At 33.7% G+C, this 115343-nt stretch carries 116 protein-coding genes, 4 tRNA genes and 2 pseudogenes (1 of these 122 running past the window's edge); 50 read left to right on the top strand and 72 right to left on the bottom strand.

Annotated elements, in window-relative coordinates:
• Positions 1 to 182, bottom strand: the beginning of a protein-coding gene (locus tag V2W16_RS04015; RefSeq protein WP_329381892.1) for a Crp/Fnr family transcriptional regulator. Its footprint begins 496 nt before the window's first position; 182 of the gene's 678 nt are visible here — the first part of the coding sequence; the start codon lies at positions 180 to 182; its stop codon lies beyond the left edge, outside the window.
• Between the two features lie 137 nt (positions 183 to 319).
• Here V2W16_RS04015 and V2W16_RS04010 point away from each other — a divergent pair, with 137 nt between their 5' ends.
• The 4 genes from V2W16_RS04010 to V2W16_RS03995 all read left to right on the top strand — a co-directional run bounded on the left by V2W16_RS04010 (position 320) and on the right by V2W16_RS03995 (position 2967).
• Positions 320 to 652 (top strand): cupin domain-containing protein, encoded by a 333-nt coding sequence (locus V2W16_RS04010; protein WP_329381889.1) that lies wholly within the window; start codon positions 320 to 322, stop codon positions 650 to 652.
• Between the two features lie 16 nt (positions 653 to 668).
• Positions 669 to 857, top strand: a complete 189-nt coding sequence (locus tag V2W16_RS04005; protein WP_329381886.1) for a ferredoxin — start codon at positions 669 to 671, stop codon at positions 855 to 857.
• 6 nt (positions 858 to 863) lie between these two features.
• A complete protein-coding gene (gene hcp / locus V2W16_RS04000) occupies positions 864 to 2495 on the top strand; it encodes a hydroxylamine reductase (protein WP_329381883.1) in 1632 nt (543 codons plus the stop codon).
• Positions 2496 to 2697: 202 nt separating this feature from the next.
• Complete coding sequence (locus tag V2W16_RS03995) at positions 2698 to 2967, top strand: hypothetical protein (RefSeq protein WP_329381880.1); 270 nt, start codon at positions 2698 to 2700, stop codon at positions 2965 to 2967.
• 463 nt (positions 2968 to 3430) lie between these two features.
• Here V2W16_RS03995 and V2W16_RS03990 read toward each other — a convergent pair whose 3' ends face one another.
• The 8 genes and pseudogenes from V2W16_RS03990 to V2W16_RS03960 all read right to left on the bottom strand — a co-directional run bounded on the left by V2W16_RS03990 (position 3431) and on the right by V2W16_RS03960 (position 7612).
• Positions 3431 to 4384 (bottom strand): site-specific integrase, encoded by a 954-nt coding sequence (locus V2W16_RS03990; RefSeq protein ID WP_425353947.1) that lies wholly within the window; start codon positions 4382 to 4384, stop codon positions 3431 to 3433.
• A gap of 213 nt (positions 4385 to 4597) precedes the next feature.
• Positions 4598 to 4657, bottom strand: a pseudogene (locus V2W16_RS11225) (hypothetical protein); the annotation flags it as partial.
• A 245-nt stretch (positions 4658 to 4902) separates the two neighbouring features.
• On the bottom strand, positions 4903 to 5109 hold the full coding sequence (locus tag V2W16_RS03985) for a helix-turn-helix domain-containing protein (RefSeq protein ID WP_329381875.1): 207 nt from the start codon (positions 5107 to 5109) through the stop codon (positions 4903 to 4905).
• A complete protein-coding gene (locus V2W16_RS03980; RefSeq protein WP_329381871.1) occupies positions 5099 to 5824 on the bottom strand; it encodes a helix-turn-helix domain-containing protein in 726 nt (241 codons plus the stop codon). Before V2W16_RS03980 ends, V2W16_RS03985 begins: the two co-directional genes overlap by 11 nt.
• Entirely contained in the window at positions 5787 to 6038 is a 252-nt protein-coding gene (locus V2W16_RS03975; RefSeq protein ID WP_329381868.1) for a helix-turn-helix domain-containing protein, read from the bottom strand. The genes V2W16_RS03980 and V2W16_RS03975 overlap by 38 nt, the downstream gene beginning before the upstream one ends.
• Before the next feature lie 100 nt (positions 6039 to 6138).
• Positions 6139 to 6399 (bottom strand): helix-turn-helix domain-containing protein, encoded by a 261-nt coding sequence (locus V2W16_RS03970; RefSeq protein ID WP_329382611.1) that lies wholly within the window; start codon positions 6397 to 6399, stop codon positions 6139 to 6141.
• Positions 6392 to 6970 (bottom strand): type II toxin-antitoxin system PemK/MazF family toxin, encoded by a 579-nt coding sequence (locus tag V2W16_RS03965; RefSeq protein ID WP_329381865.1) that lies wholly within the window; start codon positions 6968 to 6970, stop codon positions 6392 to 6394. The genes V2W16_RS03970 and V2W16_RS03965 overlap by 8 nt, the downstream gene beginning before the upstream one ends.
• Before the next feature lie 102 nt (positions 6971 to 7072).
• Positions 7073 to 7612 (bottom strand): sigma-70 RNA polymerase sigma factor region 4 domain-containing protein, encoded by a 540-nt coding sequence (locus tag V2W16_RS03960; RefSeq protein WP_329381861.1) that lies wholly within the window; start codon positions 7610 to 7612, stop codon positions 7073 to 7075.
• Between the two features lie 535 nt (positions 7613 to 8147).
• On the opposite strand from V2W16_RS03960, the gene V2W16_RS03955 reads away from it, so the two are divergent.
• Positions 8148 to 9344 (top strand): CGNR zinc finger domain-containing protein, encoded by a 1197-nt coding sequence (locus V2W16_RS03955; RefSeq protein WP_329381858.1) that lies wholly within the window; start codon positions 8148 to 8150, stop codon positions 9342 to 9344.
• Positions 9345 to 9456: 112 nt separating this feature from the next.
• On the opposite strand, the gene V2W16_RS03950 is transcribed toward V2W16_RS03955, so the two are convergent.
• The 11 genes from V2W16_RS03950 to V2W16_RS03900 all read right to left on the bottom strand — a co-directional run bounded on the left by V2W16_RS03950 (position 9457) and on the right by V2W16_RS03900 (position 21702).
• Complete coding sequence (locus V2W16_RS03950; RefSeq protein WP_329381855.1) at positions 9457 to 10779, bottom strand: LlaJI family restriction endonuclease; 1323 nt, start codon at positions 10777 to 10779, stop codon at positions 9457 to 9459.
• A gap of 14 nt (positions 10780 to 10793) precedes the next feature.
• A complete protein-coding gene (locus V2W16_RS03945; RefSeq protein ID WP_329381853.1) occupies positions 10794 to 12758 on the bottom strand; it encodes an McrB family protein in 1965 nt (654 codons plus the stop codon).
• A 4-nt stretch (positions 12759 to 12762) separates the two neighbouring features.
• The gene (locus V2W16_RS03940) at positions 12763 to 13863 is read right to left on the bottom strand and encodes a DNA cytosine methyltransferase (RefSeq protein WP_329381850.1); all 1101 of its coding nucleotides are present in this window, start codon (positions 13861 to 13863) and stop codon (positions 12763 to 12765) included.
• The gene (locus V2W16_RS03935; RefSeq protein ID WP_329382609.1) at positions 13850 to 15319 is read right to left on the bottom strand and encodes an HsdM family class I SAM-dependent methyltransferase; all 1470 of its coding nucleotides are present in this window, start codon (positions 15317 to 15319) and stop codon (positions 13850 to 13852) included. Before V2W16_RS03935 ends, V2W16_RS03940 begins: the two co-directional genes overlap by 14 nt.
• 183 nt (positions 15320 to 15502) lie before the next feature.
• Positions 15503 to 15697 (bottom strand): helix-turn-helix domain-containing protein, encoded by a 195-nt coding sequence (locus V2W16_RS03930; RefSeq protein WP_182186689.1) that lies wholly within the window; start codon positions 15695 to 15697, stop codon positions 15503 to 15505.
• Positions 15698 to 16090: 393 nt separating this feature from the next.
• The gene (locus tag V2W16_RS03925; RefSeq protein WP_329381844.1) at positions 16091 to 17719 is read right to left on the bottom strand and encodes a hypothetical protein; all 1629 of its coding nucleotides are present in this window, start codon (positions 17717 to 17719) and stop codon (positions 16091 to 16093) included.
• Between the two features lie 134 nt (positions 17720 to 17853).
• Positions 17854 to 18102 carry a hypothetical protein gene (locus V2W16_RS03920; RefSeq protein ID WP_329381842.1) on the bottom strand — a complete coding sequence of 83 codons (249 nt, stop codon included), beginning with the start codon at positions 18100 to 18102 and terminating at the stop codon, positions 17854 to 17856.
• 37 nt (positions 18103 to 18139) lie between these two features.
• On the bottom strand, positions 18140 to 19831 hold the full coding sequence (locus V2W16_RS03915) for a DUF262 domain-containing protein (RefSeq protein WP_329381838.1): 1692 nt from the start codon (positions 19829 to 19831) through the stop codon (positions 18140 to 18142).
• A gap of 15 nt (positions 19832 to 19846) precedes the next feature.
• A complete protein-coding gene (locus V2W16_RS03910; protein WP_329381835.1) occupies positions 19847 to 20599 on the bottom strand; it encodes an HNH endonuclease in 753 nt (250 codons plus the stop codon).
• A gap of 216 nt (positions 20600 to 20815) precedes the next feature.
• Complete coding sequence (locus V2W16_RS03905) at positions 20816 to 21025, bottom strand: helix-turn-helix domain-containing protein (RefSeq protein WP_329381832.1); 210 nt, start codon at positions 21023 to 21025, stop codon at positions 20816 to 20818.
• A gap of 194 nt (positions 21026 to 21219) precedes the next feature.
• Positions 21220 to 21702: an SLOG family protein gene (locus V2W16_RS03900; RefSeq protein ID WP_329381830.1), complete on the bottom strand. Its 483-nt coding sequence runs from the start codon at positions 21700 to 21702 to the stop codon at positions 21220 to 21222.
• A gap of 121 nt (positions 21703 to 21823) precedes the next feature.
• On the opposite strand from V2W16_RS03900, the gene V2W16_RS03895 reads away from it, so the two are divergent.
• A complete protein-coding gene (locus V2W16_RS03895) occupies positions 21824 to 22156 on the top strand; it encodes a helix-turn-helix domain-containing protein (RefSeq protein ID WP_329381827.1) in 333 nt (110 codons plus the stop codon).
• 59 nt (positions 22157 to 22215) lie between these two features.
• Here the strand turns inward: V2W16_RS03895 and V2W16_RS03890 are convergent, their stop codons facing one another.
• The 31 genes from V2W16_RS03890 to V2W16_RS03740 all read right to left on the bottom strand — a co-directional run bounded on the left by V2W16_RS03890 (position 22216) and on the right by V2W16_RS03740 (position 55614).
• A complete protein-coding gene (locus V2W16_RS03890; protein ID WP_329381823.1) occupies positions 22216 to 23925 on the bottom strand; it encodes a CHAP domain-containing protein in 1710 nt (569 codons plus the stop codon).
• Between the two features lie 15 nt (positions 23926 to 23940).
• Positions 23941 to 24390 carry a hypothetical protein gene (locus tag V2W16_RS03885; protein WP_329381820.1) on the bottom strand — a complete coding sequence of 150 codons (450 nt, stop codon included), beginning with the start codon at positions 24388 to 24390 and terminating at the stop codon, positions 23941 to 23943.
• 70 nt (positions 24391 to 24460) lie between these two features.
• Entirely contained in the window at positions 24461 to 25231 is a 771-nt protein-coding gene (srtB, locus tag V2W16_RS03880) for a class B sortase (protein WP_329381817.1), read from the bottom strand.
• A gap of 38 nt (positions 25232 to 25269) precedes the next feature.
• The gene (locus V2W16_RS03875; protein ID WP_329381814.1) at positions 25270 to 27603 is read right to left on the bottom strand and encodes a VirB4-like conjugal transfer ATPase, CD1110 family; all 2334 of its coding nucleotides are present in this window, start codon (positions 27601 to 27603) and stop codon (positions 25270 to 25272) included.
• A complete protein-coding gene (locus tag V2W16_RS03870) occupies positions 27596 to 27961 on the bottom strand; it encodes a PrgI family protein (RefSeq protein ID WP_329381811.1) in 366 nt (121 codons plus the stop codon). Before V2W16_RS03870 ends, V2W16_RS03875 begins: the two co-directional genes overlap by 8 nt.
• Positions 27961 to 28146 (bottom strand): hypothetical protein, encoded by a 186-nt coding sequence (locus V2W16_RS03865; RefSeq protein ID WP_329381807.1) that lies wholly within the window; start codon positions 28144 to 28146, stop codon positions 27961 to 27963. Before V2W16_RS03865 ends, V2W16_RS03870 begins: the two co-directional genes overlap by 1 nt.
• A 14-nt stretch (positions 28147 to 28160) precedes the next feature.
• On the bottom strand, positions 28161 to 28997 hold the full coding sequence (locus tag V2W16_RS03860) for a VirB6/TrbL-like conjugal transfer protein, CD1112 family (protein WP_329381804.1): 837 nt from the start codon (positions 28995 to 28997) through the stop codon (positions 28161 to 28163).
• The gene (locus V2W16_RS03855; RefSeq protein WP_329381801.1) at positions 28987 to 29571 is read right to left on the bottom strand and encodes an MT-A70 family methyltransferase; all 585 of its coding nucleotides are present in this window, start codon (positions 29569 to 29571) and stop codon (positions 28987 to 28989) included. The genes V2W16_RS03860 and V2W16_RS03855 overlap by 11 nt, the downstream gene beginning before the upstream one ends.
• 79 nt (positions 29572 to 29650) lie before the next feature.
• Complete coding sequence (locus V2W16_RS03850) at positions 29651 to 30010, bottom strand: glutamyl-tRNA amidotransferase (RefSeq protein WP_329381798.1); 360 nt, start codon at positions 30008 to 30010, stop codon at positions 29651 to 29653.
• Positions 30011 to 30024: 14 nt separating this feature from the next.
• Positions 30025 to 31821: a VirD4-like conjugal transfer protein, CD1115 family gene (locus tag V2W16_RS03845; protein ID WP_329381795.1), complete on the bottom strand. Its 1797-nt coding sequence runs from the start codon at positions 31819 to 31821 to the stop codon at positions 30025 to 30027.
• On the bottom strand, positions 31808 to 32011 hold the full coding sequence (locus V2W16_RS03840; RefSeq protein ID WP_329381792.1) for a hypothetical protein: 204 nt from the start codon (positions 32009 to 32011) through the stop codon (positions 31808 to 31810). Before V2W16_RS03840 ends, V2W16_RS03845 begins: the two co-directional genes overlap by 14 nt.
• A 9-nt stretch (positions 32012 to 32020) precedes the next feature.
• Positions 32021 to 32905: an LtrC-like protein gene (locus tag V2W16_RS03835; RefSeq protein WP_329381790.1), complete on the bottom strand. Its 885-nt coding sequence runs from the start codon at positions 32903 to 32905 to the stop codon at positions 32021 to 32023.
• 5 nt (positions 32906 to 32910) lie between these two features.
• Positions 32911 to 33708 carry a PcfB family protein gene (locus tag V2W16_RS03830; protein ID WP_329381787.1) on the bottom strand — a complete coding sequence of 266 codons (798 nt, stop codon included), beginning with the start codon at positions 33706 to 33708 and terminating at the stop codon, positions 32911 to 32913.
• Positions 33692 to 35062, bottom strand: a complete 1371-nt coding sequence (locus tag V2W16_RS03825; RefSeq protein WP_329381784.1) for a relaxase/mobilization nuclease domain-containing protein — start codon at positions 35060 to 35062, stop codon at positions 33692 to 33694. The genes V2W16_RS03830 and V2W16_RS03825 overlap by 17 nt, the downstream gene beginning before the upstream one ends.
• Positions 35053 to 35394: a plasmid mobilization protein gene (locus tag V2W16_RS03820; RefSeq protein WP_329381781.1), complete on the bottom strand. Its 342-nt coding sequence runs from the start codon at positions 35392 to 35394 to the stop codon at positions 35053 to 35055. Before V2W16_RS03820 ends, V2W16_RS03825 begins: the two co-directional genes overlap by 10 nt.
• Positions 35387 to 35503, bottom strand: coding sequence for a DUF3789 domain-containing protein (locus tag V2W16_RS03815; protein WP_329381778.1), 117 nt, complete (start codon positions 35501 to 35503; stop codon positions 35387 to 35389). Before V2W16_RS03815 ends, V2W16_RS03820 begins: the two co-directional genes overlap by 8 nt.
• A gap of 147 nt (positions 35504 to 35650) precedes the next feature.
• Positions 35651 to 36256, bottom strand: a complete 606-nt coding sequence (locus V2W16_RS03810) for a DUF3846 domain-containing protein (RefSeq protein ID WP_329381775.1) — start codon at positions 36254 to 36256, stop codon at positions 35651 to 35653.
• Positions 36253 to 37206, bottom strand: coding sequence for a DUF3991 and TOPRIM domain-containing protein (locus V2W16_RS03805; protein ID WP_329381772.1), 954 nt, complete (start codon positions 37204 to 37206; stop codon positions 36253 to 36255). Before V2W16_RS03805 ends, V2W16_RS03810 begins: the two co-directional genes overlap by 4 nt.
• A gap of 16 nt (positions 37207 to 37222) precedes the next feature.
• Complete coding sequence (locus V2W16_RS03800; RefSeq protein ID WP_329381769.1) at positions 37223 to 37615, bottom strand: hypothetical protein; 393 nt, start codon at positions 37613 to 37615, stop codon at positions 37223 to 37225.
• Positions 37605 to 42320 (bottom strand): N-6 DNA methylase, encoded by a 4716-nt coding sequence (locus V2W16_RS03795; protein ID WP_329382607.1) that lies wholly within the window; start codon positions 42318 to 42320, stop codon positions 37605 to 37607. Before V2W16_RS03795 ends, V2W16_RS03800 begins: the two co-directional genes overlap by 11 nt.
• A gap of 2024 nt (positions 42321 to 44344) precedes the next feature.
• Complete coding sequence (locus V2W16_RS03790; protein ID WP_329382604.1) at positions 44345 to 44677, bottom strand: TnpV protein; 333 nt, start codon at positions 44675 to 44677, stop codon at positions 44345 to 44347.
• Positions 44678 to 45539: 862 nt separating this feature from the next.
• Entirely contained in the window at positions 45540 to 46133 is a 594-nt protein-coding gene (locus V2W16_RS03785) for a hypothetical protein (RefSeq protein WP_425353937.1), read from the bottom strand.
• Between the two features lie 95 nt (positions 46134 to 46228).
• Positions 46229 to 46807, bottom strand: a complete 579-nt coding sequence (locus tag V2W16_RS03780) for a hypothetical protein (protein WP_329381764.1) — start codon at positions 46805 to 46807, stop codon at positions 46229 to 46231.
• Entirely contained in the window at positions 46785 to 47018 is a 234-nt protein-coding gene (locus tag V2W16_RS03775; RefSeq protein WP_329381761.1) for a hypothetical protein, read from the bottom strand. The genes V2W16_RS03780 and V2W16_RS03775 overlap by 23 nt, the downstream gene beginning before the upstream one ends.
• Positions 46963 to 47211: a hypothetical protein gene (locus V2W16_RS03770; protein WP_329381758.1), complete on the bottom strand. Its 249-nt coding sequence runs from the start codon at positions 47209 to 47211 to the stop codon at positions 46963 to 46965. Before V2W16_RS03770 ends, V2W16_RS03775 begins: the two co-directional genes overlap by 56 nt.
• A gap of 265 nt (positions 47212 to 47476) precedes the next feature.
• Positions 47477 to 51727, bottom strand: a complete 4251-nt coding sequence (locus tag V2W16_RS03765) for a SpaA isopeptide-forming pilin-related protein (protein WP_329381755.1) — start codon at positions 51725 to 51727, stop codon at positions 47477 to 47479.
• 68 nt (positions 51728 to 51795) lie between these two features.
• Positions 51796 to 52476, bottom strand: coding sequence for a hypothetical protein (locus tag V2W16_RS03760; RefSeq protein WP_329381752.1), 681 nt, complete (start codon positions 52474 to 52476; stop codon positions 51796 to 51798).
• A 233-nt stretch (positions 52477 to 52709) separates the two neighbouring features.
• Entirely contained in the window at positions 52710 to 53657 is a 948-nt protein-coding gene (locus V2W16_RS03755) for a ParB/RepB/Spo0J family partition protein (protein WP_329381750.1), read from the bottom strand.
• Positions 53614 to 54438: a ParA family protein gene (locus V2W16_RS03750; RefSeq protein WP_329381747.1), complete on the bottom strand. Its 825-nt coding sequence runs from the start codon at positions 54436 to 54438 to the stop codon at positions 53614 to 53616. The genes V2W16_RS03755 and V2W16_RS03750 overlap by 44 nt, the downstream gene beginning before the upstream one ends.
• A gap of 549 nt (positions 54439 to 54987) precedes the next feature.
• The gene (locus V2W16_RS03745; protein ID WP_329381744.1) at positions 54988 to 55167 is read right to left on the bottom strand and encodes a hypothetical protein; all 180 of its coding nucleotides are present in this window, start codon (positions 55165 to 55167) and stop codon (positions 54988 to 54990) included.
• 370 nt (positions 55168 to 55537) lie between these two features.
• Positions 55538 to 55614, bottom strand: a tRNA-Arg gene (locus tag V2W16_RS03740).
• A 310-nt stretch (positions 55615 to 55924) separates the two neighbouring features.
• Between V2W16_RS03740 and ptsP the strand changes: the two genes are divergently transcribed.
• From ptsP to V2W16_RS03725, 3 genes are all read left to right on the top strand, one after another.
• Positions 55925 to 57640, top strand: coding sequence for a phosphoenolpyruvate--protein phosphotransferase (gene ptsP, locus V2W16_RS03735; protein ID WP_425353946.1), 1716 nt, complete (start codon positions 55925 to 55927; stop codon positions 57638 to 57640).
• A gap of 292 nt (positions 57641 to 57932) precedes the next feature.
• Complete coding sequence (locus tag V2W16_RS03730) at positions 57933 to 59525, top strand: ClC family H(+)/Cl(-) exchange transporter (protein WP_329381738.1); 1593 nt, start codon at positions 57933 to 57935, stop codon at positions 59523 to 59525.
• Positions 59526 to 59541: 16 nt separating this feature from the next.
• Positions 59542 to 60618, top strand: a complete 1077-nt coding sequence (locus tag V2W16_RS03725; RefSeq protein WP_329381735.1) for an MORN repeat-containing protein — start codon at positions 59542 to 59544, stop codon at positions 60616 to 60618.
• Between the two features lie 9 nt (positions 60619 to 60627).
• On the opposite strand, the gene V2W16_RS03720 is transcribed toward V2W16_RS03725, so the two are convergent.
• Complete coding sequence (locus V2W16_RS03720; RefSeq protein ID WP_329381732.1) at positions 60628 to 61920, bottom strand: hypothetical protein; 1293 nt, start codon at positions 61918 to 61920, stop codon at positions 60628 to 60630.
• Positions 61921 to 61986: 66 nt separating this feature from the next.
• Positions 61987 to 63255 (bottom strand): hypothetical protein, encoded by a 1269-nt coding sequence (locus V2W16_RS03715; protein WP_329381728.1) that lies wholly within the window; start codon positions 63253 to 63255, stop codon positions 61987 to 61989.
• 142 nt (positions 63256 to 63397) lie between these two features.
• Here V2W16_RS03715 and upp point away from each other — a divergent pair, with 142 nt between their 5' ends.
• The gene (gene upp, locus V2W16_RS03710; protein ID WP_329381725.1) at positions 63398 to 64027 is read left to right on the top strand and encodes a uracil phosphoribosyltransferase; all 630 of its coding nucleotides are present in this window, start codon (positions 63398 to 63400) and stop codon (positions 64025 to 64027) included.
• 23 nt (positions 64028 to 64050) lie between these two features.
• Here the strand turns inward: upp and V2W16_RS03705 are convergent, their stop codons facing one another.
• The 3 genes from V2W16_RS03705 to V2W16_RS03695 form a co-directional block, all read right to left on the bottom strand.
• Positions 64051 to 64545 carry a pyridoxamine 5'-phosphate oxidase family protein gene (locus V2W16_RS03705; protein WP_138268427.1) on the bottom strand — a complete coding sequence of 165 codons (495 nt, stop codon included), beginning with the start codon at positions 64543 to 64545 and terminating at the stop codon, positions 64051 to 64053.
• Positions 64546 to 64557: 12 nt separating this feature from the next.
• On the bottom strand, positions 64558 to 65391 hold the full coding sequence (locus V2W16_RS03700) for a pyridoxamine kinase (RefSeq protein ID WP_329381722.1): 834 nt from the start codon (positions 65389 to 65391) through the stop codon (positions 64558 to 64560).
• A gap of 130 nt (positions 65392 to 65521) precedes the next feature.
• A complete protein-coding gene (locus tag V2W16_RS03695; protein ID WP_329381719.1) occupies positions 65522 to 65977 on the bottom strand; it encodes a hypothetical protein in 456 nt (151 codons plus the stop codon).
• A 150-nt stretch (positions 65978 to 66127) separates the two neighbouring features.
• Here V2W16_RS03695 and V2W16_RS03690 point away from each other — a divergent pair, with 150 nt between their 5' ends.
• From V2W16_RS03690 to V2W16_RS03675, 4 genes are all read left to right on the top strand, one after another.
• A complete protein-coding gene (locus V2W16_RS03690) occupies positions 66128 to 67264 on the top strand; it encodes an amidohydrolase family protein (RefSeq protein WP_329381716.1) in 1137 nt (378 codons plus the stop codon).
• Positions 67265 to 67370: 106 nt separating this feature from the next.
• Positions 67371 to 68036, top strand: a complete 666-nt coding sequence (locus tag V2W16_RS03685) for a response regulator transcription factor (RefSeq protein WP_329381713.1) — start codon at positions 67371 to 67373, stop codon at positions 68034 to 68036.
• Positions 68033 to 69049: an ATP-binding protein gene (locus V2W16_RS03680; RefSeq protein ID WP_329381710.1), complete on the top strand. Its 1017-nt coding sequence runs from the start codon at positions 68033 to 68035 to the stop codon at positions 69047 to 69049. The genes V2W16_RS03685 and V2W16_RS03680 overlap by 4 nt, the downstream gene beginning before the upstream one ends.
• A 296-nt stretch (positions 69050 to 69345) precedes the next feature.
• Positions 69346 to 71949 (top strand): calcium-translocating P-type ATPase, PMCA-type, encoded by a 2604-nt coding sequence (locus V2W16_RS03675; protein ID WP_425353945.1) that lies wholly within the window; start codon positions 69346 to 69348, stop codon positions 71947 to 71949.
• A 33-nt stretch (positions 71950 to 71982) separates the two neighbouring features.
• Here the strand turns inward: V2W16_RS03675 and V2W16_RS03670 are convergent, their stop codons facing one another.
• From V2W16_RS03670 to V2W16_RS03660, 3 genes are all read right to left on the bottom strand, one after another.
• Positions 71983 to 72192 carry a helix-turn-helix transcriptional regulator gene (locus V2W16_RS03670; protein WP_138268457.1) on the bottom strand — a complete coding sequence of 70 codons (210 nt, stop codon included), beginning with the start codon at positions 72190 to 72192 and terminating at the stop codon, positions 71983 to 71985.
• Between the two features lie 99 nt (positions 72193 to 72291).
• On the bottom strand, positions 72292 to 72606 hold the full coding sequence (locus tag V2W16_RS03665; protein ID WP_138268437.1) for a DUF6442 family protein: 315 nt from the start codon (positions 72604 to 72606) through the stop codon (positions 72292 to 72294).
• Positions 72607 to 72737: 131 nt separating this feature from the next.
• Entirely contained in the window at positions 72738 to 73931 is a 1194-nt protein-coding gene (locus tag V2W16_RS03660; protein WP_329381704.1) for a hypothetical protein, read from the bottom strand.
• A 331-nt stretch (positions 73932 to 74262) separates the two neighbouring features.
• Between V2W16_RS03660 and V2W16_RS03655 the strand changes: the two genes are divergently transcribed.
• Positions 74263 to 75855 (top strand): Na/Pi cotransporter family protein, encoded by a 1593-nt coding sequence (locus V2W16_RS03655; RefSeq protein WP_138268439.1) that lies wholly within the window; start codon positions 74263 to 74265, stop codon positions 75853 to 75855.
• Between the two features lie 55 nt (positions 75856 to 75910).
• Here V2W16_RS03655 and V2W16_RS03650 read toward each other — a convergent pair whose 3' ends face one another.
• Both V2W16_RS03650 and V2W16_RS03645 read right to left on the bottom strand, forming a co-directional pair.
• Positions 75911 to 77287 (bottom strand): MATE family efflux transporter, encoded by a 1377-nt coding sequence (locus V2W16_RS03650; protein ID WP_425353944.1) that lies wholly within the window; start codon positions 77285 to 77287, stop codon positions 75911 to 75913.
• The gene (locus tag V2W16_RS03645) at positions 77274 to 77735 is read right to left on the bottom strand and encodes a MarR family winged helix-turn-helix transcriptional regulator (RefSeq protein WP_329381699.1); all 462 of its coding nucleotides are present in this window, start codon (positions 77733 to 77735) and stop codon (positions 77274 to 77276) included. The genes V2W16_RS03650 and V2W16_RS03645 overlap by 14 nt, the downstream gene beginning before the upstream one ends.
• Before the next feature lie 212 nt (positions 77736 to 77947).
• Between V2W16_RS03645 and V2W16_RS03640 the strand changes: the two genes are divergently transcribed.
• From V2W16_RS03640 to V2W16_RS03620, 5 genes are all read left to right on the top strand, one after another.
• The gene (locus tag V2W16_RS03640) at positions 77948 to 79054 is read left to right on the top strand and encodes an SLC13 family permease (protein ID WP_329381696.1); all 1107 of its coding nucleotides are present in this window, start codon (positions 77948 to 77950) and stop codon (positions 79052 to 79054) included.
• A 126-nt stretch (positions 79055 to 79180) separates the two neighbouring features.
• Positions 79181 to 79756: a phosphatase PAP2 family protein gene (locus V2W16_RS03635; protein ID WP_329381693.1), complete on the top strand. Its 576-nt coding sequence runs from the start codon at positions 79181 to 79183 to the stop codon at positions 79754 to 79756.
• A gap of 92 nt (positions 79757 to 79848) precedes the next feature.
• Positions 79849 to 79924: transfer RNA gene (locus tag V2W16_RS03630), tRNA-Met, on the top strand.
• 12 nt (positions 79925 to 79936) lie between these two features.
• Positions 79937 to 80013: transfer RNA gene (locus V2W16_RS03625), tRNA-Met, on the top strand.
• Positions 80014 to 80020: 7 nt separating this feature from the next.
• A tRNA-Glu gene (locus V2W16_RS03620) sits at positions 80021 to 80095 on the top strand.
• Between the two features lie 277 nt (positions 80096 to 80372).
• Here V2W16_RS03620 and V2W16_RS03615 read toward each other — a convergent pair.
• On the bottom strand, positions 80373 to 81737 hold the full coding sequence (locus V2W16_RS03615; RefSeq protein ID WP_329381690.1) for a PTS galactitol transporter subunit IIC: 1365 nt from the start codon (positions 81735 to 81737) through the stop codon (positions 80373 to 80375).
• A gap of 287 nt (positions 81738 to 82024) precedes the next feature.
• Here V2W16_RS03615 and V2W16_RS03610 point away from each other — a divergent pair, with 287 nt between their 5' ends.
• Positions 82025 to 82447, top strand: coding sequence for a PPC domain-containing DNA-binding protein (locus V2W16_RS03610; RefSeq protein ID WP_329381687.1), 423 nt, complete (start codon positions 82025 to 82027; stop codon positions 82445 to 82447).
• A gap of 26 nt (positions 82448 to 82473) precedes the next feature.
• On the opposite strand, the gene V2W16_RS03605 is transcribed toward V2W16_RS03610, so the two are convergent.
• Positions 82474 to 83193 (bottom strand): MerR family transcriptional regulator, encoded by a 720-nt coding sequence (locus tag V2W16_RS03605; RefSeq protein ID WP_329381684.1) that lies wholly within the window; start codon positions 83191 to 83193, stop codon positions 82474 to 82476.
• A gap of 376 nt (positions 83194 to 83569) precedes the next feature.
• Here V2W16_RS03605 and V2W16_RS03600 point away from each other — a divergent pair, with 376 nt between their 5' ends.
• The 10 genes from V2W16_RS03600 (at position 83570) to V2W16_RS03555 (ending at position 89526) form a co-directional block, all read left to right on the top strand.
• Entirely contained in the window at positions 83570 to 84007 is a 438-nt protein-coding gene (locus tag V2W16_RS03600; protein ID WP_329381681.1) for a hypothetical protein, read from the top strand.
• 97 nt (positions 84008 to 84104) lie between these two features.
• On the top strand, positions 84105 to 84470 hold the full coding sequence (locus tag V2W16_RS03595; RefSeq protein WP_329381678.1) for a DUF5412 family protein: 366 nt from the start codon (positions 84105 to 84107) through the stop codon (positions 84468 to 84470).
• 31 nt (positions 84471 to 84501) lie between these two features.
• Complete coding sequence (locus V2W16_RS03590; protein ID WP_329381675.1) at positions 84502 to 84711, top strand: hypothetical protein; 210 nt, start codon at positions 84502 to 84504, stop codon at positions 84709 to 84711.
• A gap of 23 nt (positions 84712 to 84734) precedes the next feature.
• The gene (locus V2W16_RS03585) at positions 84735 to 85190 is read left to right on the top strand and encodes a hypothetical protein (protein WP_329381672.1); all 456 of its coding nucleotides are present in this window, start codon (positions 84735 to 84737) and stop codon (positions 85188 to 85190) included.
• A gap of 60 nt (positions 85191 to 85250) precedes the next feature.
• Positions 85251 to 85922 carry a hypothetical protein gene (locus V2W16_RS03580; RefSeq protein WP_329381669.1) on the top strand — a complete coding sequence of 224 codons (672 nt, stop codon included), beginning with the start codon at positions 85251 to 85253 and terminating at the stop codon, positions 85920 to 85922.
• Positions 85923 to 86022: 100 nt separating this feature from the next.
• Positions 86023 to 86439, top strand: a complete 417-nt coding sequence (locus tag V2W16_RS03575; RefSeq protein ID WP_329381666.1) for a hypothetical protein — start codon at positions 86023 to 86025, stop codon at positions 86437 to 86439.
• Positions 86440 to 86866: 427 nt separating this feature from the next.
• Positions 86867 to 87325 carry a hypothetical protein gene (locus tag V2W16_RS03570; RefSeq protein ID WP_329381663.1) on the top strand — a complete coding sequence of 153 codons (459 nt, stop codon included), beginning with the start codon at positions 86867 to 86869 and terminating at the stop codon, positions 87323 to 87325.
• A gap of 122 nt (positions 87326 to 87447) precedes the next feature.
• On the top strand, positions 87448 to 87834 hold the full coding sequence (locus V2W16_RS03565; RefSeq protein WP_329381660.1) for a hypothetical protein: 387 nt from the start codon (positions 87448 to 87450) through the stop codon (positions 87832 to 87834).
• 195 nt (positions 87835 to 88029) lie between these two features.
• Positions 88030 to 88521: a DUF6585 family protein gene (locus V2W16_RS03560; protein ID WP_329381657.1), complete on the top strand. Its 492-nt coding sequence runs from the start codon at positions 88030 to 88032 to the stop codon at positions 88519 to 88521.
• A 27-nt stretch (positions 88522 to 88548) separates the two neighbouring features.
• Complete coding sequence (locus V2W16_RS03555; RefSeq protein WP_329381653.1) at positions 88549 to 89526, top strand: DUF6560 family protein; 978 nt, start codon at positions 88549 to 88551, stop codon at positions 89524 to 89526.
• 121 nt (positions 89527 to 89647) lie between these two features.
• On the opposite strand, the gene V2W16_RS03550 is transcribed toward V2W16_RS03555, so the two are convergent.
• Positions 89648 to 89995 (bottom strand): type II toxin-antitoxin system PemK/MazF family toxin, encoded by a 348-nt coding sequence (locus tag V2W16_RS03550; protein WP_253229760.1) that lies wholly within the window; start codon positions 89993 to 89995, stop codon positions 89648 to 89650.
• Positions 89996 to 90195: 200 nt separating this feature from the next.
• Between V2W16_RS03550 and V2W16_RS03545 the strand changes: the two genes are divergently transcribed.
• The 11 genes from V2W16_RS03545 to recR all read left to right on the top strand — a co-directional run bounded on the left by V2W16_RS03545 (position 90196) and on the right by recR (position 100311).
• Positions 90196 to 91710, top strand: a complete 1515-nt coding sequence (locus V2W16_RS03545; protein ID WP_329381647.1) for a hypothetical protein — start codon at positions 90196 to 90198, stop codon at positions 91708 to 91710.
• A gap of 73 nt (positions 91711 to 91783) precedes the next feature.
• Positions 91784 to 92593 carry a putative ABC transporter permease gene (locus tag V2W16_RS03540; protein WP_329382601.1) on the top strand — a complete coding sequence of 270 codons (810 nt, stop codon included), beginning with the start codon at positions 91784 to 91786 and terminating at the stop codon, positions 92591 to 92593.
• A 91-nt stretch (positions 92594 to 92684) separates the two neighbouring features.
• On the top strand, positions 92685 to 93578 hold the full coding sequence (locus V2W16_RS03535) for a DUF5655 domain-containing protein (protein ID WP_329381643.1): 894 nt from the start codon (positions 92685 to 92687) through the stop codon (positions 93576 to 93578).
• A 91-nt stretch (positions 93579 to 93669) separates the two neighbouring features.
• Complete coding sequence (locus V2W16_RS03530) at positions 93670 to 94743, top strand: hypothetical protein (protein WP_329381640.1); 1074 nt, start codon at positions 93670 to 93672, stop codon at positions 94741 to 94743.
• A 63-nt stretch (positions 94744 to 94806) separates the two neighbouring features.
• Positions 94807 to 95019, top strand: coding sequence for a zinc ribbon-containing protein (locus V2W16_RS03525; RefSeq protein ID WP_138269151.1), 213 nt, complete (start codon positions 94807 to 94809; stop codon positions 95017 to 95019).
• A 25-nt stretch (positions 95020 to 95044) separates the two neighbouring features.
• On the top strand, positions 95045 to 95521 hold the full coding sequence (gene ispF, locus V2W16_RS03520; protein ID WP_138269152.1) for a 2-C-methyl-D-erythritol 2,4-cyclodiphosphate synthase: 477 nt from the start codon (positions 95045 to 95047) through the stop codon (positions 95519 to 95521).
• A complete protein-coding gene (gene cysS / locus V2W16_RS03515) occupies positions 95522 to 96928 on the top strand; it encodes a cysteine--tRNA ligase (protein WP_329381632.1) in 1407 nt (468 codons plus the stop codon).
• Entirely contained in the window at positions 96910 to 97320 is a 411-nt protein-coding gene (locus V2W16_RS03510; RefSeq protein ID WP_329381630.1) for a Mini-ribonuclease 3, read from the top strand. Before cysS ends, V2W16_RS03510 begins: the two co-directional genes overlap by 19 nt.
• Positions 97320 to 99338 carry a DNA polymerase III subunit gamma/tau gene (dnaX, locus tag V2W16_RS03505; protein WP_329381627.1) on the top strand — a complete coding sequence of 673 codons (2019 nt, stop codon included), beginning with the start codon at positions 97320 to 97322 and terminating at the stop codon, positions 99336 to 99338. The genes V2W16_RS03510 and dnaX overlap by 1 nt, the downstream gene beginning before the upstream one ends.
• 15 nt (positions 99339 to 99353) lie before the next feature.
• Positions 99354 to 99704, top strand: a complete 351-nt coding sequence (locus V2W16_RS03500; protein ID WP_138269156.1) for a YbaB/EbfC family nucleoid-associated protein — start codon at positions 99354 to 99356, stop codon at positions 99702 to 99704.
• Between the two features lies 1 nt (position 99705).
• Positions 99706 to 100311 (top strand): recombination mediator RecR, encoded by a 606-nt coding sequence (gene recR / locus V2W16_RS03495; protein WP_138269157.1) that lies wholly within the window; start codon positions 99706 to 99708, stop codon positions 100309 to 100311.
• A 34-nt stretch (positions 100312 to 100345) separates the two neighbouring features.
• Here the strand turns inward: recR and V2W16_RS03490 are convergent, their stop codons facing one another.
• Entirely contained in the window at positions 100346 to 100726 is a 381-nt protein-coding gene (locus tag V2W16_RS03490; RefSeq protein WP_329381623.1) for a helix-turn-helix domain-containing protein, read from the bottom strand.
• Positions 100727 to 100931: 205 nt separating this feature from the next.
• Between V2W16_RS03490 and V2W16_RS03485 the strand changes: the two genes are divergently transcribed.
• From V2W16_RS03485 to V2W16_RS03475, 3 genes are all read left to right on the top strand, one after another.
• Positions 100932 to 101411, top strand: a complete 480-nt coding sequence (locus tag V2W16_RS03485; protein WP_329381620.1) for a sigma factor-like helix-turn-helix DNA-binding protein — start codon at positions 100932 to 100934, stop codon at positions 101409 to 101411.
• A gap of 98 nt (positions 101412 to 101509) precedes the next feature.
• Entirely contained in the window at positions 101510 to 101965 is a 456-nt protein-coding gene (locus V2W16_RS03480; RefSeq protein WP_329381617.1) for a MarR family winged helix-turn-helix transcriptional regulator, read from the top strand.
• Complete coding sequence (locus V2W16_RS03475) at positions 101956 to 102801, top strand: DegV family protein (protein WP_329381614.1); 846 nt, start codon at positions 101956 to 101958, stop codon at positions 102799 to 102801. The genes V2W16_RS03480 and V2W16_RS03475 overlap by 10 nt, the downstream gene beginning before the upstream one ends.
• A gap of 31 nt (positions 102802 to 102832) precedes the next feature.
• On the opposite strand, the gene V2W16_RS03470 is transcribed toward V2W16_RS03475, so the two are convergent.
• The 3 genes from V2W16_RS03470 to gatC form a co-directional block, all read right to left on the bottom strand.
• Positions 102833 to 104992 carry a GLUG motif-containing protein gene (locus tag V2W16_RS03470; protein WP_329381611.1) on the bottom strand — a complete coding sequence of 720 codons (2160 nt, stop codon included), beginning with the start codon at positions 104990 to 104992 and terminating at the stop codon, positions 102833 to 102835.
• A 328-nt stretch (positions 104993 to 105320) separates the two neighbouring features.
• Positions 105321 to 106205 (bottom strand): 4-(cytidine 5'-diphospho)-2-C-methyl-D-erythritol kinase, encoded by an 885-nt coding sequence (gene ispE / locus V2W16_RS03465; protein ID WP_329381608.1) that lies wholly within the window; start codon positions 106203 to 106205, stop codon positions 105321 to 105323.
• A gap of 14 nt (positions 106206 to 106219) precedes the next feature.
• Positions 106220 to 106504, bottom strand: coding sequence for an Asp-tRNA(Asn)/Glu-tRNA(Gln) amidotransferase subunit GatC (gatC, locus tag V2W16_RS03460; RefSeq protein WP_138269163.1), 285 nt, complete (start codon positions 106502 to 106504; stop codon positions 106220 to 106222).
• Positions 106505 to 106695: 191 nt separating this feature from the next.
• On the opposite strand from gatC, the gene rplI reads away from it, so the two are divergent.
• The 4 genes from rplI (at position 106696) to V2W16_RS03440 (ending at position 109763) form a co-directional block, all read left to right on the top strand.
• On the top strand, positions 106696 to 107139 hold the full coding sequence (gene rplI / locus V2W16_RS03455) for a 50S ribosomal protein L9 (RefSeq protein ID WP_138269164.1): 444 nt from the start codon (positions 106696 to 106698) through the stop codon (positions 107137 to 107139).
• A gap of 38 nt (positions 107140 to 107177) precedes the next feature.
• A complete protein-coding gene (gene dnaB / locus V2W16_RS03450) occupies positions 107178 to 108551 on the top strand; it encodes a replicative DNA helicase (RefSeq protein WP_329381603.1) in 1374 nt (457 codons plus the stop codon).
• Between the two features lie 15 nt (positions 108552 to 108566).
• A complete protein-coding gene (locus V2W16_RS03445) occupies positions 108567 to 109169 on the top strand; it encodes a hypothetical protein (RefSeq protein ID WP_329381600.1) in 603 nt (200 codons plus the stop codon).
• Positions 109170 to 109283: 114 nt separating this feature from the next.
• Positions 109284 to 109763 (top strand): DUF2798 domain-containing protein, encoded by a 480-nt coding sequence (locus tag V2W16_RS03440; RefSeq protein ID WP_329381597.1) that lies wholly within the window; start codon positions 109284 to 109286, stop codon positions 109761 to 109763.
• 43 nt (positions 109764 to 109806) lie between these two features.
• Here V2W16_RS03440 and V2W16_RS03435 read toward each other — a convergent pair whose 3' ends face one another.
• The 4 genes from V2W16_RS03435 to V2W16_RS03420 all read right to left on the bottom strand — a co-directional run bounded on the left by V2W16_RS03435 (position 109807) and on the right by V2W16_RS03420 (position 113009).
• A complete protein-coding gene (locus V2W16_RS03435; RefSeq protein ID WP_138269168.1) occupies positions 109807 to 110157 on the bottom strand; it encodes a P-II family nitrogen regulator in 351 nt (116 codons plus the stop codon).
• 12 nt (positions 110158 to 110169) lie between these two features.
• Positions 110170 to 111405: an ammonium transporter gene (locus tag V2W16_RS03430; RefSeq protein WP_329381593.1), complete on the bottom strand. Its 1236-nt coding sequence runs from the start codon at positions 111403 to 111405 to the stop codon at positions 110170 to 110172.
• Positions 111406 to 111577: 172 nt separating this feature from the next.
• On the bottom strand, positions 111578 to 112357 hold the full coding sequence (locus V2W16_RS03425) for an HAD family hydrolase (protein ID WP_329381590.1): 780 nt from the start codon (positions 112355 to 112357) through the stop codon (positions 111578 to 111580).
• A 1-nt stretch (position 112358) separates the two neighbouring features.
• On the bottom strand, positions 112359 to 113009 hold the full coding sequence (locus V2W16_RS03420; protein ID WP_329381587.1) for an HAD family hydrolase: 651 nt from the start codon (positions 113007 to 113009) through the stop codon (positions 112359 to 112361).
• A 243-nt stretch (positions 113010 to 113252) separates the two neighbouring features.
• Here V2W16_RS03420 and V2W16_RS03415 point away from each other — a divergent pair.
• Positions 113253 to 115343 (top strand): annotated as a pseudogene (locus tag V2W16_RS03415) (hypothetical protein); the annotation flags it as partial.

The raw sequence follows: 115343 nt of genomic DNA, 5'->3' as shown, positions 1-115343 counted from the left end.
TTTATTTTCCCAATAAGAACAATGCCAAAATTTTGTGTTAATTCTCCTTCAAAAAATATATTTTCATTCTTTTTTACAGTTATAATTTTTCCTTTAAGACATTTTATCATTGATTTTAATTGGTTCTTTTCAACACCTTTAAATAAAGGACATTTTAATAATATATCAAAATATTTATCCATAAAAACTCCTTTTGTTGGAAATACAACATATTCTTAGGTTTGATTATAGTATTATACATTTACAAAATCAAATAAAAAATAAATATTCTACATGAATAAGTAAAAATATTTAAGAAAAGCTAATATGGAGGAAAGTTATGAATACAAAAATAAAAAATATAAATCAAGCTCAAGTAGTTTTATTAAAAGATGAAATATCTTATCAAAAAGGTCAGGTTGTAAGTAAAACCCTTGCCCAAAATAGTGCATTAAGCATTACATTATTTTCATTCGATAAAGGGGAAGAAATAAGTACACATAAATCTGGCGGGGATGCTTTTGTTACTTGTCTTAATGGAGTAGGTAAGATTACCATTGATGATAAGGAATATATTCTAAAAGAAGGTGAATCTATTGTAATGCCTGCTAATCACCCTCATGCGGTATATGGTGAAGAAGCATTTAAAATGCTGCTTGTTGTTGTATTTTAAGAAAGGAGTTTTTAATATGAAAGCATTTGTTGATGAAGAACTTTGTATTGGATGTGGACTATGTTGCACATACTGTGATGAAGTTTTTCGTTTAAATGAGGATGGGAAGTCTGAAGCTTATAAGGATGTAAGCGAAAATAATTTAAGTAAGGTTCAAGAGGCGATTGATAATTGTCCTGTATCTGCAATTAGTATGGAGGAATAAAAAAATATGGAAAATAAAATGTTTTGTTATCAATGTCAGGAAACTGCAGGATGCAAAGGCTGTACTGCTGTTGGAGTGTGTGGGAAAAAACCTGATGTTGCCACCCATCAGGATTTATTAATATATGTAACCAAAGGATTATCTTTTGTTACAACACGTCTTAGACAAGAAGGTAAAAAAGTATCTGACGAAATAAATTATCTTGTATCTATAAATTTATTTACAACAATTACAAACGCAAATTTTGACATAGACAGTATTAAAGACAGAATTACTTTAACATTAAAGACAAAAGAGGATTTAATAAATAAGTTAGGTAATAAAGAAAATCTACCAAAAGCGGCACTATGGAATGGAGAAGGAGACTGGGAAGAACTTGCAAAGACGGTAGGTGTGTTATCTACAAAAGACGAAGATATCCGTTCGTTAAGAGAGCTTATAACTTATGGATTAAAAGGGCTTTGTGCATATTCTAAACATGCAAATGCACTATTAAAGACAGATGAAGAGGTAGATAGATTTATTCAAGAAGCGTTATCCCTAACTTTAGATGATAGCTTAAGTGTTGATGATTTAGTAAAATTAACTTTAAAAACCGGAGAATACGGAGTAAAAGGTATGGCTCTTTTAGATGAAGCAAATACCACTGCTTACGGAAATCCTGAAATTACAAAGGTAAATATAGGAGTAGGAAAAAATCCGGGGATTTTAGTTTCAGGTCACGATTTAAGAGATATGGAAATGTTACTACAGCAGACTCAAGGAAGCGGTGTTGATGTATATACTCATTCTGAAATGTTGCCGGCAAACTATTATCCAAAATTAAAGAAATATCCTAACTTTGTAGGAAACTATGGTAATGCATGGTGGAAACAAAAAGAAGAATTTGAGTCATTCAACGGACCTATTTTAATGACAACAAACTGTATTGTTCCTCCAAAGGATAGTTATAAAGATAGAGTTTATACTACAGGTGCAGCAGGTTACCCAGGGTGTAAACATATTAAAGGAGAAATAGGACAGACAAAAGATTTTTCACAGATTATTGAACATGCAAAAAAATGCAGTGCTCCGACACAAATAGAAACAGGAGAAATTGTAGGCGGTTTTGCTCATAATCAAGTATTTAAGTTAGCCGATAAGATAGTTGAGGCTGTAAAAAGCGGAGCTATTAAAAAATTTGTCGTAATGGCAGGGTGTGACGGTAGAATGAAAAGCCGTGAATATTATACGGAATTTGCAAAAGCTCTTCCAAAAGATACGGTTATTCTTACTGCCGGATGTGCAAAATATAGATATAATAAATTGAATTTAGGCGATATAAACGGTATACCCAGAGTGTTAGATGCAGGTCAGTGTAACGATTCATATTCTCTTGCAGTAATTGCAATGAAACTTAAGGAAATCTTTGGCTTAGATGATATTAATGACCTTCCTATTGTTTATAATATTGCATGGTATGAACAAAAAGCTGTTATAGTTTTACTTGCTTTATTATCTTTAGGCGTTAAAAATATTCATCTTGGACCTACACTTCCTGCATTCCTTAGCCCTAATGTTACGAAAGTTTTAGTTGATGAATTTAAAATTGCAGGAATTAAAAGCGTAGAAGATGATATTAAATTATTCTTTAACTAAATAAAACAGCCCTAATAAGGCTGTTTTTTATTTTGATAAGTTTATTAAATAATAATTGTTATCTTTTTTATCTTAAAAATGATTAATTATCAAAACTTAACAATATATTAACAATTTACGATATTGATAAAAACGAATTATTATTTTGTTATAATACCTTAAATATTATTAGTGATTGTACTTAAAAAAGGAGAAAGTACTTATGGATTTTATAATTGAAATTATATGTGAATTATTTTTATGTGTAATATCAGTTATTTTTGAAGATAAAAAAGTAAGTAAATGGGTTAAGTATCCTTTTATTGGTATAATTTTCATATTATATACTTTTATTATTGGAGTACTTATTTGGGCAGGTATAAATAGTTTTCAAAATGATATAATAAAGTCAGTTGTGTCTTTTTTGTTATCTGCAATTTTACTGTTTAGCGGTATAATGAGCATAAGAAAAATCTATGAAAAAAAAAGATAATTTTTAATATCCGTAAAGATATTAATAAAAAACCTCTTAGTATTTAATACTAAGAGGTTAATTTTTTATTATGATTATTATGGCACCCCCTGCGAGAATCGAACTCACAACTAACCCTTAGGAGTACGACCCGAAGGTCATTTTATATTCCCTCGAAATCTCTAAAAAGCCTTGATTTTACTGGCTTTTCCGAGGATTCGCTGTCAACGAAATCTCGTTTGTAATCTGCTAATTTTATGCGGTTTTTTGCCATCATTTTAGCAGGATATTAGCAGTTGCAAAGAAAAACGGGAAATATCATTGAGTAAATAAGTGGTACTTAAATCGCTGAAAATACATTGTGAGATAACGCTTTCTCTTTCGAGAAAAGAATATTCACATATTTATATTATAGTAATTTTCCTCTTAAATTCAAGCCCCTTAGAACAAGAGAAAGGCAACCCATTTAGGATTGCCTTTCTGTTTATAAGTTCTTTGCCAATGCTTTTAGTAGCGAAGCGGTTTCAGGATTTGCTAATAGCTTTGCAAGCATTTCCATATTGTCATCTTTAGTATCTGTTGGTTCCTCATTTGACTTTTCTGATTCTTCATCGAGCTGTGCCATTGGGTCAAGCAGTTCTACGGCAGTTTCAAACTTTGGCATAGGGGCTGTTTTCCCTTCTTCTGTATTTTTAAGTCCCTTTGCGTTATAAAACTGTTCCTCGAATTTCTGTGCATTGTATCGTCTGTCCTCATCTATGATATGGCTGTAAACATCTGCAACCATATCCATTCGTGCGTGTCCGGAATCACCTTGCACTGACTTCATATCGCCGCCGTTCCATTTCAGCTTGTAGGTGATACTTGCGTGTCTGAAACTATGGAATACGATATCTGGTAAATCATTATCTCGTATAAGGTGCTTCAATGCGCGATTGATTACCTGACCTTCCATTGGTCTGCCGGACGAATGACAAAATACCAAATCATAATCCAAATATTCATCTCCAAAAAGCTCTTTCATTTCGTCTATTTGTTTTTTCCTCTCCAGTAACATTTGAGCAACAGTCGAAGGAAGGAATATTTTTCTTACGCTCGTTTTGGTCTTAGGTGTTTTTAATACAAGCGAAGTATTTGTATTGGAAAGTGTTCTCGGAAAAACACGGATGATATCTTTATTATCAAGAACCTCCATAATATCTCTGTTTACACGCTGAAGCTCCTTATCCACATAAATAGAGGCATTGTTATCCCTCATACTTTCTTCCGATATATCAATGCAGCTCCAAGTAAGTCCAAGCATTTCTCCCATTCGTAAAGAACAGGCAAACGAGAGGTTGATAGCTAAGGAAAGAATATCGTCATCGCATACTTCAAGAGCGTGCATAAGTGTTTCTGCTGTCCAAATTTCTCTTTTTTTATGTTCTGCCTTCGGCAAGGTAGCATTGAGAACCGGATTTCTTGTCATCAGCTCCCATTTTACCGCCTGATTAAATGCACTTCTTAAAAATTTATGAATTTCTCTTACTGTATGTACTGTCAGATACTCATTCTTCGGTTTTTTGTTTTGCACTGATTTGGTTTTGACTTTCAATAAACTCTGATAGAATTTATCCATAAGTCTGGGTGTCAGCTCGTCAAGTTTTACATCACCGATTAGTGGTATGATGTAATTATACATAAGTCCTTTCTTTGAATGATAAGTTGACATCGCCCAATTATTAACCCCGTAAACAGAACAGTATTCCTCAAGCAGGTCTGCTACTGTTGTGGCGGTTGGGACAACAAATGTACCGCATTGTTGCTCAAACTCTATCTGAGTTTTTCTCTTTTTTGCATCTGCATTAGTCTCAAAGGTTTCCCATTTTTGATGTTGTATGCCGTCATCATCTTTGTAAGTATATACAACAGCGTATCGATTTTTTCTCTTAACAATAGAAGCCATTTCAATCCTCCTTACTCATTGTCCAGCCATTTATCAAAGCTGGTTTTAATAATACGATATCCGTTTTCAAGTCTCACCGCTTGAAAACAACCTTGTTTAATCAGTTTATACACAGTCTGTCGGGTAATTCCTAAAATCTCTTGTACCTCCTCGACGGAGTAACTTTTTTTTGAGAATGTACCGCCATTTAATTCACGAACTCTATCCTCAATCAACATAGCCTTCCACCTCCTCAATTTCCTTTACTTTGATGTATTTGTTCTGCGAAGCATACCATTTCTCGAAACTTTCTCTTTTTATTCGACGTTTGCCATCGACCCATATAAACTCAACAATACCATCATTCATAAGGTCATTAGCTGTACTTCTTGGTATACCAAGTGATTTAGCAACAGTTAAAGGGGAAAGCGTTTTTCCATATTTCTTGCCGGGTCTTTCTCCGTTTACTTTTTTGTAATGGAATTGCCCTGCATACCAATCTTCAAAGCTATCAACATCAACCCTCATTTTTCCCATTACTAAATAAGTTTTAAATCGGCACTGATTTATAAGACGGTATGTTGCGGTTTTGCCAAGCCCCAGTATACGCATAACATCAGGAACAGTCATTGTTTTCTTGTTTTGATAAGTAAGCATAGCTTTGACTATTTTCATATTGTCATCAACGCTTTTCTTTGAGGCTCTATATTCATTTCCGACACGATATGTTTTAAACAATCCAGAGTTCATCAACTTCAATGCTTCTTCGTTAGTTATAGAGAGAAGTCGTGATATTTCTTTTACAGAGTACGCTTCCCAAATAGCTTCTTCCTGAAGTTTCTCATCACTGAATAACTCAGCTAAACGCTCGTTTTCTTCTCTGAGATTAAATAATTCAACTCGCTCATCAAACATATTAACAAATGCCATTACTTGAACCTCCTTTCTGCCCATCAAACCAATCATCAAAACTTTTTTTGGATATTCGATAGTGACCACCGATTCGAACACTATGGAATTGCTGGCTTTTAACAAGCCTATAAACAGAAGTCCTGCTGACTTTAAGAATACGTTGCAGTTCTCCTATCGTATATGCTCGATTATATGTTTCAGTCTGCTTAAATGTATTTCGGCTATCTACACCGCTTTTGTTTTTACTTTGCATCATTTTACCTCCGATTTTTATTTGTCGCTCTGACTACCATATAGCCAATCGACTTGGCTATATGGTACTTAAAATCGGAGCTTTTGTTAATTATGCGATTGATTTAATCGGATACTTGACAATCAGAATTTTTGCTATCAATATTGTCTAACCAGTTATCAAAACTCTTTTTGGAAATTCTGTAATGACCTCCAACTTTTACAAAGTGGAATACTCCTGAGTTTACAAGTGCATATGCAGTGTTTTTTCCTATATCGAGGATGTCCATTATTTCTTCGACTGTATAAACTCGCTTTTCAAAACCAGAGATATTTTCAGAATCGTTTAGATGCTGATTCATTACATCAATTCTATCTTTAAACATTCTCAACACCTCCTTTTGAACGATGATGGTTCTTCTTAAAAATCATATAGTCATAGCCGTATCTAACCTGACATTTGTCGCACAGCTCTTTTTCTACCTGAAAGGGGTCGAGTCTCTTTACAATATTTTCAGGAACAGATTGAAACTCACTTCGACAGTGTGGGCATAAGCTTAACGCAATTCCTTTTCTTTCACCTTTAGGCTTAACAGGAATTCCAACAGCGAATTTTAATCCACGCTTGATTTCATTGATTTTGTCGTCATCCGTAATTCTTCCAACAAAGTTATCCAGTTCTATATCTTTATCAACAGTACGAAGCTGTTCAAGCATAACCATTGATGGCTCTTTCAAGCCGCAATCAGTATTGAGTTCGACGTGCGTATTCATATCTGTTTTCTTTTTTACCGCTGTAATAGCTGCAACAACAACAGTTGGACTATTTGCATTTAATCTATTTGTTTGAACCACCAGAACTGGTCGTACCCCAGATTGTACGCTGCCGTTTGTAACACCTAAGTTACAATAATAAATATCTCCCCATCTAACATTCTTAAAATCTACTTTTTTCATATGTAAATCCTCGCTTTCGTTTGTTATCTGAGTTAATTCATATCCGGAATAGAATTAACCCCTTCACTTGTTTGAAATGGGAGAGCATTTCTGGGGGGTGTTTTAGAAAAATTTTCTTAATTTTTTTATTGCACTATTTACCGATTCTCTTACTGATGTAAAATCCACGCCTTCTTCATCTGCAATTTTTTCAAACGACTGATTGTAGAAGAAATATTTAATTATTCTTCGTTTCTGAGTTTCGCTTAAACAATAAATAGCTTTCTGGAGTTTTTTGATATTATCTTGCAGCATTATCTCTTCAACAGGGTCAACTTCAACAACTAACTCCGGATGATGTATTTCAAAATCTCCATCGTTTATGTCAAATGCGTGTCCATAATGAAGTTTCCTCATTCTTTCTCTTGCTTCATAGTTCTGATATTCGGTTATCACTTCGCCCTGAGCAATAGAAAGTAGAATGAAAGGGCTGTACCTGCGGATAACATCAGGATATTTTATCCATATTTCTTCTTCTGCCAGTTCAGTAATAATTGCCCATCTTTCTGAACCGGTATATCCCTTGTACTCGTATTTAAGATTTATAACTTTGCATTCATTGGCAAATAATTCTTCTTGTTGTTCTAATGTGAATTTTTTCATTTCCGTAATCTCCTTAAAATTTGAATTTTTGAATTTAGCTGAAATCAAAAATTCGGAGATTACGGATACTTAGCAATCGCACTTTGCCATTTTTTTAATTGCATAAACTTGTCCTTTCCGCCTGTTTTCACGGAAAGGCAAAGGGTACAAAAATAGGTCGGCGTTTTAGAAGCACCGACCTGTTTTGCCTGAAAATAAATGCATAGGAAAAGAAGGGTACTTCTATCGCACCTCCTGCAGTTTTCACTGAGGTTGGTTCAATATTTGTATCCCAATGCCCTATAGCTAATCAGGCTTTGTGATATTAATTTTTAAGTTTTTCAACCTATGTTAAGTATAGGACAAGTTAAAAAGTAATTGAAGATAGCAAATTTAAACATAACATTTATTATTTAATAATGTTTTCAATGTTGTTTTTATATGGGTTATAGTGTACAATGTAAATGTTATATAGTTTTTATCATTATTTTTTTACTAATAAAAAATAAAGCCATGCTATATAGCATGACTTTTGAATTACTGAAAGGGGAAAATTATGCCTCAAATTATAGAAAATTTTTTTGAAAATAACGTGTTTACATTTAAAAGTTATGCTTGTAATTGCGTTGAGGATATAGAACACACCTCTCCAGGGATGCCACCCAAAAAAACTTTTAAATTTCAATCCTATTCAGATAGACCGCTACTATTCGGCTATAGAGCAAAAACTGGATTATCCAGAATTGCTGCTAACGGAACAACCGAAGAGGATAATATTCTCGGCTCTCTTATTGCATTGCCTAACAAAAAACTCAAAAACCTATACAATTTTTTTGAACGCAACGGTTTTTTATTTCCGGTTAGTGATGCTGAATACGAAAGTATTGATGCATCATTATTATATGAATTTATTCTACATATCAAAGCCACTGTGGAATTAATGACTGCTGTCAATGAAATACATAAAGATTACGAGAAAATAACACACCTGACATTATACTTAATGCTGTCAGAACCACTTCAGATAAAAATGAACTCAATGTCAGCACCATATACAAGTTGTAGACACTCTTTTATGGATACGATGGTTAAAGCAAGTGCTATATCACTTAGTTGGGAAAGACAGCAAGAGGCTTTTAACAAAGATACCTATACCGTTTACGATACTATTGCCACACCATCTTATGAATTGGACATTAGTGAGTATAATGATATTGTAAGTGGCACATCAATAAATGGAGCAATTGCTGTTACACCATTTTATAAACAAATCACTCAATTATACTGTAATTATAATGGTTCTCATATAGAGCGAAAAATCATAGATTTTCTTTTTCACTTACATCATGATTTTGGACAATTACAAACTTACGATATGGTTCAAGGATTAACCCTATATCCTTCTGCAGATTTATCTACGATGAACGATGAAATGAAATCAACTATAATAGAAATTGCTCGACATATTTTAGGAGAGGAAATCAATGCCAACCTTAATGGAATTTTTCCGGAATACGATGTGCAGACAATGTCACCTTCTTGGAAAGTGGATTCCTTGCTGAGTGCCATTTATTTCTCTATCTTTTATTTGAAACCAGATCTTGAGTTATACCGTCAATGTGCAAATCCACGATGCCAGAGATATTTTCTTGTAAAAACAACATCAACAAGAACCAAATATTGCTGTACCGAATGTTGCAACCGAGTTACCCAAGACCGATACAGAAAGAAAAAGCGAGAACAGGTAAAATAAAAAAAGCCTGTGCCATACAGTATCAATTACTGTATGGTACAGGTTTTTCTATTATACATCACTGCCATATTGTGCTTTTTCTTCTGCAACTATTGACACAATCTTGGCAGGGTTATACTTGAGATGGTGTAATGGTTGTCTCTTCTGTGGCGTGTGGCACAGGTTTTCTGCTTAAAACTGCTTCTATGCAATCTGCTAAGGCTACCTTTTCCTTTATCGGATTTCCTGTGTAATGATACAACAAATATCTTGTATCCATCACGATACCTTGTATGCGTTCATAATATTTTTTGTTGCTACGCCAGTCTCCTACCGCTTCACCAATATTCCCAACGACGGTATCCAGCTTAAAAAAGTTCTTAGTCATATTGTATGGCATGATAAAAGCATTGAAAAGAGAGGTGGCATTGACGCCTTTATACTTTTCTAAATACTCACCGTATGTAATCTGCTTATTGATTGATGAACCATTAGGTAAGTGTTCAGGAATACCAGTCCAACCATACTTGTAGCATTTGGCATCAAGAATATAATACTTTCCATTGTAAATCATAATTGTATCCGGCATTAGCGGACGCTTTTCTTTATACTTACCATAGTCAAGCAACCATCTTGAACGAGGAAAATATTTATTTTTATCCTTTTCTCCGAATGCTCTGTCAATCAACTTTTCCCATACATAGTCGAAATTATCTGTACCAAAATAAAACTGTTTATCAGATGTTTTTTCATCCATGTATTCGAGCATATCTTTCATTGCCTGAAACAAGTTGCGTTTTTTATCATCATTTGTATTTCCAAGCTTTGTATCCAAAATTACAATGGACGTTTTTATATCCGGATGTGGCCCCGGTTGCTCCGGCATATATGGAACATACAGCCATCCCAACTTTTTAAAAGCCTCATATACGCAAAAACGATTGATTTGCGTTATCTGTTTTGAATCGTTTGGTGTTGTTGCTCTCACTGTAAACTCAGTATAGATAAAAGAACTAACTCCATCCTTTTGTTGTACCAAAGGTACTTGATTTCGCACCGTTTTAGGCCAGTCCTGTTTTCCAGTTGCACTCGTTTTGTACGCAGGGTCTACCTCAACATAATATTTACCACCAATAGAAAAATAATATTCTATAACGCTCTTATAAGCATTGATAGGGAAATCGACAGTCTGCGGTGCTGCGAACTTATTTATTGCAAGCAAACGGTCTTCTTTAGTCGTAAACTCTGATAGCACTTGAATCAAGTGCTTGATATCTGTTCTAATTTCTGCATCTGTTTCAGGAAGCTGATATCCGATAGGGAAATAGACCATCGCATTATCCGAATCCGCTTTAATGCCTACAAACCGGTCACCATCTTCATTTGAGTTAACATGACAATGCTTAGTAATATCATCATCGACCATCGCCATATATAATGCTGAATCTAAATCCATACAGACTCACCACCTTAATCTTCGGGATTAGTAAATGCGTTTCTCACATTGTCTTTGAACATTGATAAACGGTCAAGTTTTTCAGAATACATGAAAGTTCTGATTACTTGTTCCAAACTTTGGTATGTTGTTGTTTCAAAAACAATCTCTCTGTTAAACTTAAACGCATCATCCCATAAATATTTGATTACCTTTTCCGGAAACTTACGATTTTGTTTCATTGCTGCACGTATTTCAGCAAGTCTCCCTTTTTCTGTTTCGGTAATAGTCTTGTCCTGTTCTTTTTGTCGAAGGCTATCGTATTCACCTTCAGACAAGTTACCCATACTTGGGTTGTATTCCAAATCTCGCAAGTGTACGAAATAGGCACCAAGACGCTTGTCTTCAGCAGATGTCATTCTGGCATTATTACCTACAATAATCTTGTTAATCTGAGTACAAAATACCTCCCATGTGATTCCTGTATCAAGGATTTCAGCATCTGCTAACCTTCTGTCTACATGTTCAAAGTTATTTTCAATTAGGCGCATCTCCCATCTACGCTGGAAGGCTGTATCCAAAGTAAATACATTCTGGTCTGATGTATTCATAGTGCCAATAATTGAAAGATTAGACGGGATACGAACTTTGTGCTTTGCATCTCCATAAACAATTGCAGCTATATTGGCATTTGTAATACCATACTCGCTTGTGCCAATAGGATAACCATCATCCATATCTTGAATTTCGTTTTTTCTATCAAGTAATTGGAACACTTCTCCAAAAATTGCAGGAGCATTGCCACGGTTGATTTCTTCGATAATAAGGATATATTCCTTATCCGGATTTCGATAAGCATCAGCCAGAATATTAGTAAACGGTCCCGCCGTAAACTTATAGCTTACTTGTCCGTCTTCAGCCACATTCGGTAGAATCTGACCAATAAAATCGGAGTAAGTATAGTCTGGATGGAAAACCAAACGCTCTACATTAGTACCTTTTTTGCAGTATTCATGCTCAATAGTCCAGCTCTTGCCAGAACCTGGAACGCCATATAGGAGTACATTCGTTCCGTTATCAATACGAGGAACTTTATCATAATCTACAGTTTCTGCATTCTGTCCGTCCTCTGTACTATCCTCAAGTTCAAACTCATCAAGTTCAAATAAAGATTTTGTAGACCCCAAAAAGCCAAGATAATTTTCAGTAGCAAAAACATTAGGATTGCTTTCAAAGATGAATACTTTTTTCGCCACTTCTTCAACTGCTTCTGACTTTATTGCGATAGAATCACGGTCAATTACCAAAGTAGATAATTGCTTAAGTGCTTGTATTAATCTGTTATCAAATTTGGTACGATATTGTTCAAATTCTGTATTTGCAGAGATATCTTCTCTCAATAATTTAATAAGTAATAAGGTTTCAAGAAAGTTTTCAAACACCTTTGTTGTTGCAACTAAGTAACGGTACTCAGTCATGCTAATTTTATATGCTCCTGTAGAACGACCTAATTCGAGCAATACCTTATAGAGCAGCATTACAGGATATAAACGGAAGTCTTGACGAACACCGTTGTATCCTTCATCGACAGTGGAACTGATATACATCTTTTCAATCTGCCTTTGAATGATGTCTTCATATAATTCTTTATTTTCAAAAGCACCGCCACATCTATTGTTTATTTCTTCAAATGCCTCAGTGATGATAGCCTCTTCGTACTTTGAAGATGTCATGGTAATTAATCCGAAGAAAGCAGCAACTCGCAATGCACGATAATTATTGGAAATTTCAACATTTGGTTTGCTTGCATTTATCTCAGTTACTTTTTTTCCTATAAAATCCTGCAAATTTTCAGGCGTATTTTTTGACTTGAATTCTTTCAAAAAAGATACAAGATAACATATATTATCAAATGCAGTAGGTTGTTTCACCAAATACCAACACTCATAATCGTTTGCATTCTGCAACTCATTTAGTTTGTTTTGTAAAACTGAATTCATTTCCTTATACCTCCGTCTCGATTATTTTATTTATTAAACGTGCTAGGAAATAGGACACTTTAGGTGGCACAGCGTTTCCTATCTGTTTGCATATCGATGTCTTGTTTCCATAGAAAACAAAATCGTCTGGAAAACTTTGTATTCTCGCTGCCTCTCTTGGAGAAAGAGTTCTATCTTCAACAGGATGTATGAATCTTCCACCCGCAGGAGTGTCAAACCTCGTTGTAATCGTTGGTGCTTGTTCATCCCAACATAATCGTCCATAGGCTCCACTATGAACAGACTTTATTGTTTCTTCTAAAGCCGTATAATTCTCTCCGTTAGCCACTCGACTCATTCTATCTACCGCTACACGAGAATGATTAGTCTTGGTGTGGTTACTTAACTCACTACCAGTCGATGACAAATACTTTTGATATTCTGTAATCGGAATAGGATTTTCTATATTGCCATCCGTTGTTGTGGTGCCTAAATTTCCAATTGCATCCTCTACTGTAACGGTATCAAAGTAGTGCGGATATTCCCTAAGAATATCCTGTTTCGTTCTTTCCCACATCTCATTAAAATCATATTCAGATGCCTGAGTTCCAATGATTATCATTCTTTCTCTTTTTTGTGGCACACCAAATTCTGTCGCTTTAACGATTTTATAATTGATTTTATATGGTTTTCCATCCAACATTTCAGCATCGGAAAATATTCTGAGAATCTCTTTAAAGATTTTTCCGTCCTGCATGGTCATTATCCCTTTGACGTTTTCCATCACAAACGCTCTGGGTTTTACTGTTTTTACTACATTGAAATAATGCTTAAAAAGATAATTACGTGGGTCATCAATAAATCCTGTTCTTATCCTTGCTCCTGCCATTGAGAACCCTTGACAAGGAGGGCCGCCAATAATTACATCTGCATCGCCTGCTTTAAATACGCCTGATTGGTCGATATTTCTTATATCATCAACGATAACATCTACTTCCGGATGATTTTTCTTGTAGGTGTTAGCTATGTTTGCATCAAATTCTACCGCTTTCTTAACCACGTAACCATCCTTGATAAATCCAAGGGATAGTCCTCCGCATCCTGAAAATAGGTCAATTACGTTCATCTTCAACACCTCCACCGATTCTATATCGATAAGCAAAATTCTTAATATACAACCCTTCTTCTTCTGTCAGGCCATATAACATATTGACGTAATCATCAATTTGATGAATTACATCAACACACGATTTATGTTTGTACTCATATTCAGTTTGTTTTGTACCAACATAGAGTTTCGTTTCTTCCAACCGATTTTCAAGTGCCACAGCAAGTCTATTAACTTCAGTAAAATCATCGATTTCCGGCACTTTGAATCCCAACAATTCTTTTCTTGTAATATGCCAACAATCGGATATACAAATCCAGTACCACCAAAACAAAGAAGAATTAAGTAGGCACATACAGAAATTAGCATAATCTTGGTTCTCACACTTGAATGTTTTATATTCCGCACCTGCGTGTTCATTTAGGAATGCCTTTATCCAAAATGCCGCTCGCATATTCAAATATAAAGGCTCTCCATTTTTCTCAAGTAGACTAATAATAGATGTATTAAATCCATTTATTCTTCTGTATACAGATGTATCCAATCTTGTACCCAATTTAGGAATATATGCATTTTCTACATAGTTGTTTTTAACAACTTCAGCTGTATTGAACAAATCATAGCGTTCTTCTTTATACCAATATCTATAATTCCCTGTATATACATCTCGTTCTCCTGTTTTGTTTCGACCAAGCAATATACAAAGTTTTTGATGCACTGAAGTAAACAAGCAATCAGGTCTATCGGAATAACTGAGTATATATTGCTCTGGCACAGTAGTATACAACTCATCACGAATCTTCTGCATTCTCGGCGTGGAAACATATGATAGTGGGATTATAAAACCCATAACACCGCCCGGTTTTAACTGCAAGGCTGCGTTTTCTAATACATTTGCATATATGTTTCCATATTTTTTCTCTGGTGTTGAATCACTTTTTGCATCTTCTACATATGGAGGATTTCCAATAATAATATCATATTTATTTTCAACTTTAGGTTTTTGTTCAACATAATCATAGCATTCATAACAGTTGTTAAGAACACCTGAAAGTCCTTTAATTTTTGATACGCCGTGTCTATGCAAAACACATAAAAACAACCTAATTTTTGTAATTGTCATTGAGTCTCTGTTTAAGTCATTTCCTTTTATGGATGCAACTACTTTATTAATTTTACCTTTTGTAACATCTGTGTGATGTAAATCAAGTATATCTAACTTCAATTCAAGTGCTGCTAATAGGAAAACACCAGTTCCACAGGTTGGATCATATACCGTCTTATCATAACAGAATGTACTGTATGGTATGCCGTTCAAATCCAAGACATGAAGGTTGTTTGGTTGTAGTCTCCTACATACCATTTTTACACTATTAATCAATATAAACTTAACAACGTCCAATGGCGTGTAATATACACCTTTGTTTTTTCTTATAGTTTCCTTTTCATTTAAGGTAGACAATATTTCTTGCATCTCCTCATATGAATAAGGCTTGTTTAGAGAATCTTCTACACTCAGTGACTCTCCTATAATAGCATTGATTTCTCTACGGATTATTTTTAATTCATTATGGCTATAGTTTTGATTTAAATAGCCATTTGTTATTTTCAATGCGTTAATCAACATATCGTTTGCCATTTTACACCTACCCGTTAATTATTCTATGGCACTCTGTCCGCTCTTTACCCAAGCGTCTAATTCGGAATATTTGAACTTCCACTTTTTGCCTATTTTATGAGCCGGAATGCCTTTTCCTTTTTTTATCCAATCTCGTACGGTTACAGGTTTAATGCCTAAATGTTCTGCTGCTTCTTCTATACTTATCCATTTTTCATTTATATTTTCACTCATTGTTATTCACCTCTGCATAATACAAGTAGATATAAAAACTCTATAATATAATACCATATTTCATTCTCAAAACAATGTTTTATAATATTTTTTGATGTTTTCTGATATTTATTTATATTTAGATTATCAAATAAAGATTAACAACACTATCTTTATAACTTATCTAATGGAGCCGCCAACTTAATCCTGTGGTTTTCCGATTGTGGTCATATTCAGTTTTGCCTTACAAAAAAATCCGAGAGTTGAAGTTTAAAATTCAACTCTCGGGAAGTTCTTTTTTACACACACTACTATCAACTCTTGACATCAGTACATGGTCTGTGTGGATAGGGCGAGCATAAGCGTGGGAATATATCTAATTACTTTTCATACTTTTGTGAATTGAAAAATATATCAATAATGCGATTTTGACAACATACTTTCCATCTTATTTGTTGCGGCTTTATAATTTTCTTCCATAAATCTTGTCATATTAACACTACCAACTTTTTCTCTTACATAGTTACTAAAAGGAGAAAGCACTCTATTAGTAAAATACTCTCTAAGAATCTCAAAAATATCTATATCCTGTTCGATTAAATACAAAAGCATCTCATATTCTTCAATACTGAGATTAAAATAATAGCGAACCAGTGTGCATTTCTTTTTTTCACTTATCTCTTTATGAATTGTATTGTAGTAATTTGGTATAGCATTGATATTATCTAATGTGACTGATATAACGAAAGCCTCTTCAACACCTGCGAACTCTTTTTTGCATTTATAAAATTCATTCAAACGTTCATCAGCCTGCAAAACAGGTGTTACAAATAATTTTTCATTATTTTTCTCTATCTTTTCGTTCTTAGCCATACAATCAACTAATACAGAAAAACCCTTTGCTTCTACAACCAATAAATTATTTTCTTTTCTTACATAAGCATCCGACGATTTTCGGTTAGCTCTATTTACTTTATATTGGAATTCATTTATATATGTATAGGACTTACGACAGGCATCTTTAGTAGCATCCTGAATATATCGTTCGAATAAACGTCCAAAAAAAGCCATTGCACGACTATCTTTTTGTGGATAGCAGTCCCTTATAAGCCAAAAAATTTTTTCAAAGAATGCATTTATCAACGTAACATTAGAAACGGATATATAATTTGATTGTCCGTCTGAAATAAAAGGAAAACTGTAGAATAATGTAAAGTCCCATTCGTCCATTTCGCTTTTTATTGCCCATTCTCTTAATTCACATGGTTTTTTCATTAAAATGTCTATTACTTTAGATATCTTCTCTTTTTCCTTTGCCTCTTTATATATCAGGTCAATATTTCTCCAGCATTTTGATGTCGATAAATAATTTTTATCTGAATAATAGTAATGTAATTCCCAAAATAGCAGTGAGCTGTATTCTGTTGGCGTAATGCAATATTTTGAAGTGAAATCTCCGTAGTAATCTCTATATTCAGATTGCACATCGTCTGAAAAATTATATGGACTACGGCTTAAACATTCCATCATGTAGTACATACGCAAAAACTCATTTGCAACATTTCTTTGATAATTCAAATGATACGTTGAATAAAGAAAGTGGTCTGTATCTATTCTCTCTCTATGCTTTTCTGAAATTTCATCAGCAACTAAAAGTTGCATCATAATTATATCCTTATAATCATCATTGGTTATTTCGTAATTTTGTTCTTTCAAAGATTCATAATTGCCGTAAATAATTACTTTTTTTAGAAGAATTAATAGCATCTGCAAAGAAATGATATGTTGATTTTTTCTCATCATCATGTTTTCCATCATTTCCCTTGGAGACTCTGGTTTCATTCCGCAATAATCACGTTTCAAAATAATTTCAAAGGGGAATCTTACTTCCATTCCAAATATATTTATAGGTTCGCACTTGGCATCTTTAATTTGAATCAATTCACTAATAATTGATATTGTTTTATGCATATTTATATTTTTTATTTTATCTACAAGGTTTGGTTTCTCTCCGGGAAAAACATCGCTATATCGCAAAATCAATTGAGCATTTTTCATATCAACTGAATACATTATATACCTCCTAGCTACATTGGTTTCAACAGAAACTACTTATACATCAGAACATTTTATAAAAATAATTTATTCCAACTACTTGGATTTATAAACTGTCAATACTATTCACCTTTATGATGCTCAATGAACATCTTTGCTTCACTCAATCGCAAGTCCCAATACTTTTGTAGCATCTCAATTATTTTATTTTCCTCAATATTAAGTTCTAGCATTGCAGAAGTAGCATTTTCAATTCCCATTACTCGCTCTTCAAAAGCTGCCTCATCTAAATGGCTTTGGAAAGATGCTCTAACACCATCTAACAATTCTTGTCCAAAACCAGAAAATGTATTTCTAAATTTATTTGCCATAACAATCCTCCCATTCATAAACATAAGCTATTTCTAATTATCCCAATAACTGACGGATTTTTATAGTTAACAGTTCTTTACGCTTTTCATAAAATTGCTCGAAATTTTCTAATTCAAGAGAAACACCGACCGGAATGAGAGCCTCTTTGTGGAACACAGCCTTTTGTTCATCATTCATGTCATTATAGTAGTCCACAAGACGCATCGCATTCTTACTGCCGTTACTTCTGCCTTCAAGCAATTGCAGATTCGGTAGCCTGTTTCTGTTGCTTCGCCATCTGCGCCAATCATCCATAGAAACAGAAATTGGCTTTGTGCTGTCAAATCTGTCATAAGGATGCAGATGGTCCTGTTCATACTTAAACTTCTTACTAATCCAATCAAGGCCAAGGAAGTACAATGCCTCTCCAGCAACACGGCTACCTTTTTCAGAATTTATAATATCATCAATTTTACCATCCGTCACACGAAGTTCATTCATCTGTTCTAACATATCAATCGTAATTTCGTATTCATTATTATTGATATTGCTTTTCATCTGCTGCAATTTGCTCGTTGTTCCAGATTGGAAATAAGTGAACAGAACAGCCCTAATCAAATAAGCTTTGATGCCATCCAGATTATTTGCGTAGTCTGAGTTGTAATACATAAAGTAAATAATAGGCAAAAGCACATTCCAGCTGCTTGCAAAACGACTAACTTCGATTTTCATATCTTTAAGCACAGATTCCAGACTCTTCAGAGCTTTCTTGAAATCCTGCCAATTATTCTTCAAGTCCTCTGCAATCTGCTTATTGATATTGGATTTTACAACATCACCATAAAGCATAAGGGCAGAACGAACGATAAAATCAGAGCCAAATCCGGCATAAGAATCTACGAGCAGTCTTCCGAACTCTGTTTTTGCATTAGGCCAATATGCCTCCAAAATGGACATAGTAATTTCGTGCTTTTTCAGTGCCTTGCCGCCACTGTTGAAACGGACAAACATTTCTAAAGCATCATCCTGTTTCATATCCTGAATTTCTGTATAGCGGATTAACTTTTCTACAAAAATCTTATTATACAGTTTATTGAGAATATCACGGGCATACTCTTTGCTATCAGCCGGTACATTGGCAATGGCAGACTCTATGGCTTGTTCTCTTGTACTATCATCACGGAATTTATCACTGAGGATTTCTCTAATTTCAAACTGTGTAGGACTCAGTTTGCCTACCTTCTCAGTAAACTTGATGTCATATTTTTTGCTGTTATATTCTTCCTCGTCAACGGTCAGCTTGTGCTTGTTAAGTTCGATGAGAAGTTTTACAACAGTACCGCCCGCTATTTTCTTTCTTGCGTGTTTTTGTCTGATATAGGCATGTCCGAAAAGTGATAAGAATAAAGAGGTCAATCTCTGCTGTCCGTCCAGAACTGCTGTATCGGTCATCTTGACATTGATATTGCTTAATTCGTAGTTTACACTGTCAGCCTGTTTTCTGCTGTCAAAGGTAACCTCTGACAGGAAATTGCAAAAATATGTATCCCAACTCACATTGTCATCATCCACGTGCCAGAACAGAAAAGTAGCTATAGGATAATCCAAAAGAATAGAGTCCCACAGCTTTTCAATCTGCTCCATGCTCCATACATACTGCCTTTGAAATGCGGGCATAACATATTTTCCGTCTTTGATATGCTCAAGAGCTTCATAAATTGTTATGCTGTTATCTATAAGTATACTCATTCACAAACCTCCAAATCAATAAGCACTACGATACAATGTACTTGTTTTGCTACTATCTGACTTTTTTAAATTACATTCTTTACAAGATAACTGAATATTGCACACATCATTTATTCCTCCATCATGTAATGGAACGATATGGTCAAACTGCTTTTCGTTGTCTTCCAGTAGTGTGTACAGTCCTGTTAAATCTTTTTTACAGAAAACGCAACAACCTTTGTCTCTAAATAAAACCGCACGTTTAACCCACTCTGGAATATAAACTCGTGTTCTCGGATTATCTTCAAATGCTACAGCCTGTTGCTCGTTAAATCTAAGCAAAAAATCTCTATTTTGAAACAAAATATATTCTACTTCTGTAGCAATATCATAAATTACACTATAAAACAATCCATCTTCATACTTATTTATGTACTCCAAATAGTTGTTGTATGTTTCTAAGTAATCATCCTCGTCAAATTTAAACTCATTCTCAGTAGAAATCACTATTTGCTTATATTTTGTTATTGCTTGATTAATCCAGCTGATTGGATTAAAATCATAAGTTTCGTCATTGGAAATAAGGATTGCTTGCTCATAAAAAACTCTATCAACTAGCCATGAACAATATTCTCTTAGCACAGAAATCCTAGGAAATTCTTCTGGTTCAATCTGAAACTGCTGTTCTGTAAATTCTGCATTGGTAGATGCATACTCAAACTTTCCCATACTTTCATTAGCTAAATGACAAAAATAATATACATTAAAATATTTCATATCTATCATCATAATAATTACCCCTCAATAATGCAGAAACTTTTTTATTATTAAAAATGTTTTTTAGCGTTGTTAATATTTACTACGATATCAAAACACATAAAATATTCCATAACCACTTGTATTTATTGCACTCACTTTCGTTTGTTTGTATTTTAAACAGAAAATGATTTCTATTTATTCTTTGCCAAAATGATACTTTATAAATTTCTCAAGACTCATCTCTAATTAATATCTTTTTATATAATTAAATTCGATATCATATCCTAAAGCTTCAAGCATTTGCACAAATGTCTTATTTACTACACCATTTTGTTTTTTTATTATGCGGTTTACATACTGACTCGTAGTACCAATTTCTTCTGCAAGCTTAGCCTGTGTAATTCCGTTTTCTATACATTTTACTTTTATATCTACTTCTATATTGTTTCTAATCATACATTCGTCACTCCCATAGAATAGAGTTATAACTTCTAATACAAATAAGATAATTTATTATACTATATAATATATAAAATCGCAATATTTGAATATTGAATTATAAAAAACTATAGCTGAAGATATCATTTATCCATATTATAACTGTAAGATATTAAAAACACCTCTGACCATGAATGTATCAGAGGTGTTTTCTATGCCAAATTTATTATTTGCAATCTTTTTTTCTGAGCGTAATCAATCGTATATGCCGTTCCTCCTGTTTTCTTTGTACAATAACAAATGCACACTGAACTGCTATCTACAAGGTATCGATTTCTTCTATGCATACAGCCACGAAAATAATTTTGAGAAGTATACACCACACTATCTGCTTTTCTCTTTATGCTCTCATAAACCATTTTATCTTCTTCGCTCCACTTATTGGCTTGTGAAATGCAAGGCAAAACCAGTATCAATTTTATCTGCGGATAATTTTTTTGCAGTTCTAATATAGTTTGTTCTGCAAGCGTATCAAAACCCAAAGCACCACCTGTTACGAAATAGCAATAACCTTCAGCAATTAGCTTGATAATAGTACATTTCAACTTATGTTTAATAACCAAACTTTTAACACCGGAAATATCCCTGTGTCCTGTAAAGCAAACAGTTTTTTCTTTCATCCAGTCACCATCCAAATACTAAAAGTACTAATTATATTTATTTAATATCTATAGTATATCAAACTCGACATTAAATATCAATAGTCTGTGGAATAGTATAAATAATACTTATAGACTATATTTGGAGGTTGGAATTATGAGTGAAATATCAAAAATTATTGGACAACGTATCCGTAATTATAGAACTAGCAAAGGATTTAGTCAGGAAAAACTTGCAGAATTATCCGGTTGTCATCCAACTTACATTGGACAAGTAGAACGAGGAGAGAAAAATGCTACATTGGAAAGCATCGAGAAGATTTCAATAGCAATGGGGATTTCACTTTCTCAGTTGTTTGAAAAATTAGGTGATAACGAATCAGAAAATTTTCCTTTAAAATGCTATGAATTCATTGCATCAAAGAGCAAAATTGAGCAAGAACAACTTTATAAAATGTTAGTTGAATTGGACAAATATAAAAATCAATAGTATGTACAAGATGCTGCCCGCAAAGGAGTAGCATCTTTTTTGTTATATCTCTTAATAATTTAATATTGCGGAACACCATATCCGTAGATAACAGAACTTCCAACAGCATACGTTCTTGTTCTGCAAGCGTCTCCGGAATTTCCTTCGACTGTATAAACTGTTCCGTTCTCACACTTCTGAACAATACCAGTATGGTCAGTAACACCGTCGCCTTCCCAGTCAAAGAAGATAATTGTGCCGGGTGCAGGTTCATAGTTCCTGTCTGCCCACTGTCCTCGGTCTTTGAACCATTGTGAGCCATTAACGCAGCCTGCATATTTCGGGATAATTCCTGCATCAATATATCCGCACTCATTTGCACACCAAGAGACAAAACAAGCGCACCACTCTACACGGGAATCAAAGCCATACCACGACCAGTACGGCTGACCGCCTACATTTCCGACCTGTGACAATGCCACAGTTACAATTTGACCGTCACTATATCCGATGCCATACAGAACTTGCGACCATAACGGATTGTTTTCTTCTTTCAGCAGCTCCGTAAGATAATCTTTTTGTTCTTGATTAAACCCATACATCGCAGCCATCTCATCAACGGTTTTGTGAGATACCGTTATATATAAAAATGTCTCTGTGACTGTGGTTTCGGTCTCAACGATATTACCGTGACCGTCATCGCTTTCTTCTATTTCTGTGTGAGTTTTCGTTTCTGTGCTGGAGGAAATCTCATTCATTTCCCAAAATATATCTGTTAGAAGTTGCTTCTTGGTATCATCCACAGTAGCAACCTCTATTGGGTTATCCGGGTCAGTATTCACCTTAACAGAATATACTGCAAGAACATCTTTCCAAACAGCTCTGCTTCCGCTCATTTCAAGTACATCATAGCTGACAGAATTCTTTTCTTCTTCCAATCGGTCATCGTATTCCTGATTGATTTCTTGAACAACCGTCTGCATTGACATTCCTGTCCCGGAATCCTCTCCGGAGAAGAATATTCCGAACACGGAGCCTGCAATCAAACCAACAAGGCAGAGAACAATAATTATAACAACTGCAATCCAACCACCCGCAATAATAGCGGCAATTAAGCCTTTTACCGCTAATATAATCGCCTTAATGGTCGCAATCGTCGCCTTTGCAGCTGCCTTAGCAGTAGCTGCTGTGGCTTTTGCGGTTGCTTTTGCTGCCTGAGCCGCTTTCTGCGAAGCCTTTACAGTTGCTTGTGCGGTTTTCTGTGCTGCTTTGGCTGTCTGTTGACTTGTCTTAATCGCTGTCTTGGCTGTTTGCTCGGCTGTCTTAACAGATTTCTGAGCAGTCTTAGCAGTTTCTTTTCCTGCAAGTTTAATGGTTTTCTTTCCTGAAGAAGTAGCAGACTGCCTTATATTTTTTTCCGCTTTATCAACGGTTTTTATAGCGGAATTGGTGTTTTGTGATGCCTGCTTTCTCAAAGACCGTTCAGCACGCTGTCTCTTAAAACGCTGTACTCCGTCATTCACAGAGCGAATATTATCCTTCGTGGTTCTGACGCTTTTACGACCAGCTTTATCAAAAGCATAAGCACCGTCGTGAACAATCTCATCAGTACCGCCTTCAAGCTTTTCTGAAGCATATTCTTCCGCAGAATTAGTGTTGGCATTTACCGAATGTTCTGCTTTATTTTTTGTTGCAATATAGGACTGCTTCATACGCTGTGTTACGATTGCAGCTTTATCAAGCGTTTTGATTACACCTTTATTGCTGCCTTTTGTTTTTATATCCGGCACTACAATCCCTCCTTCCTATACCGGCTGAATAACTCTCTTGAATTTTGTATCACTTTCATCAATAAATTTGTTAATCAGCCTGCTTTCTGCTTTGGTTTCGGGATATGCTGTGATGGTAATAGTTTTGGAGTTCCAATTCAGAGTGTAACTGTCTGCCGCAACATTGGTGATATGGTGCTGTGCTAAAAAATCTCTTAACCTTTTCATCTCGTCAAGGTTATCGGACATAATAACATTGACATAGGTTCTGTCTTTAGACAGCTTTTCATTGAAAAAACAGGCAAGAGAGCAGCCGACACCACCTGCGATTGCAACAACAAGCATTGCAAGTTCATTTTCCGCAGACACAACCCTTTTTGTTATCCAAAAATAAATGAAGTCGGATAAAACTACTGCACATCCTGCAAGTATCCACCGACTTCGTTGTATCATTATAGTTTTCGTTGTACTCAGTGCGTTGTCCATAACCTTTGCACCGAACAACACAGCTAAGTAAATAATACTACTCATACACGATTTACACCTCCCGTTTTGATTATTCTGTAATAAGCTTTGCTACAACAACAAGTCTGCCGTTTGTTCGTGAATATTCACAGGTAGAGAGTGTTATGAGCTTATCTCCGTATTCTGCGGTAATACCGGTATCATAGAGAGACAACTCCTTGCATTTGTCAACATAAGCGGTAAACTCATCAGGTGTTTGTGCATTGACAAAACGGTAATATTTGAAACTTTCCGGACTGTCCGTATACACAACCGTTTTAAACACAGCGATCACCTCGTAGTTCTGTCGCTGTGTGAGCGTGTCAAAGGCGATAGTCTTATGCTTTTCCCAAAAGCTCTTATCTGCGTATTTCATCAATCCGGCAAACATAGTACCATCGTTCATATGATGACCATAGATTACAATGTTGTCGCTCGGCAACTCCAAATCACAGTTTTCCTGAACATAAGGACAGCCGTAGTCGGTGTATGACTTATCGAATCCGTGTTTCAAATAGAAATCAGGGTTATCCTTTGACTGCATTACCGGATAATTGATTTTTGTACCATCAACCTTTATCCATCCGACCATATCATTGTTTTGCATATAAAGTTCCTGATACTCAGGGATGAAGGTTTCATCTTCTGAATACTTTATAGGTTCTTGCGTTTCATCCGGCTGTGTTTCCACAATTTCAACCAGATTATCATAGATTTCTGCCTGCTTTGCAGAGTCGAGATTATGTTTGATTAAAAAGCCAACGCTTATGGCAAACACAATACTCAAAGCACATATAACTACAATATAGATTTTGTCTTTCATAAGTTTTATCCTTTCTCATCAAATAAAAAGGGCAAGGGTTATGCTCCCTCGCCCGGTTTGGTTGTCATCAAAGTATAAAGCTTTGTGTTTTTCGGGAATTTATTTGCGAATGGGACAAGCGAACTGCCAACCTTGATGAGTCCGTGTCCTGCGTCAACATTCGTGATATACGAAAGCTGAAGGTCGGAGATATTGAGCAGCTTTGCAAGCTCAATTCTATCGGTGGAAGCCTGATTAAGCATAATCAAAAACTCGGAGTTTGCAAGCATTGTTCTTGCAGTATGGCTCTGCAAAAGGTCGTCCACATTCTGTGTAATACCGGTCGCATAAGCACCGTACTTTCTAACACGCTTCCAAAGGGTAAAGAGGAAGTTTGCGGAATATTCGTGCTGGAACAAAAGGTAAATCTCGTCGATAAAGATAAAAGTCTGTCTGCCCTTTGCACGATTCTGTGTGATACGATTAAGGATAGAGTCAAGAACAACAAGCATACCGATAGGCATAAGCTGTTTGCCGAGGTCAAGAATGTCATAGCAAATCAAGCGGTTGCTTGTGTCCACATTGGTCTGCTTTGCAAAGGTATTCAAAGAACCGTGAGTAAACAGCTCAATAGCAAGGGCGATTTCCTTTGCTTCCGGTTCGTCCTGCTTGAGAAGTTCAGCTCTAAAATCCTGCAAGGTCGGCACTGCACCCTGATAGTCGTTCTGCTGATAGGTGCGGTAAACACTTGCGGTACAGCGGTCGATAATAGATTTTTGTTTTGCTCCGAGATTGTTACCACCGATAAGCTGTTCGCAAAGGGACATAATAAACTCGGACTTGAGGATAACAGGGTTAGCTCCGTCGCCGTATTCCTTGTTCATATCCATTGCGTTGATATGGCTCGGCGATGTTGCTGAAATATTGATAATTTCTCCGCCAAGAGCTTTGACAAGCTGAGAGTATTCTCGCTCAGGGTCGATAATGATGACATCGGCATTAGAAGAAAGAATAATATTTTCAATTTCTCCCTTTGCCGCAAAGGATTTACCACCGCCGGAAACACCGAGGATAAAGGAGTTACCGTTCAAAAGCTGTCTGCGGTCAGCGATAATCATATTTTTGCTGATGACATTCTGACCGTAGTAAATGCCGTTTTCGTGGTAAATATCCTGAACTCTGAACGGAATAAAAACCGCAAGGCTTTCTGTGGTAAGAGTTCTGAAGGCATCAATCTTTCTTGTACCAAACGGCATAGCGGTATTAAGTCCATCCATCTGCTGGTATTTCAGCACAGCAAACTGGCACAAGTGTTTTCTTGCAGTGGTAAGCAAAGCTTCCGTGTCGTTATCGAGCTGTTCTTTGGATTCCGCAGTATGAACCATAGTGAGTACAGCGAACATCATTCGCTGATCACGAGTGGTGAGGTCATCAAGGAATTCTTTCATTTCTTTTTTCTGCTGCTCCATATCGTATGGAACGGTTGCTGAGAAGTTATTGTTCGAGTTCTGTCTGCGCTGCCAGTTGGTGATGTTCGTCTCAACTCCAAGCAGTCTGCTTTCCGCTTCTCTAACTGCTTCATCGGTAGGAACCGGGACAATATCAATGGACATCATCAAATTTCGGTTCATATCAGTAAGTTCAGCAACCATACTGTCTTTGATATAGGAAGCATACTCACGCAGAAAAAGGACTCTCCCGTAACGGTCGCCCATTTTGAAGTAGTCCTTTTCAAATTCCATTGTATCAGGACAAACATAATCTTTGAAATCGTGTCCTTTTTTTCGTGTTTCCTTAATATTGAAATGATAAGAGGTTTCCTCTCCGACACGAAAGAAATCGTGGGCAATTCTAAGTCTCTCATCGGTTTCAAGCTCAACGCATTTGCTGCCAAGTCTTGCGAAGTGTCCAATCAAATCTGCGCCCACACGGGCAAAATAAGTTCGTGCGTCATCAACATTCTTTTTGTTTATAGAGATAGTGACATATTTGTCCTGGACAATAGCGTTTGCCCCGGTTGCTTTATCAAGAAGCATTTTGTTGTATTCTTCTCTGTAAACATCAAGCTCATCTCCGACTTTAGGAATAAGAATGGTCTTTTCAAAGTCCAAGCGATTCAACCGTCTGTTGTTGATAGTCAGTTTGGTTGTAGCTCCGCTGTCCAGAGAGTTAAGAAGCTCGGAATACTCAAGAAACATTGCTTCTTTATCTTCTCGGCTGGCTACGGCAAAGTTAATATCCGTAAACTTAAAACTTTTGGAATATTTGTCCTTGCCCACACGGAAAATACCATCATCATAGATGGCGGTAATAGGGATACAATCCTGTACTCCTTTCGGTACTACAAACTTTTCTTTATCCTGCTTGAGCAGGGTTGTAAGAGTTTTAATCATTGTTCTTATAAGCCTCCTTCTGCTTTTTTTTGATTGTCGGTTTCATCATTTCGTAATAGGTGTTTTGTGAATGAAAGACCAGCTTCTTTGGCATAAGAAATTCCGACTTAATAAAAGCCCAAATAAATTTCTCAGCAGTCATTCCGTTGTATTTCACAAATCCGAGTGCTGCAAACGGAGCAGCTCCCAAAATACACACCCACGATACGGTTTCTGTTCCGAGGTGAGGCTTAAGCAGGAAATAAAGTCCTACTGCTACCGCACAAGCAAGGACAGAAAAAATGAACTGTCGTAGCGACAGTCCAAAAAACATTGACTCTGTATAGTTTCGTATTTCTCGGTTAATCTTGACTTCCATTAAAAGCTCCTTTCTCTGCGATATGCCAGTTTTGGATGACGAGTTTTACTATCATCGGTACAAGAATCTGCAAGGCAGATAACAATACCGTTTTTCTTTCCGCCATAGAAAACACAATGTCTGCAATCGCAGGCGGCAGGAAAATTCTTCTGCCATTTATCGTTATTTTTCTTATTTTTCTTCATCCAAAAACCTCCTGTTACAAGCCCATCATCTCACGAATAATTCGGTCACTCATTTTTACTGCACCGACAAGTACAAGCATATTGAAAACCAACTCTCCGACATATGCCCAGACCTGTGTAACCGCAGCTGCGTCAGGGTTTACTACCGGCGGGGTAGAAGCGAATAGCGAGAAGATAATGCAGGCAAGAACAATCACCGCACCTTCAAGTAACACGGCACAGTAGCTTTTTATAAAACTCTTGCCCACATTTTGCGACGGTTCTCCGGCAAAAGTAGAAAGCGGAATCGGAGCGAGAGCTGTGTACATATACAGTTTAAAAAATCGCCCGTATACTGTCATAATCATAATGAATGACAGCACAGTAATGAACAGACCGCCGATAAGAGTTACTGCCCAAAGCGGAATACTTTCAAAAAAGCCGCAGCTCTCAATCGTTGTTATCATTTCAGCAGGTAATGTTGTTTGATTTGGGGAACCAAACCCCGCAGAAGTCATAATCGTTGAAATGGTTCCCTGCACGATATTGAACAGGGCAAGCATAAGCTCCAGACCGTAAGTAATTACACCTTTGGCAATCGCAAATCTCACAAAGAGTTTCAATGCGTGTTCCGGTTTCTTAACCTCAGTAAAACTACCGCAGGTTTTAACTACACCGACAACAAAGAACAGAACAAGCAGGGCAAGTCCGATTGCTTGAACTGCTCCGTTAATATTGACCATCACCGCCCAAATGCTTCCGCCTTTGAACTCCTGCGGAGATGTCGTAAGCAGCTGCCATATTTCCGATAACTTACTATTCCAAGTTTCAAGGGCGTTTTGGAGATTTTGAACTACCCAGTTATCTGACACGTTTATCACCTCCAGAATAAGGGCGATAGCCTTCTATTTTTAGGTCACAGTCGATTTCATTTCCCCAAACATCCCAGCCATCACTCTTTGTTCTTGCGAACAACTCTACACGAGGTAAATCTCCAATCAGTTGAACGATTCTATCTCTTGCTTCTTCTGGTTTTTTACTATGTTCTTGGATGTGTGAAATAATAACCTGATGGACTCTCGCTGATTGTCTTTTGGGATGTCCTTTTGTAGCAAGCATACAAAGCTCAGCATTTGCTCTTGTCCAATATCCCATTCCCCAAAACAGACTGTCGGTTCTTTTGTTTTGCTTAATCCAGACAAATGCAATAGTCTTATAGTCAAATCCCCAAGCCTTCATAATAGAAAAGCACTCCTGCAAGAGCGGTACCGTTGTCCACATAAATAAAGCACAATCATTGGCAGCTAATTCACCCACTGGTAACCTTTTTATTTCTTCAAGGCTCATTGTAGGATAGTGGCTTTCTGCCGAACGCCCAAGTCCTTTTGAGGAATAAACTTTAAATTGCCAAGGCGGGTCGGCGTAAATAATATTATATTTTTTCAAAACTGTACCTCCTTAAAAAGAAAATGGGGTGTTCCTGAAAAAAAACTGAGGAACACCCCTGTATGTCATTGCGTAAGAGTTAGCCCGTAATCAGTGTAAGGATTTCTTTTGCGAAGGTGATGATAACACCACCGGCAAGAGTAAGGAATCCGTTTGCTCTCTGAGAAGGGTCGTGTGATTTCAGCGAAAGACCGACCTGAACGATACCAAAGCCAAGCAAGATAAGACCGATTGCTCGAATAAGTCCGAAGATAAATTCGGAAAGGTTGTTTACAACGGTAATCGGGTCATTTGCGGCAAAAGCTGTTACACTCATACCGCAAATAATTGTTGCTGCCATCACAAGAGTACAATAGGTGCGGAATCCTTTTTTTACCTTACCGGTCATAGGCAGCTTCTTAGTAGTTTTGTTTTCGTTATTTTTCTTAAACATATTCATTTTAAAATCCTCCGTTAAAATAAGTTTTTATTTACTTCAAAATCCTCATCGGACAGAAGTTCGTAATTGGTTTCTCCGTAGCTTTCCTCCGGAAGTTTTTCCGGGTCAATCAAAAGTACAGAAATAGAAGAATGCTCGATAGTAACTTCACCGTGTTTGTACGGCAAGGCTTTTCCATCTGTTGTTAGTGCCACATTCGGATGCTTCAAAATATCGTATTTGAAATCCATAACAGGGCGTTCTCCACGAATAAACAAAATTGCATATTGGTTATCGAGCATACGAACTTCATCAGGAGTTAAAAGCTCTCGACCTGCAATCTGATAGTTTGTGGAATAGTTGCCGCTTCGTCCGGTACTTTTTCCGAATGTGTTTGTATCAATGGTTTCTTTTCCGAGAAGTTCCGACACATATTTGTGGGTGCTTTGCTCATTTCCGCCGAGATATAAAAACTCGTCGCAGTTGCCGACAATGCTTTCCCATTGCTTTTCAAACAAAGCTTTAAGCTGTGCCAAGTTCTGTAAGATGATACTTACAGATACCCCACGGGAACGCATAACCGAAAGTATCTTATCGAAGTCATCCGGCAAGCTGACGTTCGCAAATTCATCCATCAAGAAATGAACCGGAACAGGAAGGGAACCCCCGTGTATATGGTCAGCGGCATAAAAAAGCTGCTGAAACAACTGTGTATATAAAATGGATACCAAGAAATTAAAACTGGAGTCGTTATCCGGTATCAGAGCAAACAGAGCAACTTTCTTTTCTCCCAGTGAGGGAAGGTCAAGTTCGTCTGTTGTCGTTAAAGAAGCAAGGCTTTCAAGGTTAAACTTCTCAAGCCTTGCAGCAAGTGTTATCTGTATTGACTTCAAAGTTTTAGCTGCACCCGAATGATAGGAACGGTAATACTTCAAAGCAATATGGTCGGGATTGGACATTTCCAGTTCAGCAAATAATTCATCAAGGGGAGAGGGGCGTGTATCCTCCTCATCCTCAATCGAACCGGCTCTGAGCATTTCCATTACCATTGCAAAGTTTTGTTCATCTTCAGGAGCCTCATAATGAAGATAAAATACTAATGCAAGCAAAAGCATTGAAGCAGAAGTGTCCCAGAACGGGTCTTGTGACTGACTGCCTTTCGGTGTGGTGCTTTTAAACAGGTTTGTTACAAGCTTTTGCACATCGTTGTCATTCTGCAAATAGACAAACGGATTGTAACAATGACTTTTCTCCATTGAAATCAAATCAAGAACTCGCACCTCATATCCTTTGCCTTCAAGCAATTTTCCTGTATCCCTGAGAATTTCTCCTTTCGGGTCAAGGATGACAAAAGAGGTATTGCACTGCATAAGATTGGGTTTGCAATAAAATCTTGTCTTACCCGCACCTGAGCCACCGCAGACAAGTGTATTCAGGTTTCTTCTATGCTTCTTTGCATTAAGTCCGATACAGACATTTTGGGTCATTAGTTTGTTGGCTGAAGCCGGAGACTGCATATATTTCTTATTTACGGTTCTTGCGTTGCCCCATTTAGCAGAACCGTGTTCCTCACGCCTTCGGTAATTTCTTTGAGTGGAGAAATAAACTCCGATACCCATCCCGTAACAGAGAAGCAAAACGAGGACAGTTTTTAAGCTGTCCTCGCAAAGTTCTATACGGAATGGATTGTTAAACACTGTCAAAAAGCTTGTCATAATTTCCGGCAATCCTCCCTTAACTGAAGGAGCGATTAAAAGTGCTAACCACACAACCGGAACAATACCGATGACGGAAAGAATAATTGCAGACTGCCTTTCGTTACCTCGATTCACCGGAGCGACCCTTTTCAACTACTTTGAATTTTTTCTTTGGGGCAGTACCGACCTTTATAATCAGGTCATCTACGGCATCGGTTGATTTTCCCTCATTCATCAAATCTGTTTTTTCATCATTGAGTGAACGGATTATAATGCCGTGTTCGTAATCATCCAATGCGATATGATACATTTCTTCTTTCGCCATAATACCACCTTATCTTTCATAATCTTTTGAGTGTTCCTGCTTCTTCTTGTACAGCTCATCTGAAATACGGGAATGAACATCTGCCATAGCATTTCTTATTTTGGAAAGCTCGCTGCGAATTTCCTTTGGTTCTTTCTCAGAAAGCTTTGCAGGAATGCGGTTGATGGCAAAGTTCTGTGTATCAACTCCATATTTTTTGCAGAGCATATAACCGATACACACTGCCTGAAATCCCATATCGGCTCTGCTGTAACGGTCGCTGTTAATGGAAAGTTGAGCGTGTCCCAGTTCCTGAGCTACACACTGAGCAACAGCCACGCTGTCTCCAACATCACGCTTTACATACAAAGTCTGTTCTTCGTTATTGTAAAAGGCAGCCATATTCGGATATGGCAGTTCATCCGTTCCTTTCACATCAACAGGTGAAGAATCAAGCATAACAGTAATCAATGCTTTTGGGTCACGGTTTACACTCGGAGCAGGCGGTCTTTTTCCATTTGTCTGGGAGATGTCAAAAACTTTTTTCACATTATAGGAGATACCAGTAGTGCCGTCTCGCTTTGCGTACTCAACCGGTTCAAGAATGGAAATACTTTTTGCACCTTTCTGAATTTTCACATTCTCCTTGCTCCAATCATCAAAGTTTTTGAGTTGGCTTGCTTCAGGAAGCTGCTTATAAATCAAAAGGGCATTGACCGCAGAATATCTGTCAATTCTGCTCTGTGTATCAAGAAACGCTTTGAACTTCTCTGGGTCAGATACAACAGCTCTTGCGGTGTCATCTGCCATTTGATATACGGCTTCTTTTTCCGCTCTCATCTTCTCGGCATATTCCTCTTTAGAGAGTCGGGGTTTACTTTGTCCTGCTTTTGCAGGAGTGAAATTGTTTGTCATTTTGATTACCTCTCTTTCGGTTTTTTACTTTTGGGTTTTGGCTGCGTGTGTACAGTCTGACTCGGTTTGGAGTTGTTTTTTGACTTATTAACCTCCGGCTCTTTGCGTTCTGTTTCTTTCTGCTGCTTGGACTTCATCCTATATCGGTCGAGCTTTTCTTTTACCGACGGCTTTCTTGCTCTGTCATTCACAGCAGTACCCTTGTCAGTTTGCATATCTGCCGGCTCTGAGTCTTGCCTTGACGGAGGGTTTTTGTCCGTTTTGGCTACCGTGGGGTTTGATTGAGAGTACCCCTCTTTCTGAATAGGTTTTCTCACAGCTTCTTCTGTGATGATTTCATTTTTCGATTTTACCGGCTTGTCTTTTTCCAAAGCTTCACGCTTTTCGACAGACTTCTGAGCTTCGGTAACAATCGCAGCCTTATCAACCTTACCAAGTTCAAATCTCTCAACGATTCTCTGAATTTTTGAAGCGTCCTCTGCTCGTGCAATAATATCTACCGGAGCATTATCGCCCTTTGTATTCTTATCCCTTAGAACACAATAAAGAACACCGTATCGTTTTGCCTGCTCGGTGAACTTTTTCAAATCTTTGTTTGGAATAGAGAATACCTTGAGTTCTTTGCCCGATTTAATCATATTGGTAAGACGAGCTTTACCTTTTGTTTTTTGTTCCTGTTTAAGAACAGAAACTAAAAGAACGGCAATATTCTTAGCTGCCGCTCCGCTTAATTTTGCGGCTACTTCAAAGCCCTCAAGCGAAAGCCTGACAACTTGTTCAGCCGCATCACCTCCGTTTGTCATTGCGGTTTTTCTCCTTTCGTTCTGATTTTTCTTCGTCCATTCTTACAGTTTCAAGGTTTGCTTCAATAACTTTTGACCTTACGGCAATGTCATCACAAAGGCTAACCTCTTTTCTGAGTGTCCAAAGATTTGTTGTAATTGCTGCAATCTGTTCTTTGACCTTTGATAGCTCATCGTCACTCATATTTCTTCTTGATTGTTTTCGCAGGTGCGTTCTATCGTCAGTCAAAGTTTTGATTTGTGACAGCAATGACTCTTTATATGAGAAAAGCTGCTCGTCGGTTGAAATGTTCTCCCGTCCAAGCAGCCTTGTCTCCTGAGTGATTTTGTCCAGCTTCAGTAAATCTTCTTTGAGAAGATAGTGAAGCCTTGCGGTATTCTGTTTTTTGTACTTCGGCAGATAACCTAATTTGTAGCAGTAGTGAAGATACAGCCCATACAGTCCGCCAACCTTTTTAATTTTGTGTTCTCTTGTGGGCAGTCGGTACTGCCTGATTCTTACCGTCTCTTTTGCAAAGGGGATAATCAGTATTTTCTGATTTTCCGTAAGTCTACGCTTTATCGCTTCTTCGGTGTAGTTTTCTCCGAGAGACTTTAGTCGTATCGGTTTCTTATATCCTTTGGGAACAATCGTCCAATACTTTCGGCTTTCGCTCAGGCAATGCTCATATCCCATCTGTGTCAGAATATAATCAAAGGTCTTTAAGTTGGTGCTGTGTTCAATCGCTTCATCAATGGCGTCACGAGTGATGGAATATCGGCTCGGCATACCGGCTTGTTCCTGCTTATAGTAATAAGAGGATTGCTTACTGCGATTAGGAGTAGGGTTGTAATACAGTCCGTACTTCTCGCAGATTCTATCTGCAACCAATCTGAATTTGAACCAAGCTTTTTCATCACCCCATAAACGCTTGCCGTCAACAAAGGATACGGAATTGATTACATAATGGCAATGCAGGTGCTTTGTATTGAGGTGAGTAGTAACTACAACCTGAAATCTTTTTCCCCACACTTCATTTGCAAACTCCATACCGATTTTCTGAGCAAGTTCCGGAGAGATATTCTGTTCCTTAAAGCTCAGGTATCCGTGATAAGCTTGTATTCCATCATCCTTGCCATATGCTTTTTTCACTGATACAAACTGGTCTCTTGCAGTAGCGGAATTACAGTTGATGCCTTCAACGAAAAACTCACGCTCGGTTTTTTCTTCGTCCTTTGCATAGGCAAGTACATCAGAAAGAGCTTGGTATTGCTCCTCAGTGTAAATATCCGCTGCGGTCTTTTCCGGATTGGTGGCATAGTCGATTACCTGACCGAGTCTTGATGTGACTGACCACAATTTACTTACTGCCATTTCGTTTCGCTCTTATCAGGTCTGAGAAAAGTTCGCTCAACATCTGCCTGAAACTTATGCCAACGCTGTGCTTCTTTTTTCAGCTGCGGTGCGTCAACAAAGCCAAGAGAGTTTGCTTTAGCAGCAAGCTGATTGATGTTGTTTCCAATTGCGGAAAGCTCACGCATAACATCATAAAATCTTTCATCCGGTTTTTCTCTCGGCTCGTATCCTTTAAGGAGAAGGCGAATCAGACCTGCCTCGGAAAGACAAGCTTTCTTTGCTTTTTTCTGTAAGTCCTGTGCTTCTACCTTATTCATAAGAATGTGCTTTTCAATATTTCTTTTACTCATTTTTTTCTTCATCCTTTCTGAAAACATAGTTGCTGTTTTTGTTTATCTGAACCAAACACATCGTGGTCACTCCTAAAAGTCCGCCGATGATTGAACCGGCGGCGAACATCACAATCTCTCTCAAAAATTTATCTCCTTTCTCAGTGGGGTATTAGGGGCAACCCCTAACGAGTGTACCGTTTTGGACATTCCTGTCCATAAATGGTCTGCTCGCTAAGATTATGCAGACACTCTGGGTTGCCCCGTAGATTTACACCTATCTCTCCATATCTTTTGAAATAGGCTTATAAGGTTTTGCTTCAATACCGTTTGAGGTCTTGTAAAATCTCTCCGGATATTTGAATTTTTCCTCATACTTTCTCGCAAGTTCCTTTGGCATACTGAGGAATTTTTCCGACTCAAAGGGTGCGTAGCAGATAAAAAACTTGCCGGCAATGATGTCGAGCATTTCCTTATCATCAGAGTAAATTGCTCTGTTCAAAGGCATACCGTTCATCTTTCCTTCTTCGTTGCAGATGATTGCCACCTCATCCTCATAAGGCATATATTCTTCGATATTGCCTTCAACGAGAGACTGCATAGCTTCGAGTGAATCCTCGATTTCCACAAGTCTCGGATACTTTCCCGGCTCAACAAGAACAACGGAAATTTTCTCCGGAACCTCGACCTTTTCAAAAGAATCTTCCTCCACATTCAAGGCAAGGGAACTTCCGTTTTCCCAATTCATATGAATCTGTCCTATATCGTCAACAAAATCTACGGTACCTTTCAGACCATACGGCATTTGACTTTCACCCGACATTTCTTTCAGTATAATCTGTGTACCTGCCGGATAAAGTTCTCTGATTTCATTTACATTCATCTCTCAAAACTCCTTTCATTTTTCTCTTTTATCCCCAAGCGTTTACAAAGAAAGTCGTTGACATCTTTCCCATATTGGGGAGGATCGTCAACGACTTCATACTCATCAGACAAAAGTGTCTGCAACGCTTTAGTGGCTTTTCTTCCTGCAATGTCATTGTCCAGATGAAGAACAATTCGCTTAATGGATTTATCTTCTTCGAGCAGCTTTCTGATTGTGACCGGTATTTTAGATTCCTCCATATTCTTCTTTGGTGAGTAAACTCCCGCAAGTGAAACAAGGTTAAATCGTCTCCAGTCTTTGCCCTCAAGTTTCATTAAAGTTGCATAGGAGAGCAGGTCAATCGCACACTCAAAGAGGTGAACCTCTCCGGTGTTATCTGCGGTCAGGCGGAAAGAAAACTGCTTCTTACTACCGGTACAGTCTCCCATAATCCTCGACTGATTAGTGGCTCTATATGCGGCATACTTGGGTTCTTTTTCTTTGTCATAACCGATAAAGACTGCATTGTGATATGGTAATGACTCAATAATCAGCTCATTGTCTAAACAGTAATTGATGATTTCAAAGTCAATCCCACGTCCGAAAAGATAATCAAATACCACATCGACAGTAGGACTTTTTTCAGGCAAAAGCAATGGCTGGTTTTCATAGCTGTTTGTGTTTTCGTAAACAGGAAAGCTCACTGAACCATTTCCCATAATCGTCTGAACTGCTTCTACAAATTCCATTCCTCTTACTTTAATGAGATAATCGAGGGCAGATTTGCCCCCGATACCTCTTGACCACCACATCCACTTTCCATTGGAAATCTTTAAGCTGTCGTGCGTTCTGGTGGTGTAAGTATTGCTTGAAAACTTTACGAGTTCACCCGGTTCGTATTCTCTCAGGTAAGTCAGCAAGTCCATTCTTTTTGCTTCGGTTATGACTTCCGGTGCGATATATGGCATAGTTATCACCACCGTTCTACATCATAAAATCAGCAACCGTTTTCTGATTTGGCTCGTTGATACTGAGCTTTGCAATGATGATAAGCAGCCTGTCGAGAGGGCAGCCGATGTCATTCCAAATCGTCCAAGCACCTTCTGCAAGGTCTTTATTTTCATATAAAGCGATTATTTCTTCAGGAGAGAACACTGTCTCAATACTCTGTCTGACCATTTCATTTAGGAAGCAGAGTTTTGCATTTCTCAAAGCAATTTCAGCTTCTTTTACAGGGGGCTTAGCATTTTTGAGTTCGATATATGCGGCATCTAATCTCCTAACAACAACCATCATCATTGCGTCAAAGGGGTTTATAATTACTTCTTTGTAGTTGCCATTTGCCTTTTTGCTTTCGTTTGTCATCTTATCTTTCATAGGTTTTCTCCTTTCGTTTCTCCGGTACTTCACCCTCATCAGGTTCTCCGCCGACAATTTCATTTTCTGTTTTATCCATATTGAGCAAGATATTTAGTTCGTCCAATCTTGCAAGTTTTGTTTTGAGTTCCTCCTCTTGAATAAATGGTTTTTCAACTTCCTTCTTTGCGGTTTCAAACTGATTTTTCGTATTCTCAAGGTCATTCTCCGCAAGGGAAAGACTTTCAGAATATCGTTCAATACCGTTATCAAGTCGGATGATGTTACCATTTGCGTCCTCGCCAAGAGGAACATTCCTGCTTGTCGCACCTTTCAATCGAACCTCATAATTTCGTTCTGTGGTGTTAAAAAGCAGTTCCGTTTCAAATCCTCGGTACTTGCCGAGCGGGATAGGGTCGGGGCTGTTCATCTGCTTGCAGGCATCAATAATCGCCTTGCCGGCTTGCGCTTTTTCTGAATAAAAAACACCCTTAACCTCCATACCGACAAAGCGGTCATCCGTAGGTTTCGGGTGTTGTTTCGCAGTTTCTACATCCTGTTTCAAACCTTCAATTCGGTTTTCCAAAGAGATGATTCGCTGCGGATAATATTTGATTATCTTATCTTCCAAAGCGTATTTTTCTGAAAGGAAATTGGATTTTAAGAGCTTCAGCTTTTGCACCTGAATGTCCAAGTCCATCTTTTCTTTGATATATGGGTTGCCGGTAGCAAGCATTTTAATCTCTGCATAGGACAGGGCAGTTTCATCAATGTCCTCAGCGGAACGAACCGGAGACTTGCTCGTCATTATTTGACTTGCAAATTTTTGCTTTCCCTCAACGAGCTGGTAGAGGTATGCGTCAAAGGTCTGTTCCGTTACATATCGGTAAATATCTACATCCGGATTTGAGTTTCCTTGACGAATGATACGACCGGAACGCTGCTCCAAGTCTGACGGTCTCCACGGACAATCTACATCGTGAAGTGCAATCAGTCTGTCTTGTACATTGGTGCCGGCTCCCATCTTTTGCGTTGAGCCAAGCAGCACTCTGACTTCACCTTTGCGGGTCTTTTGGAACAATTCTTTCTTCTTTACATCCGTATCAGCTTCGTGGATAAATCTCACTTCGCTTTCAGGGATACCACGCTCGATGAGTTTCTTTCTGATGTCGTTATACACGGAGAATGTTCCATCATTCTTTGGTGTAGAAAGGTCGCAGAACACAAGCTGTGCCGATTTCTTCTCAGCAGTTTCATCCCATATACGATAGATATTATCGACGCAGGCATTGATTTTACTGCTTTCAAAGTCAGGCAGCATATCATTGAGCATACGCTGGTCAAGGGCAAGCTTTCTGCCGTCATTTGTGATTTTGAGCATATTATCTACGCTTGAATCCACACCGCCGCCACGGACTTTCTCGGCTCGCTCTGCAAGTGCAGCAACCATTTCTTTTTGCATTTCGGATGGCTTGACCGCTACATTATGGAAGTGTGCTTCCGGTACCGGAAGATTCAGCATATCTGCTGTTTTAATATCAGCGACCTCCTTAAACATCGCCATAAGTTCCGGAAGATTGTAGAACTTTGCAAAGCGGGTTTTTGCTCTGTATCCTGTTCCTTCAGGAGTTAATTCCACTGCTGTGACGGTTTCTCCAAAGGTGCTTGCCCAAGAATCAAAGTGTTGTAAATTGTTCTTTACAAGGGTGTTATACTGCAAATATCGTTGGATAGTATAGAGTTCCACCATACTGTTAGAGATAGGTGTTCCCGTTGCGAATACGGTTCCTCGTCCGCCGGTAATCTCATCAAGGTATCTGCATTTCATAAAAAGGTCACTTGATTTCTGTGCTTCTGTCTGGGCGATACCTCCCACGTTACGCATTTTTGTGTAAAGGTAGAGGTTCTTGTAATAGTGACTTTCATCAATAAAGAGCCTGTCTACACCAAGCTCCTCAAAGGTAACTACATCATCCTTTCTGCTTTGGTCGTTCAACTTTTCAAGTTTCTGTTTAACAGACTTCCTTGATTTTTCAAGCTGTTTTACTGAGAAGTTTTCCCCTCGATTTCGTTTGAGTTCTGCTATTCCTACCGTCAATTCTTCTAACTGCTGTTCCAGAATTGCTCTCTGTCTTTCGATAGACATCGGTATTTTTTCAAATTGCGAATGCCCGATAACTACTGCGTCATAGTCGCCAGTAGCAATTCGACCGCAAAACTTTTTACGGTTCTTTGTTTCAAAATCTCGCTTAGTAGCCACAAGAATATTTGCTGCCGGATAAAGCTGTAAAAACTCAGCTGCCCACTGCTCGGTCAGATGATTCGGCACTACGAACAATGACTTATTGCAAAGTCCCAGTCGCTTTGACTCCATAGCAGCGGCAACCATTTCAAAGGTTTTTCCGGCACCAACTGCGTGAGCGAGCAAGGTGTTTCCACCATAAAGAATATGAGCAACCGCATTTTTCTGATGTTCTCTCAGTTCAATTTCAGGATTCATTCCGTTGAAGGTAATGTGGCTGCCGTCATACTCACGAGGTCTTATGCTGTTGAATTTTTCGTTATACATCTTTGTGAGTTTTTCTCGGCGGGTAGGGTCAGCCCATATCCAGTCTATAAACCCTTGCTTAATAAGCTCCTGCTTTGCCTGTGCGATTGCCGTCTCTTTTTTATTGAGAACGGCTTTCTTTCTGCCTTCCTCATCTTCGATATAGTCAAAGATACGGACATCTTTGAGGTTCAGTGTTTCCTCAAATATCTTATAGGCATTGATACGGGAAGTGCCATAGGTGCTGTAAGCTTTTACGTTAGAACGGTCATAGCTTTTCCCCTCAATATTCCACTCGCCGGTAAACTGTGAGAAGTGTACCTTGATGTTCCATTGTGCGTATCGTGGGGTATCAAGGAAGTCGAACATAAACTGTTCAACGATTTCTGTCGGAACCCAAGTGGCACCAAGTCTTACTGAAATCTCACTTGCGGTTAGGTCTTTAGGTTGTACCTTTTCAAGTGCCTGTACATTGACAGTATAATCTTCCGGATAGAGTGCAGCCGACCTTTTTGCAGCCGCAAGTTTTTCTCGGACATTTCCTGACAGGTATTCGTCAGCCATTAAATACTTTGGTTCGTATGAATTACCGTACTCATAGAGAGGGTTAAGAAAGATAACACCCTTTAGGTCTGAGAACAATTCTTCTTCACTCTTACCCGAAAGTTCCATCATATATTCCATATCAATACTTGCTTTTTCACCCATAGATACTGCAAGAGCTTCATCGGCAGTATCTACTTCCGTAACCGGTTTGTGCGGCTTTATTGTCCTTTTAAAGAACATATCTGCCTTACGTTCCAGTTCGCCATCTTCATTGATTACCTCAAGGGCAGAGAGCAGAGCATAGGAACTATCATCGGAAAAAGCAGAGGTATTGGCACGACTGTTAATCAGCCCATACTTCTTTGTATAGTTATCATAAAGCGTGTTCAGTTTTTCCTGCACCTGTTTGATTTCACTGTCAGGATAGTCCTCGGTTTGCAGTTCAATCAGGTTACGAACGCAATCTCTTATCCCAATCATACCCTTGATACGGTTCTCAGCAGTTGCCGAGACTTCAACAGGGGACATACGGGAATTCTCTCTGAAATAGATTTTATCGTTCAAAACGGTGTAGGAGAAGTTTCTTACATTTGGGTCTGCCGGGATTGAATTATCTTCTTCATCCAGTTCATCTGCAACCTCATAATCTGAGATTTCTCCGTGAATATTGGATACTGCTTCACTTAAAAGTTCTGTAAGGTCAGCATTTTCAAACGGCTCACAGGTTGCTTCCTGACCGAAACGACCGCTCACCATCTTCATTTCACCGAGTATCATTTCCGGATGCTGAACGAAATATGAGTTCATTCTGATTCCGTTTTCGTCGGTGTCAAGGTGAACCCAGTCAGGCTCTATATCTATGAGTCTGTCTCGCTTTTGCAGGAATAAAATATCGGATACGACCTCAGTTCCTGCATTTCCTTTGAACGTATCGTTTGGCAGTCTGATTGCTCCGAGAAGTTCCGCCCTCTGAGCAATATATTTGCGAACATTAGAGTTCTCCTTATCCATAGTGCCTTTGCTTGTCACAAGAGCCATCACACCGCCGGGGCGTAATTTATCCAGTGATTTTGCGAAGAAATAATCGTGGATAAGAAAGTTATACTTATCATATCTTTTGTCAGATACCTTAAAGTCACCGAAAGGCACGTTGCCGACAACTCCATCAAAAAAGCTGTCCGGTACATTGACTTCCTCAAATCCTTGTGCAGCAATAGAAGATTTCTGATAAAGCTGTTGTGCGATACCGGCTGAAATGGAATCCAGTTCTACACCATAGATTTTGGCATTTTCCATCGACTTCGGAATCATACCGATAAAATTACCGATACCACAGGATGGCTCAAGCAGGTTTCCTTCTTTAAAGCCCATCTGCTCAAATACCTTGTAGATTGCAGTCGAGACTTCGGGAGGAGTGTAAAAAGCGGTCAAAGTGCTTTCTCTTGCCGCAGCATATTCCTCCGGTGTGAGAACCGTGGACAATTCCAGATATTCGGTTGCCCACGCAGAGTTTCTGTCGTCAAATGTTTCCGGAATGCCGCCCCATCCAACATACTTTGAAAGAATGAGCTGTTCATCCGGCGAAGCAAAACGGTTTTCTTCCTGACACTTTTTGAGCAACTGAATTGCCATAATATTTCGGCGAAAACGCTCTTTCTTACCGACCGTTTCAACAGGGTTTGAAACTAAGTCAAAGGTATTTCTCTCAGACAGAGGAATGTCGGGATGAAGGTCGAAGCTTCTCACTTTTGTCTTTTTCTTCTGCTCCCAAGAGGGGATAATCGGTTCAGGTTCTTTATCGTACCCATTCCCAATACGAATGCCTTGCTGATACATTTCATCGTAACTGTCAAAACCATTCTGCATTGCTACAATTTCTCGGTAATCTTCAATCGGCACATTGCCGATATTTGTGGAAACATAAGCATTCGGAAGTAACTCTTTGACGTCCGCAAGAAGTCTATCTACTTTTGAACGATACACCGGTTCATCTTCGATGTTTTCTTTCATCTGTTCCAGATATTCAACGATACCTTCCACATAAGTGTCATCAGAAAGATGGGATTGAATATTTTCTATTGCTTCTTCATCGGTTTCACCAACTTCAAGGCTGTCCTGATATTCATAGAAATCCGTATCCTTTACAATGTCCACAAGCCTTGTTGCAATGGATTTTCTTTGCTCGGTATCTGCAACACTTACAAGGCTGTCCATCGTTTCCAGTGTACAGTTAGTTAGGGTAGGAGCGTCTTTAAACCTTCTCTCTGCATCTGCAAACCACTCAGTACCAACATCTGCAAGTTCCTGTCTTGAGATACTTCCAAGATAATCGAAGAATTCGTCTGCCGATTTATTTTCCTGTGCTGCTTGTTGAATATCACTGAAAGACAATACGTTGGTTACATACTGACCACCGGCAGTGCTATCGGGATTATAATACATCCAAGTTACACTCTCGCTGTCACGGTCAATAAAAAAGGCATCCTCATAATCAGTTTCAGGGTTTGTACTTTGTTCGGTTTTGGTATCGTTTATGACTTCTGTTTCACTTATTTCATCCTTTTCTTCAGCTGGTAAGTCAGAGACTTTCAAGTGGTCATTCATCGGATTTTCACGCACTTTGCGGTCAAATTCTTCCCTTGAATATTCTTTGTTGAATAAAGGCATATCGAAGTCATAGAGCATTACACGGTTTTCATCAAACGACAAAATCTCATATTGTGCAGCTCCGATATAAACGCTGTCGCCAAGATGATATTCATACTGAACCGCCAAGTCCTCTGTTTTTTCCACGGGAATAGGCGGGGCAGTAGAGAGGATGTCTCGGTTTTGCCTTTGTTCTGCAAGCTCTGCTCTGCGCTGTTCCTGCTTTTCAAGCCACTGAGGATAGTTTTCTTTTTCCTTCGGGTTCAGGTATCTGTCCATAAGGATAAGTTCACCGATACGCTTTTCAACCTGAGACCAGGAAAGAGTGATGTGCGGTTTATCACTTCCGATTCCTTTTGAAATCGTGATACCTTTACCATCGTGTTGTTCATCAATTCCTGCACCGATAATGACAGGATAGGAACCGCCCCAGCCATACTCATTTTTAAGAAACACGGCATTTTCTTTTGCTGATAAGCTCTTTTCAAACTGCTCATAAATTCGCATTTTACCCTCTGAGATTCCACTTCCACGGGTAAGCACTTCGTCAATGATTTCCTGAGAAAAAGAAAAAACAGAGGTTTTCTGTTCCTCTGTTCTTCCATCTGTTATTAGGGTTAGCTGACCATCCATAGAGGGTAGTGGTTTCATTGTGTCTGTCAGTTCCCCCAACAGTCTCATCGCTTCAAAATGCTGTGCTATGACACCCCAATCGTAAAAGCTCTGAGCCGTTCTGTTTTCGTATTCTCCCGCCCATAAGTGGAGAACATTTTGAAATGTCTTGTAGCCTACAAGCCTGCCGTCATTCAAAGTGAGCTGTGTGAAATCGTTGTTGAAGATTCCTTTGATAAATTCAGTACGAGCCGCATTGTCACTGTTTGCTTCATAGAAGTTTTTGATTTCCTCTTTTGAAGCAGTTAAATGCGGTGTGGTTCCCAACATCTCACGGATAGTATCATCGTTGCCGAAAAACGGCAGGCTTTTATCCTCGTGCGTTCTGTCGTAATATTCTAAGCGAATATTACCTGATTCTTCACGATTTCCTGTGCCGAGTTCCTGATGTTGTTCATCAAGCGAACCCACTTCATCATATCTTCCGACTTCATCTGCTCGGTCAGTCCTTCTTTGGCTGCCATCTGCTTCACCAAAGTCTCCTCCAGCTCGGTCGCTTTCTGTTGAATTTCCGCCAAGTGATTGTTCAGAATTCCTTTCGTCAGAAGATTGTAATACAGGATTTTGTGATGTTCCTTCAGATAAGTTCTTCTCATCTGCGACCATCTGCCCAGAGTTACTTCCGTCTGCTCCGGCAATTTCAGGTTCGGAAGGTTGTAATCTCCGACCATCGTGTATGTGATTTCGTTCATCGCTTTGGCTCCTTTCGTTTTTTGTATCTTTATTGTATTCAGTTTGTACCTGTCTATCAAATGTGCGATTTTCCTTACTGATTGTGACGATTGTTTTGCTGATAGGAAGCAATGCCATTTCAGCAATATCACTTGTTGCAATGCCAACCGCATTGAGGACTTCCTGAGAATTAAAGTTAGAAATACCGGCAAAATCATCGGGAGTAAACGCTTTGTCAACATCCAATCCTAAACGTGCCATAACCATATATGCCACGCTGTTTTTTACAAGCTCTAAATACAGCTCGTTTGCTTCATCCGCAGAGAGGTATTCAATGTCACTGCCGGCACCCAATTCCATAAAGTCGGAGATATAGTCTGCGATATTATCCTCAACACCATTGGCAATGCTCTCTTTAATAACATTTTCAATGCTCGTTGTATCGTTTACTGCCCCGAAAGTATTTTCCAGTGTTTCGATAACATCGGCTTCATACTGAGGTTTCATTTCCCAAATCGGAACCGGTCGGGAAAATCTGCTTTCGTGAGTATCGGAAATATCGAAGTAATGGATAAGTCTCTGACGATTTCTGTTTGCATCTTCAAACACTGCAATACCTTTAGCTCCACGGTTTACCCATCGACCGAAAGTTTCATTCCAACGCTCTATTTCAAGAACTGCTGTTGCACTTGGTCTTTGAGCAAAAATAAGAAGCTGCTCATCGAATCTGAGCCTGTAATTCCTGCTTGCAGTTTTCAAAAAGGATTGCCAGTTTACCGGGTTGTCCGTTACAGCAATGCAGGTTCGGTTATACAGTTCGGAAATCAAGTCATATTTTCTTGCCACTGTATTTTCACCTCCTTATCGTGATTTTTCTTTATCTTTTTGTGTTTTTATATTTTCTTTTGCGGCTGGTTCTACGGTATGTCCGTTTCTCTGGCAAATCTCGGCAAACTCGCAGATATGGTAAAGATTCAAGCCAACCTCTAAATGATAGTCATCTACATATCTGCAAGTTCTGTCCATTGTTTTACCGTCACTAAGCCTGATAGTAATTTTGTCTCCATCTCCAATGCGGAACTGCTCATTGTAAGATGGGTCAATGAATCTGATACCACGCTCAGCCTTTTTTAAATGTTCATTAAGCCACTCTTTTTGATAGCAATAGCAGTACAGATTATACTCACCTTTATTCGGATTCAACCTCATAAGATAACTGTACTTATCCGTATCAAGGCGAACACCGTAATGATTACGGTCGTCATTAAAAGAGCTGTCAGGTGTAGAGTAGCAGTAAGATGACATTTGTTTTCTGCTGGATAGAATATCTCCGTCACGGAGACTGTTAATCACATCATCAAATTCAGCCATAAAGTTATCGGTTTTTAAATCTTTTCTAAAGTCATTCCAAGTAGTCCAGAACTCGTTTCCGGTAGAGCCGAAATCAGCTCTCAAATACCCAATAAGACCGGTTTGCATAGAAAGCTGCTGACTTTGGCTGAATGTGTACTTTTGTTCTGCTTCAGTCAAAACTCTGTAATCCACTTTTATCACCTCGCTTGTTCTCCTGTCTGTCTTTGCTTTGAAATGTCAAAGCCATATACACCTGCAATTTCATCTCCGAGCCTTTTCGTCACCCTTGTAATATCTGCTCTGGTAGCTTTTCCGTTATAAATTTTGTCTTGCAAATTCTCTATCTGCGTGTCAGTTACACCGTCTTTGAATACACGGTATAGATAATGGTTAGTGCCATCGTGATGAACAGCTTCGGCTCTGAGGTCTCCGTATTTATCAACATACCACTCGGTGTAGTCGGTATCGGAGTATAAACAGTCCTTAATGTTTCCGGAATCAATCATCTTATATCCCGTAACTCTGCCGTTCCATCTGCCAATGTCACCAATTACGATAATAGGCTGTGAGAACTGAATGTTGAGGTTAGCTCTTTCGTCAGACAAATATTCGTCATTGGTTTCCACCATATATTCATACAGCTTATTCTCATCGTTTGGGTCATCATCTAACTCGTTTATTTCAAGAAATTCCTTGTATCCGTCACGCCAATCATCAATATCCAAATTCATATTGCTCCAGATGACGTGACGATCACTCACTTCCTGTTTGCTCATCTGTGCCACCTCCCAAATAAGAGAACAGCTTATTTGCTTTGGTCTGTTTTTGGAGTTCAAGAATCAAGCTCATATCTGGAATAGTGATACCGGGAATTTTTAAAATACTCTCCATATCAAGTTGCTGCAATTTCTTCTCCGTAGTACAGCCTGCGTCAAATAATTTTGTCAGCAGTTTTGTTTTCTGCTGAAAAGTAAAATTCTCTTTCATCGGTCATTCCTCCTACATTTACATCAATTCTTATGTTAATAGTTTTATTGCAACAGTCATTATTTCGTCTTGATAACTCTGGAAACAATGATTGTACCCTTTGCCTTGCTCTGCGTATGGTTTCAAAGCAAGGAAGTCCGTAGCCCTTATAGTTGTAAATCACATCTTCAAAAGGAAAATCCCCGACTGGCATATCTGAAAAACGATTGTAGTATCTCAAGATGAGAAGCATATCGTTGTATCTCGTTTCAGGACACGCCTTCAAAACTGTCAAAACCTTGCTCTCTACTGTTTTTAGTTGATTCATAGATTCCCTCGCTTTCAAAAAATTTGGGGCGGACTATTATTTCCGCCCCAAAGGTCACATACCTACTTTTTTCTGTTTTTAACCTGCAAGAAGATAAAACCGCCAATAATAAAGGCGACCAATATCACTGCAACGATTGTTTTAGCATCCATTACTTATTGCCCCCTTTCTTTTTTCTTTTGACTGCATAAACAGCGGTTCCTACAATTCCGAGAGCAGAAATGCCTGCAAGTGCTGTCCACAAGCCTACATTGCTGCTGTCTCCGGTTTTCGGTGTATCTCGCAGTACATTGTGCATTTCCACGATTGTAGTTGAGCCAACCTTTACGGTAGCTTTTTTATCTGCCGGAAGCACATAGGAAACAGAAACATCGTCCTGAACTTCGGAAATGGTATATTCACCGATACGAAGTCCCTCAATAATAATTTCTCCGTTTTTATCAGTTGTAAATGTGCGGTTATAACCACCCACACCGGTTACTCTGAAAGTAAAGCCTTCGACTTTTCCGTCAGAGGATGTTTTTACAATTTTTAAGTTACCTTTCATTGCTGCATTTACAAAACCAACGCCAGCTTTGTTTTCTACTTCGTAGGTTACGCCATCTTCCTCAATGGAAACTGCGTATACGCCGTTATCCAGTTCAAAGCCTTCAGGTGCTTTTGTTTCCCTCACAAGGTATTTGCCATAGGCAAGTTCTTTCATTTCATAAATACCAACAGAGGTTTCGTTCAGTGTGCCGATGAGTTCGTCACCGTCGTCCAGTTTGCCATCTTCGTTTACATCTCTGTAAATTTCAAATGTCGCACCGCTTAGTTTGTTATCCGGATAATCTTCATCAACCTTAGTTAATTTGATATTTCCGTAAACATATTCATTGACGATTTCAATTTCAATAACCTGACCTACATCGGATACTGTGACCTCATAAGAAGTGTCATCAAGAACGAATCCGGCAGGCTGCTCAATTTCTCTGACAATCCAGTTTCCATAAGGAACTTTGTCAAAAGAAAAGCTACCATCTTTTTCAGAGGTAGCTGTCATCAAAGCATTTTCTTTTGTAAATTCGGTTTCATCAGCCTTGAACAGACCGATTACAGCACCTTCCAGAGCTTCGCCGTTTTCAGTTATCTTCTTTCCGGATACAGAACCGTAAATAAGCTTGTTCTCGATTGGCTTTCCATCATTTACTGCAATCTCAACAGTAGCGGTATCCTGTCCGGCATAACTGAACTCGAAAGGATACTTCGTATCGGAAATAATATAATGCTCATCGGTTGCAAGCTCCTGAATATAGTAGCTGCCGAAAGGTAAGTCTGTTTTGATAACAGCTTGACCGTTTTCAGAGAGTGAAATAATCTCAATCAATCCGCCTGCCGGAATAGAAGTGCCGCTTGCTGAGACAAGTTCTTCAGCTGCGTATAGTCCGAAACTGATATTCTTCATTTCATCTCCGTAACCGATGTTAAAGATGTCATTCTTTTCGAGTGCTTTTTCAAGACTGACCTTTACTTTCTGTCTATCATTTACAAAGCTTGTTCCGGTTTCTGTGACAGATACATCCTGTCCGGCATAGGTAAGCTCCACTTCGTGTGATTCTTTATTCACTACCATACCTTCAGGTGCAGTGATTTCAACTACTGAATATTTTCCAAGATAAAGCTCTTTGCTTGTCGCAAGACCGTTTTCATCTGTGGTAACAGTGTCCACTACTTCACCTTTGGCATAGCGGAGAGTACCGTCAGGTGTGATAATATCTTCCGCTGCGGTAATTTCATATACTGCACCTGCAAGACCTTTAACCTCATAGACCGGCTGATAAATCACATCTGCATTTTCTTCGCCAGATACATTGACTCCGACGAATACTTCACCGGTTTTTTCAATGCTGATAGTACCTTTTTGTGCCATATTCGGCTTATCTACCTTAATCACTGTAATTCCGCCTTCATCCGTTGATTGTTCTTCTGTAACATCAAAGTACACCGGTGTGCTGTCAAGAACATATCCGTATGGAGCCTGAACCTCTACAAGCGAATAACCCTTTCCATATTCCAATTTCTCCGGTGTGACAAGCTGACCGTTTGCGTCTGTGTAGAAAGTATCAACCGTTGTAGGAGTAGGATAGGTAAAACTCATAGTAACCTGATTTCCGTCAGGGTCATAAATTTTGAATCCGGCACCGGCATACGGAATGTTGTTTCCGGTTTCGGCATCCACTTTTACAATCTTGATATAGCTTTCAAAGTTCGCATTGTTGATAAGGTATCGGTAGGTCTGTCCGTCCTGTGAAATGAATACATCGAAATCATCCATCAGTTCACGACCTTCCCATCCGGAAGTCTGATGAACCGTATATACTCCATAAGGCATATCCTTAGTCTGACCGAATCCATTTTCATCGCAGACAATGACATCTCTTTCATCCTCATCTGCTGCATCAAAACTGCCGGATGATTTGAGATAGATTTCAAATGTTGCTCCGCTTTCAGGAGTTTCGATTTGTGTATCACCATTATCTGTATGTTTGATGATGGCGATATTGCCTTTCATAACCTGTTCGGTAACATCATTTGCGGTTTGGTTGTGTTCTACTGTATAAAGCTCAGGTTCGGCACCGACTTTGTGGATTGTAGTATCAAGCAAATACCCCTCAGATGGAGTGATTTCCCTAATTGTCCAGTCATCATCACAGATATATTCTTTTGTCGTGAACTGACCGTTCTCATCAGTAACATATTTATCTACAAGTGTTTCGCCCTTGTAGATTCCATACACTGCACCGGCAAGTGTTGCATTACCCTGAGCAGTGCCTTCCTCGCTGTCACTTTTCGTAACGGTTACGCTGAACTTTTTGAGGATATTCACAAAGTTTCTTGTGGTCACTTCTTCCCAGTTAATAGGGGCAGTTTGATTTGCAGGGACTACATATCGAATATCTGTATCAACTTCTTCGATAGTATAAGGGGTAGCGCCGCTGATAAGCACATCATTGAAGGAAGCCACACCGTTTTTGTCTGTCACTGCGTATTCATCGACTTCAATTCCGGAAAGGGAAGTTCCGTAAAGATGGAAGGTCACACCCTCAACAAGATTGTCCTCCGAGTTTTTGATTACCTGAAGGTCTCCTCGTTTCAAAACATTGTTGAAGTTTACCTTTGCTACCTGTCCGGCAACAACAGTCACTCTGTGAACTTCCTGCGGAACATATTTGTCGATGGATTGTTCTGTTACCGTATAAACTCCGGGCATAAGGTTATCAAGCTGGAATTTTCCACCGTTTGCTGTTGTTACGGTCTGGTTAATGCCATTTCCGCTGATAGTAAACTGAATCCCGTCAACATTTCCGTCCTCGCTCGTCTTTACAATCTGACAAGAGCCATAGCTGACTTTCATCTTTAAAAATCCGCTCACAGGGTCGCTGACTTCCTGAGCATAGGTAACTACGTCCTGAATACCAGCTCCGCTTTCAAATTTACCGTCCGACCATACAACGACACCTCTGCGTACACCATTTTTCTTTGCGGCTGTAATAGTAAACTCTTTGCTCGGTGCTTTGTCCATTGAGACAGTCAGTTTGTTTCCGCTGGTTGAGAATGTGACACCATCAATGTTAGCAGAGAAATTGTAATTTCCAAGTACACCGTTTGTATCGGTAAGAGTGGTCACATACTTACTTCCGTCCCATTTCAGCTCATACACACTCGCAGAACCGCTTGACCTTGTACAGAAGCTTGGAACTTTTGTGTGGTTTTGAACGCTTGTTACAATGCTGTTGTAATAAGACAAAATTTTACTGCGTAGTGGGTGTGATGGACTCACACAGTCCAATACCGCATCATAGCTTCCGGGAGATTTATGGCTGAAGCTTGCGTCTCTTTCACCAACAATAGTCTCCCAAATCAAAATCTGAGTGGCATAAGCGTGTGCAATACAGTTTGCGTCGCTTTCATTCTGCGACTTCCAGCTTGTAGAGATTCCTCCACGATAGCCGTATTGCAAGATACGTCCGATAAGCAAGCGAATATCATCTCCGGAAATTGTTCCGTTAGGTCTGATATTATTGAAATAGTTTTCGTCTTTTTCGGTAAGACTGTCTCCGGTGCTTTGTCCCGTACCCGGTTCGATACAGTAGGCAATATTACCGGAATAAGAACCCATTGCTCGAAGTCCGGTATATTTTGTGGTCAAACCTTTCCATCCGTTCATATAGTTGAGATTGCCGTGTCCCCATTGACCGTTGTTGTTGGTATCTCCGCTTCGAGGATAATCAACAAGGTAAACATCGGCTTTTTCTCCGACGGCTGCAAAGGCTGTTGTTGCGCCTATGCTCATAAAAGCAGTTAGGCTCATCACCGTCGCTAACATAAGCGAAACGGCTTTTCTGAATTTCGTTTTCACCATTGCATTTTCCTCCTTAAAATAAAAACGCACCAATTTTACTCAGTGCGTCTGCTTAGGGATATTCTGTTTTAGCAGTATCCGATATAAATGTTGTATTCCGTTTCAGATAACTTTTCTGTCCATATCCATACAGCTGTAAATCCTTCTGTATTCTTGTATCTGTTCAGCCTGCTTTCAATGTCTGACTCAATACCTGTCCTGTTTGGATTTGCGGAGATGGGATTGTCCCAACACTCTGTTGCCGTACTATCGAGAGACAGTCCTATGCTTAAAGCATATTCTGTCGCATAACTGATATAGCGACTGACATCAAATGATTGTTCGGGTGGAACATCAGGTTTTGGGTCTGTTGTTTCGTTGGCAGGCTTTTCTTCTTGAATTGGTGCAGAATTTGTTTCTTCATTTGACGGCTTTGATTGAGTATTGGATACTGCCGGTTTTTGTGTCTGTGTCGATGATTCATTCTTTGGTTTTTCCGTTTCAGGAATAGCTGCACTTTCATCTGCTTTTGACTGTACAGGATTAGAAACCTCAGCCTTCGAGTTAGCAGTTGGTGTGCTTTTCTGAACCGGTATATGTTCTGTTTCTTCCTTCGTCGTTTCTTGGGTCTGTTTTTCAGAATTACCAGCCGGAAAAGAAGTCTCTGTTTTCGTTTTCTCCTGTGCAGCTTCTTTGGCTGTGTTACTGTTGCACCCAACTAAAAGTGTCATAAGGCAGATGATGACACAAATTGTCAGCTTGTTTTTCATTTTTTTATCGCTCCTTTCAGCTCCAATCGTAATCAAATCCGGTTAAAACATCAAAGGTGCGAATATCCAAATCTTTCATCGTAGCAGACATTTTTGTTCACTCCAAATATGCGACCCCTTTATTAGACAGCTATAAGTTATTAGAGATAGATATAGTTAAGGGAGATAGTGTATATTTTTTCAGCTGGTATATAGCTGGTAAATAGGGGTTAGAGTGTGAGAAAGGGGGACGGCTATCGGCTGTCACGGTCGGCTCTGCTTCGCAAAAACTTGTTATAATGCTCCAATGCCTTGCACACAAAATCTTCCGTTTGGCTAACCGGAATATTTTTCGGGATAAGCTGACGAACCCTGTCGCCCCTCAAAACGATTTTCTCCCTTTGGTTTGGTTTCTCCTCAGACATAATAGCCTGAATCGCTTCGGTAGTCAGTTTTCCTTCTTCAAAGAATTTTCTCATACGGATAGTCTGGTCGTGTGATGGAGTAGTATCATTGAGGTCGATTTCATCAACCACATCACGCTGACTGTCCTCATCGAGAAATGACAATTCAACCGCCGGTCGCATTTTTATTCGCCCCTCGTCAACATATTCCAGTAATTCCGGAACAAGATTTGTAAGGCGAATATATCTTTGAATTTGTGTGTTGCTGTCTTGTCCTTCGGCTGCTAATATTTCTCTCGATTTTCCCATTAAAGAATCGTGTCCCACTGGGACACCATTTTCTTTGCTCGGTCTGCCTGCCTGTCTTTTCATTGCTTCCAATCGCATTTTATAGGCGAAGGCTTTTTCCGAGGGAAGTATCTGCGACCTTTGGTAGTTGCTTTCTACCATCAGAATTGTAGCTTCATCACGAGTTAAATCAACAACCTCTGAGCGGAGTGTATCAAATCCGGCGAGTTCACACGCTCGCTTTCGCCTGTGTCCTGAAACAAGTTCGTATCTGCCGTCCTCTTTCTGCCTAACCGTAGCCGGAGTAATAACTCCTCGTTCCTTGATACTCTCAATGAGCTGTGCCATATCCTCATCATCACGCACTTTAAACGGATGGTCGGGGAAGTCATCAATCTCAGTTAAGGGAATATCTCGGATTTTAGAAAGCTTTTCTTCGTCTCTCTGTTCCTGAGTGGAAAATAAATCATCGAGCTTCGTGAGAGTGAAGTCGCTCTTTCTTCCTGCCATCAGCTAACACCTCCTTCGTAAAGTCGGTGTATGCTTTTGACACCGTACTGTTTGGTTCGTAAGCAAAAATGCTTTTGCCCTTAGAAGAAGTCTCCGCAGCTTTTACTGCAATCGGGATATATGTGCGGTACATTTTAATTTGATTCCCGAAATTCTCTCTCAGGGCTTCTACTGTGCTTTTTGTGAGGTTGGTACGGCTATCCACTAAAGTGAGAAGCATTCCGTCAATCTTCAAATTTGGATTGATACGCTTTTTGACTCTCGAAATGGTCTGTACAAGCTGGGTCATACCTTTTGCCGGTAGATACTGAGCCTGCACCGGAATAATAACGCTGTCTGCCGCAGATAGTGCATTGATAGTAACCATTCCGAGCGAAGGCATACAGTCGATTAGTATATAATCGTATTTGTCCTTCACTTCGCCAAGATAATTTTTCAGTGCTGTTTCTCTGCTCATTGCATTAACAAGGTTAAACTCCATTGCTGAAAGCTCAAGGTTAGCCGGAACGAGGTCAACACCTTCATCGTGGTGCAGGATACCGGTCATAGGGTCATTCATCGTTTCATTTATTACATCTGTGAGTTTCGTTGCAAGCGTGATACCCAAGTTGTCTGTATCCTGCCAACCGAGACAAGTTGTTAAATCGCCCTGCGGGTCTGCGTCAATGAGCAATACTTTCTTTCCCTGCATTGCGAGACCGACACCGAGGTTCACCGTAGTGGTTGTCTTTCCAACTCCGCCTTTCTGATTGCAGATTGCAATCGTTTTGCAGTTTGACACTTTGTGCGTCCTCCTTTCGTAGTATTCATAGCCATTGCAGTATGGCTATGTACTTGACCGGCTCATTTCCTAACCGGTCTGGCAATATTTGTTCTCAACACCCCTTGCCAAGCTTATAAGCTCAAGGGAAGTCACTAAGGAACAGACTGTTTATCTGTATCATAGGAATCTCACCTCTGCCGGGTTCTCCGCCAGCTCCGTAGAGAAGTATCATTATCATCCTGACTGTCATCGCCGTAACAGGAGCAGCCTGTTACTTATACCGGGGGTTCTCGCTATTCTGCATTGCAGAAGTCTCGGCGTACCCGATAAGGTGGCTAAAATCATCAGGAATAAAGTCTTAGTGACCTGTATATTCAATTTTCAAGGAACAAGTGAAAGGCTTCCGTTTTCATCGTTCGGAATTAACCCCTTCACTTGTTTGAAATGGGAGAGCATTTCTGGGGGGTGTTTTTTCAAAATTTTTCAAAAAATTTTTTTGCAAATAAAAAAAGCCGCCTATTTTCCTCAATATTGAGGTCAATAGACGACTCATCGTTTCTTTAATATTTATTTGTATTCTACTTTGATTTTTCTTTTCTTTGATGTCAGTACTTTACAGAGTACATCATCCACAGCATCAGTGTATCTGCCTTGCGTGAGCAAATTGTTCTTCAGACAGATAAGTGAATGTATAACTTGGTCGTATTCTTCATGATTAAGATATATATGATATTTCTTTTCTTTCAAAGCAGCCACCTCCTGTTGATACCATTATATAGTAGGAAAACATATAGAAATAGTTTGCGAATATTTTTCCTGAGTGACAGAATGAACAAATTAACAGGATAACGACCGCCTTTCTCATTAGCAAGAATTTAACTCGTTTTTTTCTCTCATTAGCAGAGAGGGCATTTTCATTAGCAAAACAGCAATTTTTCTGCTAATTTTTATTAGCAAACCGTTCACCTAAAAGGCGGACGACATTAGTCTCAAATTCCATTAGCAGACGGAAGATTTGCTAATGAAAATCTGTGATTTATCATTTTTAAATTCTTTCCGGCAAAAATAAAAAAACACCGGAAACCCTTGATTTTGCTGGGTTTTCCGGTGGTGTTTTTGGCGTTCCCGAGGTGATTCGAACACCCGACCTACCGCTTAGGAGGCGGTCGCTCTATCCAGCTGAGCTACGGAAACATTTTTAAAATCTATTCAATTTTAGGCTTAAACTAACTTAATGTCAATCACTTTTCCTCAAAAGGTGGTCGTTATAACATATTCTTAGGAGGGGTTTGTTATATCCATTTAACTAAGGGGGCGCTTTAGGTAAAAAACCATTATATATAATAGCATATTATAAGTTACTTATCAAATAAAACAATACTTATTTTTAAAGGCTTTTTAAAATACAAATAAATTAAATGTAAACAGTTTTATAAAAAACACTATGATTTTATTTTATTTTATAATATAATATATTTATCTATAACAAAGAAAAGAGGTTTTTATCATGAAAGGAATTAATGCATCGCCTGGAGTTGCGATTGGTAATGTATTCTTATATGTAAAGGAAGATTTAGTTGTAACACCGGGCAAAATCGAAGCATCAGCAGTTGATGCAGAACTTAAAAAATTAGATGACGCTATTGAAAAATCAAGAGCCGAATTACAAGCTTTAAAAGAAAAAACAGTTAAAGAAATCGGGGAAGAAGAAGCTGAAGTATTTACTGCTCATATGATGTTCTTAGATGACCCTGGATACATTGGTGAAGCTCAAAATAAAATTAAAAATGAATTAATCGTTGCTGAACAAGCATTAAACGAAGTAACAGAAGGTTTCGTTGCTATCTTTGGTGCTATGGACGATGAATATATGAAAGCAAGAGCAACAGACTGTCAAGACGTTGCAGACAGAATTTTAAGACACTTATTAGGTCTTGAAAGTGCTGATTTATCTCAAGTTGGAGATAACGGAATTATCGTAGCCGTTGACTTAACTCCATCAGATACAGCTCAAATGAATAAAGATAAAGTTATCGGTTTTGCTATTGATGAAGGAAGTAGAACTTCTCACTCAGCTATTATGGCAAGATCACTTGAAGTTCCTGCTGTTGTAGGTCTTGGTAATATTACAAGTGAAGTTAAAGGTGGAGAAAAAATTATCGTTGACGGTACAGACGGTAACATCATCATTAACCCAACAGATGAACAAATTAAAGAATATGAAGCTAAACAAGAAGCTTACAAACAAGAACAAGCTGAACTTGCTAAACTTAAAGATATGCCAAGTGAAACAAGTGACGGACACAAAGTTGAACTTTGCGCAAACATCGGTAGTCCTAATGACCTTGAAGGTGCAAACAAATATGGTGCTGACGGTGTAGGTCTATTCAGATCAGAATTCTTATACATGGATTCAAAAGAAATGCCATCAGAAGACGTTCAATTTGAAGCTTATAAACAAGTTTTAGAAGGAATGAACGGCAAACCTGTAATCATCAGAACACTTGATATCGGTGGTGACAAACAACTTCCATATCTTCCAATGGAAGAAGAAATGAACCCATTCTTAGGTGTTAGAGCTGTAAGACTTTGCTTCCAAAACGTTGATATGTTCAAAACTCAACTTAGAGCTTTACTTAGAGCAAGTGTATACGGAAACGCTCATATCATGTTCCCTATGATTTCTAATGTACAAGAAGTTAGAAAAGCTAAAGGTATCTTAGAAGAATGTAAAGCTGAACTTAAAGAAAAAGGAATCGAATATGATGAAAACATCAAAGTTGGTATCATGATCGAAATCCCTTCTGCTGCTGTTACAGCTGATATTATTGCTAAAGAAGTTGACTTCTTCTCAATTGGTACAAATGACTTATGTCAATACTCATTAGCTGTTGACCGTCAAAACCAAAACTTATCAGAACTTAACCAACCACTTTCACCAGCAATCATTAGACTTGTTAAAAACGTTATTGATGCTTCTCATAAAGAAGGTATCTTCACAGGTATGTGTGGTGAAATGGCAGGGGATCCAACAGCTGCATTATTACTATTAGGTCTTGGACTTGATGAATTCTCTATGTCAGCTCCTTCTATCTTAAGAGCTAAAAAAGTTGTAAGAAGCTTTACATATGAACAAGCTAAAGAAATTGCTAACGAAGTTTTAGAAAATGCTGAAACTCAAGACGAAGTAAAAGCTATCTTAGCTAAATATTTAGACTAATTAAAAAAAATTAAAACGGTATGGAAAACCATACCGTTTTTTTATTTTTTAATATATTTTTAAAATATATAAAAATCATACTAAATATAAAAAATATTAATGCTAAAAATTTTATTATATATAAATGATATCATTAGTAAAAAGTTTCGTATTGAATGTAATGTATTGTAGATTGAAATATTTATAGTAATTTTATAATTTATTATATATATTTAACTATATAAAAATTTATATCTATTATTTTTATGTGTTAAAATATAATCAAATAAAGTATGAATAAGAGGATAAAACATTGAACGATACAATGGCGAAAAATATAAAAACCAGACTTTCAAACAAAAAAGGAAGCGAACAAATAAAATTTGTATTAGAAGGGGTTCTTATTGGGTTAGTTGCAGGGATAAGCGCTATAATTTATAGATTTCTTTTAACAAAAGCCGAAGCTTTTTTGTTTGGTACCATAAAAACAATAAATGGTAATTTTTTGTATATGTTCTTTTGGGGAGTATTTATAATACTACTTTCTTTAATTATTGGTAAGTTAATTAAGTTTGAACCAATGGCGAACGGCAGCGGTATTCCTCAAGTAAGCGGAGAAATGAAAGGATATTTATCCCAAAATCCAATTAAGGTATTAATTGCAAAAATAATAGGCGGAACTCTTTGTATTGTATCAGGATTTTCTCTTGGAAGAGAAGGTCCTTCCATACAGCTTGGAGCCATGTCTGCAAAACTTCTTGCAAGAATTCAAAAAAAAGGAAAAACTAAAGAAAAAGTTTATCTTTCATGTGGTGCAGGTGCAGGACTTGCTGCTGCATTTAATGCTCCTTTGGCAGGGGCTATGTTTACAATGGAAGAAATACATAAAAATTTTGACGGAAGAATTATTGTAAGCGTAATGACAGCATCTATTACGGCAGATTTTCTTGCAAAAAGTATCTTCGGGCTTTCTCCTGTATTTCACTACACAAATCTTCAAACAATCCCATTAAAATATTTTGGTCTTATAATTATTCTAGGGGTTATACTTGGTGTGTGCGGTAGTATATATAATAAGGTTATGGTCTATTCTCAGCATATATATGCTAAGCTAAATAAAATAAAAACCGAATATAAAATACTAATTCCTACTGTGTTTGCATTTATTCTTGCATTTACTCTTCCAGATGTACTTGCAGGGGGAAATCAAATGGTAAAAATACTTGAAAATAATCAGTATATTTTATCCACACTTATTACTTTGCTTATTGTAAAATTTATTTTTTCTGCCATTTGTTTTGGCTCTGGAGCTCCTGGAGGGATTTTCTTTCCTTTGCTTGTTTTAGGCTCTTTTATAGGTGCTATTTTTGCTGTAGTTTGCACAAATCTAATTGGTATTTCTGCGGATTTTACGCAAAAGTTTATAATTCTTGCAATGGCGGGATTTTTCTGTGCAACCGTAAGAGCACCTTTTACAGGTATAATATTAATAACGGAAATGACAGGCTCTCTTTCTCATATGATATCAATTAGTCTTGTTTGCATAATATCTTATGTGGTTGCTTACATATTTAAAAGTGAACCTATATATGAAAGTTTACTTGACAATATATTAAAAAAACAAAAAATAGAACTTAAAGAGCCAAGCAATGAAACAATGCTAATAACGTATAATATAGCTTTTGAAAGTGAAGTGGATGGGAGAAGACTAGATGAAATTGAGTGGCCTAAAAATTGTTTGCTTGTAGCAATAGAAAGAGGTAATAAAGAGTTTATCCCAAGAGGGTATAATAAAATAAAAGCCGGAGACTTTATAACCGTACTAATAAATGAAAACGAAATGAACTATATGAATGAAATGTTAACGCAGATGTGTTGTGAAAAAGAGAAAAAGTATATTGATTAATGTTAAGAGGTAATATATGGAAACTCACTGTCTTTTATCCAGAATGAATATAGGAACATTAAAAAAATTAAGAGGAAAATTGCTTTTTGTTAATGTTTATGTAAGTGACAATGAATATAAATGGACGAATGGAGAAATAGAAGAAAAAAGCCAAAAATTATTTGATATATTTGATTATTTAAAGAAATGTATAAATGAAGAAAATGTATTTTTTGAATATTACGTTTCATCTTATTATTTAAATATAAATTATCCTTTTGAAAGAACAAGCTGTGAAAAGTGGTTAAAAGATTTTGCAAATGGATTTGATTGCCTTAATTTGAAAAATGTGCATGATAAGATGTATTTAAAATACGACGTGGACCAGGTGGCATTTTTATTTATTACTAAGAGACCATCTCTATGTTATGCCATAAGTGCAAAAGAGTCTTTTTATGATTTTTGTGAGTTTGCAGTATTATATGGTGAAAATTATAATTCTGTAATTCATGAAATTCTACATTTGTTTGGAGCTGCTGATTTATATTTTCCTAAAGAAATTTCAGATGTTGCAAAAGAAATGTTTCCCAAAAGTATAATGTTTAATTCAACTTATAATAAAATAGATGATTTTACAAAGTATGTAGTGGGTATTCATGAAAAACCTTCTTCTTTGGCAAAAACCTTTATAGATAGAACAAAGGATATAAACTGTGAATATATTGAAAATTCTATAAAAGGGCAGTGGCAAGACGGGTTTAGAAGAGTTACATATGCAGGAGGCATGGTATACGAAGGAAATTTTAAAAATGGTATGCGTGAAGGAATGGGAAAAGTATACTACACAGACGGCTCAATATATGAAGGTGAGTTTAAGAATAATAAAATTGAGGGGTTTGGAAAGTTATTTTTTGCAAATGGTGCATTGTATGAGGGGGAATTTAAAAATAATAAAAGAAGCGGAATTGGCAAACTTATATATCCAAATAAGGTAATATATGAAGGAGAGTTTAAGGATAATGAATATAATGGTCAGGGTAAACTCACTTATCCAAGCGGTAAAACATACGAAGGGGAATTTAAAAACGGTAAAATAGTAAAAAATAAAAGATAAGGTTTTGCCTTATCTTTTTGGATTAAAAACTAATTTTTTGTCTTCATATAAAAGTAGTTCTCTGATTTTTACATCTTTTATTATTTTTCTTTCTAATATAAGATTTTTATAATTACTTAAATAAGTACAAGGTCTTTTTTGTAATATGCCATAAAGACCTCCTGTTAAACAGTTAAAAATATCTTCATTATTTTTTATATTATTATCAACAGGTACTAATTTATAATTCATTACCGGAAGCTTTATATTTGTTTCTTTAAGTATCCTTTTTACCTTTGAGTATATAACATATTTAGGGTCTGCAAGCTCACTGTAATGTTTTGCTCTGTTTTTTATATCTTTTGCAAAAAATTTATATTTTTCTTTAATATCAGCATTTATATTTTTAAAATGGCTGTCTGTTTCATCCATGGATTCATTATAAATAAGACCCAAAAATACCGTTTTAAAATATATATCTGCTACCATATCTTCTTCTTCTCTACTATTATCTATATATGCTCCAATAGGAGTTTCATCAAGTAGCTTATTTATTCCTTTTTCAGGATAAATAAGTCTAATTATTTCACAGCATTCCTGTAAAAAGAATGTTTTATCTTTATCCTTACTATCTTCGCATATATCTTCAACTTTTCTTTCAACTTGATTTACAATAGATTTTATTTCAAAATCATAAACCAAATCTTCAATTTCATAACAATAATCTAAGTTAAATTGAGAATCCTTTTCTTCGCTGATTAATTCATTTAAATAATCATAATAAAATATAAATTTTCTTTCGTTAAGTTTTTCTATCATTCCTCCGGATATAGCATTGAAGAAATCTTTTAAAGGTTCTTTTCCTTTTTTTTCGTATACTTGGTAAGTGTCTTCGCTTTTAGAGTGAGGTGTTATCTTACATTCTCTAACAAAATTTATTTTGCTTGTATAGTTTGTATTTGAATGTTTAGTATGTGTTTCTTCATTGAATTTTTTTACAAAATATATGTATTTATCTCTAGTTGATACTCTTGGGTTTCTTTGAATATAAATTAGTGTTTCATCAAAAACAAAGTCATATATTAAAGCATAGTTTAAAGTAGTGAATGTAAAAATCAGATTAACATAACGACTGAAAAAAGATGAATATATAAACTGTTCTTTTGTTTTATATGTAAATTGTTCTCTTAAATTTTCAAGATTGTTATTTGTAATTATATTAAAAAAATAAAGATATTCTCTCATATAGTTTAATCTTGAAAGGGAATCTGTTCTTTCATCTATATAAGCACTTATACCTGTATTAAATTCGGTTACTCCCATTTTTTCACCACCTCATTTATCATTATTAATATTTTGCTATTTACATATTATGTTATTTCCTAAATATTATCTTCTTGTAAAGAATAAAGAGCCTTTATCTTCATCTAAAATTAAATCATTAGATGTAATATTATTTTGTTTTTTTAACAATGACTTTTTGTATCCTATTAAATATGTGCAAGGTCTTTTGTTTAATATTTCAAAAAGACCTCCCGTCAGGCAGTTATATATACCTTCATTGCATTTATAATATTCATTTTGTTTTATTGTATATTTGTATAATTTATATGTAACCTCAAATTCTTTTGCGGTAATGCTTGTATTTGAATATATAACGTATTTTGGTTCAGCAATTCTTTTATAGTATAGTGCTCTGTTTTTTATGTCTCTTGCGAAATATTCGTATCTTTCTTTTATATCCGCATCTATATTACCTTTAAAATGATTAAATGTTGCATCCATTGATTCATTATAAATAAGACCTAAAAAAACGGTTTTAAAAAATATATCAGCTTTAATGTTGTTTTTATCTTCTGTATTTCGTATATATGCGCCTATTTGTGTATTATTTAATATTTCATTTGCTCCTTTATTCGGATAAATTAGTCTTATAATTTCATAACATTGCTGTAAAAATGGTGTTCTGTCTTTGTCGTTTATATTTTCGCATATTTCTTCAACTCTTCGTTCAAGTTGGAAAACCATTTGTTTTAAATCTGAATGATAAATCAAATCTTCTATTGTATATGAATAATTTAAGTTATATATTTTGTCCGACTTAGAATTTAGGAGTTCGTTAATATAATTTTGTCTGTAAATAAATTCTTTTTCATCCAGTTTATTTATCAATCCTCCGGTTAAAGCATTAAAGAAATCTTTTAAAGGTTCTTTCCCTTTTCTTTCATAAATATAAAAACTTGGAGTGGATGAACCGGAAGGAGTATAATAGCTGCATTTTCTGTTAATATAAATATTTGTGTAATAGTTTGGATTATTCCTAACTTTTTTTACCTGTTTTTTGAAAAAATCAATAAAATGCATATATTTTTCTTTATTTGTTGCATTTTTGTTTTTATTTTCAAAAATTATCGTTTCATCAAACGCCATATCATATATTAATGAATAATTTATATTTTCACAACCTATGCTTAAGGTTTCATCGTTATCATATGTTCCATAATAATATGAGCATTGGTCTTTTAATGAATAAATATCATTGTTGGTTATGATATCAATAAAATAAAAATATTTATTCATGTATTCCAAATTAGGAAGTGCCTTTATATTTTCTTTTATATATCCTTCAATATCGTTGGGAAGTTTATTTATTTTCATTTTTTCACCATTTTAATTGTTTTAGTATTTATCATTATTTTACCATAGTTTCGTAAGAAAATTTTAATAATTAAATAATTGCCTTTATAATCTGTTTGTAATAAAATAACTTTAGTAATATAAATCGAAATGAGGTAGTGATATGTCACAAGTAATTATCCTTGATCACCCTATTATTAAAGATTATGTATCAACTTTAAGAGATGAAAAAACAAACATAAAAGATTTTAGGGAAACAGTAAAAAAGTTATCTTTATTTATCGGTTATGAAGCAGTAAGAAACGTTGAAATAAAGAAAGAAAAAATAAAAACTCCCCTTTGTGAAACAACAGGTGAAAAGATTATAAATGATAATATAACGGTTATACCAATACTTAGAGCAGGACTTGGAATGATGGATGGAATGCTTGAACTTCTTCCAAATGCTAAAGTAGGTCATATAGGTCTTGAAAGAAACGAAAGAACTCTAAAAGCAGAAGAATATTATTTTAAAATGCCAAACAATTATGAAACTATGGACGCTTATGTTGTTGACCCAATGCTTGCAACCGGCGGTTCTGCAGTTGATGCTATTGACAAATTAAAAGAAAGAGGAATTAAACATATTAAATTTTTATGTATAATATCTTCTCCGGAGGGAATAGAAAAACTTCAAAAAGAACATCCTGATGTGGATATATATACTGCTGTAATAGATGAATGTTTAAATGAACATGGTTATATTCTTCCTGGACTTGGAGATGCAGGAGATAGAATTTTTGGTACGATATAAAAAAACGCACTTTTGTGCGTTTTTTAATTTTCACCGTATTTAAGTTCTTTTCCTTCTTTAGAATATTTTTTTCTTTTTCCTGTTATTTCATCTATATTTATTTTTATTACATTTGTTCTTTCCAAACTTCTGTTTATTGCATCATCAAACATTTCCATATTGCTTTTTGCATATCTAAGGCATATTAATTTTAATGCATGTATCTTTTCTTCTTTTTCTTTTACTTCCTCTGCTTTTCCATATAAAACCGCACTTTCAAATTCCATTGTAAACTCTTCAGGTTTTGGTCTGCACCTTGATACAGCGCATATGCAGATTTGATTGTTGTTTTTAAGTAAGTCTATCTTTTTTCCTTCCATTGCACAGTGAAAGTATAAATGATTTTCTTCAAGTACAATGCTTATTGGTATACAGTATGGATTGTTGTTTTCATCGGTTAATGATAAAACTACATATGGTGACTTTTTCAAAACGTCAAGGGCAAAATTTTTATCCATTTCTCTATCTTTTCTTCTCATATTAAACCTCTTTTATTTTAAAAATTGAAGATTATCTTCTATGTTCATTCCCATTCTTTTGTCTACAACGATTTTTTCGTCTTTTTCCATAGCTTTTCTTACAAAATCCGAAGCAGCTTTGCATGATTCTTTTAATGTAAGTCCTTTTAAGAATTTTGTTATTAAAACCGCTGAGAATACATCTCCCGTTCCTGGGAAACGTACGTTTATATAATCATAAGGAATAGAAAAATAATCGTCTTCAAAGTGTGAATATCCTTCTATATAGTAATTATTATCTTCTTTGTGTTTTACGCTTGTAATTACAACAGATTTTGAACCTATTTTTTTAAATTCGTCTATATACTCTTTTATTTCTTCTTTGGTTAAAGCTGTTTTTTTCATTTCATCATATAATATAAAAGATGCTTCCGTTAAATTTGGTGTTACTATATCCGCCATAGAACACATTTTTCTCATGTTTTTTACAACATTTTCGCTAAGTCCCAAATATAACTTGCCGTCATCACCCATAATAGGGTCAACCATTACTATTGGAGATTTTTCTTTGTTGTCTTTTATTATTTTTTCTATTAATTCAACCTGAGGATCTGAGTTAATAAATCCTGTGCAAATACAATCGAATTTAAAATTTAATTTATTCCATATATCAATTGTCTTTTCCATGTAGTCTGTCATATCCATTATTTCAAACAAACCATAATCAAGAGTGTTTGATACTATTGCTGTTGGTAAGTTATGCACTCTAAATCCAAGGGAAGAAACTATCGGCATCATTGCGGATAATGCAACTTTTCCAACACCCGGCAGGTCATTTATAAGTAATATATCTTTGTTTTTGTCCATTTTTTCTCTCCTGATAATATAAATAATTTAGTAATATTGCTAACATTATAATACTCAAAAGTAGAAATTTAAAGGATAAATTATATTCATTATGTATTTTATTTTTTAATAAAAAAGAGCATATGCTCTTTTATTTGTTTACTTTATTTAATGCTTTTTGTTTGTTTGGAGTTATATATACATTTAATTTTTTTAACTTGTTGTGAAATTCTCTTAAGTTATCAAAAATATAGTTTATTGTTATTTTCTTTCCGTTCTTTTTATATATTACAAACTTGTTGTTATAAGGTCTGTAAATAGCTGCAATTTCATCTTTTTTTACTGTTTTTGTCGGAAGTACTCCGCTTGAAAATGTTATTGTGTCTTCACTTATAGATACTTTTGCTAAAAAGGCTTTTAAAATATTTATTGTTCCTATTACAAACACTAACGCAATAAAGAATATTTCAAGACCTTCAACTGTTCGTCCTGCTTTTTTTGCTATGCTGAAAGTATTAAATATAGATAAAATTCCAAGAACGTATATTATAAGTCCAAAAGTTACATAAACTTTTTTATTTTTCTTTTCCATTTTAAAAGTATTCATTTTCTCACCTCTATTAGGTAATTATCATATCATAAATTTTTATTTTGTTAAATAGAAATATATAGCTTTATTTATATTATAGTTTATTGATTATATAAATTATATTTTTTATAATAAATTAAAATAAGTTTCAATAAAGGAAGTGAAAACATGAAATATGATATTATCATAGAAAATGGTACGATAATTGATCCTTTGAGAAATATAGAGAAAAAGGAAGATATTTATATAATAAAGGATAAGATCGTAAATAAGCCAAGTAAAGATGAAAATATCTCATATAAGCAGAAGATAGATGCAAGTGGATGTTATGTTATGCCAGGACTTGTAGAAAATCATACTCATATTTTTTACGGCGGAGGAGATGTAAACTTAAATCCCGATGTAATAATGCTTCCAAGCGGTGTAACTACAGCGATAGATCAAGGATCTTCCGGTTGGTCTACGTTTGAATCCTTTTATAGAAATGTCATATTAACTTCCATGATGAACATAAAATGTTATCTTAACGTTTCAAATACCGGACTTATAACCGAGGATTATTTTGAAAATATAGATCCAAAGTATTTTAATGAAGAAATGATAAAATATTATACAGATAAATATAAAGATACTATAATCGGTCTTAAAATAAGAATGGATCATAATTCGGTGAGAGGACTTGGGCTTAACCCATTAGAAAAAGCAGTTGAAATTGCAGATAAATTAAAATTACCTTTGTCGGTTCATGTTAAAAATTTACCAAATATAACTGAAATTGCAAATATCTTAAGAAAAGATGATATATGGATTCACATATATCAGCAAAAAGGTCAGACTCTTTTTAATGAAAAAGGTGAAATCCATAAAGAAATTCTTAAGGCAAAAGAAAGAGGAGTTTTATTTGATGTTGCAAGCGGAAGAGGAAGTTTTTCATTTGATATGATTAACAAAAGCTTAAAACAAGGATTTAAACCGGACTTATTAGGTACCGATCTTGTGACGTATAACGTATATGAACGTCCTATATTCTCTCTTCCTTATACAATGTCAATGTATTTAAATCTCGGTTTTTCTCTTATGGAGCTTGCTAAGATGTGTATAGAAAGACCTGCTAAAATGATGCATTTAGAGGATATATCTACGTTAAAAGAAAATACTGCAGCAGATATATGCATTATAAAAATAAAAGAAAAAGACTTTACGTTTAATGATAAATATGGCGGTACGCTTAACGCAGACAGATTAATTATTCCTTTGCTTACTTTAAAAGGTGGTAAGGTTGTTTATAGAAATATTGAATTTTAAAACGGCAGTATCTGCCGTTTTTTTTAAATTAATCAATCATTAATAAAATTTTAAGCATGGATTAAAATTTCTTGTGCTAAAATATAAAAAGACAAGGAGAAAAGATATGCCTAAAATATTAATAGTTGAAGATGATAATAAATTAAGGAATGAACTTGGTTTATATTTAAGTAATAACGGCTATGACGTTGATGAGATAACTGATTATAAAAACAGTGTAGATGTAATAATTAACAGTGACTCTGATTTGGTTTTACTGGATATAAATTTACCTATGATTGACGGAGAGTATATCTGTAAGGAAGTAAGGAAAACATCGGATATTCCAATAATAATGCTTACGAGCAGAACATCGGAAATGGACGAGCTTATATGTATAAATTATGGGGCAGATGATTATATTACAAAACCCTATAATCCAAGAATACTAATTGCGAGAATAGAAGCACTATTAAAAAGAGCAAATAAGAATGTAAGTGATACTATTTCTTATATGGGAGTTAGGGTAAATTTATCAAAAAGTACATTTACTTATAATGACAAAGAGTTTGATTTAAGTAAAAATGAACTTAAAATTCTACATTTTTTGATAAAAAACAAGTCTAAAATAGTATCCAGAGATTCTCTTATGGATTATCTTTGGGATAATAATGCATTTGTCGATGATAATACATTGACAGTAAATATAAACAGACTCAGAAGAAAACTTGAAAGCGCAGGGCTTGGACATTTTATAGAAACTAAAAAGGGGCAGGGTTATATAATATCATGAAGTTAAAAGATTATTTAAAAGATAGATCATTTAGCATAGGTTTATTTGTGTTTTTATTTTTCTTAACGGCTTTCTTTCTTTTTATATTTAAAGTAAGTGTAATACTAAAAATTAATATATTAATATTTTTGATAATTATACCTTCTATTTCTTTTATGATAGATTATCAAAAAAAGAAAAGATTTTATAATAGGTTATATAGAAACTTAAAGAAGCTTGATAAGAAGTATCTTATAAACGAACTTATTGGCAGTGCGGATTTTCTTGAAGGAGAGATATTAAATGATGTTTTGTATACTGTAGATAAATCCATGTCAGAAAATGTTAATGAGTTTAAAAGAAAAAACGAAGATTTAGAAGATTATATAGAGCTTTGGTGTCATGAAATAAAAACTCCAATCGCAACATCTTCTATGATAATTGAAAATAACAGAAATGATGTAACGGAAAGTATAGAAGAGGAAATTGGTAAGATAGATAACCTTGTGGAACAGGTTTTGTATTATGCAAGATGTAAACATGTAGAAAATGATTATGTGATAAAAAAAGTAAATCTTGAAGATGTTGTAAAAACAGCTGTTTTAAGAAATAAAAAAGATTTTATACAACGTAAAATAAGTCTTGAAATAAATGGGCTTAATGTATATGTAAATTCCGATAGCAAATGGCTTGAATTTATAATAAATCAAATTATATTAAACAGCATAAAATATTCAAAAAAAGAAAAGGCAAAAATATGGATATACACCATAAAGAAAAAAGACTGTATACAATTATACATAGAGGATAACGGAATAGGAATAAAGAGAAGTGATCTTCCAAAAGTATTCGATAAAGGTTTTACAGGTGAAAATGGCAGAAAGGTATATAAATCAACCGGCATGGGACTTTATATATGCAAAACCTTATGCGACAGCTTATATCATAAAATAGAAATTCTTTCACAGGAAAATGCAAAGACTGCCGTTATTATTACTTTTCCTCTAAGTTCTTATGTAAATATGAATGATTAAAAGTAGTATATTACTCCTTTTTTATATGTATTAATCATATGGAATATTACATAAAAATTTTACAAACAATAATTGTAAATTAATTATTTTCTTGTTGATTTTTTCCGTATTTTAATGTATATTATTTACTAATAAAAGGGAGTAGCTGGCACGTATAGTGTGTATGATGTCGCCAATCTCGATAGATACTAAATCTATCCGTATCATAATGAAACAGCGAGACTTTTATTGTATATTAAAGTACAATAAAAGTCTCTTTTTTATTGTACGGTATGATTATGAAAGGAAAGAAAAGTATGGGTAATTATTACAATCAGGATTTTAATGATGTAAGAAAAGAAATTAATGGTACAACCGAAGGCTTAAGCAGTGAACAAGCTAAAAAAAATCAAGAAAAATACGGCTACAACGAATTAAGCGAAGGTAAAAAGAAAACTGTTTTACAAATTTTCCTTGAACAATACAAGGATTTCCTTGTTATTATTCTTATTGCTTCTGCAATAATATCGATGTTTCTAGGAGAAGTTGAGAGTGCGGCAGTAATTTTGGTTGTTATTACAATCAATGCAATTTTAGGAACTGTTCAAACAATAAAGGCAGAGCAGTCTTTAAACAGTTTGAAACAGCTTTCATCGCCAAACGCAAAGGTAATGAGAGATGGTATTGTAATTGAAATACCAAGCAGAGAAGTTACCATAGGAGATGAAGTTCATCTTGAAGCAGGGGATTTTATACCGGCTGACGGTAGAATAATCGAATGTTCAAGTTTGAAAGTTGATGAAAGTGCTCTAACAGGTGAAAGCTTGGCAGTTGAAAAAACAGAGGAAACTTTAGAAGGTGAACTTCCTTTGGGAGATAGAAGAAATATGGTTTATTCCGGAAGTTTTGTAACTTACGGAAGAGCGAGCTTTGTTGTAACGGGTATTGCAATGGATACCGAAGTAGGTAAAATTGCAAGTATGCTTAAAAATACTCAGGAAAAGAAAACACCTCTTCAAGTAAACCTTGATAAATTTGGACAAAAACTTTCAATTGCAATTCTTGTATTATGTGCTCTTTTATTTGGGCTTCAAGTAGTACAAGGAGGAAATGTTACAGATGCATTCTTATTTGCGGTAGCTCTTGCCGTTGCTGCAATTCCTGAGGCATTAAGCTCTATTGTAACTATAGTTCTTGCTTTTGGTACACAAAAAATGGCAAAAGAAGGTGCTATTATTCGTAAACTTCAAGCCGTTGAAGGTTTAGGTAGTGTATCAATAATTTGTTCTGATAAAACAGGTACTTTAACACAAAATAAAATGACTGTTGAAAACTATTATGTAAATGAAAAAGATATAACTTCAGATAAGATAGATATACATGATAATTCACAGTCAAGTCTTCTTTTATACAGCATTCTTTGTAATGACTCTACAAATATTGATGGAAATGAAATCGGAGATCCAACAGAAACAGCTCTTATTAACTTAGGCGAAAAGTATGGTTATAGTGCTCTTAATTTAAGAAATAAATATCAAAGATTAAGTGAAATTCCTTTTGATAGTGATCGTAAACTTATGTCTACTCTAAATAATATTAAAGATACTTACGTTATGATAACAAAAGGTGCCATTGATGTTATTTTAGACAGAGCTACACACATAGTAAAAGATGGTAATACCGTAGAAATTACTGATGAAGATAAAGAAAAAATAAAAAAACAAAATATGGAATACTCAAGAAACGGTTTAAGAGTTCTTGGTGTATGCTATAAAAACTTTGATGAAGAAAAAACATTAGAACTTGAAGATGAAAACGGGCTTACTTTCCTTGGGCTTATTTCAATGATGGACCCGCCAAGAGAAGAAAGTAAAGCAGCAGTTGAAGAATGTATCAAAGCAGGTATTAAACCTATTATGATTACAGGAGACCATAAAGTAACAGCTTCTGCAATCGCTAAGAGAATTGGTATTTTAAAAGATGAAAGTGAAGCTTGTGAAGGCAGTGTAATAGAAAACATGAGCGATGAAGAACTTAAAGACTTCGTAGAAAACATAAGCGTGTATGCCAGAGTTTCTCCTGAACATAAAATAAGAATCGTTAGAGCTTGGCAGGAAAAAGGCAATATAGTTTCTATGACTGGGGACGGCGTAAATGACGCACCAGCATTAAAACAAGCTGATGTAGGGGTTGCAATGGGTATAACAGGTACAGAAGTATCAAAAGATGCATCATCTATGGTTTTAACAGATGATAACTTTGCAACAATCGTAAAAGCAGTTGAAAACGGAAGAAACGTTTATAATAATATAAAAAGAGCAATACAATTCCTTATTTCAGGAAACTTTGCGGCAATCCTTGTTGTTCTTTTTGCTTCTTTGGCAGCTCTTCCTGTTCCATTTGCTCCGGTACACTTATTATTCATAAATCTATTAACAGATTCTCTACCTGCAATCGCACTTGGTCTTGAACCTCATAATCCTGATGTTATGAACATGCCTCCAAGACCAAAAGATGAATCTATTATGAATAAGAAATTCTTAACAAGTGTAGGAACAGAAGGTTTTGTTATAGGAGTTATGACTGTTATAGCATTCTATATCGGATATCAAGACGGCAATGCACTTCTCGCAAGTACAATGGCGTTTGCAACACTTTGTTTATCTAGACTTGTTCATGGATATAACTGTAAAGCAATGAAGCCGGTACTTTTTACAAAGAGATTTTTTAACAATAAATATATGCAAGGAGCTTTCCTTATAGGTTTTGTTCTTTTAAATGCAGTATTATTAATACCTGCTATGCAAGGGTTATTCTCAGTTCAAACTCTTAATATGAGTCAATTATTTACAGTATATGGCCTTGCATTATTAAACTTACCTATAATTCAGTTATTAAAGAGAATAAGAAATTGTAAATAATAAAAAATCCTATGGTTATCCATAGGATTTTTTTTATTCAAAATAAAATAATTCTTCAAATTTTTTATCAAGGGCAATTGCTAAAATCAAAGCGAGTTTTGCAGTAGGATTAAATTGTCCGGTTTCGATTGAACTTATTGTCTGTCTTGATACTCCTACCATTTTTGCAAGGTCGCTTTGAGATAATCCTTTTTCTGCTCTTGCGATTTTTAATCTGTTTTTTAATACTAATTCTTCGTTCATATTAATTTTACCAATAAAGTTTTTCTTAATTATAACATATTTTATCATTCATAATAATTTGCTTTTTATTTTTTATAATGAATAATATATTTAATTTGTTTATATAATCATTGTAAAATGCTCAACAAGATTTTTTATAAGAAAGATAACACATATTATCATAATTATAATAGAAGATTTTTCTTTAGTTTTTATATATTTATAAATATATTCTCCAAGGCAACCTGCCCAAAACATAGACATGATACCGCTTATATCTATATCATGAATAGTATCAAATATAATTATAATAACACCTACAATCATTAACATTAATAAATTTGCATTTTGTGCATATGAGCTTATTTGTTTTTCTCTTTCATCTCTAACATTATTTTCTTTTCTGCTTTTTTCTAGTATTTCATTTTTATCCATTTTATTTCCCTCAAATATATTTATTATGGCTTTAATATATCACTTTATGTATATAATGTCAAGTATACTTGTCAAAATATCTATAAAACTTGTCATAAGCTTTTAATAAAAAACAGAGGCTTAACCTCTGTTTATAATAATCTTTGTATTTTTTTTGCTTCTTTTAATATTTCATCATAATCATATTTTTCTTTTACATCATCAATAGATTTTTCTTTTAATTTATTATCTTCATAGTATTTATGTATAACATCATAAATAGTTACTACATTATCTTCATAAGAAGCATTTATTTCTTTTTGCCAACCATTTATATCAAGGTTATTTAGCATTATGCAAAGTTGTGCACCTATAGAGTATAAAGATTGCTCGCTTACATACGTTGCCGGTATTTCATCTTTGCTCATTTTTGTAAAGGTATTATAAAATGCAGTTTCCTTTTCTTCGTTGTCTTCTCCAAAGAAGATAAGGTTGTAAGGAGTTTCGGTTAATCTTGCCGCTCTTATGGCAACGTAAAAAGCACTTCCTTCGTAAGTTATTTTTTCTCTTTCGTCTTTAATATATGTTTCGTTTAATTTTTCTCTTTCTTTTTCCACCGTAACATATTCACTTATTAAAGTATTGAGTTTATTTATGTTTATATTGTCTTTGTTGCATTCTTTTCTTATATTGTCCATTATTTTGTATTCAACACCTATATAAGAAAGTTCTTTTGCCGTAAGACCTACACTTACCGGATTATCATATTTAGGCCAGTCTTTTTGAATGTAGTAGTTAAATGCCTGTTTGGTAAACATTGCTGAAAAAGCTTCATTTGAATATTCTTCGTTATTGAAACTTTTTGAATTGTATTTAAAATAAAATACATTTTGGCTTTTGGCAATATTTAATTCATCATCTTTTGATGAATAATTACTGTTTAGAGCAGATAAATAGTCTTCAACATTGTTGAATCTATAAACACTGTCAAAATAAAATCCTTTTGGCATATTTACTTTTTTTACGTTTTCATCTTCAATTCCATTTATGTTAATGGCAAAATAGGAAATATCTTTATTTGTTTTATTCCCTTTATCATCACTTTCGTCTTTTCTTACAAGAAGTAAAGGTCTTTGTTTTAAATCAAGATCCTGCCATATAACAGCTTTTGATTTATATAAAACTTTATTTAGTTCGCTTAACATTTTTTTATCAGTATTGTCAAGTTCATTATATTTGATCGTTTTGCTGAATGATTGATAGTTTTTGTTTTTGCACCCTGTAATACTTAAGCAAAGTAAAATACAAGTTAGCAAAACAAATATTCTAATTATACCTTTTTTCAATTCCATCCCTCCAATATATATATTTATACCACATAAAAAGCAAAAAGTCATTTTTTTTGTAATTTCAAAGAGTAAAAAGTCGTATTTTGTACGTTTATAATGTAATGATTACATAAAAAATGTTCATATAATTTTATTTTTGTTAAGTTTTAAGTGTAGTTATATATGTCATATTTTTGACAAAAATATAAATAAGCTCTCGAACGTAAAATTTATGTAAAGTGAATGTAAAAAATTAGAATACTCTATATACATTTAATTTACAAAAATTTACAATAAATATGCTTAATTTATACGAAAATTTTACAATAAAATTAAAGGGAGAAAAAGTATGACAATAGCAAATATTATAAGTTTACTCGGCGGGCTTGCTTTGTTCCTGTATGGTATGCAAATGATGAGCGGAGGACTTGAAACGGCAGCCGGCGATAAAATGAAGAGTATACTCGAAAAGCTTACATCAAACAGAATTATAGGCGTAATAGTGGGTATGCTGATTACCGCAGTCATTCAATCATCCAGTGCGACTACCGTTATGGTTGTGGGATTTGTAAATGCGGGAATGATGTCTCTTAGACAAGCTGTATGGATTATTATGGGGGCAAATATCGGTACAACAATAACCGGACAATTAATTGCTCTTGATATAGGTGCTATAGCTCCTGTTATTGCTTTCCTTGGGGTTGTAATGATAGTTTTCATTAAAAATCCAAAATCACACTGTATTGGTGAAATAATTGCCGGACTTGGTGTTTTATTCATCGGTATGGAAATGATGAGTAGTGCAATGATGCCTTTAAGAGAATCTGAAGCTTTCATTAGCTTAATGACAAAATTCTCTAATCCTATATTTGGTATAATGGCAGGTGCTGTATTTACTGCTGTTATTCAGTCATCAAGTGCATCAGTTGGTATCCTTCAAGCTCTTGCTTTAAACGGACTTATAGGTTTAGACGGGGCTGTTTATGTACTATTTGGACAAAATATAGGTACTTGTATAACCGCTGTTCTTGCTTCAATCGGAACAAACAGAGAAGCAAAACAAACAACCGTTATTCATTTGACGTTCAATATTATCGGTACTATAATTTTTACCGTGATTTGTATGTTTACTCCGTTAACATCTTTTATAAGTTCTCTCACACCGACAAATCCTGCAGCACAAATAGCAAATATGCATACATTGTTTAATATTGTAACAACGTTGCTGTTATTACCGTTTGGTACATACCTTGCATCGTTTGCGGAAAAAGTATTGCCTGTCAAAGATAAAGAAGAAACGGAAGATGTTTTTGAAAGTCCTCTTCCAACTCTTTCATATCAAATAGGTACATCTGCAATACTCGTTGAACAGATAGAAAACGAAATAAAAAACATTCAAAATATGGCTTTTAAGAATGTAAATGAAAGTCTTTCACAATTGGTAAATTTTGACAAACAAAAAGAAAAAGATTTATTAAGAAGCGAAGATAAAGTAAATACAATCAACTTAAAACTTTCGGAATATATTACCGAAGCTCTCGGTATTGAGCAAAACAGTGAAAACAGCTTTAAAATGAGTGTTTATTATCATCTTTTGATAGATATAGAGAGAATTTCAAATTACGCTGTAAGAATACAGAAATATCAGGAAAAAGTAACTTTAAACAGCGAAGAAAAAGACAGAATAGGACAACTTCAAAATCTTATATTTATGGCATCAAAAGATTTGGAAAATCTTGAAAAAGAAGAAGAGCAGTATGAAAGAATCAAAGCTTTTTGTAAAGAAACAAAGAGACGTCAAACAGTCAGAATGAAAGAGAAAAGTATTTCTTTCGAACTTACTTTGTTTTTCTCTCAACTTATAAACGATGTTGAAAGAATAAGCGAACATATGCTTGCCATTGCGAGAGATTATAATATGATCGAATTGCATAAAGCATAAGTTTTACTTTGAAAAATAAAAAAACCTGTGATTATCACAGGTTTTTTAGTACAATTTAATAAAATGTGGGTTTATCAATTTCATTTAATATTTTTTTTAGGTTTACCGCAAACAATATGCATGTTGTCGTTATTGCTATTATATCTGCTATAGGTTCTGCCAAGAATACTGCTTTAAGATTATTTTCCATTAAAGCCGGTAATATATAAATTAACGGGATAAGCAATATAATTTTTCTGAATATTGCAAGGAAAGTTGATATTTTTGCTTTTCCAAAGGCGATAAATGTTTGCTGACAGGCAACCTGTGCGCCCATGAACAAAAGAGCCGACATGTATATTCTAATTGCCCATATAGATAATTCTTTTAATTGTGGATCGGATGTAAAAATGCTTACGGGTATACTTGGCAAAAATTCGCATATTATCCATAAAACAACCGAATAGCAAAGACAATTTATAAGAATTAATTTAAATCCTTTTTTTATTCTTTCTTTATTTTTTGCTCCGTAATTATAACTTATTATAGGTTGTCCTCCCTGGGTAATACCTTGAAGAGGTAACATTGCAAATTGCATTATGCTTGATAAAATTGTCATTGCACCTACAGCCAAGTCCCCTCCGTATTTAAGAAGTGAAGAATTAAAACAAAGAACAAGTACGCTTTCTGTGCTTTGCATTATAAAAGGTGCAACTCCCAAGGCAATTGACGGTAAAATAATGTTTTTTTCTATTTTTAAATTTTCCTTTTTTAATTTTAATATTGTATTATTTCCCGTTATAAACTTAAATGCAAATAATGCACTTAAGGCTTGAGATATTACAGTTGCGGTTGCAGCACCTTCTACACCCATATTCAAACCAAAAATAAAAATAGGGTCAAGAATAATATTTGTTACTGCGCCGATTAAAACCGTAAGCATGCTTATTTTTGAGAAACCCTGTGCTGATATAAAAGCGTTAAGCCCAAGAGTAAGTTGAACAAATATTGTTCCTATGGCATATATTGTTATATAGTTTGATGCGTATGTTATGGTATTTTCGCTTGCCCCAAAAAGGTAAAGAAGTGGGGTTTTGAATATAAGCATAATTAAGGTTAAAATAACTGATACTATTACTAGTGAACTAAAACAGTTACCTAATATTTTTTCAGCTGTTTCATTGTCTTTTCTTCCCATAAAAATACTTGCTCTTGGAGACCCTCCAACACCAAACAGGTAAGCAAATGCGGATACTATCATTATTAGCGGGAAGCAAACGCCGACTCCCGTCAGTGCAGTTGCTCCTATATTGGGTATATGTCCGATATACATTCTGTCTACCATGTTATATAAAGCATTTACAATTTGTGAAATAATGGCAGGTAAAGCCAAAATCATTAATAATTTTCCTATGGGTTCTTTACCTAAATCAACTTCTTTAGACATTTTTATCTTCATAGTTTTTTGCCCTTTCTTCAAAGATATTTAATATTTTTTTTATTGTTTTTTCCATTTGGTTTATTTCGTTAATGGAAAGTTCTTTTAAAATAATTTTATCCATTTCTTTTTTTGCATCTAAAATTTGTTTTATTATTTTATCTGACTTTTTTGAAAGAATTATTCGCTGAATTCTTTTATCCTCATCGTCTGGTTTAATTTTTATTAAATCCTTTTTTAAAAGTGAATCTATGCTTCTGCAAACAAGACCTTTTGATACATCAAGATATTTACATAATTCTTTTGATGTGTTTTTAGTAGGATTATTGTTTAAAAAAATCAAGACGTTTATTTCATTTGGAGAAAAAGAGTCATCTTCTAACATGTTAGTGAATGCTTTTGAGTAAACTTTTCTTATATTTGCAAAATGCTTTAATACTTTTTCTATATTAGTTAAATACATAAATATTCCCCTTATTAGTTTACTTGTAAACTAATTGATTATCATTTTATCACTATTGTTTTTTTTGTCAATATAAAAGACATTTTTATTATGTAAATATATGCTTGTAAAAAGGTTTTTAATTGTTGTAAAATATTCATGAAAAAAATGGTAAAATATAATTTTAAATATAAAGTTTTATAAATTGATAGTAATCGGGGAGAGGGTTTTATATGTTAAATAAAATTTTATTGAAAATTAAAAGTGAATTTATACTTTTTGTATCTTTTATAGTTGCTTTAATATCGGTTTTTTTTGTTCCAATTTCAAAAGATTATGTTTCTTATATTGATTTTAAGGTGCTTGCGGTTTTATTTTCACTAATGATTGTAATAGATGGGCTTCAAAAGCACGGTTTTTTTACTTCTTTTGCTCAAAGGATTTTATATGGAAAAAAACGTCTTAGATTATTATACTTAATTCTTGTTTTGCTTCCATTTATAAGCTCTATGTTTATAACAAACGATGTAGCTCTTATAACGTTTGTTCCTTTTTGTGTTTTAATACTTAAAATGATAAATAAACAAGAGTATTTAATATGGACCATAGTAAATCAAACTATTGCAGCTAATCTTGGAAGTATGGCAACTCCTATAGTAAATCCTCAAAATCTATATTTATACGGTAAATTTTCCTTGAGTTTTGGAGGGCTTGTTTCTATTATTTATCCTTATGTGCTACTTAGTTTAATATATCTTTTACTAAGCTGCCTATATATAAAAGATGAAGTAATAAGTGTAAAATTTGATAAATACTTTACTTTTGACATAAAGCAGACTTCTATTTTTATAATGCTATTTTTAATATGTCTTTTATCAGTTTTTAATATATTGGATTATAAGATACTTTTGGTTATTATTGTTTTAGCCATACTGATATTTGATAAAAAGCTTTTAAGATATGCAGACTATTCACTGATTTTAACATTTGTATGTTTTTTTGTGTTTGCCGGAAACATAAGCAGAATTCCTCAAATTAATGATTTTATATCTTTACTTATGGAAAAAAATGTTCTTGTTGCTTCGATAATTACAAGTCAAATAATAAGTAATGTTCCCTCAGCACTTTTGCTTTCTGTGTTTACAAACAATTATCAGGCTTTGATTTTAGGTTGTAACATTGGAGGACTTGGAACATTAATTGCTTCTCTTGCAAGTTTGATTTCCTTTAAGATATATTTAAAATCCGAAAAGGTAGAAGCAAAGAAATATATTATAGCATTTACTATTCTTAATGTTATTTTACTTGTTTTATTTACAATAATTGCACTTGTTTTATGATATAATTATTAATCTTATATAAAAAAAGAATAAATAATGTTATATTTATTCTTTTTATTTATTAAAAAGTGGAACTTTTTAGTAAATTGGTTTATAATAATTTAAAAATTTACATAGGAGTCATGTATGGATAATATAATTGATTCAATAATAATGTTTGTAGATAATTTGGCGCTTCCAATATCCTTAAATACGATATTATCAAATCATATTATACCTATTATAAGTAATGTTTTGGTCATGGGATTTATATGGATTGTAGCAAGTATATTCTTATATTTTTATACAAGAGATAAAAGAGTTTCTATTTTAATTATTATTGGGCTTTTCCTTTGCTCTATAGTAGGCAATGAAGTTATGAAACCTGTTTTATTTCATTTTAGAGAATTCTTAAGCACAAACGGTGTTGGAATATATCTGCCTGAAATTGGAAGATATACTTTTCCTTCTGGATATATAATGATGTGCGCAAGCAGTACCGTTTTAATTTATTATACTAATAAACAGTTTGGTTTATATGCACTTTGTATTACCGGCTTGGTTGCATTTTTAAGACTTTATATAATCACAACTTATCCAGTTGATTTCTTTATAGGTCTTGGGCTTGGAATAATTATAGGAGCATTCCTTGTTTTATTCTTAATGAAAAAGAAAAAAGAGTATGAAGAAATTGAAGATTTAAGTGATAAATTTCACTTTTAAATTATGTAAAATAAAAATTAAAAAAAATTAAAAAAAATATAAAAATAGTATTGACAAGATATATATGGTTATACTATAATATATCGTGCTGACGCGGGGTGGAGCAGTTGGCAGCTCGTCGGGCTCATAACCCGGAGGTCGCAGGTTCAAGTCCTGTCCCCGCAACCAAAAAGTAAATATGGCGGGATAGCTCAGTTGGCTAGAGCACACGGTTCATACCCGTGGTGTCGTAGGTTCAAATCCTATTCCCGCTACCATATATATGGCCCCTTGGTCAAGCGGTTAAGACGTCGCCCTTTCACGGCGAAAACAGGAGTTCGATTCTCCTAGGGGTCACCAATTTGAGATATAACTACCGTAACGGTAGTTTTTTTATTTATATAGTTTAATAATAGGGTGTATGTAAATAGTAAGTTTAGAAGTTTTTATTTTATAAAAAAATTTCTATTCTTCTAATCTCCATTCTATATAAGTATGACTATTAAAATAAAAAAGTATAGTATAGACTTTAATCATAAATTTGAGAAAAAAATAAGAATAGTAAAGATATATGAAAGTTTTAAATAAAATACTTTGGTATTAAAAAAGCATCCTTTAAGGATGCTTTTAATTTTTATTATTTTTCGTTTTTAACTTGTTTTCTGATTCTAATACCGTTTGCGATTGCACATGCTAAGCTGACAACTGAGAAAATTGCTATTGCGCCAAATCCTCTGAACCATTCTGAAATTTTAACAAGTATAAAGTTAAGAGGTGTTGAAGCATTTGAAATACAACTAACCAAGCTGAAGCCTTCCGGAAGTTGATAAGATGCACTTATTGCAGCTTGTGTAAATACCGGTGCAATTGCGGTTGAAAGAAGTACACCAATTGCCATCATTGATATTGCAATAAGTAAACTTCTAAATGCATTTTCGTTACACATTGGAACAATTAATGCCATTATGTAAGGTGCAGAGCTTAAGTCTGTAAATGGTAAGAATTGATTTCCAGGTACGATTAATGCAAGTAAAATAATTACAGGAGTTAAGATTAGTGCTGTTGCTATGGTTGTAGGATTACCAAGGGCCACTGCGGCATCCATACCGATATATATTTTACTTCTATTTTTGAATTTTTTGTTTATTATAACTTGTGCTCTTTCTGAAATTGGTGTTAATGCTTCGCCAAAGTATTTTGCCATTGCAGGAATTAAAACAAGTGTAGCTCCAAGAGTTATGGCAATTAATAAATATTTATCGTATGCTTTTATTCCATAAGCAAGGATACCTATGATAAGTCCGATTACAAATCCTACAATTAAAGGATCTCCAAGTACCCCAAGTTTTTCTTCCATCTTCTTTGCATTGATGTCTATTTTGTTAAGTCCAGGAATTTTATCAATAATTTTATCAACTACAAAAGAAATACTCGCAAGGACTACCGTCATTGTATGAGGGAAACTGATTCCTTCCATTTTGGTAACTCTTGCTATTCTCTCTGCCGTTAAGTCCGCAAGAACTAAGGCAATTACAAACTCACATACTGCGGCAAGAAGTCCTAGAGGAACTGATGATGTAATAATTGCAACCAGCGAACCTGTAAAAGCAAGCTGCCAGAAATTCCAAATATCAATGTCTGCTGTTTGTGTTAAGTTAAGTACAAGCATAACAACATTTACAAGCAAGCATACAGGTATTATTATCGCTCCTACCTGTGTTGAAAATGCAATTTGAGCTGCAGTCGGCCAGCCAACATCAAGTATATTTAGATTTAAATTTAGATTTTCAACCATTTGTTGTGCTGCCGGACCGATGGTATTACCAAGTAGATTGATTACAAGGTTTATTCCTATAAATGCAACCCCTATGGTAAGTCCTGATTTTAAGGCTTTACCAAAGCCTGTGCCGATACAAAGGGCAATAACGAAAATGATAATAGGCATCATAACGCTTGCGCCCAAGTTTGATAAGATATCAAAAAAACCTACAATATAATCCATGATGTATCCTCCCTAAAACGTAATAACTTAAATAAATTATATAACTTTTTTTATATACAGTCAAAGAAAACATAATGATTTTTATTTGTAATTATTTGATAATTGTCATTACTTTTTTAGTGATGATTTTTATATGAATAAATAATCTTTTATATATTGTAATAAATGGATAAAATTTCTTTGTAAAATATTAAATATATATTAAAAAAAAGGCTCTTTGCTTGTGATTTATCTGTCAAAAGATTATAATGAATTTAAATAAATATTTTGTCTGAGGGGGCAATTATATGGAATTTAGAAAATTTAAAGATAAGTATATTATAAGACTTAACAAAGGAGATGAAGTAATATCTTCAATTACCAATTTATGCAGAAAAGAAAATATCAAACTTGGTAACTTTGTTGGTCTTGGAGCGGCAAATAAAGTAAGTATAGGACTTTATGATACACAGCAGAAAGTTTATCATAGGACTTCATATGAAGAAGCTATGGAAATTACTTCACTTATAGGAAATATTTCAACTTTTGATGATGAAGTATATCTTCATGTTCATATAACACTTTGCAACAAAGACATGCAGGTGTTTGGCGGACACTTAAATGAATGTTATATTTCTGCAACCAGTGAAATTACTTTAAATATAATTGAAGGAAAAGTTGAAAGAGAATATGATGAAGATACGGGACTTAACTTATATAAGTTTCTTTAAAAAAAAGGAGTGCATACACTCCTTTTTTATTTGTCGTCATATGTTTCTACCATATATCCCTTATAGTGACATTTAGGACAGGTTAGTTTTCTTGCTTTTGGTGTATGATAAGAAAATAAAAATTTAAAAATCGTTGGTTTAAATAATTCTTTACACTTAGGGCATATATATAAAATATTATTATAATATAGTCTAAAGGATATTAAACCAAGAATAATTACAATAATTATTCCAAAAATGAAAGGAAGCCATATCCCTTTTATTATCCAAAATAAAAGTGTTCCAATAGTAATAATGTCCATTATGATTCCGATTATAACCATATTAATATGGACCTTTTTTAATTGATTATTTTTTTTCATTATAGTTTCTATGTCTTTAAGTGAATTTACCGGAAGATTCTTTTTATCTAAAACAGAGTTTTTTATTAATTTTATAGAATTTAATTTTTGTAATATATCTTTTTCTTCTTTTTTTAATATTTTTGTTTGTTCATCCAATATGTCTAATATTATTTCGTCTTTAATATCTGTTCCTATTATTTCTTTGATTTGTGTAAGAGAAAGTCCGATTGATTTTAAAAGGCATATTAAATTTAAATCTTTAAGACTTTCTTCATCATATAATCTTCTCCCTCCTTCGCTTAACTTAACAGGTTTTAAAATTCCTTTTTTATCATAATATTGAATTGTTCTTACTGATACATTTGCTAAATTTGCTATTTCTCCGGTTGTATATAATGACATAGTATCACCTCCTTAATGAAAGACTACAATATTACCTTGGGTAACGAGCAAGTGTTTTTTATATTATTTTATACTATTTTCTTACCAAGTAATTAAATGAATATTAAGAAAGTCTTAAATCTATTGTAAAGGTTTAAATATAGTGCTATTTTAGTTATATGAAATTTATGTGAAGATAATATTATGAAAACTTGAAGTTGCTTGTGATAAAAGATTTTATTATGAAAATATAAGCATAGATACATATTGATAAATAAGTAATTTAATAAGGAGGCAATATGCAAAAGATAGGAATACTTTTTTAATAATACTATTACTGTTTACCACTTCATGCAAAAGAGGTGAAAAAGATATTAATTATTCATCACTAAATAACATGCAAAAAATTATTGAACAGCATGGTTATAAAATAATTGAATATGGACAATTCGGTGAAACCTCAGCAGATGTTTCATGGGTTGGATCTCAAGATAATAATGCAAAAATTGATAATCTTTATGGGAAGATAAACGAATATAAGACTACTATTCCCTCTACATACAAAAATAAAGACGCATACGTAGAATGTTATATCGTAGAAAGTGAAAAAGATAGGAAAGAAGTATTAAATCTTTATAAGGAAATTTTTGAACTGTCCAAATATAAAGCACAAAACAATACTAAATTACATAGTGGTATCTTATATAGTGATTTGGATAATAAATATATTTATTTTGTGGGAGTTAATAAAAACGCTATAGTTTATGCTTATGATTTAAAAAGTAATGAAGATGAGTTTTATGGGCTTATTAAAGATTTGGGATTTATTGAATAGGAAAAGGAACTAAATGAAATCATATGAATATATATTTCATAATACAAAATATAAATTAATCTTTATCTAAATTAAGCATTGTATAAGGAGAAAAAATATGAAGACATTTATAAAAATAACATCTACACTGATTATATGTATTTTACTTATCTTTGCTATTTTGATATTTAATTATCCTAAAATATCAATGCATAAGTTTACTCCTGAGGGAGAGTATTTATATTCTGTTAAATCTCCTTATGATGAAAAGAAAGTAAATATTTATTTGTTTAACGGAGGAGCGACAACAGGTTATTATATTCGAGGTGAAGTGGAATTTAAAAACGGAGAAAAAAGAAATATATATTTTAATGACGATGAAGAAAATGTGAAAGTAAAATGGACAGGAAAAAATTCTTTAATAATTAACAATTACTTAATAGAAGATGTAAACCGAGATTTCTATAATTTTAAATTTGAGTAGAAAAGGGATTAATATATAAAAGAGGGATAAAATGAAAAATAAATTAAAAATATTAGTGTTAATAATGGTTATTATATTGTTTGCATTTTCAATCTACCATAATTATAAGGGGTTTAAAAAAGATTATGTGCAAACATTTGAAGATGAATTTCCTGTAAGCACTGATATGAATATAAATAACGGAAATTTGGATTTAGAATTGCTTGAAAAAAATATAGAAAACAATACAAGGAAGAGGTAATAATACATAAAAACGAATCTGATATGATTAGTATTTATTTCCCTAATTACAATAACTCAAAATCAGAAACAAATAAACTTTCAATAAATATATATACAAAACAAATTATAGATACAAATAAAATTGAATTAGAAGAAGGTTCAACTTCTGTTCCGGAAGATAAATACTTTTACTCAGAACAGATAAAAGATTTATACCTTTTAGAAAAAGAACCTTTTGAATATAGTATTGATGGTAAAGAACTGCCGGTATCGGTCACATCATTTACTGAAACAAATACTTTCTTTGTATTTTATAATTCTAACTTAATAAAAGAAAAAAACAGTGTTAATGCCGATAAAGATATCTATGAAAGAAAATTTTATATAGCAAATAATTCGATGCTTGTAACAGGGGTATATTATACGAGTGATAGTAATAGAGATTTTTTTAATGAATTAACAACTCTATCAAAAATTATAAATAAGTCTATGACTTAAAAAGGGGATAAAAAGATTTGTTGATTTCATACTTATAGGAGAAAAAAGGAATATAAAACAATGAAAAAAAATTTAGAAGTCATAATCTTATGCATTTCACTTGTACTTTTATCATATTTCCTATTTATATACGAGCCTTATAAATCATACAGGGCAGTTTATGATTACAGCTGTTTGATGGATATGAATACACAAAGTTATAATAAAGAGAAGTTGATAAAATTATCAAAATCATATAAAAGCGATCCTGAGACTTATTACTATTTGCGCCCAGATTATGATGTTATTGAGAATAATACAATACGTTTTGAAAAAGGTGTATATAACGACGATGATTTTGAAGAATGTGATATAAGTGTTATTCTGCATGAAGAATATAATATGGATAGTATTTATAAAAATCTAAACAAAAACTATGTAGACAAAAATATATATAACATTTATGAGCGTTATTATGACTATAAATTAAATCCTCAAAATATAGATATTACAAAAGGGAAAGATGTTATTATAGTAACTTATGATATGTATATGCATAAATATCCTTTAATTCACTTTAGAGGGACAGAGATTTCTAATGAAGATTCTTATTGTCAGGCTATTTTAATAATAAGCAACAAGCTTAATATTATAATTGAAGCTGATAGTTCAAAGCCTGAATTTAAACAAATGGATAAGATTTTAAAAGATTTATCAACTGTCATAAAAGAAATTGATGAAGAAAATATTTGATATTTGTAAAGTGTAGTAAAATATATCTATATAAAATATTAATTTAGTAACTTATCATTTATCTAATAATTGCAATATATGAAAAAATGGGGGTAGCAATATGATTAAAAGAAATATTTTATATTGGTTATGTATAATTATTTTTCCTTTTTATTTAATAATTGGAATACCAAACATAATGGAATATTTCACTACATCAAATGTTTTGGGAGATATAGATACAAACATTATTTTAGCTGTATTGCATTTATTTTGTGCAGTGTTTTTATGTTATCTTATTACACGCTGGCATAGATGTGCATCTAATATAGTTAGTACAGTATGTTTTGCATTTTGCTTTATTGTATTAATGATGATATTAATATCTGAAACATTTTATCCGTTGTTTTTACTGCCAAGCAGTGTAGAACAGGATTTATCATTACTATATATGCTTAATTTCTTGTATCTATTCCTGATATTTTTTAGCAATAAAGCAAGATTGCAAAAACAAGAAGAGGAAGATATTGAAGATTGAGTATCATTAATAAATAAAAAAGCAGAAGCATAAAAAGAGTACGCTTCTGCTTTTATGTTAAAAAAAAATATTATATGTTAGATTTGTTTTAGAAACGATAAAAGATATGATGCAGATTATAATATCGAGCATTTTATGAAATAATTATTAAAATTTTAAGATGTTATAAGTCTTGGGTTTTATAGTTTTAATAGTATTTTTTAAATAATTAAATATTTCTTAACAAACATGTAAATCTATTGTAAAGGTTTATAAGAAGTGCTAAGTTATATATGAATTTTATGTGAAAAATACTTTATGTAAATCTGAAAACTCAAGGCTTTTTTAGGTTATTAAATGAAATTTAACATGTATTGTGAGAAATAAAACAATAAAAAATATAATGTCGAGGTTATGAGAAAAATTTGATTATAATCAGGTGATAAAAATGGAAAACGTAAGATTGATTCTGTTTATACTTTCTCCTATATTATTTTCTGTAGTAATAGGTACTGGTTCTTATACTGATTACTTATATAAAAAATATGGGGAACCGGTAAAGGGTAAATATTATAATAGAAATCCCAAAATAGAACCTCCTTTTATAAAAAGGCTTTTTAGAATAGGCTGGGAAGACAGATATAAAAAGAGTGCAAAAAGAAGAAACCGATTTATGTATTTTTTATGGCTTACGAGGATTAATTATGGCGTAACTATAATGCTTTTAATTTTTACAGTAATATGTATGATTTTTAAGTTAGTTCCAAATGAAATTTTAAAATATGTCATATTAGGTAAAGCTATAATTTTGGATTCTATTTGTATTATTTCTTGCTTACCATTTGGTTTTATTTTTACATTAATACTTGCAGATTCAAGATATCCTACAGATATATGGTGGGGGTAATCTAACATGTTCAAAAATGAATGATAAAAATATTACTTTAATAGAATAATGAGTAGCAAAATTTTTTATATAAAATAAACAACGAAAGAAAGAAATCCAAAGAGTAAAAAGGAGCACGTTACATGAAAGATGATATTTTACGTTTTATTGTAGATGTACCACCAATTGTATATACAATGTGGTTAATGATGGGGTTATCTTTTATTTTTGATATATTAATAAAAAAGAAAGAGAAGAAAATAAATAAAGATGAATATATAGTATATGCAAATATAGGCATAAAAATTTTTGCACTAGTAATGGCAATATTACTTATTGGATATTCAATATTTTATTTATTTAATCTTATACATAGAAATGCGTTTGTAGATTATTGGTATATATGGTTAATTCCAACTATTCCAGGTATATGGGCTTTAATATTTTATATTCAGTTGTTAATATACAAAATAACAGTTAAAGGAAATAAAATAACATATAGAAATTTATTAGGGAAAGTAAAAGAATAAGATATAAATGATTTTATATCTTATGAAGATGATGGAAATAATGAAAAGTTTACTACTTATTGCCTTGGAACAAAAGATAATAAAAAAGCAGTTGTCTTTCATAAATTTGATATAGGGGCAAATTTTTTATTAAAAGATATTAATAATGTATTAAGGAAAAAAGAATTACAAGGAAATAAAAAATGCAGAAAAAATATGGAAGGTAATATACAATGTAAAAATGAAGAGCCTCGATTTATAGTAAAAAGCAGCTCAATAGATTGGGGGTGTGCAATAGCATTATTCTTTGCAGTTATCTTGTTTATTGTTATTGGACTAACAGATGAGAGTATGGGAGGATATATTATTTTTGGTTTGCTTTTTATGATGGTATTATTAAATTCACTTATACATATGATCAATAAAATATATGTATATAAAGATAAAATAGTTTATAAGAGAGTATTTTTAGAGGATAAAGTTTTCTATTATAAAAAAGATATAACCGATTTTAAATCCAGTACATTTATTTTTAGTGGTAATGTAATAAAATTTTATAAAAAGGATCCTAAAACCAAAAGTAAAAAGAAACTATTTACATATTCTTCAAAAGCAACAAATGCAGAAAGATTGCTTCATTATTTACATAACAAAGGAATAAAAGGGGATGTGTTTATACCATCAGATGACGATTATTATATACCATAAATATAATAAATATTTAAGTAATGTTTTATGAAAGTAATATCCATTATGAAAGAGGGAATTAAAATGAATAATATAAACATTGAAAGAAGAATGAAAGGTGATACATACATTGTCTCTTCATCAAAAGGGCTAGTAATAATACTTTTAGTGGTAAGTCTTATTATGATATACGGCGGTGGAAGTTATATCTATGATGTTGTAAGTAAGGGAATAGTAGGTGAAAAAATATTATATGTAGGTATTTGGATAGGCTTATTTATATTATTCTTTGGAACATTGTGGAACAGATTACGTTTTAAAATAACCGTAGAAAGAGACATGTTAAAGGTAAGAAATATGTTCTTTAAGGAAAAAGAATATTATTTTAATGATATAACAGATTATAAGTTTACGAACGGAAGATGGAACAGCAACGTAAATGTATTTATTGAAGGTAAAAAGATATTCTCCATAGATTCAAGTGATAATAATTTTAACAGGTTATACGATGATTTGAAAAATGATGTGGGGAATAAAGATCAAGTAAGGTTAAAAGATGAAGAAAGTGAAAAAGAATATGCAATAAAAAAGAAAAAAATTGGTATTGGAGAGTTTATTGTTTTAACATTTTTGTTTTGTATTATATTGTTTATCATTAAGTATATGGGGCAAGGGACGGCAAGTGAAGATTTTATCAATATATTTTGTAATGCATCTGCTGCTTTTTTTCTTATAATTATATTATTTATATTAAGAGAAGCATTTACAAAAATGATTGTTAGAGGAAATATAATTATATTAATGAAACCTCCGTTTACTAAAAAATACCGTAAAATGAGTGATATTGAAAAAATACATAATCATCCTGATATTATAGAAATATACATGAAAGATGATCCTTCTTCACAATTTACTGCTTTTTCCAAAGAGCAAGATGAAAATGTTGATATATTTTTAAAACAGGCGGAAGAAAGCGGTGTTTTGATAAAAAGTTCTGATTTTGATACTTATAATATGCTTAAATAGGTATTATTTTGATATTTTTAGAGTATTTAGATAATTTTATGGTAAAAATTATTTTTAGTTCTTTATTGCATTAAAATTTATTTGTATAAATATAAAACACCTCTCCTTATGGAGAGGTGTTTTAATTAAACATTCCAAAACTTATGGAAAGACCTTCGTTTACTTTATTCATTGTGTCTATATCCACATGACCTATTTTTTCTCTTAATCTTTGTTTGTCTATAGTTCTTATTTGCTCAAGTAATATTACGCTGTCTTTATTAAGTAAATCATTTTTAGCCGAAAGAGAGATATGAGTGGGAAGTTTTGCTTTGCTCATTGACGATGTAATTGCAGAAACAATAACGGTAGGGCTGTGTTTGTTTCCCATATCATTTTGTATAACAAGAACAGGTCTTAAACCTCCTTGTTCGCTTCCCACTATAGGGCTTAAATCTGCGTAATATATATCTCCTCTTTTTATGTTCATTTGTTTTACTCCAGTTTATTTATATATTCTTTTGTTTTAATTCTTTATCCTCATATTTATAATATTTAAAAGAATCAAACTATGTTACTAATAAAATCTTTGCCGTTAATGAGATTTTTTATACCTAAAAATAAAATTTAAAGTCATATTTTTTATATAAAAAAATATATTTTAAAAGGAGTATATTTAGGAGGAACAAAATGGAATTTGAACAAATGGTAAAAAAAATTAATTTAACCGGTAAGGAAGATAATATTGATATAGTTACAGAAGTTTTTGAAAGCGTAAAAATTCTTGATAATATGTCAAATATAGAAAGAATTTTGCTTACTAACAGCGATGCAATGATAAAAAACATATCCTTAAAGAACGGTAAGTTCGTTTTAAAGGAAATTTTAAGAGTTAATATTTTGTATCTTGGGGAAAATGAGAGTCTGTGCGGTATAGATAAAAACATAGAATTTTTTGTTACCCTTGCAGAAGGAGAAAAATGGGATAAGCTTTATAATCTAAAAACTCAGATTCAAAATATTGAATTTAGAGTGGTGAAGAAAAGAAGAATTGAAGTTAGCGCTAATGTAAGAGTATTTGGTATTTGTATGGCAGGAGAATATATAAACACAATAAGCGAAGAGGGAATGAAAGCACTTGAAGTTAAAACTTGTCATGATACGTTAAGTATTTTTGATACCAACTCTACAAAGGAAACATTTACTTTTAAAAAGGATGTACCTTTAAGTGACAGTATAAATATTATTTTTATAAGTGCAGCTTTAAGAGATATTAACACTAATGCGTCGGGGGTGGGCGTATTATACAGTGCAAAAGTTGAAATACTTCTTATATATAAAGACGGTTTTGAAGAAGACAGCGAAGTAACCATAGAAAAACTGGTTTATCCTATAAATCATTTCATTGAAAAAGACCCTAAATTGAAATGCGATTATTATAATATAATCCCTAGCATTGAAAACGTGAATGCAAGGTATGTAATGGAAGATGAAGATTCTTTCATAGAAATTAGTATGGATATGATTTCAAATACTTTGTTTAGTGAAAATAAAGAAATAGACGTTGTTCTTGACGCCTATAGTACGAATAAATCCATAAAGCCGGTTTTAAAAGAACAAAATATAATATCCCTAAAAAGTGAAACGGAAAAAAATATAAAAGTAAGTAATTCAAAAACCTTAATGGATATGGATATGATAGGTTCTGTTATAGGGGACAGTGAAAATATTAGGTACGAGTATTCCATAGATGAAAACATATTAAGCATAAAAGGCGAAATAGAAGTAAATATGGTTACATATATAGATAACGACAGTAAATATTATGTTGATACCATAAATCTGCCTTTTGAAATGAAAGAAGAAGTAGATTTTTCAGGCGGAGATGACTTATTTATAAATATTGATATAAATAATTTAGTCATAAACAGCTTAAACCAAACAATAAGCATTGATGGCGATATAAATATATGTGTTTATGTACTTGGAAGTATGAATGTTATGAATTTATATGGAGTTGAACAGATAGAAAATGTAGAAGAAAAACAAAAAGATATAAAAGTAAAGATATATTACAAAGAAAGAAACGAGAGTTTATGGGATATAGGAAAGAAAAACTTTATAAAATCAGATGATATTTTAGATATGAATGATATTGAAAATGAAAGCGATATAGAAGACGGTTATCCTCTTATTATAAGGTAGTTTTATTTACATTCCCTTATTATGTTGTTATAATATGTTTTATTACATATAAGGGAGAAGACATTTGGAATACATGACAATATACGATTATTTAAGTTTTTTTATAATATATTCTTTTTTAGGCTGGTGCGTTGAGGTTATATATCAAACCTTTAAAGAAGGTCGTTTTATAAACAGAGGATTTTTGCATGGACCTGTTTGTCCGATTTACGGTTTTGGTGTTTTATTGGTAATATATTTTTTAGAGCCTTTAAAATCAAATTTTGTTATTTTGTTTTTTGGTTCTTTGGTTTTTACTACACTGCTGGAACTATGTACAGGTTTCGTGCTTGAAAAATTATTTGCAATAAGATGGTGGGACTATTCAAATAACAAGTTTAATTTAAACGGATATATATGTTTATCTTTTTCGTTAATTTGGGCGTTTGCTTGTGTGTTCGTTGTGAATATTATCCACCCTCTTATAAACTTGTTCGTTGATGTTATTCCATATAATGCAGGCATTATTTTAATTATTTTTATTTTATTGATAATGCTCGTTGATTGTATTTTAACTGTTAATACAATATTAAAATTCAAGGCAAAATTAGAAAGACTAAGTCAAATTGGAGAAAAGCTTACACAGTTATCTGATAATATTGGTAAGAAACTTTCCGACGAAACCCTTGAATTTATGGATAAAGGTGAAAAATTAAAAGAAGATATGTATCTTGAGAAGCTTGCTATAAAAGAGCTTAAAGATGAGAAAAAGGATATTATCGAAAATCATTTGATGAAATTCAGATATTATGAATATTTCAAATTCCATCCAAAAGTTAAATTTCAAAAATACAATGATGTTTTTGAAGAATTCCTTGAAAGAAGAAAAAAGAGAAAGCATTAATGCTTTCTTTTTTTATATTGAACATAAAAAATTTATTTTATATAATTATATTAATATAATTTGCTAAAGGTTTAAAAATTAGGAGAAAAATATGTCCGAAATAAAATTATTTAAAATAAACAATGAAGTTGAAAGATTGGTTCCTACACAAGTTTTACTTGAAAAAGAACTTCAGAATTTAATTGAAAATAATATGGAACAGTTTTTTGGTGTTCGTTTTTTGTATAGCGAATATAGTATACCAAGTGGGAGAATGGATAGTATTGGGATTGATGAAAATAACTGTCCGGTAATTTTTGAATATAAAAGAAGCAGTAACGAAAATGTTATTAATCAAGGATTGTTTTATTTAGATTGGCTGCTTGACCATAAAGCGAATTTTAAACTTCTTGTTATGGAGAAATTAGGAAGTGATGCTGCAGAATTAATAGACTGGTCTGCTCCTTGTGTAATTTGTGTTGCAAATGATTTTACAAAATATGATGTACATGCAGTTAATCAAATGCAAAGAAATATAAAGTTAGTAAAATATAAAAAATATAATGATGAACTTATTTTATTTGAACACTTAAATGCTCCGATTATAAAAAATAGTGTAGATAGTACAGTAAACGAAGAAAAGAGAAATTCATCACAAAAAACTCATTTAGAAAAATTAAATAATTTATCAAAAGAATTACATATTTTATATGATTCAATTTGTGATTATATTGAATCTTTAGGGGACGATATTGTTTCTAATCAATTAAAACTTTATTTAGCATATAAAAAAGTTCAAAATATGGCATGTATTGAGGTTTATAATAAACAAATTATAATATATTTAAAACTTAGCCCCGATACAGTTATATTAGAAAATGGATTTACAAGAGATATGAGAAACGTTGGACATTATGGAACGGGAGATTTGCAAATTACCATAAAAAACAATAATGACTTTGAGAAAGCAAAGTCTCTAATTGAAAGAGCATATAATGAAATGTAGAAAAATAGCCTTGAATAAAGGTTATTTTTTTATTAATAAAAGAACATCATTTTGAATACATTTAAGTAAAGACTTTTTTAAGGAGAATGATGTGAAGTTACAGTGTCTGCATTTTAATAACAGAAAAACTTATAGATACATTACTCATTTTGAAAATGAGTATTATTTATTTTGTGAAGATCCCCTATCTTGTATATATTCTCTTGTTAAATATGATAAAGAAAAAAGTACTGCAAGAGATATTCTTCTTTTTGAAAATTATTTTGATTATAAGATGGATGATTATGATAACAGTATTTATGTTTTAGGGGTAGTAGGCAGTAAACTTGCCTGTTATAAAATAAAAAAAAATGTAATTGTAAATATTTTTAATTTTAAATTAAAAACTTATGATAAAGTAATAGATTTTTTTGTCTTAAAAGGGTATGTGTTTTTTTATTTAAGGTCAGTGGATTTTAATGAACTGGTTTTATATATGTATGATTGTAACGGTAGGTTCATTTTGGTTGAAGATTTGGTTTTGAAAAATCTTTTAAACGCTCCTCTTCTTTTTTCCTTTGAAAATAAACATATGGTTGTTATTGAAGAATTTTATATAAAAAACTTTTTTACATCTTTTGATATTGCAGATGAGAATAATTTCAGGAATAACATTTATGTAATCTTATTTGATGAATTTATTTACTCTATAATACATAAAAAAATAATTTTATATGATATTTTAAGGTCAAATAAAGGTTTGAATTATATAACTATATTAAGTAAATTAAATAATGTTGTTGTTTTGTTTTTATCAAAGCCTTTTTTAAAAAATGAAATATTATTTTATGATGTAATTAAGATGGAAATAACAAAAAAATATAAGAGCGAAGATATATTTTTAAATAATATTTTTTGTGGAAATAAAATATATTTCAAGGCTACAAACAACTACGATAATGAAATAATTTATGATGAGAAGATAAATAAAATTTTTTCATGGCAAAAGAATGATTTATTAAGTTCCTTTATGTTTATGGGCTTTCTTGAAGATAGGTACATTATATTTAAAAAAGAAAATATATATGAAAAAGAGAACGTATATAACATTTTTGATACAAAAAACAAATTAAGCAAAACCTTTTCTTCAAAGCTTGTTATAGTAAATGATGAATTATTGCTTTAATGGGAAAAATAAATTTATTTTTAATTCATAATATGATAAACTATAAGAAATGGGGTAATTCGTATGTCAAAAGAATTTGTTGTTGAAACATATTTATTTTGTGAAAATTGTTTGGAAGATACGATGCACAGAGCTCTTTATAAAGATGGGGAAATAGTTAAACTAACATGTCTTCAATGCGATAATGAAATCATGTTAAACAGACCTGCCCCAAGAATAAAGAAAGAACGTGGCTTTTCAAAATTTTTTACAAAATTTCTTGTGTTCAAATCATAAAAATTAAATTAGAAGAGGTAGAAAAATGCGTATAGGATTTGGATATGATGTCCATAAACTTGGTAAAAACAAGGATCTTATTTTAGCGGGCGAAAAAATAGACTATTCTGAAGGGCTTATAGGGCACTCTGATGCGGATGTTTTAGTTCATGCTTTAATGGATGCACTTCTTGGAGCTTTGGCTCTTGGTGATATAGGAAAGCATTTCCCGGATACGGATGATAAATACAAAGGTATAAGCAGTATGCTTTTACTTAAAGACGTATGCAGGATGATAGATAAAAATGGATATAAGCTTGTCAATGCTGATATGACTCTTGTTATGCAAGCACCAAAAATCGCTCCGTATATACCTAAAATGCGAGAAAATATTTCTTTTATTATGAATACTCCTATAGAAAATATAAGTATAAAAGCAACCACGGAAGAAAAACTTGGTTTCAGCGGAAGAAAAGAGGGAATCAAAGCTTACTGTGTATGCTTGCTTGAGGAGAAAGAATAGATGAAATTATTTAATACTTTATCAGGTAAGAAAGAAGAATTTGTACCTATACATGAAAATGAAGTAAATATGTACGTTTGCGGTCCTACTGTTTATAATTTCTTTCATATAGGAAACGCAAGACCTTTTATTATATTTGATACTTTAAGAAGATACCTTGAATATATTGGATATAAGGTTAATTACGTACAAAACTTTACGGATATAGACGATAAAATAATAAACAAGGCAAAAGAAGAACATTCTACGGCAAAAGCCGTATCTGATAAATACATTGAAGAATACTTTAAGGATGCAAAAGGACTTGGAATAAAAAAAGCAACTGTTCATCCAAGAGTAAGTGAATGTATAGATGATATTATAGGTTTAATCAAAGATCTTGAAAAAAACGGTTTTGCTTATAACGTAGATGGCAATGTTTATTACAGAGTAAGTAAATTTAAAGATTACGGAAAATTATCAAAAAAACCTATAGATGAACTTATGTCGGGAGCAAGAGTTGATATAAGTGATGAAAAAGAATCACCTCTTGATTTCGCATTATGGAAAAAACAAAAAGAAGAAAGTGAAATTGCTTTTGATTCTCCATGGGGTAAAGGTAGACCGGGATGGCATATAGAATGTTCTGCAATGAGCAGAAAATATCTTGGAGATACTATTGATATACATGGAGGTGGGGAGGATTTAATATTCCCTCATCATGAAAATGAAATCGCTCAATCAGAAGGAGCAAACGGTAAAGAGTTCGTTCACTATTTTGTTCATAACGGATATATTAATATAAATAATGAAAAGATGTCAAAATCAAAGGGTAACTTCTTTATGGTAAGAGATATCGCAAAGGATTTTGATCTTGAAGTTGTAAGACTTTTCATGTTATCTGCTCATTATAAAACACCTGTAAACTTCTCGTTTGATATATTAAAACAAACAGAAAGCGGATTAAAAAGACTATATAATACTAAAGAAAATTTAGAATATATGCTTAAAAATGCTAAATCAGAAGAGTTAAAGGAAGATGAAAAAGAATTTGTTTCTTCTCTTCCAAAATATAGACAAGAATTTAAAGATGCAATGGAAGATGATATCAATACTGCAAATGCGGTAAGTACAATATATGAACTAAGTAAAGATATCAATTCAAACGTAAACGAAAATTCATCTAAAGAAATGATTAAAGCTGCATATGATATGTATATGGAATTAAACACAGTTTTAGGTCTTCTTCAAAAAGAAAAAGAAGAAGAAATTCTAGAAGATGAAATTTTAGCATTAATCGAACAAAGACAACAAGCAAGAAAAGATAAAGATTTTGCTTTAGCAGATAAAATAAGAGATGATCTTTTAAAAAGAGGAATTGTTCTTAAAGATACAAGAGAAGGTGTAAAGTGGGAGAAAGTAAAATAGATAAAAAAGACATTCTTGCCATAGGAAGCAAAGAGCTTGCGTATCTTGGGGACAGTGTTTACGAAGTAAATATAAGAAAAAGACTAATAAGGCTTGGTATAAGAGGCGTAAAGGATCTTAACAAAATGAGTATGAATTACGTATCGGCTTTGTATCAAGCCGATATTTTTTCTTACCTAAAAGAATTTTTAACAGAAGAAGAGTTAAAAGTTGCAAAAAGAGGAAGAAATACTAAGATAAAACACGCATCAAAAAGCGTAAATATTGCAACATATCGTTTGGCGACAGCTCTTGAATGTGTGTTTGGATATTTATATATGCTTTCTGATATAGAAAGAATAGATTTCCTTATGGACAAGGTGTTTGAATATAAACTTAAAGAGGTAGAATAATGAGTTATACCGTTTTATACAGAGAATTCAGACCTAAAAATTTTGAAGAAATAATCGGTCAGGATAATATAATAAACATTCTTAAGAATCAGATAAAAAATGATTCTATTTCTCATGCCTATCTTTTTAGTGGAATAAGAGGAACAGGTAAAACATCTACCGCAAAAGTTTTTGCAAAAAGCATATGTTGTCTTAACAATAAAGACGGAGAAGCCTGCAATGAATGTGCATCATGTAAAGATATAAATATGGGGGACAGTGCCGATATTATAGAAATTGATGCAGCTTCAAACAGAGGTATAGACGAAATAAGAGACCTTAAGGAAAAGGTAAGCTATATGCCAAACTTCGGAAGATATAAAGTTTATATTATAGATGAAGTTCATATGCTTACTCAGGAAGCTTTTAATGCTTTACTTAAAACATTAGAAGAACCACCAAGTCATATAGTATTTATATTTGCAACAACAGAACCAAATAAAATTTTACCTACAATTCTTTCAAGATGTCAACGCTTTGATTTTTCTAGAATAGACAGTGATGTTGTTGTAGGACACTTGGCTGATATTCTTGATAAAAAAGGAATTGAGTATGAAAAAGAAGCGCTTTCTTTAATAGCCTTAAACACTGAAGGTGCTATGAGGGATGCTTTAAGTTTACTTGATAAAGCTATTTCGGTTCTAACGGACAATAAGGTCACAAAAGAAATCGTTGATGACATATTGGGGCTTATAAGCGATGAAGAAGTATATAATCTTGCAAATGGCATTTTAGAAGGGGATGTGGAAAAGAGTATCACTTCCGTACATGAATATATGGAAAAAGGCAGAGAAGTAGGAAGTATAATAACTCAGCTTATGGAATATTATTCAAATAAAATAATAGCCATAAACGTAAAAAATCCTGAAAAAATAATAAATAAAAGTAAGCCTTATATAGATTCTTTATTAGAAAAGTTTAACTCAAAGGAAGACAGTAAGAGAATAAGCGATATTTTATATTCTCTTTCAAAACTAAAAAATGATATGAGATTTTTCTCTGAACCGGAATTTTTATTTACGGCAAAGATAATCAATCTATGTGAAGGTGATGGTGAAAGTTTTGTTTCTATAGAAAAAGATAATTCTCAAAATATTAATAGTATGCCTGACAGCGAAGAAATTGAGCTTTTAAATGATAGAATAGAATCTTTGGAAAGAGAAATAAAAAAATTATATGCTCTTAAAGAAGATGTTGAAAATATAAAAAATATGGATTTTTCCGGTGTAAGTGTTCCTAAAAAAGAAGTTATACATTTAAAAGAAAAACCAAAGAAAGTTTCACCTGAAAAAGATGAATATATTGTTGATAAAAAAGAGATTGCTTGGGCAGAGAAAGTTTTGTCTCTTACTCAGCGTTATATTATAAACAGCAATAAAGACCCTCTTGTAGGTATGAGTGTAAATAAATTTAAGGTAGTTGAAGTAGGATTTAATTCTATTACAATATATCCCGATAAAGCTTTAAATATGATGGATTTCTTCTTTGATAACGATGGAGATAAAATATTTAAAGAAGCCCTAAGTCTTAAAGCCGGGAAAAAATTAGATGTAACTTATATTGACAAAAAGATAAAATTAAGATATAAAAATGATAGCAGTAAAAACAGCTTAAAAAGTCTTAAAAAAGATTTGAATATGAAAAAAGATTTTAAGACTGATTTTAAAGCGGAAATAAAAGAAGATGCAAAAGAAGACATCAAAGAAGAAGCAAAAATTAATACAGAAGAAGTTTATAAAGAACAAAAAGAGGAAATTATAGACACTTCTTTGAATAATGACAACAATGCGTCTTTAGAAAGTACAATGCCTGATTATGACATTAATGAAATTATTTCAGGCGAAGATGAGGAATTTGTTTCCGATGAAGAACTAGCTGCTATAGATAATGAAATAGTATTGGATGATGACGATATTATGGATTTAGGAGAAGATTATGACGCATCAATCATGGAAATATTCGGTGCGAAAGAAGAATAACGGAGGTATTAAATAATGGCAAAAGGAAGAATGAACGGTTTCGGCGGTGGCGCAGGAATGTCAGGAATGATGAAACAAATGCAAAAAATGCAAGCTGATATGCAAAAAATGCAAAAGGAACTTGAAGAATCAACTTATGAGGCAACAAGTGGCGGCGGAGCTGTTAAAGCAGTTGTAACAGGAGAAAAACTTGTTGAATCTATCGAAATTGATCCAGATATGTTAAAAGAAGAAGATGCTGATATCATATGTGATATGGTTGTTGCTGCAGTAAACGAAGCAATTAACAAAGCAAATGAAGATGCAAATAATAAAATGGGTTCTATTGCGGGAGGACTTGGCGGATTAAATATTCCGGGACTATAAAATGAGCGTTTATTCAAAACCTATATTAAATTTAATAAATGAACTTTCAAAACTTCCGGGAGTAGGAAGAAAAACGGCAAGCAGACTTGCTTATTATATAGTTAATATGGATAAAGCTGATGTTGACAGTTTATCCGATGCAATAAAAGCCGCAAAAAAAGAACTTAAATTTTGTTCTGTTTGTTACAATATAACAGACAAGGATCCTTGTGATATATGCACAAGTTCAAAAAGAGACAGATCTACAATACTTGTGGTAAGTGAATCGAAAGATTTAATTGCCATAGAAAAAACAAAAGAATACAAAGGTCTTTATCATGTTCTTGGTGGAGTTATTTCTCCAATGGAAGGAATAATGGTTGAAGATATAAGAATTAAAGAACTTATAAGCAGAATCGGAACAAGTGATGAAGTTAAGGAAGTTATTTTGGCAACTGGTTTTAATGTTGAAGGAGAGACAACTGCAATGGTTATAAAGAAATTGTTAAAACCTTTTGATGATATAAAAGTAACAAGAATTGCAAAAGGACTTCCTCAAGGTGCAGATCTTGAATATACCGATGGTGCAACTTTGGCAAACGCAATTATTGGAAGAAATGAAATTTAAAAAAGTACAACCAGGTTGTACTTTTTTATTTTGTTTATTTTTTATTTAATAAAATAAGCAAAAGTTCTTTTTTATCTTCAACGCTCCAGCTTTTATAGTCTTGAAAAGCTACCATTTGAGAATCTTTAAGCATATTTTTTAATGTTAAATTTAGATAGTTTTCATCGTTTAAAAGACTTTCGTCCAAAGAAGAAAATTCTTGTTTTTCCTTCTTTTCTTCTCCTCTTAAAAGATAATCAGTACTTACATTAAAAGTATCGCTTATTTTTTTTATCATTGTTGATGGAATATTTCTGTTTCCTTTTTCGTACATACTTATTGTATTTGGATGAATTCCAAGTTTTTCAGCCATATCTTTTTGAGTAAGTTTATTTTCTTTCCTTAAATTTTTTAATCTATCTCCAATTGTTTCCATTTTTATTTCTCCAAGACTATTTCTTATTTAAAGAATATCACATTATGTTAACTTTTTCAATAAAAATTCACAATTTACAGTGAAAATATCAATAAAAACACACATTTTGTTTACTTTTTCTTGACAATTACACATATTGTGTGATAATCTATTATCATAGAAAAAATGTTCGAGCTAAATATTGGACATTTTAGGAGGTTAGGGTATGAAGAGCGAACTATACAAGAAGACAGAAAGAAGATTATATGATTATCCTTTTTTGGTAAAGAGAATTGAGATGATTAAAAAACGTCTTGAAGAGCTCGAGATGAATTCTTTGAAAGGATATCATACTTACTTATTATCCGATGAGCAAAGCCGTTTTGAAGATTTTATTGCAGCGGAAGCATCTAATATTTCCGATTTTAGAATACTTCTTCAACAAGAGTTAAAAGAAAAAGAAAACATAGTTTTTGAAATTGAAAAAGCGCTGGAATGTTTAACGGAACTTGAACGTCAAATTGTTGTAATGAGATATTTTAAAATGTTGAGAATGTCGGAAATAAGTGATGAGCTTGGTTATTCCAGAGAGTATAGCAGTAGAGTAAGAAAAAGAGCCGTGAATAAAATCGGTATGGTTCTTTGGGGTGTTACAAGTGAGGAAATGGAAAAAAAGAGAAAAGAAATAAAAAATTTTCCAATTTAAACAAGAATAGAGATATTCTTGTTTTTTATTGACAAATTCTTTCTTGTTTAATATAATAGAAAAAATTGTTTACTTTGTGAACTAATTTAGGAGTTAATATGGAAAAAATCAGTGAAGAGTTCTTAGATGCATGGCTGAAGCTATCAGTTATACTTAGAAATAAAAGATATATGATTAATTTATCATTTAATGAAGGTATAATATGTCATCTTCTTTACAAAGAATCATTAACAGGCAGTGAAAAAGGTGTTGCACTTAAAGATATCTGCTCAAAAACTCATATTTTAAAATCTCAGGTAAATAAACTTATAAAACAGCTTGAAGGTAAAAACATAATAAGAAGAAATAAAAGTCTAAAAGATAAAAGATTGGTTTTAGTAAGTTTAAGTGAATACGGAGAAAAAGTATATAAAAATGAGTATGCCAGAATCATTAAGCTTGTAAATGAACTTGTAAAGAAAATCGGAGAAGAAAAAGCAAAAGCAGCCACAGATATTTTTGAATTAATAGCAAATAATGTAGAAATATTTAACGGGAGGGAAACATGTCAGTAAAAATATTAACGGATTCATCTTCTGATTATGAAGCTTATGAAATTAAAGAAAAAAATATAGAGGTTGTTCCAATTGCAGTATCATTTGGAGAAGAACATTATCTTGACGGAGTTGATTTGGATAAAGATACTTTCTATAAAAAACTAGAAAGCTCTTCTGAATTTCCTAAAACAGCACAGCCAACCCCTAATGAATTTTTAGAGTATTTTAACAAAGCAAAAGAAAATAACGATGAACTTGTTGTAATACTTCTTTCAAGTGGGCTTAGCGGAACAGTTCAAAGTGCAAATATTGCAAAAGATATGTGTGAATATGATAATATTTTTATCATTGACAGTGTGCATGCAGTTACGGGAGTAAGAATGCTCGTTGACAGTGCAATAAAACTTAGAGATGAAGGTAAAAGCGGAAAAGAAATATATAATGAAATATTGGTGTTAACAACAAAACTGCGTTCTGTTGTTATGGTAGATACACTTGAATATCTTCATAAAGGCGGAAGACTTACAAAGGCTCAAGCGACTTTAGGGGAAGCCGTAAATATGAAACCTATTATAAGTATAGATGAGCTTGGTAAATTATATATGAAAGATAAGTCTCTTGGCAAAACAAGAGCATACAAAAAGATTATCAAATTATTTAAAAGTTTTGATATTGATACGAGCTATCCTGTATATTTCCCATATTCAAATGAAAAATCAAACTGTGAAGAGCTTGTAAAAAAATTAAAAGCAATGGATATTGATGTGGATGAAAAATATATGTATAACATTGGACCAACTGTAGGCGCTCATCTTGGAAGCGGAACTTTTGGTTTTACAATGGTTGTAAAATAAAAACGAATTCCAAAAGGAATTCGTTTTTTTATTATTTTGTATATGATTTTTTAAATTTAAAATATAAAGTTATTATACTCATGGCAGAAATTAAAGATAATATAATCCATACTAAAATATTTGAATTATCTTTTGTATTTGGAGTATTTATATTATTTTCAATCTTTTGTTGAGATTGATTGCACATTGTGCATACTCCGTCTTTATATGAATGGTCTACCTTTTTGATAACACTTCCTTTTTCAATCACAAAATTACATACTTTGCATACTTTATCGCCTGTATATCCTTCACTTGTGCATGTTGCATCTTTTTTACCTACAATAATCGGAATATGTTCCTCTTTATTATTTACTGCTGTACATCCATTTGTTGAACATGCATACCAGTGAGATGTTTCGTCATGTTTTAAAATTGAGAAATCATGATTAGGTACTTCATCAAATAAAACTGTCTTGTCATTTCCATACTCAATGTTTGTTGAATAACAATATCTATATCCTGCATAAACTATCTTACCATCAAATGTAGGATAAGAGTTTATTGATTTTGCCTGTAATGTTTGCCTCCATATAACATTATCGTTACTTTGTTTTTCGTTTAGTAGATATGTAATTTCTCCGCTGTTAAATTCTTCTGCAGTTCTTCCGCCGTCTTCTGTTATAGAAGATGCAAGGTAATAAGAATTAGTGATTGTTCCAACTTTGTTTCCTGCAATTCCATTACCTAAAGTTTCATATCCTTGCATTGTTGTAATAGTTCCAATATTGTAAGAGTTTGTTATACTGCTGTTAGCTCCCATTTCTCCAACTATTCCACCTACATACCAGCCGCCTTCTATCGCTGATGTGTTATAGCTGTTATTTATTGTTCCATTATTTACTCCGCAAATTCCACCAATGGCAGAATATGAAGCTTTAATATCTGATGCATTATAACATTTGTTTATTGTACCATTATTTTCTCCGCAAATTCCGCCAATCATTTGCAAAGGAGCATTGATAACAGTGTTTATAGCAGAACAATTTTGGATTGTACCTTTGTTGTATCCGCATATTGTTCCGGTGGTAGATGTAGAGTTGTTTATGGATGTATCTTTTAAAGTTAAATTTTTTACTTCGCCACTTTCAGTTATCATTGTAAACATGCCTGTTGATGAAAACCCATATTGTGGATTAATATTTATATTACTTATTGTATGACCTTGTCCATCAAAACAACCGCCGTATCCACTGTTATATTTTCCTGCAGATATAGGATCAAAAGTTCTTCCCTCAGGAATGGTTATATCCTTTATTAATTTTGCATTTGTATTTATATTTGCTTCATCTTTTGATAAATATTCGCTAAACCAAAAAAGATTTCCTGCATTATTTATTTCATAATAATCATCTGAGGTGTCAGGTGTATTATTGTCATTAAGTTTTGCCGGTTGATAGTGATTTCCCTCTGCAAAACCATCATCATCATATTCAAGAGGATTTATTTTTAAATATTTATAATATGCAATGCTGCTTTCATTATAAGTATCTGTATTTTTGCCTTCTTCATCCCATGCAACAGTGATTACACTTCCTTCATATTTATCAAAATCAGGTGCAACGGTTGTTGCCATTGATGAACCAATAAGGGTTATGTTCCCTCCGTTTACTTCAAATATTCTTGGAGGAAGCGATGAGCTGTAGCTTTTATCTAAATAAAGACCTCTTGTTTCCCCTTTTGCATATATTGTTCCGCTATTTACAATAAGACCTGCTGTTTGTTCCGTATATCCTGTTGCTATTGCATTTGTTTCAGATGCAGAACCCTCTGCGTTGATATTTAAAGAACCGCTTCCGTTTATTGTTATTGTCCCGTTTGCATAAATACCATCAAGGAAAACTGTTCCTCCGCTGACATTAATATTATTTGTTCCCATTAAAACTATATTAATATCTCCTGAGGCTGAAATTGCGGCATCATGATATTCTCTTTCATGAGTTGTAGTTAAGTTGGCATTATTAAGATAAAGAGTGTTTGTATCAAAATCGTAACTTACACCGCTCATGACGTTTTCGCAGTTATCCTGAGTAACTTCTATTCCGTTTACCCATATTTCGGTGTTACTTGCATAGATACTGCTGTTGTACCCTAAAACAAAGGAACAACATAAAACTATAAATAAAAAGTATTTTAGTAAATTTTTTTTCATGCTTTTCTCCTTTAATAAAAGTATGTTTTTTGTGACATTTAAGTAATAATACATATAAAATTTTGTTCTATTACTTTTGTTTTTTGTCAATTGTTTAATAATGCAGAATTTTTTGTAATGACTTGTTTTGTTGCATTATCTATGATTTCCTTTACATATTATTTATATTAGCATAATGTAAAGGAATATTGCAATATATTTTTATGTGATAATTTTGTTACAAGCTATTGTTTAAAGGCGTTTGAAGAAATATTTGACTAAGGAGTTTTATATAATAAATTATTATATAAGAAAAAATTGCATATAAAAAACGACCCTTATGGTCGCTTTATCTTAACTCATATGTAAGAAGTGCATTCTCACTTTCCGTAAAATTTGTTAAAAATACTGTATCATATTCTTTTATAAATTCTTCATATGCTTTTTGTGCTTTTGATAAGCTGTCATAAAGAGCAAATACACTTGGTCCTGAGCCGCTCATTTGAACCCCTATTGCATCAAGTTTTTTGAATTTGTCTTTTATATATTTTATTTCAGGATATTTTTCTAAAACAAAAGGTTCAAATACATTAATTAATCCTTTTTCAAGTTTTTTCTTGTCTGCTTCTAAAAGTCCTGTCATTAAAGCTGTAAAATCTGGTCTAATAAGATCCGTTGCATTGTCTATAAGGTCATATGCAAATTTTGTACTTACTCCAAAATCAGGTTTACATAAAACTACATAGCAAGGAATATATGGATAAATCGGTCTGATTTTTTCTCCGATTCCTTCACACATGCCTGCACCGCTATGAATTAAGAAAGGAATATCTGCACCTATTTTTTCACCTATTGAACAAAGCTCATCTCTTGAAAGATTAAGTTCATAGATTTTGTTATATGCAATTAGTGCAGCTGCTCCGTTTGCACTTCCTCCGCCAAGTCCTGCACAAACTGGAATTTTCTTTTCTATATGAACAGACAGTAATTCATTTTCTTTATTTAGTTTACTTATTTCTTTTATGCATTTATCAACTATATTACTTTCATCCTTTGGTACTTCGGTATTATTGCATGTAATAACAATCTTATCGGATTTTTCAAAGGTTAAATAATCATAAATATTTATGGAATGCATTATGGTTTTGATATTGTGATAATTGTCTTCTCTCTTTCCTACAATATCAAGCCCTAAATTTACCTTAGCCGGTATTTTTATTTGTAGTTTATTCATCTTATACCTTCGGTTTATAACATTTTAGGAACGTTTATACATCTTTCGTCTTTGCTTGGAGCATTTTGTAATGCTTCTTCTATTGTTAATCCCTCTTTTACTTCATCTTCTCTTACTACATTTTCAAGATTTAAAACATGGGCTAAAGGTTTTATTCCATCTGTATCTATATTATCAAGTGCTTTTGCGTAATCAAGCTGTTTTTCAAGTGTATCTGTGTATTTTTCTGCTTCTTCTTCGCTTATTTTTAATTTTGCAAGTGAAGCTGTATATAATACATCATCTTTTGTTACTTTCATAATAATCTCCTCGTAAACATAATTTAACTATTAATTTATTTTACTTTTTTTGTAAACAATAGTCAAGAAACAATACTCATTAATGTGATATATTAATGATCCTCTAATGTTTTTTTATTAGAAAATTAATGTAAATTATGCTATGTATTGTGCTATAATAGGAATAATTAAATATAATAGGAGGATAGCGCGTGAAGGTAATATTACTTGAAGATATAAAAGGTATCGGAAAAAGAAGAGAAATTAAAAACGTAAAAACAGGTTATGCAAATAACTTTTTATTTAAACAAGGCAAAGCTGTTGAAGCGACAAAAGCCAATATAGAAAAAATGGAAGAAGAAATAAGACTTGAAAAAGAAAATCATGCAAAAAATGTTGCTGAAGCAAAAGAAAAGAAAGAACAACTTGAAAAAATTAAAGTTGATTTAAAAGCTAAATCAGGTCCTGACGGTAAACTTTACGGTTCTGTTACTTCAATGGATGTAAGTGATGCAATAGAAAAAGCAAGCGGATTAAAAATCGACAAAAGAAAAGTTGTTATGGATAACATAAAAAACCAAGGTGAATACGAAGTTAAAGTTAAACTATTTGAGAATGTTGTTGCAAGTGTAAAAATTAATGTTGTAAGTGAATAAATATTAATATGAGTAATTAATATAAGAAGGAGCGAAAATTGGCAGATAAATTAAGTTTAAAGGTCATGCCGCACAGCAGTGAAACAGAAAGATGTGTTCTTGGTTGTATGCTTATAGACAGTGAAACTATAAACATTGTAAAAGAAGTCTTGAGTGAAGACGACTTTTACGACGGAGAACATAAGTGGGTCTATAAAGCCATTGTTTCTCTTGCTGATAGAGGAAAAGCGGTAGACACATTGACTCTTTCAAACGAATTGAAAGAAAATAATGTATTTGACAAAATAGGCGGATATGAGTTTTTAACAAAAATAGGAGATAGTGTTATATCCACAAATCATGTTGATGATTATTGTACAATTATTAAAGAAAAGTCAATAAGAAGAAGGCTTATAAGAGAGCTTGGAAGTGTTATTGATCAGTGCTATGGAGATTCTATAGAATCTTTTGATATAATAGAAGCTGCTCAAAGAGCTGTTTATAACATATCTATGGATAATAGTACAACGGACTTTACGTCTCTTTCATCAGCTGTAAGTGATGCTGTTAACGAACTAAACAGAATACAAAAGCTGGATGAAAAAGTAATCGGCGTTCCTTCAGGTTTTGCTGCCATTGATGATATAACCTCAGGCTTCCAAAAAGGAGATATGGTTCTAATAGCTGCAAGACCAAGTATGGGTAAAACTGCTCTTGCTGTAAATATTGCTCAAAATGCCGCTATAAGATATAAAAAATCAGTTGCCATTTTTTCTCTTGAAATGCCAACAAGACAACTTGCAAACAGAATTATGTCAGGAGAAGCTGAAGTAGATTCTTCAAGACTTAGAATAGCCAATATTTTTCCAAGTGAATGGTCAAGTTTATATGATACCGTAAGGGAAATAAGAGAGAAAAAAGTAAAATTATTTATAAATGATACTTCGGGTATTTCCGTAGGGGAACTTAGAAGAAAATGTAGAAAATTAAAAGCAACAGAAGGTCTTGATTTAATAATTATCGACTATTTGCAGCTTATGACAATAAATGAAAGAAGCGAAAGCAGACAACAAGAAATTTCAACCATTTCAAGAACATTAAAATCAATCGCAAAAGAACTTGATTGTCCTATCATTGCATTAAGTCAGCTTTCTCGTGGTCCTGAAGCAAGGACGAATAAAAGACCAATGCTTTCGGATTTAAGAGAATCTGGAGCCATAGAACAGGATGCCGATCTTGTAATGCTTCTTTACAGAGATAAATATTATAATCCTGAAAGCGAAGATGATTCCACAGAAGTAATTATTGCAAAACATAGAAATGGTAGTGTTGGTACTGTAAAACTTAAATTTAGAGGTGAATATACTAAATTTATTACAATAGAAGATGACCCTACAAGCTCAGAGGCTTATAGTGATGAGAATTTAGGATAGGAGATGAATTTAAAAATGAGAGATATTTTTGAAAAAGATTTTATTGTTAAGGTATTGATACCTTTGGCGGTAACAATGCTTGTTTCGGGAGTTTTATTTATTTTAGGAAATGCATTTATTCTTTTGGTTGCTGTTATTGTTTTTGCAGGACTTTTCTTCTTTACAAAATATAATAAAGATTTAGTTGAAGAAGAAATATATTATGAAGAAGAAGATACTTCTCCAATAAGAGAATTAAGAGAAGAATTAAATCTTTCAAAAGATTATACAAATGATTCAAAAGCAAATAGCTACGATTATTTAAAAGATAATATGATTAATGAAGATAATATGTCTTTTCTTGATGTAGAGGATGAAGAAGGAGAAGCTCTTCATTTTGAAAAAGCAGATATGTCTTTAACACAGCAAATTAAAGCAAGTGTTGATGAGGATTATCCGGAACCAACTCTTAAAAAACCTGTAAGAAAAAGTAAAGCAGTTTCTGCTCCAAAGAAAAAAGCAGGTAATGTTATTTCAAAATCAATTAAAAGTGTGAAAAACAGAAAAGAAGTTCCAATAAAAAAAGAAATTAATTACGATGATGATTTTGAATTTGAATATGGTTCTTATGATGAATAATTAAAATTTATTCTTACTTAAAATAAAAAAATATGATAAAATATATTAAAACGCGTGGTCATAAAATGGCGTAAATCCAGTTTATGACTGCGCGTTATTTTTTTGGAGGTAAATATGGAAAGACGTAAAATAGAATTTGTAAGAGGAATTATAATGTGTTTTATAATGGTATTTGGCATGAATTTATTTGAAACAGCTATGCATTTAGGCGCATTAAATATTAATGTTTTTATTGAGAGTTTTAATACATTTATTTTTGTATTTATAGCGGCGTATATTATTCAAAATTTAGTGGTAGGAAAGGCAAAAGATTATATTATAAAAACATTTTTGAAAGAAGAAAAAAGCAGTCTTGCTTTTATGTTGTTTAATGCGGTATTTATAGTTGCGTTCATGTCAATGATAATGACAGTAATAGGAGGTATAATAGGAGGGGAAAGCTTCGCTGATGTTTTAAATAATTACTTTAATGTATGGCCGAGAAATTTTTGTATGGCATTTTTCTTAAACATACTTGTTGCTTCTCCCGTATGTAACTATTTATCGGGGAAATTAAGGAATTTGAATAACTTAAATGCCGAAAATGCGGAATAGACATAAAACCGACTTAAAAAGTCGGTTTTATTTTTTATCTTACTTAATCTTGTAAAGCATCTTTTCCAGTTTCTTTTGTTCTGATTCTTTTTACGTTTCTTATTTCGTAGCTGAAGATTTTTCCGTCTCCGACTTCTCCGGTAAAGGCGGATTCTTCAATGGCTTTTATTGTTTTGGCTTCCCATTCTTCGGAAGAAACCACGATTTCAAATTTAATTTTTGGTCTCATCATTATGTCAACTTTTGTTCCTCTTACATATTCGCTAAATCCTTTTTGAGCTCCGCAGCCCATTACCTGGGAAACGGTAATTCCGTTTACGCCTATTTTATTTAAAGCGTCTTTAACGTCTTCCAGTTTTTCTTCTCTTACAATTGCTTCTATCTTGATTATCATAATATATCCTCCTTAATCCAATCCGTTAAATGACGGGTATGCACTTTCTCCGTGTTGTGTTACGTCCAAACCTATCTTTTCTTCTTTTTTGGTTACACGAAGCGGAGTGAAGATTCCAACGATTTTTGCACAGATGAATGTTCCTATAGCTGCAATTAGTATTGATACGACTATACCTATTAATTGAGCCGCAAACAATTTTATGTCTCCAAAAACCAATCCGTTCCATTGAGCTACGGAATTGATAGAAGTCATTGCAAACAATCCGGTTGCAATACCACCCCATATACCGCCTATTCCATGGCATCCGAATGCATCCAATGCATCATCGATTTTTAATTTTCCTTTTAAGAATGAAACGCCAAAGTAGCATATTGGGCTGACGAGCAGACCTATTATAATCGCTGCCCAAATCGGAACATATCCGGCTCCCGGAGTTATTCCGACAAGACCTACCACAAGACCCGTTGAAGCTCCGACTAATGTAGGTTTTCCGTTTTTCAAAGTTTCAATAAGAGCCCAAGAAACAAGAGCCGCTGCCGATGAAACCGCCGTTGTCATAAATGCGTGTGCCGCAAGTCCGTCTGCCGCAAGAGCACTTCCTGCGTTAAATCCGAACCAACCGAACCATAACAATCCTGCACCCAAAAATACAAACGGTGTATTGTGACCTTTGAATCCTTGCTCAAATCCTTTTCTTTTTCCGAGCATTAACGCAAGTACAAGTCCGCTTACTCCTGAACTTATATGTACGACATTTCCTCCCGCGAAATCAACGGAACCGATTGACGCCAAAAATCCGTTTTCTCCCCATACCATATGGGCCAAAGGATAATAAACTATCAAAGACCAAAGAATTATAAAAGGTACCAATGCTTTGAATTTCATTCTTCCTGCGACCGAACCCGTAATCAATGCCGGTGTAATTACGGCAAACATCATTTGAAATGCCGCATATGCCAAATTTGGAATGGTGTCGGAATAATAATCGGGTTCCATTCCTACTCCCGAAAATCCAAACCATTTGCTTCCTCCGATAATTCCTCCGTGATCTCCTCCGAATGACAAAGCATATCCAAATAATACCCACATAACGATTGCGATACCCATGATTATGCCACATGCCATCATTGTGTTACCGACATTTTTTCTTCTTACAAGACCTCCGTAGAAAAATGCCAAGCCCGGTGTCATAAGAAAAACCAATGCGGCACAAATCAAAATAAAACCAGTGTTTCCAGTATTCATTTTATTACCCCCGTTTTTTATAATTTAATAAAAAACAAAAAAGGCACTTAGAAATTAATTTCTAAGCGCCTTTGCTTTTTATTTTTAATATTTATGGATTATATCAGTTAATTATTTAAATGTCAACCAAAAAATAATAATTTATTTGATAAATATAAAAGTTTATGTATTTTTATGCTTTTAAAATTATCTTTATCATTTCACTCACCGCATTTTCGTTATTTGTTCTATTAAGGATAAATTTAGCAGCTTCTTTTGCCTCTTTTGATGCGTTCTTTACCGCAAAAGAATATTTTGTATTTTTTAATAGTTCTATATCGCTTCCTTGATCACCTATCGTGGCAATTTCGTCTTTTGTTACGTTATAATGTTTCATAAGTTCTTTAAGCCCTGTAAATTTATTTACTTTTGTCGGTCTTATGTCATATACATTTCTGTCAACGGTTCCGTACATGCTCTTTGGCAGATAACTCTTTAAATGCTCAAGGTCCTTTTCATTTTCAAAACGTACGGAAATTCTGTAACAATCTTTTAACGTGCTTAAATCTCCCTTTTTTAAGCTTTCTTCTTTTATCCAAGTTATCACATCTTGATATAAAGGTCCTTTTTTGTTGTAAAAGTAACCGTCTTTGTTAAGAGGCATAAAGTCTCGGTTTTCTTCGTTGAATTTTTTTACCAAAAATGAATATACGTGGTTGTCTATCGTAACAAGTTCTTTTATACCATTTTTGTAATCTATTAATATGGCTCCGTTTACGCCTATATGTACATTTTCAAATAAATCAAGCTCCCTTACTATATCTGTCATAGATTCTTCGTTTCTGCCGGATATAATACTTATTTTAATTCCTTTTTCTTTACATAATTGTATTGCATTTTTATCTTCTTTTGATATTGTGCCATCATCTCTTAGTAAGGTTTTATCCAGATCTAAAATAAGAAGTTTTATCATTTTATTCACCCTTTACGATGTTTATAAGCTCAAGAGGGGTTTTTATGTGGTAATTTGCATTGCAAGTTGCTTTTTCTTCTTCGCTGCCATAGCCGTAATCTGCCATTACCGTGTCTGTTTTGTTTGTTTTTCCTCCCAATATATCGGTAGGCTTGTCTCCCACCATTAAAACTTTGCGGGGATTTTTTATGTTTAAATTGTTCATGACTTCTCTGACCAAATCCGATTTTTCGCCTCTTGTCTGCATTGTATCCTGTGCAATTACTTCTTTAAAAAATTTTTCTATTTCAAAATATTTTATTTGAAGTTTTACATTTTCTATTGGTTTATTTGAGGCTATTGCCATTTGTACTCCCATGTTATCAAGAGTTTGTAGCATTTCATAAACTCCATCATACAACGTTGCTTCAAAACATCCATGTTCTTGTACGTATTTTCTATGTATCATAATGGCTTTTTTGCCTTCTTCTTGGTCAAATCCGTAATTTTCAATTATTAGTTTTGCAAAAGGAGGTCCAATCATTTTTTTTACGTTTTCTATTGTTTCCGTTATTCCATATGCTCCAAGTGCCTTTACAAATCCTTTTGCTATTCCAAGCCATGAGTCTACTATTACTCCGTCAAAATCAAATATTACAGTGTTATATTTCATAATTATTCCTCTTTTCTTATGCTTATTTTATTACAGAATAATGTATTTTGCAATTTTTATTAGATTTCTGTAATTTTAATAAATATATGTAAAAAAATAGTTATTTTTTATAATCTAATATGTTATTATAGAAACGAACATTTTTATTTGTTTTTATTTGGCATTATAAATTTTATTGTTTAATTTATAATGTTATAAAATATTATTGATTAACATTTTATAAATAGTAAAGGGGATAAAGCTATGAATAAAAGAAAAATAAGATATGGTCAATGTATAGTAATATTTATAATGATTATATCTTTCTTTTTGTCTTCTGTTTCTTTAGGAAATGCTGTATATGCATATGAAGGACAAAATAATGCAGAAATTAATATTGATGAAAATCAACAAACAGAAAACAGCGAAGAATCTAATAATGAAGTAAATTCATCAACCGGTAAAGATGTTGTTGATTCTAATAATGCTGCTGAAGATTCGACACAAGAAGATGTAGTTAAAGAATCTAATGGTAATGATGAAAATGAAAGTAGTAAAAAGATACCTGTTTCGACACAAAATGTTAAATCAACAGATACAGGAGATTATGTTGTTAAAGGTGGAACTGTAGGTATAGACTATATTTTTGAGGATATGGAGTATAAAACAAAAGAGTATGCAGGTGCATTTCCTTCTTTTGTTAAGGAGCATTCATTTACAATGAAAGTTTTAAAAATAATGACATCAACACCTCTTACTATATCTACTACAAAACAAACCGATGCCGGTATATATATAAATCCAGGGGTAGATGCAGATATAACATTAGATAGTGTAAATATTCAAGCGAGGGTTCCTTTTAATATTGCTAATAGTAGTGATGCTAATAACCCTACAAAAGTTCATTTAACAATTGCTGATAATAGTTCGAATATAATAAAAGTAACAGCTACAGAAAGTGATGTTGTTCAAACTTCAGGTATTAGATGTGGTGAAGGGTCTTACTTAACAATAGATGATAGTATAAGAAACGTAGATGAAAACGGAGAACCGGTATTACCTGAGCAAGGTCGTGTATCAAGAGATGCTACACTTCAAAACGGAATGGAAGTACATAAAGGAGACAGACTTACTATTTTAGATAGTCAAAATCCGGGAAGTCTTGAAGTTTATGGTGGTCCTAGAGGTGCTGCAATTGGTGGTTGCGGATTAGAAAGTTCAGGAAATATGACTTTTAACGGAGGTAATATCGAAGCTATTGCTTATGATGTTTCTTCTTCTTTGAATCATTACCGTTCTGGTGCAGGAATAGGTGGTGGTCAAGCTGGAGGAGGTACTTCAACAACAATAAATGGTGGTAAAATATATGCTTCAGGTTCATATCATGGTGCAGGTATTGGTGCAGGATGTACTTCTGGATATGGAATGCAGGCATATAATACATTTACTTTTGATGATACAAAATTAAAAGCGGATACAACAGCATATTACACTCCAAATGCAGGAGATATAACAATAAACGGTGGTTATATAAAAGCTGAAGGTAAAGAACATGGTAATGCTTTTGGTACAGGTTGTTATTTAAGTGCAACAATGAAAGATCATAGAATTCTTATTACTGGAGGAACTTTACTACCAAGTTCTGTAGCTGATATGTATGATATAGGAGGGAAAGATGGTGATGTAATAATTACAGGAGGTTCTGTAAGAGTTGCAACACCTGCGAAGTTCCAAAGCAAAGATGGGAATGCATACGGAGATATGGAAAAAACTCAACCTGTTATAATGACAACCATAAACTTAGAAAGCTTTGGCTTAAAAGAAGCTTTAGTTGACGATATGAGCATGGAAATAGCAGGTGTAACAAGAGAATATGGTATGCCTTCGTATACTGATGATCAAGGTAAATTATATTTCTGGCTGCCAAATGATGTTGTTGGTAAAGAAATAATGGTCGACTTAAACATGAAAGATGAAAATGGGGATGATGTTAAAACTGAACCATTCTTTGTAACAGAAGTATCTCATGGAGCAATCCTAAAACAATACGTAATCTTTGAAATAGAAAACGACTTAGAAAACGGACTATTAAAGAAGAGATATGATGGATTAGGCTATACAGCGGAACAAATGAATCAAGTAAAAGCTCAAATAGTAGGAGAAGGTATTGATGTAACCGTTCCGGAAGGTGGAAAGCTAACAGATTTATCAACAATGCAAATTACATCGCAACAGTTGGAAGATGATGGAGAAACCGTTGCAAAAGATGCGCCAATAGTTGAAGGATTAAATCCAAATGCAGGTAAATATCAATTGATATTTACATCAACACAATATTCAAATGATACTACAAAC

It is taken from the genome of Anaerofustis butyriciformans, from assembly GCF_036289385.1.
GTDB lineage: Bacteria > Bacillota > Clostridia > Eubacteriales > Anaerofustaceae > Anaerofustis > Anaerofustis butyriciformans.
The sequence above is the reverse complement of the archived record's forward strand: the minus strand, read 5'-3'. Positions and strand labels throughout refer to the sequence as shown.

Coding starts and splice junctions, on each gene's coding strand:
- V2W16_RS04010 (WP_329381889.1), top strand. CDS start 320: ATGAATACAAAAATAAAAAATATAAATCAAGCTCAAGTAGTTTTATTA.
- V2W16_RS04005 (WP_329381886.1), top strand. CDS start 669: ATGAAAGCATTTGTTGATGAAGAACTTTGTATTGGATGTGGACTATGT.
- hcp (WP_329381883.1), top strand. CDS start 864: ATGGAAAATAAAATGTTTTGTTATCAATGTCAGGAAACTGCAGGATGC.
- V2W16_RS03995 (WP_329381880.1), top strand. CDS start 2,698: ATGGATTTTATAATTGAAATTATATGTGAATTATTTTTATGTGTAATA.
- V2W16_RS03985 (WP_329381875.1), bottom strand. CDS start 5,109: ATGTTGATTGAGGATAGAGTTCGTGAATTAAATGGCGGTACATTCTCA.
- V2W16_RS03980 (WP_329381871.1), bottom strand. CDS start 5,824: ATGGGCAGAAAGGAGGTTCAAGTAATGGCATTTGTTAATATGTTTGAT.
- V2W16_RS03975 (WP_329381868.1), bottom strand. CDS start 6,038: ATGATGCAAAGTAAAAACAAAAGCGGTGTAGATAGCCGAAATACATTT.
- V2W16_RS03970 (WP_329382611.1), bottom strand. CDS start 6,399: ATGTTTAAAGATAGAATTGATGTAATGAATCAGCATCTAAACGATTCT.
- V2W16_RS03965 (WP_329381865.1), bottom strand. CDS start 6,970: ATGAAAAAAGTAGATTTTAAGAATGTTAGATGGGGAGATATTTATTAT.
- V2W16_RS03960 (WP_329381861.1), bottom strand. CDS start 7,612: ATGAAAAAATTCACATTAGAACAACAAGAAGAATTATTTGCCAATGAA.
- V2W16_RS03955 (WP_329381858.1), top strand. CDS start 8,148: ATGCCTCAAATTATAGAAAATTTTTTTGAAAATAACGTGTTTACATTT.
- V2W16_RS03950 (WP_329381855.1), bottom strand. CDS start 10,779: ATGGATTTAGATTCAGCATTATATATGGCGATGGTCGATGATGATATT.
- V2W16_RS03945 (WP_329381853.1), bottom strand. CDS start 12,758: ATGAATTCAGTTTTACAAAACAAACTAAATGAGTTGCAGAATGCAAAC.
- V2W16_RS03940 (WP_329381850.1), bottom strand. CDS start 13,863: ATGAACGTAATTGACCTATTTTCAGGATGCGGAGGACTATCCCTTGGA.
- V2W16_RS03935 (WP_329382609.1), bottom strand. CDS start 15,319: ATGCAAGAAATATTGTCTACCTTAAATGAAAAGGAAACTATAAGAAAA.
- V2W16_RS03930 (WP_182186689.1), bottom strand. CDS start 15,697: ATGAGTGAAAATATAAATGAAAAATGGATAAGTATAGAAGAAGCAGCA.
- V2W16_RS03920 (WP_329381842.1), bottom strand. CDS start 18,102: ATGGCAAATAAATTTAGAAATACATTTTCTGGTTTTGGACAAGAATTG.
- V2W16_RS03915 (WP_329381838.1), bottom strand. CDS start 19,831: ATGAGTATACTTATAGATAACAGCATAACAATTTATGAAGCTCTTGAG.
- V2W16_RS03910 (WP_329381835.1), bottom strand. CDS start 20,599: ATGATGATAGATATGAAATATTTTAATGTATATTATTTTTGTCATTTA.
- V2W16_RS03905 (WP_329381832.1), bottom strand. CDS start 21,025: ATGATTAGAAACAATATAGAAGTAGATATAAAAGTAAAATGTATAGAA.
- V2W16_RS03895 (WP_329381827.1), top strand. CDS start 21,824: ATGAGTGAAATATCAAAAATTATTGGACAACGTATCCGTAATTATAGA.
- V2W16_RS03885 (WP_329381820.1), bottom strand. CDS start 24,390: ATGGACAACGCACTGAGTACAACGAAAACTATAATGATACAACGAAGT.
- srtB (WP_329381817.1), bottom strand. CDS start 25,231: ATGAAAGACAAAATCTATATTGTAGTTATATGTGCTTTGAGTATTGTG.
- V2W16_RS03875 (WP_329381814.1), bottom strand. CDS start 27,603: ATGATTAAAACTCTTACAACCCTGCTCAAGCAGGATAAAGAAAAGTTT.
- V2W16_RS03870 (WP_329381811.1), bottom strand. CDS start 27,961: ATGGAAGTCAAGATTAACCGAGAAATACGAAACTATACAGAGTCAATG.
- V2W16_RS03865 (WP_329381807.1), bottom strand. CDS start 28,146: ATGAAGAAAAATAAGAAAAATAACGATAAATGGCAGAAGAATTTTCCT.
- V2W16_RS03850 (WP_329381798.1), bottom strand. CDS start 30,010: ATGAATATGTTTAAGAAAAATAACGAAAACAAAACTACTAAGAAGCTG.
- V2W16_RS03840 (WP_329381792.1), bottom strand. CDS start 32,011: ATGGCGAAAGAAGAAATGTATCATATCGCATTGGATGATTACGAACAC.
- V2W16_RS03835 (WP_329381790.1), bottom strand. CDS start 32,905: ATGACAAACAATTTCACTCCTGCAAAAGCAGGACAAAGTAAACCCCGA.
- V2W16_RS03830 (WP_329381787.1), bottom strand. CDS start 33,708: ATGACAAACGGAGGTGATGCGGCTGAACAAGTTGTCAGGCTTTCGCTT.
- V2W16_RS03825 (WP_329381784.1), bottom strand. CDS start 35,062: ATGGCAGTAAGTAAATTGTGGTCAGTCACATCAAGACTCGGTCAGGTA.
- V2W16_RS03820 (WP_329381781.1), bottom strand. CDS start 35,394: ATGAGTAAAAGAAATATTGAAAAGCACATTCTTATGAATAAGGTAGAA.
- V2W16_RS03815 (WP_329381778.1), bottom strand. CDS start 35,503: ATGTTCGCCGCCGGTTCAATCATCGGCGGACTTTTAGGAGTGACCACG.
- V2W16_RS03810 (WP_329381775.1), bottom strand. CDS start 36,256: ATGAATGTAAATGAAATCAGAGAACTTTATCCGGCAGGTACACAGATT.
- V2W16_RS03805 (WP_329381772.1), bottom strand. CDS start 37,206: ATGCCATATATCGCACCGGAAGTCATAACCGAAGCAAAAAGAATGGAC.
- V2W16_RS03800 (WP_329381769.1), bottom strand. CDS start 37,615: ATGAAAGATAAGATGACAAACGAAAGCAAAAAGGCAAATGGCAACTAC.
- V2W16_RS03795 (WP_329382607.1), bottom strand. CDS start 42,320: ATGGCAATTCAGTTGCTCAAAAAGTGTCAGGAAGAAAACCGTTTTGCT.
- V2W16_RS03790 (WP_329382604.1), bottom strand. CDS start 44,677: ATGGTCGGAGATTACAACCTTCCGAACCTGAAATTGCCGGAGCAGACG.
- V2W16_RS03780 (WP_329381764.1), bottom strand. CDS start 46,807: ATGAGCAAACAGGAAGTGAGTGATCGTCACGTCATCTGGAGCAATATG.
- V2W16_RS03775 (WP_329381761.1), bottom strand. CDS start 47,018: ATGAAAGAGAATTTTACTTTTCAGCAGAAAACAAAACTGCTGACAAAA.
- V2W16_RS03770 (WP_329381758.1), bottom strand. CDS start 47,211: ATGCCAGTCGGGGATTTTCCTTTTGAAGATGTGATTTACAACTATAAG.
- V2W16_RS03765 (WP_329381755.1), bottom strand. CDS start 51,727: ATGGTGAAAACGAAATTCAGAAAAGCCGTTTCGCTTATGTTAGCGACG.
- V2W16_RS03760 (WP_329381752.1), bottom strand. CDS start 52,476: ATGAAAAACAAGCTGACAATTTGTGTCATCATCTGCCTTATGACACTT.
- V2W16_RS03755 (WP_329381750.1), bottom strand. CDS start 53,657: ATGGCAGGAAGAAAGAGCGACTTCACTCTCACGAAGCTCGATGATTTA.
- V2W16_RS03725 (WP_329381735.1), top strand. CDS start 59,542: ATGGAAACTCACTGTCTTTTATCCAGAATGAATATAGGAACATTAAAA.
- V2W16_RS03720 (WP_329381732.1), bottom strand. CDS start 61,920: ATGGGAGTAACCGAATTTAATACAGGTATAAGTGCTTATATAGATGAA.
- V2W16_RS03715 (WP_329381728.1), bottom strand. CDS start 63,255: ATGAAAATAAATAAACTTCCCAACGATATTGAAGGATATATAAAAGAA.
- upp (WP_329381725.1), top strand. CDS start 63,398: ATGTCACAAGTAATTATCCTTGATCACCCTATTATTAAAGATTATGTA.
- V2W16_RS03705 (WP_138268427.1), bottom strand. CDS start 64,545: ATGAGAAGAAAAGATAGAGAAATGGATAAAAATTTTGCCCTTGACGTT.
- V2W16_RS03700 (WP_329381722.1), bottom strand. CDS start 65,391: ATGGACAAAAACAAAGATATATTACTTATAAATGACCTGCCGGGTGTT.
- V2W16_RS03695 (WP_329381719.1), bottom strand. CDS start 65,977: ATGAATACTTTTAAAATGGAAAAGAAAAATAAAAAAGTTTATGTAACT.
- V2W16_RS03690 (WP_329381716.1), top strand. CDS start 66,128: ATGAAATATGATATTATCATAGAAAATGGTACGATAATTGATCCTTTG.
- V2W16_RS03685 (WP_329381713.1), top strand. CDS start 67,371: ATGCCTAAAATATTAATAGTTGAAGATGATAATAAATTAAGGAATGAA.
- V2W16_RS03680 (WP_329381710.1), top strand. CDS start 68,033: ATGAAGTTAAAAGATTATTTAAAAGATAGATCATTTAGCATAGGTTTA.
- V2W16_RS03675 (WP_425353945.1), top strand. CDS start 69,346: ATGGGTAATTATTACAATCAGGATTTTAATGATGTAAGAAAAGAAATT.
- V2W16_RS03670 (WP_138268457.1), bottom strand. CDS start 72,192: ATGAACGAAGAATTAGTATTAAAAAACAGATTAAAAATCGCAAGAGCA.
- V2W16_RS03665 (WP_138268437.1), bottom strand. CDS start 72,606: ATGGATAAAAATGAAATACTAGAAAAAAGCAGAAAAGAAAATAATGTT.
- V2W16_RS03655 (WP_138268439.1), top strand. CDS start 74,263: ATGACAATAGCAAATATTATAAGTTTACTCGGCGGGCTTGCTTTGTTC.
- V2W16_RS03645 (WP_329381699.1), bottom strand. CDS start 77,735: ATGTATTTAACTAATATAGAAAAAGTATTAAAGCATTTTGCAAATATA.
- V2W16_RS03640 (WP_329381696.1), top strand. CDS start 77,948: ATGTTAAATAAAATTTTATTGAAAATTAAAAGTGAATTTATACTTTTT.
- V2W16_RS03635 (WP_329381693.1), top strand. CDS start 79,181: ATGGATAATATAATTGATTCAATAATAATGTTTGTAGATAATTTGGCG.
- V2W16_RS03615 (WP_329381690.1), bottom strand. CDS start 81,737: ATGGATTATATTGTAGGTTTTTTTGATATCTTATCAAACTTGGGCGCA.
- V2W16_RS03610 (WP_329381687.1), top strand. CDS start 82,025: ATGGAATTTAGAAAATTTAAAGATAAGTATATTATAAGACTTAACAAA.
- V2W16_RS03605 (WP_329381684.1), bottom strand. CDS start 83,193: ATGTCATTATATACAACCGGAGAAATAGCAAATTTAGCAAATGTATCA.
- V2W16_RS03600 (WP_329381681.1), top strand. CDS start 83,570: ATGCAAAAAATTATTGAACAGCATGGTTATAAAATAATTGAATATGGA.
- V2W16_RS03595 (WP_329381678.1), top strand. CDS start 84,105: ATGAAGACATTTATAAAAATAACATCTACACTGATTATATGTATTTTA.
- V2W16_RS03590 (WP_329381675.1), top strand. CDS start 84,502: ATGAAAAATAAATTAAAAATATTAGTGTTAATAATGGTTATTATATTG.
- V2W16_RS03585 (WP_329381672.1), top strand. CDS start 84,735: ATGATTAGTATTTATTTCCCTAATTACAATAACTCAAAATCAGAAACA.
- V2W16_RS03580 (WP_329381669.1), top strand. CDS start 85,251: ATGAAAAAAAATTTAGAAGTCATAATCTTATGCATTTCACTTGTACTT.
- V2W16_RS03575 (WP_329381666.1), top strand. CDS start 86,023: ATGATTAAAAGAAATATTTTATATTGGTTATGTATAATTATTTTTCCT.
- V2W16_RS03570 (WP_329381663.1), top strand. CDS start 86,867: ATGGAAAACGTAAGATTGATTCTGTTTATACTTTCTCCTATATTATTT.
- V2W16_RS03565 (WP_329381660.1), top strand. CDS start 87,448: ATGAAAGATGATATTTTACGTTTTATTGTAGATGTACCACCAATTGTA.
- V2W16_RS03560 (WP_329381657.1), top strand. CDS start 88,030: ATGGAAGGTAATATACAATGTAAAAATGAAGAGCCTCGATTTATAGTA.
- V2W16_RS03555 (WP_329381653.1), top strand. CDS start 88,549: ATGAAAGTAATATCCATTATGAAAGAGGGAATTAAAATGAATAATATA.
- V2W16_RS03550 (WP_253229760.1), bottom strand. CDS start 89,995: ATGAACATAAAAAGAGGAGATATATATTACGCAGATTTAAGCCCTATA.
- V2W16_RS03545 (WP_329381647.1), top strand. CDS start 90,196: ATGGAATTTGAACAAATGGTAAAAAAAATTAATTTAACCGGTAAGGAA.
- V2W16_RS03540 (WP_329382601.1), top strand. CDS start 91,784: ATGACAATATACGATTATTTAAGTTTTTTTATAATATATTCTTTTTTA.
- V2W16_RS03535 (WP_329381643.1), top strand. CDS start 92,685: ATGTCCGAAATAAAATTATTTAAAATAAACAATGAAGTTGAAAGATTG.
- V2W16_RS03525 (WP_138269151.1), top strand. CDS start 94,807: ATGTCAAAAGAATTTGTTGTTGAAACATATTTATTTTGTGAAAATTGT.
- ispF (WP_138269152.1), top strand. CDS start 95,045: ATGCGTATAGGATTTGGATATGATGTCCATAAACTTGGTAAAAACAAG.
- cysS (WP_329381632.1), top strand. CDS start 95,522: ATGAAATTATTTAATACTTTATCAGGTAAGAAAGAAGAATTTGTACCT.
- dnaX (WP_329381627.1), top strand. CDS start 97,320: ATGAGTTATACCGTTTTATACAGAGAATTCAGACCTAAAAATTTTGAA.
- V2W16_RS03500 (WP_138269156.1), top strand. CDS start 99,354: ATGGCAAAAGGAAGAATGAACGGTTTCGGCGGTGGCGCAGGAATGTCA.
- recR (WP_138269157.1), top strand. CDS start 99,706: ATGAGCGTTTATTCAAAACCTATATTAAATTTAATAAATGAACTTTCA.
- V2W16_RS03490 (WP_329381623.1), bottom strand. CDS start 100,726: ATGGAAACAATTGGAGATAGATTAAAAAATTTAAGGAAAGAAAATAAA.
- V2W16_RS03485 (WP_329381620.1), top strand. CDS start 100,932: ATGAAGAGCGAACTATACAAGAAGACAGAAAGAAGATTATATGATTAT.
- V2W16_RS03480 (WP_329381617.1), top strand. CDS start 101,510: ATGGAAAAAATCAGTGAAGAGTTCTTAGATGCATGGCTGAAGCTATCA.
- V2W16_RS03475 (WP_329381614.1), top strand. CDS start 101,956: ATGTCAGTAAAAATATTAACGGATTCATCTTCTGATTATGAAGCTTAT.
- V2W16_RS03470 (WP_329381611.1), bottom strand. CDS start 104,992: ATGAAAAAAAATTTACTAAAATACTTTTTATTTATAGTTTTATGTTGT.
- ispE (WP_329381608.1), bottom strand. CDS start 106,205: ATGAATAAACTACAAATAAAAATACCGGCTAAGGTAAATTTAGGGCTT.
- gatC (WP_138269163.1), bottom strand. CDS start 106,504: ATGAAAGTAACAAAAGATGATGTATTATATACAGCTTCACTTGCAAAA.
- V2W16_RS03445 (WP_329381600.1), top strand. CDS start 108,567: ATGAGAGATATTTTTGAAAAAGATTTTATTGTTAAGGTATTGATACCT.
- V2W16_RS03440 (WP_329381597.1), top strand. CDS start 109,284: ATGGAAAGACGTAAAATAGAATTTGTAAGAGGAATTATAATGTGTTTT.
- V2W16_RS03435 (WP_138269168.1), bottom strand. CDS start 110,157: ATGATAATCAAGATAGAAGCAATTGTAAGAGAAGAAAAACTGGAAGAC.
- V2W16_RS03430 (WP_329381593.1), bottom strand. CDS start 111,405: ATGAATACTGGAAACACTGGTTTTATTTTGATTTGTGCCGCATTGGTT.
- V2W16_RS03425 (WP_329381590.1), bottom strand. CDS start 112,357: ATGATAAAACTTCTTATTTTAGATCTGGATAAAACCTTACTAAGAGAT.
- V2W16_RS03420 (WP_329381587.1), bottom strand. CDS start 113,009: ATGAAATATAACACTGTAATATTTGATTTTGACGGAGTAATAGTAGAC.